Below are 115,343 nucleotides of genomic sequence, written 5' to 3'. Positions count from 1 at the left end.
TTCCGGCGCCATTTGCACGAGGCCGCGCGTGAAGCAGGATGCGACATCGTGCAGATGAAAGATCTCCCCGATCCGGTCGATTTTCCGAGCGAGCTGAGCATGGAGCCCCACCTGAAGAGCGTCCTCGCCACGGTGGGGGCGCCGGCGGCCAAGGCCGGCGCATCCCCGAAGGGCGCGCCGGCCGCGAAGGGCGCGCCGGCCGCGAAGGGCGCGCCGGCGCGCGGCGCTCGCCGAGGGACCGCCGCGCCTGCCCGGGCGCCTCGCCGGGGGGCGCGATGAGCCAGCGCCGTCTCCTCATCACGATCCGCTCGTACGCCTACCTGGAGCCCGCCTTCCTCGCCGCGGGCGACTTCGAGCGCGGCATGGTCGAGCGCAAGAGCTTCCCGGACGGCGAGCGCTACCTGCGGGTCGCGGTCGACTGCTGGGGGCGCGACGTGGTCCTGCTCGGCGGCGCGCCGCAGGACCTCGACTGGCTCGAGATCTACGACCTCGGCTGCGCCACCTCGCGCGCCGGCGCCCGGTCGCTCTCCATCGTGATGCCGTATTTCGGCTACGCGACCATGGAGCGGGCCGTGAAGCCGGGCGAGGTGGTGACCGCGAAGACGCGGGCGCGGCTCATCTCGGCGATCCCGTCGTGCGACGCGGGCACGCGCATCTTCCTCTTCGATCTGCACACCGACGGCATCGAGTTCTACTTCAGCGACTCGCACGTGACGCGCCACCTCTACGGCGCCCCGCTCATCACGCAGGCGGTCCGCGAGCTGATGGGCGATCGCCCGTACGTGCTCGCGGCGACGGACGCCGGACGGGCCAAGTGGGTGCAGAGCCTCGCCCGCGGCCTCGGCGTCGAGCCGGCGTTCGTCTACAAGGAGCGGCGGGGCGACGGGGTCGGCGTGACCGGCGTCAACGCCGATGTCTCGGGCCGCGAGGTCGTCATCTACGACGACATGGTCCGCACCGGATCGTCGCTCGTCCAGGCGGGGCGCGCCTACCTCGCCGCCGGGGCCTCGAAGGTCCACGCCGTCGCGAGCCACCTGGTCCTGCCGGGCGACTCGCTCGAGAAGATCCGGAAGACGGGCGTGTTCACGACGCTGCTCGGCACCGACTCGCACCCTGGCAGCCAGCAGCTCGCCGACACGCCCGGCGCCCTGCATTCGGTGGCGCCGCTCATCGTGCGCGCGCTCGAGCGGGAGATCTAGAGCACCCTCACCGCGGGCCGGACGCCGGCGCGGGCCGGCCGCCCAGCTCCCCGTAGAGGCCGGTGAGCCGCTCGACGACGGCCGAGATGTCGTACCGCGACCGCGCCCGCTCCCAGGCGCCGCGGCCCATCCGCTCGCGGAGCTCGCCCGAGCCGAGCAGCCGGTTGATCCGCTCGGCGAGCGCGTCCGCGTCGCCCGCCGCGATCAGGAACCCGCTCTCGCCGTCGGCGATCACCTCGGGGATCGCCCCGACCCGGGTCGCCACCACCGGCCGGGCCGCCGCCATCGCCTCCAGGAGCGCGATCGGCAGCCCCTCCGCGTGGGACGGGAGGATGAACACGCTGCTCTCCTCGAGCACCCGGGACTTCGCCTCGCCGCGCACGCTGCCCAAAAACCGCACGCTGTCGCGCAGGCCGAGCTCCGCGACCAGGCGCTTGTAGCCGGCGAGGGCGTCGGGCTCCGCCGGCCCGGCGAGGTTGAGCACCGCGGCGGGGTGCTGCCGCACCACCTGCGCGAACGCCCGGATCGCCTCCGGGACGCCCTTGCGGTCGTCGATGGAGCCGAGGAGCAGCACGCTCGGGGCGGCGGGGAGCGGGAGCGGCGCGGCCGGCACGGAGACCGCGTTCTCCAGGGTGACGATGCGGGCGCCGGGCGCGATGCGGCCGAGGTAATCGGCCCAGTACGCGCTCAGCGCGATCACCGCGTCCGCGTCGCGCAGGCTCCGGGCGATCCACCCCTTCCACCGGCTCCGGGCGACGAAGTCCTCGAACTTGCTGCCGTGGATGTGCAGGATCGTCCGGTAGCCGAGCCACTGGCCGAGCTGCGAGAAGACCGCCTTCTCGTAGAAGGACCACCCGTACGACGAGTGGATGTGCAGGACGCGGCACTCGGGGCGGCTGGCGACGATCGCGGCGCACCCGCGGGCGAAGCGCGTCAGCTTGCCCCGCAGCGCGGGCGCGGGGGCGGTGTCGCAATGACGCGTGGGGATCCGCTCCAGCATGGTCTCCACGTAGGTCGCGATCCCCCCCACCGCCGGCGCCCGCGGGCCGATCACCAGCACGCCCGCGCGCTCAGACATCGGCGCCCTCGCTCGGCTGCTTCAGGATCCGGGCGGGGACGCCGCCCACCGTCGCGCCCGCCGGGACGTCCTTGACCACCACCGCGTTCGCGCCCACCACCGCGCCGCGCCCGACGCGGATCGGGCCGAGGATCTTCGCGCCGGCGCCCAGGTAGACGTCGTCCTCGATCACCGGCACCCCGGTGTGGCCCTGGCGCCCGCCGATGGTCACCTGCTGGGCGATGACCACGTTCCTGCCGATCCGCGCCTGCGCGTGGATCACCACCCCCATCCCGCCGTACCCGAACCGGGAGCCGGCGCCGATCTCGGCGCTGGGCGGGATCGAGCTATTGTAGACGAGGAAGGTCGTCCAGTAGAGCAGCTTGGGGACCACGGGGATTTGCTTGGCGTGGCACCAGTGCGCGACGTTGTACAGGTGAATGGCGTTCATGGAGTTCTCGACGGCTCTCGCGCGGGCCGGTCAGGCCATCGATCCAACATGGCCAACATGGCCAACATGGCCAACATGGCCAACATGGCCAACATGGCCAGCATGGCTCGCGCCGCGGCGGCGCCCGGCGCCCCGGGCGAGCGGGGCCTCGTCCTCGTCTTCGTACAGGCGTTGATAGGTCGCCGCCATCGTCGCCACGTCGGAGCGAGAAGGAAATCCAAACGTCTCGGAACGTCAAGCCCCAACTGCGGGGCCTGTCCGTGGTTGACAGGACGTTCTTCCATGCTATCCGGCCCTCCGGGAAAAGCGACGGTAGATCAATAACTTAGCCGCGCATCGAGGGGCCGCGATCACGCGGCGGCCCGCGGGGGCTCGTCCGAAACGGCCCGGCTTCGTTCCCGGAAGGGCGATGCAGAGCGCACCGGCGCGCGTCGTCCTCACTGCGCGGCCTGCGCTTTCAGGGTCGGGTGGACAGCGGGCCCGGCATGCGGCGAGCGTGGCCCCCGGCGCGGACCTCGCCGGCGCGAAGCTCCCCAGCGCCGAGCTCTCCGGAGCGGAGCTGACGTCGGTCGCGGCATGAAACGCGGCGTGGCTCGATCGAGGAAGCGCGGCGAGCAGCAGCGAGCGTTGGAATCGCCGCGCACGGCGACGCGCGCATGTCGGAGCGCTGCGCAGGCTGCATCGATGCGTATCACCGTGCGATATCCTCACGATGAATCCAGATCTCGTGTCGCTCGTGGCGCCCATCGTGATGCTGCGCTTCGTCCGGGCGAGCGTCTCGATGTCACGTGACATGTCACGTGACATCGAGACGCCGCACCGTGACGTCTCCTCGCGAAATCGGTCACCCCGCGGCCCCTCGGCGCGGTATTGGGCGCATCTCGCTGGGCGCTGTGCGAGCGGAGCGTTGGCACTACCATTGCAATGAATCGCTGCCGTCCGATGGCATGCTGGCCACGCCTCCCGGCGAGTAGGTCGGCACCCAGCTCGTCTCTGATCCTGTTGTGACAAGAGGCGGGCCATTGAGGCACGGCGTCCCTGGGGCTCTCTTATCTGTGTCCTCTGCGCCTCTGTGTCGCACCTCCCTGCCGACTGCGGTCCACCGCGACCTATCCCAGGAAAGGACTCTTCGATGCGAACTCTCTTCATGCGTCCGAGCGTCGCGCACGACAGCGGCCCGGCGCCAGCGCCGCCGGCCGACGCCTCGCGCGCCGAGCGCCCGAGCGGCGGCGAGGTGATGTGTCATGGCTGACGCGCGCCGCTTCCGCGCATCTCCCGCGCTCGCCGCGGCCCTCCTCTCGGCCTGCGCCGCCGGCGAGGTCGCCCCGGCGCCCGGCGCCGCCGAGCCCGAGGAGACCGGCTCGCAGCAGAGCGCCCTCGCCGTCGACCACAAGGCGCGAGCGCTCAGCGCGGGGTCGAACCACGCGTGCGCGGTCCTGGAGACCGGCGCGCTCAAGTGCTGGGGAGCCAACCACCACGGTCAGCTCGGCCTCGGCGACACCGCGAGCCGCGGCGACAGCGCTGGCGAGATGGGAGACGCCCTCCCGGCGAGCTTCGGTCAGGGCATCTCTGCCGTCTCGGCCGGGTACCTGCACACGTGTGCGCTGTACCAACCCCATTCGGCAACGCAGCCGGGTCTGAAGTGCTGGGGGCTCAACGTCAGCGGTCAGCTCGGCCAACCCCAGGTCGGCGACCGCGGCGACGATCCGCGCGAGATGTTCCAGATGGACTTCACGGTCCTTGGCGCCGGCCGCAGCGTCAAGTCCGCGGATTCCGGCGCGTACCACACCTGCGCGGTGCTCGATGACGACGAGCTCAAGTGCTGGGGCTACAACATGTATGGTCAGCTCGGCCTCGGCGACTCGCTGAACCGCGGCGACTCGGCGCTCGAGATGAACTCCGTCCCCACGATCCCGCTCGGGACGGGCCGCACCGCGAAGGCCGTCGCGGCCGGCGAGAGCCATACGTGCGTGCTCCTCGACAACAACCAGGTCAAGTGCTGGGGCTTGAACGCGGGAGGCTCGCTCGGCCTCGGCGACCTGAACCCGCGCGGCCTCACCACCGCGACGAAGCCGGCGAGCCTCCCCGTGGTCCAGCTCGGCGGCGTCAACGACGAGGCCAAGGCGATCGCCGCCGGTGGCGAACACACCTGCGCCATCGTCCCCGACGACACGGTCAAGTGCTGGGGGGCCAACGACTACGGTCAGCTCGGTCAGGGCAACACGAACAGCCTCGGCGACAGCACCGCGACCGAGCCGGAGGACTTCGGCGCCATCGGCCTGGGGGGCCCCGTCTCGGCGATCTCCGCTGGCTGGGCGCACACCTGCGCCCTGCTCGGCAACGGCACGGTCAAGTGCTGGGGGCTCAACGGCCACGGCCAGCTCGGCCTCGGGCACAACCAGAACCAGGGCGACGCTGCGGGCGAGATGGCGGCGCTCCCGGCCGTCGACCTCGGCCCAGGCCGCACGGCCAAGGCGATCGCCGCCGGCGCCTTCTTCACATGCGCGCTCCTCGACACGGACAAGGTCAAGTGCTGGGGTGACGCCGCGCACGGCACGCTGGGCCACCCCGGCTGCACCGGCGCCACGCCGGACTGCGGCGACGAGGCGGGTGAGATGGGCGCCGCGCTCCCGGCCGTCGACCTCGGCGATGACGAGCTCGCCGTGGGCGGCTGCGGCGCGCCGACCCTGGTCCTCAGCGACGGACCCGCCAACGATCCGAACGCGAACGAGCTCTGCCTCCACGGGACGGGCACGCTGGACCTCGCCACGGTGCCGCGCGGGACCACCGGCACCTCTTGGGACGGCGCCGTCGAGAGCTTCTACCGCGACCTGCCGCCTGGCGACCCCAACCGGGGCGGCCTCCTCTCGCGGGCGTCCTGCGCGACGTACGACTGCCCCTCCCAGCACTTCACCGGCGCCGACAGCTCCGGCTGGGTCGACGCCGACGAGAACGCCGAGGCAGCGGAGCTCGTCACGCTCTTCCACCTGAAGGAGCCGATCCGCACCGAGGATTTCACCACCAGCGTCCCTGGGTTCATCCTCGCCGACAGCCCCATCAAGCCGCCCGTCACCGTCTCGGCCCTCGCGCAGGAGAGCACCTTCGTCTGGCACGGCGATCGTTATACGAACGACTGGACCGCCGCGACCGCGAACCCCGACATCATCGTCGGCCATTACATGCCCGTCTCCGGGGTCGACGACGGCGTCCTCGCGCGCTGCCAGACAGACTCCGATTGCCTCCTGGAAGGGTATCACTGCATCACCTGGAACGCCGCGTCCAACCCGGCGACCTACTACTTCCATGGCGAGAAGGTGTGCTGGTACACGTCGAGCGAGATGCGCAGTTGCCAGAAGGACTCGGGCACGGAGGACTTCGGGGGGCCCAGCCAGGACGCAGACTGCAAGCCGACGCCGGACAGCGACATCGCCGGCGTCTGCGCGCAGGCCCCGGGCGGGACGCAGCTCAAGTGCTTCCAGAGCGCGGCGCTCAAGGGCGCGATCAACTACAACTACTGGGACGCGCTCCATCCCGAGTGGATCCTCCGCAGGTGCACGAGCAGCGGCGGAAAGCTCGACGCGGCCCCGTCGGTGGTCAGGGACAGGAAGAACGCGGCGCACTGGGGGGTCGAGAACCCGGCGCTCGACTTCACCAACGAGGAGGTCGTTGAAGAGATGCTGTCGCGGATCCGCGCTCAGTGGGCGCGGGGGCTGAAGTTCGACGCGCTGTCGCTCGACGTCGTGATGCCCGCCAACTACATCGGCGCGTGCGGCGTCTACGAGAACGGGACGGACTGGACCCCCCTGTTCAAGGGCGACCAGCGCTACGATCCGGCGTGCAGCGGGACGTGCGACCCGGAAGACCCGAGCTGCGCCGCCAGGGACGGGTACTGCGACTGGCAGTACACGCGCGCGGTGGCCAAGTGGCTGAAGCGGCTGCGCGACGAGATGCACAAGGACGGCAAGCGCCTCCACATCAACCTGACGAGCACCGGGGGGAAGCATCCTGCTTACTCGATCTCGTCGAGCGACGCGGCGCTCGCCGGTCCCGGCGGCATCTTCGACACGGTCGACGGCGTCCTGACCGAGGAGGGGTTCAACTACGCAAAGTGCGGCGCCTATTCCTACGACCAGTCCCCGGACTGCCCCGACAACCCTTATGACGGCAAGGACGTCCATTTCTGGAGCAACATGCACGGCTACATGCTCGGCGTGCAGAGCCGCTCGAAGCCGTTCTACCTGAAGACGGCCTTCCCCACCGCCGACCACAACACCCCGCCGACACCTGCGCAGATCGAGTGGGCGCTCGCGAGCTACCTCGTGTCGGAGGCAGGGCTGGCGAGCCTCTACGTGACGCCCTACTCCGACGCCAGGGGTTACTGGGATCACGCCCAGCTCGGCGTCGCGCTCGACTCCGCCTGCGGTGCGGCGGCGCCCGTCGTGGAGGCGGTCGGCGCGCGCAAGGGGTTCACGCGGACGTACCGGCACGGCTTCGTCGCCGTGAACTTCGGCGCGCCCACGGCCGCGATCTCGCCCCTGCTCGGCGGCAATATCACGGTGTCCCTCCCGGCCGGTACGTTCTTCAAGTGGAACAGCAGCACGGGGCATTACGACGCCCCTGTCGACTGCAGCAACCCGGACCCAGCGCTGAACGACTGCGTGATCCCGCCCCAGCAGGGCAGGGTGTTCGTCCAATCGGGCGCCCCCATCTGCCCCTGAGCGGCCAGGCTCCAGCTCGGGATCGACGGCTGGGACTCCCAGGCCGCATCGCTCTCCGAGCTGGAGCAGAGGGATCTGGCCGTTCTCACAGGCGAGCTTGGCCACTCGCGGTGATGGGTTCGCCGCGCTTACTGCGAGGTGAGCAGAGCCGCGATGTCCTCGCAGGTGTGCTCCTCGGCGGCCCGGCAATTGCTGAGGTCGCGCCACGGCCAAAAGGAACACCCCTCGGCGTCGTCCGTGCACGCTTCCTCGAGCTCCGGAGAGATGACGAGATCGCAGATCCGGTGCTGCGACGGCGCCTCCCACCCCAGCGTGGGCCCGCACTCCATCCCCTCGCGCCCGCAGTGCCTCTCGCGGGTCTGCACCAGCGCGGTGCCGTCGCCCAGCACGACGAGCAGCGATTCTGTCTCGTCGATGTACGGTCCAGGGGTGAGCAGCGCGCCGAGGACGCCCGTGCCGCCCCCGACCACGAGCTTGGCCGCGCAGGTGAGCGCCTCCGTCGGGGTCGGGGAGGCGTGCATAACGACTCGCTCGCAGCTGGGCTCGAGGCCGCACGCGAACAGGTCTACCGCCGGGTCGGTCGCGCCCGTGTCGTCGCCGGATGGGGAGCTCGACGACGTCGATTCCGTGCCGGCGTCCTCCCCTGTACCCGTCTCGGTCTCGGCCGCATCCGAGCCGTCGGTGACGCTCGAGCAGGCGACGGTAAACGGAACCTGCGCCGCTGCCAGCAGGAGCGCGCGCCAGATGATGTGATGTGCTCTCATGATCTCGTCCTTTCAGGAGGCCTGTGGAAGCCGTGTCCGTGTGTGGCTATTGCAAGACATGTACCAGGCTGTCTTCGCGCGTGACAGCGTGTCGCGCTCACTGGATCCAGCCCTTTCCCGCGCTGCGTTCAGCGCCGGGACACAGGGCACGACCACGCCAACGCGCATCCTGCTCTCTCTGGCTGGCGCATCATGGCTCATCATGACTCATGACTGACCTATGTCGGTCTCGCCTTACGTGATGGCGCTCGGCTTCGTGGATCTTTGCGCCGGGCATGAACGGACGCATGCTCGGCGCGAAACCCGATAGACTGCGATGCGTGGACGCCACGACTCACCACGGCGCGGAGCGGCCTCCGTCGATTCCGTCCTCGGCCAGGTACAACCCCGCGGACGGGACCTTCGAGCTCGGGGAGACCGACGCCGACGGCCGCCCTTCCGGCGAGCGCCTGGTGTACCGCGCGAGCGACGGCTCGCTGCTCTCGCGCTGCTGCTACGCGGACGGGGTGAAGGACGGGCCGTTCACCGTGTTCCACCCGAACGGTCAGCCCGCGCAGCGCGGGCGCTACCGCGACGGCCAGCTCGACGGCGAGGTGGTGGCGTACGGCAGCGACGCCCCGACCGAGCTCAGGCTGCGACGGTGCTGTGTGCCGCCCGGCGCCTGGGAGCTGCGAACGCTGGTTCGGCAGGGGCAGATCCTGCGCGAAGTCTTTCACGACCGCGCCGGATACCCGATCTCCGCGGACGGCGCCCGCTGGCCCGAGAGACCCGCCGGCGTCGCCGAAGAGGCGGACTACGACCAGGGCTCGCAACGCTGGATCCTCATCGAGGAGGACGAAGCCTCGGCCGCGACCCTCCACCGTTACTTCACGCGCGAGGGCACGCCCGCTCAGGAGATCGAAGTTCGCGCTGGAGCGCGTGTTCGCGAGCTCCAGTACGACGCGCTGGGCCGCCCCTCCGAGGAGCGGCACCTCGATCCCCAGGGGCGCCTCCACGGCCCGTCCACCCGCTGGTTCCCCGAGCCGGACGCGAGCCCTTACCTCGATCCGCGCGTGCGCGAGGAGCGCGGTCGATACGCGCACGGTCACCCCGTCGGAGCGTTCACGATGCTCGACGCGGACGGGGCGCCGGTCGTTCGACGCGAGCTCGGCGCTGCCCTCGACGAGGAGAGCCTCGTCGCGTCGCCCGCGCTCGCCGAAGACCTCGCGGCGTGGGACGCCGAGCGCGTCTGGGGCCTCGCGCGAGAGCTCTTGCAGGGCGGCCGCGCGCGCGAGGCCTGCTGCGCCGCAGCCCGCGCGGCGGTGCGCGGCGGCGAGCGCGAGAGGCTCGCCGAGCTCCTGCGCGCCGCGACGCTGCAGCCGAGGCCCGAGGTCGCGGAGCGACGGGGGCGAGCGCTGCTCGAGACGACCGACGCGGCCGCGCTCGCCGCCCTGGACGAGCTCTTGCTCGGCGCCGAGCCGAGCGCAGCCTACCGCAGGCTCGCCGCCGCCTTTCCGGGCTCGCGCCGCGTCGCGCTCTCGCTCGTCGAGGCGGCGCTGCTGCTCGAGCCCGAGCGCCGCTCGACCTGCATCACGCGCGCGCTCCTGCGGCTCGATCTCGGCGACACGCGCGGCGTGCTCGAGGACGCCGACCGCATCGAGCCCGAGGCCGCCGCCGTGGCCGAGCACCTCAGGACGGTGGTGCGGGTGCTGTTCGCGGAGCTCGATTTCTGGCCGGCGCGCCAGGCCATCGATCCGCTGCCGGGCGACGCGTCGGTCGCGGTCGAGGTCGGCCAGCCGATCGAGCAGGTCCGGCAGAAGATCCAGGTCTACGCCACCCGCTTGCTGCGCCTGCGCGAGGCCGTGCAGCGCGGCCTGCCGGGCACGGAGCCGTGTCCGTGGCTCCCGCCCGACCTGTCGCACCTCGTGCCGGATGGGCCGGTGGAGCTCGCGCGGACCGCGGCGACCTTGACCGAGGAGACCGAGGACGGTGTGGAGACCGTCGAGCTCACCGTGGACGAGACGCTCGACCCAGGAGCCCTGCCGGTCTCTCTCCTGATGCGCAGGGTCCGAGCCGAGTGGGCCGCCCTCTGCTGGCTTTGCTGGTCGGCCGGCCTCGACCGCGTCGCGTTGCCGGAGCGCATCGCGCACCGGCCCGACTTCACCGCGGCGGTCAACATGTCGCTCTCCCGCTGCTTCCGCGCGCGCGACCAGTGGCAGACCGGCGGGCTCGTGAGCCGGGCGCGCGGCGTGCCGGGCTTCGTCTGGGAAGGCCACGCGATCGACGATCTCGACCCCACGCTCGCGGCCATCGCGGCCGACGAGACCTTCGAGGTGCGCTGCCTCTTCGCGTGGCTCCTGTTCCCGGAGAACCTCTCCCCGTTCCAGAGCGATATCCGCGCGGCGTGAGGCCGATTCGCCGCGGCAGCGCCGGCGTCGAACGCGTGAGATGTGAGAGGTTTTGCCACTACATCGATCTTCTCGATGTCCGATTTTTCTTCCATCGAGGATCCGCTTGAGTACGCTGCTCTACCGATCGGAGGGGCGCTCTGCTTGGACGTTCCTGCCGGGAGGGGGTGCGGCGCGAATGCATGGGGAACCGGAGATCCTGAGCCTCACGTCGACGTGGTTCATCCGGCCGGGCCACGAGTCGGCCGCGGTGCCGGCGCTCGTGGCGCTCGCGGCGGAGGTGCGGGAGAGCGAGCCAGACACGCTCGCCTACCTCGTGCACGCGCCGTTTCGCGGCGATGACCGATTCCAGGCGCTCCCGCCGGGCGCGCCGGATCGCGTGGTGTTGTTCGGGATCTATCGCAGCGCCGACGCCTTCCTGCGCCACGTGGAGGGGCCGGCGTTCACGCGCTTCCTCGAGCGGCACGGCGATCTCTTCGTCGCCGCGAACGGCAAGCCGTTCACCTTCGTGGAGTTCCTCGCGCGGCGGGCCGGCTTCATCCGGCCGGAGGCGTTCGCGCCCGCGGCCGTGAACGAGCCGGACAACCAGCACCCGTCGGTGATGTTCGAGATCATCGGGCGCGATCAGGCGAAGCTGAAGGCGTTCTATCAGAACGTCTTCGGCTGGAATTATACGATCGGCACCGGCGGGTTCGCCTATGTGAAGTTCCCGGTGGAGCGGCGCGAGGCGCTCGGCGGGATCGGGCAGGCCGATCCGGGCACGCCGGGCTTCGAGCCAGGCCACAACTTCTATCTGCTGGTCGACGACCTCGACGGCACCATCGCGCGCGCGGTGGAGGCGGGCGGCACGAAGCTGATGCCGCCGACGTCGATCGACGGCTACCAGTTCGCGATGATCAAGGATCCCGAGGCCAATCCGATCGGCCTCATCAAGCCGTTCTGAGCCCAAACCGGCCCTCATTCTCCCGCGAGGTGGAGAGACCATGAGCTACCTGAACCAGCCCCGGCTGACATTCTCCGGACGATTCCAGGCGGACCCGTCCACCGTCAACAACGACCCGCGGCACTTCGACAACGCGACGTTCACGCCGCGATTCCAGGAGTTCAGCACCCAGCAATCGATGAACGGCTGGTGGAACCCCACGGGCACGGCCATCTTCCGCTTCACCGGCTGTACGATCCAGCAGGCGATCGGCGCGTCCGGCGTCGACGCGGCGGACGGCGCGGTCGGCCTCTCGGTGGGAAACTCGCCGGATCGCCCGTCGGGCAAGCTGGTCGACATCGACCCGGACTGGCAGCTCGCCTCGCAGCTCTACGGGCTCTCGGTGTCGCTCCGCGACCCGCGCACCGGCGATCTCGTGCTCCTCGCCGATCTCGAGCCGACGCCCTTCCGGGACCTCTGGTTCTTTCGCGGCGGCATGAAGGGCGACTCGGGCGCGTCGGCCATGTGGCAGTCGCGGCTCTCCAACCTGCGCTGGCGGCTCGACGGCGTGAACAGCCCGGTGCTGAAGGCGCTCGCCGAGGCGTCGCGCGGCAGCGGCCGGCTCTCGGTCCGGCTCACGGTCTTCAGCTACCAGACGAGCGTCAAGGCGCCCGACTTCACCTATGGCACCATCGTCGGCGCGATCGGGCCGGTGCTGCCCGACGAGCCGGCGTCGTTCGTGTCGGGCCGGCGGTTCATGCCGACGAGCGCGTTCCAGAACCCGCAGCTACCGGCGAACTCGTGCCTCGCCGCCAACGGGATGACCTGCTTCTCCGGCAAGGTCATCGGCGACGCGCTGATGGTCGACTTCAGCAACGCGCTGCCCTTCGGCGACGACGGCAAGCTGGCGCCGCTCGGCGATCTGCGGTTCGCGGTGCTCCACGATCCGGACGCCAACGAGGGCGCGGTCCTCGCCGAGGATCGATTCACCGTGCTCGGCGCGCTCGACGCGAGCGACGGCTCCCTGACCCAGGCGTCGGGCATCCAGACCTTGCCGATCCCCGCCGCGGCGAGGAACCTCGTCAACGAGCGTCCGCTCGCGCTCGTGCTCTTCGGCGGCGGCGTGCCGGCCGGCCACGGGCTCGTCATGATGCGCGAGACCGCGCACGGCCGCGACCTGCGCGCCGACGCGCTCTCGTTCCGCCTCGACCCGAACGAGCCGGACCTCAACCGCCGCGACGTGCCGCTGTGGGCGACCCGCTACGGCCTCCCGCTCTCCGGCGCGCCGATCGCCTTCCAGCCGCTCGCGCCCGCGCCCGACGACGGCGACGCGCCCGCCGACACCTCCATCGGCACCACCCCGACCGCGGCCATCCCGATCATGAACAGCCCGATCGGCGCGCTCGCGATCGAGCCCCAGCGGGTCCGCACCGACGCGGCGGGGCGGGTGACGGCGCGATTCCAGGGGCCGCCGGAGATGGGCTATCCGCGCCGCTACATCGACGGCCAGCTCTACGCGGTCGCCTACAATTTCGCCGACGGCGATCCGATCATCCAGCAGACCTTCGACCAGATCTCGGTGCTCGTCTTCAGCACCTTCACGGCGTCGGAGCACCCGACCTGGGAGGAGGTCCAGCCGATCTGGAAGCAATACGCGAACCTCTACCCGGTCATGAGCAAGGGCCTCTTCGACTTCTCGATCCGGGAGGTCGCGGACGCCAACGCGCACCTGTTGCATTTCGTCCTCAGCAAGCCGACGACCGATCCCGATCACATGCCGGTGACGCGCGACCTCTCTGCCGGCAAGCGCGCCGCGCTCCTGCGCTACCTCGAGAGCGCGATGGGGCGCTCCGCGGTGCACGACCCGCAGCTCGTGGCGCGCTTCCAGGGGCGCTGCCCGTTCTCGGGGGTGGCGCCGTCGTCGCCGCCGGAAGAGGTCGAGAACAAGCGCATCTTCAACCGCCTGCGGAGCCGGTGAGACCATGCTCGTCGTCAATAAAACCATGATCGCCCGGGTCCGCGAGGCCCGGGACGCCACCGACGTGATCGCCGCCCTCGAGGGCGCCGTCCAGCTGGAGCTCTCGACGCTGCCGCCGTACCTGACGGGCGTCTTCTCGCTCCAGCCGGGCGCCAATGACGAGGCGCGCGTCCTCGTGCAAGCGGTGGTGGTCGAGGAGATGCTGCACATGGCGCTCGCCGCCAACACCGCGGTCGCGCTCGGCGGCAATCCGCCGATCCGCAAGCTCGGGCTGGCGCTCAATTACCCCGGACCCCTGCCGATGTCGATCGATCCCGAGCTGACCGTCTCGCTCGGGTCGCTCACGACGGCGCAGCTCAAGAACGTGTTCATGGCGATCGAGCGCCCCGACACGACCGCGGTCCTGCCCGGCGAGGATCCGAAGATCGCGCAGCGGATCGCCGAGAACAAGGCGAAGGGGTACGGCTCGATCGGCGATTTCTACAACGCGGTCATCGAATCGCTGGAGCGGCTGGTGCAGAGCGGACAGGACCCGTTCGGGGACCCGCGCCTCGAGCGGCAGCTCGATCTCTCGCGCTGGTTCCCGTCGAGCGTACCGGGCGATCCGACGTGCCGGGTGCGCGACCTGGCGAGCGCCGAGGCCGCGCTCCGCACCATCATCCGCCAGGGCGAGGGGGCCAATGTCGGCCAGGATCCGATCAACCCCCACGCCGGCGGCAACGAGATGGCCCATTACTTCAAGTTCGGCGAGATCGCGTTCGGGCACCGGCTCGTCGCCGACAAGTCCGCGCCCTCGGGGTGGTCCTACACCGGCGCGCCGGTGCCGCTCGACGCGAGCCGGGTCCACAGGTTCCCCGAGAACGCCCGCTTGAGCGATTACTCGCCCACGTCGGCCGCCGGCTTCACCGGCGGGGCGTTCTACGACGCCTACCTCCGCCTGCTCGACGCGCTCGAGGCCACGTGGAACGGTCGACCGGAGATGTTCAACAGCGCGCTCGGCATCATGTTCGAGCTGAAGCTCGTCGCGCAGCAGGTCGTGCAGCACCTGGTCGATCCGGCGAACCCGGACGGCCCCACCGCCGCGCCGCCGTTCCAGCCCTGAGCCCGCGCCGGCGGGCGCGGAATTCCCTTGCCGGCGCGGATCGGCGCGTGGATGCTCTCCCCGGATGCGCGGGTCGCGCGCAGAAAGGATGAGCATCGAGGCCATGGACGAGCTGGTACGACAGGTCGCAGAGAAGGTGGGCATCTCGGAAGACAAGGCCCGCGTGGCCGTGGAGACGGTGGTCAATTTCCTCAAAGCGAAGCTCCCCGCTCCGCTCGCGGCCCACGTCGACACCGCGCTCGGCGCCGCTGCCCCCGCCATCGCCAACCTGGACGTGGGCGGCCTCGCGAGCTCCCTCGGCGGCCTCTTCGGCAAGAAGTAGCCTCGCCTCCTTCGCTGGGGCTGCCCGCCCTCTCCCTTCCACCGATCAGCTCACCCTCTCCCGACCTCGGCGGCGCGGCCTCCGCTCCTCCGTGCGCCGAGGCGCGCTCACGTCCAGGACGCTCTCAAGCCGCGCCGCTCCGGCCGGCGCGATCACGCGTCCTGCGCCCTCGGCGTCTCACGGCGCGGTCCTGGCCCGGCGCGCGCCGCGCGGGCTCGATCTGGGCTGCGCCTTCGCATCCGCCGTGCGCGCGAGGCCCGGAGAGGCCGTCGCGGGCACGGCCGCCCGGCGACGAGCGTGGAAAGGCGCGCGGTTCCTGGACGGCGCGCGCGGCGCGATGGATAGCCGCTGCACAGGCGGGCTCCGGCACCGGGCTTGCGAGCATCGAAGACCTGGAGAAGCACCCGCCCGCGTCCCTCTTTCCGGGCGGCGCAGCTTCCGGGTCGAGAGGAGCGATATTCCATGGCGTCCGTGATCGGCGGCGAGGCCGCGTTCATCGGGTCCTTGACTGAACTCGTCGAGCTCAATTGGTCCGCGGTGGACGCGCTCCGAGCGGCCCTCTCGCGGATGAGCCGCCCAGGCGACAAGGGCCGGCTCGCGAGCTTCTTGAGCGATCACGAGCGCCACCTCGAGGAGCTCGCCGCCCTGGCCCACGAGCTCGGCGATCCGCCCGTCGAGAGCGCCGTCCGACCCAAGCTGAAGAGCAAAGCGCTGACGAACGGGATGGCCGGAGAACGCGCCATCCTGGAGGCGATGAGGCATTACGAGGAAGACAGCTGCGCTGCCTACGAGAGGATGATATCGTCCCGGGAAGGCCTCTCCGACCGCGCGCGGGACCTCCTCCGGCAGTCGCTCGCGGTGGAGCGGCGTCACCGGGAGTGGTTCGCGGAGCAGCTCGACTCCCGGCAAGGGCTCCTGCTCCTGCCGCTGTAGCGAGCGCGCCGGTGCGCAACCCATGCGCAACCAACGACGGTGCCGACGATGACTCCGTCCGGATCGAAGATTGACGCTCGGAGTCGATTCGCGTCCACGCGATCTCCGCTGCGGGCGCGGAGGCCCTGTCGGAGCTCGGCGGTTCGCCCCGGAGCGCGCTTTGGGGGCGGCGGTTTTCTTTCTCCGTCTCGTGTATCATCGCCGCGATGATTCGCCCCCTGGCCCTTGCCTCCCTTGGCCTCGCCGTCTCCCTCCTGGGCTGCGACGAGCCCCAGAAGCCCGCCGCTCCTGCGGCCTCCGCCGCCCCCGCCGCGCAGGCGCCCGCCGCCGCGCCGCCCGCCGCGAGCCCCGCGGCTGCGGCCAGCGCGCCGGCGCCGCCGAAGAGAGAGGTCGTGTGCACGAAGAGCGACCCGGTGACGTTCTCGCATCCGGCGCTCGAGGCGCGGGTGCGGCAGCAGCTCCAGAAGCCCGAGGGGCCGATCAAGCGCGCCGAGCTCAAGAACATCAAGACCATGAACCTGTCCGACGCCCAGGGGCTCGACGAGCTCGATCCCTGCCTCTTCCCCGAGCTCACGGGCGTCAAAGGGCTTTACCTGCCGCCGGGCAAGATCGACGATCTCCGCCCGATCAAGGGCCTGCTCCGGCTGGAGTCGCTGCGCGTGTCGGCCACGCTGGTCAAGGACCTCTCCCCGCTCGCCGGGCTCGTCAAGCTCGACCGGCTCGACATCGGCCGCACGCCCGTGGAGGACCTCTCCCCGCTCGCCGGCCTCACCAACCTGACCGAGCTCCAGATCGACGAGACCGAGGTGACGGATCTGCGCCCGCTCGCCGGCCTGAAGAAGCTCGAGATGCTCCAGATGAAGCGGACGCGGGTGAGCGACGTGTCGCCGCTCCGGGAGCTCAAGAGCCTCAAGAACGTGTACCTCGAGGGCTCGCGGGTCGACGACGCGAGCCCGCTCCGGAGCATCCCGGGGATCAAGATCCACGAGGGCTGACGCGCCCGGCCGCGCGCCGCCGCGCCGCGCCGAGCGCCGCCGCCGCGGCGAAGAGCCCGAGCGGCCAGCGCGCCGCGGCGCCGCCCGCGCCGGCCGCGCCGCACGCGCAGCCGAGCTCGCCGTGGACGGCGCCGTTCATGAGGGGCCCGTCGTCCGCCGCGCCCCCTGCGCCCGCCGCGCCGCCGGTGGCGCCGCCGCCTTCGCCCAGCGGTGGCGCGTCGATGAGCGCGTCGATGACGTAGAGCGCCGGCGTGGAGCCCTGCGCCAGGAAGGGGCGCGGCGGCAGCGCCGGGCCGAGCGGCAGGGCCGCGAGCCGCGCCGCCGGCCACACGACGGCCTCGTCCGGATCGAGCCGCCACGCCGCGGCGACCGCCGCGTCCGGCACGGCCCGCCGCGCGGCGCCGTCGACCAGCCACACGGACGCCGCGCCGTCGTCGCCGCGCACGAGCAACGGCGACGGCGGGAACGCGTCGCCCTCGGGGAGCGCCTCGAGCGCCGCGTCCGGCGCGCTGGCGACGTCCCAGAACCGCGAGAGCCGCCAGGCGTCCAGCGCCCCGGCGCCGCCGAGCGGCCGCCGCACGCCGCCCGGCAGCTCGAGCGGGCACGCGAGCGCCCTCGGGCTGCCCTCGAGCTCGACCTCCTCGCCGCTGAGCGCGTCGACGCCGTAGGCGCGGACCGCGTGCTCGCCCCCGAGCAGGCTGAGCGGCATCGGCGCCTCGAAGCCGTGCGCGCACGAGCCGAGCGGCTCGCAGAGGTCGTCCCGGCGCCGGTCCGCGGGGCGGGTGTGGCCCTCGGCGCCCGCGTCGGTCGCCGCGGCGTCGAAGTAGAGCCGCGCGCTGCCCGGCGCGCCCTCGGCGTCCGGATCGCGGGTCCAGCCGCGAATACCGTCGCAGCCCGCGGTCTCGAGGACGCCCTCGGGGGGCTCGTTGATGAGCGCCTGGTACGAGGCCACGAGCGAGGTGTAGGGCGGCACATAGACCATGCCGACGCCGCTCAACGGCTGCCGCACGTTGAAGTGCAGGTGAATCGTCGTCGGCGTGCCGCCGAAGACGTTGGAGACTTTGCCGATGCGCTCGCCGCGCGACACGCCCTGTCCCACCGAGACCTGGACATCGGACATGTGGAGGTAGTCGTAGCGAGTCCCGTCCTCGCCGGTCAGGTACACCGAGTAGCCGCCGATGCTCGTGATGATGCCGTCGGCCACCGCGACCACCCAGTATTTGCCTGCCTCGCACGTGGGCGGCCGGACGTCCTGCCCTTGATGACCCGCCCCGGAGGGGCAGAGCGGCATCGCCCACGACCGCGACTCGCAGAAGTTGTCGCGCCACGGATAGGCGTAGTTGTCCGCGTCGCACTGCCCCCCGCGCGGGCCGGCGCTCCCGCCTTTGCTGTACACCTGGGAGTTGGCGAACGCCGGGCCCTCCTCGAGGGGAAAGCGCATGGCGGGCGCGTACACGACGCCATCGGCGCGCCCCTCGCCCGAGCCGGGGACGAGCTCGCCGGCGGGATGGTAGGAGAACGGATCCGCCGCGGCCGCGGTCGGCAGGAGCGCGAGGGCGGCCGCGGCGACGAGCGGGGCCGGCGCGGCGGGGCGGCGGCGATGGAGGTGGCGCGGGTGGAGCGGCGCGCTCATGGCCTGTCTCCCGCGGTCTTCGCGCCGACGCCGCCGACGTAGACGAGCTCCGCGGCGAGCTCGCGGAGGAGCGCGTCCGAGGCGCAGGCCGGGGCCTCCGGCGACGCGCACTCGACGTCGAGCGCGTAGGTGACGCCGTTCTCGAGCCAGGACGCGGTCCAGATGCCCTCGTTCGCCGTGATGAGCGCGGGCGCCCCGCGCACGGCGTGGGTTGTTTGGAAAGTCGGAATACCTGGATACTTGCGCTCAAGGCGGGTCATGGTGAGCGAGACGGTGATCGACGCCGTCTTTGCCCAGAACGACGTCCAGTGCTCCTTGGCCACGAGGACCGGCGCCGCGAGGAGCTCGGGCCGGGACGGCACGAGCACCGGGACCTGCGAGATCCTGGCGGCGTGGGCCGCCGCCTCGGGCAGCGCCGCGAGCGCGCCGCGGTCGACCGAGGCGGCCGGCGGCCAGGTGACGGGGGCGATCACCGGCGCCGCCGTGGCGACGAGCGGCTGGGTGGCGGCCGGATCGCGCGGCGCCTCGGAGGGAGGCGCGGCCTGGTCGCACGCGGCGAGCACGACAGAGAGAGAGAGGAGGACAACGACAACCGTGGGAACGCCGCGCATGGAGCCTCGCGGAAGGGGACCCACGAGTGTAGTCGAAGAGCTGCGGCCATGGCCAGGAGATGGCGTGGCGCGCGCAAGATGTCGCAAGGATGTGACCGGGGCGACTTGACGCCCCGCGCGAGGCGCCCGTGACGGCGCGTCATGGGTGCGGGCGCGTCGAACGACACCACGCCTTCCATGCGTGCGTGAGCGCATGGCCGCAGCCATGCGGCCGCGCTCGGCCGGCGGCAGCAAGAAACAGACGATCGTCGATTGCGCGTGAGGCGTGGAGCTACCCCGGGATCACCGTATGTCGGGAACGTGTTTCGAGCTTTTCAACGAGACGCTCCGTGGTAGTTCAAATCACGCGCTGCAGGCGCGTCCGCGGCGCGGCGCGGCGCTGACGCTCGCAAGGGCTGAAACAGGGGATCGATAGGGAACAACTGATTCCTCGCGGATGGGCGAGGGGGGGCTCGCACGGAGCGAGCGGCGCGAAGATCCGCGCGCCGCTCGCCCCAGGGGCGGCTCTCCGCGCCGTGTCCTCCGCTGCTCACCGTCGGCGACAAGGCGCACCGACCGCGGCGGCCGACACATGCGCCAGATCTGGGGATTCTTGACCATGGCATCGAAGGGAGCTTCCATGAGCACGTACCAACTCTCCGGTCGAATCGTCCGAGCCAAGAGCGAACTCGGCGTCTCCGAGGTGCGCGTCGAGGCGTGGGACAGCGCGGAGGTCACGACTGATCTCATCGCCGTCGCGGTGACCAACCAGAACGGCGATTTCGAGATGGCGCTCGAACAGGCCCTCCTGGATCGATTCTTCCAGGGGCGGCTGCCGGTGCTCACGCTCCGCGCCTTCACGTCGGGCGGCGCCGAGCTCGTCATGCACCACACGCAGTGGAGCGTGTCGCACGAGCCCGTCACCCTCCGCATCGAGGTGGACCCCGCGGTGACCTCGACCCAGCGCGCGCCGGCCCCCTCGGTGGTGCGCGGCACGGTGCGGACCCTGGATGGCGACCCAGCCAGCAACCTGCAGGTGCGCGCGTACGATGTGAACCTGTCGTCCGTGGACCTGATCGGGACGGGCCAGACGGACTCCTCGGGGCATTACGCGATCGAGTACACGAGCCTCGATCGCGCCGGCAAGTGCCAGCCGAACCTCAAGCTGCGCATCTTCAACGGCCAAGAACAGGAGGTCGGGCGCACCGGGGTGTTCTTCCGCGCCCCGTCGACCACCGTCATCGATCTGACCGCCAGCCCGCTCGGGGGCCCCGAGGAGCCCTCGGAGCTGACGAAGATCAGGTCCCGCACCGAGGTCCATACGCAGGGCGTGGATCTCGCCGAGATCGATGACAACGACGTCGAGTTCCTCACGAAGGCGACAGGGGTGGGGCGCATGGAGATCGAGGCGCTCAAGGGGGCCGAGGCCCTCCTCTCCGTTGGCGTCTCCGAGTCTTCCGGGTTTTATTACCCGTTCGCTCGCAAGGGACTGCCGACCGCCAAACGCAAGCTCCTGGCCTACCCCCGCGCCGTGCTGCGCCGCGCGCTCGTCGAAGCGTTCAATGATAACCTCATCCCCGGCAGCAGCATCGAGGCCGACAGCCGCATCGATCTCATCATCGAGGAGGCCGTCCGGATGGCCCTCGACGACCCGCCGCCCGCGGGCCAGACCGGAAACCTCGGCCAGCTGCTCGCCAAGGCGCTGCCGACCCAGAGCCTCCGGTCGGAGCTCCTCACCGCGTTCATGAATCACGAGGGCCCGCCCGAGGCCCTCTGGGCCGAGCTCGCGACGCGCCCCTCGTTCCAGGGCGCCGGCGTCATCCCGTCGACCCAGCTCGCGCTGCAGATCGGCACGCTGACACGCTATCACTTCCCGCTCATCGACGAGCTGTGGGCGCGCAAGCAGGGCGGCCAGATCACCGCCTTCAAGGACCTGGCAGCCTACAGCGAGGCCGACTGGATCGCGATCCTCGCCCTCGTGCGCAACGGGTCGCCGATCGACTTCCCGGCCGACACGCCCGGCGAGACGGTGGCCGAGAAGCGCGCGGCGTACGCGAAGGTCCTCCGGCGCGCCATGGAAGTGGCGTTCCCGACGAAGGCCGTCGCCTCGGCCATCGCCGCGGCCGGCGCGAGCGGTCTGACCACGTTCTTCAACAACAACCCTTCGTTCGAGCTCGGCAAGACCCGCGTCGGCGACTATCTCGCGTCGCACCCGAACGCGCTCTCGGGCATCTCCAATCCGACCGCCGCCGCCCTGGAGCTCAAGGCCGTCGAGCGGCTCCACCGGCTCACCCCCAAGTACGAGGAGGCCAAGGTGCTCCTCGACGCCGGGCTCACGTCGGCGCGGGCGGTCGCCCGGACAGGCCGAGCTCGGTTCATCGCCGAGCACGGCGCCGCCCTCGGCGGCGACGCGATCGCGGCCGACATCCACGACAAGGCGCGGGCCGCCGCCGACCAGGCGACGGCGCTGGCCCTCAAGTTCAGCCCAGCGTACAACCCGAGGTCAGCCTTCGCCCTGCCCGACCAGGCGAGCCGCGCGAGCGAGCCGCCCGACGCCTTCGCGACCTACGCGAACCTCTTCGGCTCGCCCGACGCGTGCGCGTGCGCGCACTGCTCCTCGGTGTACGGGCCGGCGGCGTACCTCGCCGATGTGCTCCACTTCCTCGATCGGTACGACTCCAAGGTCACGAAGAGCGGCAGCTCCAAGTGGACCGCGAAGGAGCTGCTCCTCGGCAGCGCGCCGGGCTCGACGCCGTCGCTCCCCGGGCGGCGCCCGGACATCGGTCACATCGACCTCACCTGCGAGAACGCCGACACGCCGCTGCCGTACGTGGACCTGGTGAACGAGATCCTCGTCCACGCGATCGCGAGCGAGGGCCAGACGCCGCTCGCCTTCCCGGAGCACATCGCGACCGTCGGCACCGCCGAGCAGCTCGCGGCCATGCCGAACCCGCCCAGCGGCGAGGAGGCCTGGCAGAGCACCGCCGATACCCGGCTGCAGACCAGCTACTTTCCCTTCGCCCTACCGTACGACCGCCGCCGGCACGAGACCCAGGTGTACTTCGAGCACCTCGGCCTGCCGCTCCATACGTTCATGGCGTCGATGGATAGGAGCCTGGTATCCCCGCAGCTGGGAGATTTCACCGCCAGAGCCGTCGAGCGGCTCGGCCTTTCCCCGAGCGAGCACGCGGTGATCGTCGGCACCCTGGGCGGCCTGACGACGGCGGCGGCCTGGGGCCTCGCCACGAACGCCACCCTCCCCGGCCCGCTGCTCCAGGTGCCGGAGCTCCTCGCGCGCACCGGCCTGTCCCAGGACGCGCTGCTCGATCTGATCGAGAGCTCCGTGCTCGCTCGCTTCGGGTCGCCGGCGATCCAGCCCGCAGGGAGCTGCAAGATCGAGGAGCAGAGCGTCACCGGCCTGACGAACGTGTCGAGCGCGCTGGCCACGATGCACCGCTTCCTCCGGCTCCAGCAGCGCCTCGGCTGGTCGATCCGCGAGCTCGATCAGGTGCTCGCCGCCTGCGCGCCCAGCGGCACCAACCTCGTGAACGACCGCGCGCTGCGCGTGATCGCGGTGATCCAGGCGCTGCGCACCGAGCGGGGCATCTCGCTGCCCATCTCGGTGCTCGCGAGCTGGTTCGGCCCGCTCGACACCCAGCGCCGCGACGCGGGGAAGACGCCCTCGTTCTACGAGCAGCTCTTCCAGAACAAGGCCGTCACCAACCCGGTCGACGCCGCGCTCGCGCTGCCGTCGGTCGCCAGCCTCTCGTCCTATTACCTGATCGTCGACCACACGCCCGCGGTCCTCGCCGCCCTCCGCATGAGCCGGGAGGAGCTGGACCTCCTCACCCTGTACTCGGGCCTCGATCTCCCCGTCCTCGTCCCCGTGACCTTGGTGTTCCCTGCGCTGGCGGCTATCGCGGACCTCCACCGCATCGTCACCTTTGCGCGCGCGGCGCGGCTGTCGGTGCGCGACTTCCTCGAGCTCTACAACCTGAGCAGCAATAAGCCGTTCGACGTCGACAACCCCGAGCAAACGCTGCGCTTCCTGGACACGGTCGAGCGCGTCCGGCGCTCTGGGCTGTCGCCGGCCGACCTCGAGGTCGTCTTCCGGGGGCGCGCCTCGATCCGCTCGCGGATCGCCGTGATGGACGAGGCGATAAAGCCCGTGCTCGAGCAGCTCTTCGGCTCGCTCCTCGCGCTGCGCGCAAAGAACGGCGGCCCGGACAGCGCGGCCGAGGCGGCCCTCATCGAGGACCAGCTCGGCGCCGCGCTGAAGCTCGACGCGCGGTCCACGCACCTCCTCGTCACCGAGGTCCTCACGACCGGCGGCCCGGAGCCGGCGCCGCTCGGCAGCGCGTTCTCGCTGGACCCGGAGCTCCCCGCCTCGCCGCCCCCCTCGCTCGACGAGGACCCCGACCTGCTCGCCGCGCAGCTCGCCGCCTACCGGCACCTGGCCAAGGCCGCGGCGCTCGTGCAGCGGCTCGGCCTGAGCGCCGACGAGATCGAGCGGATGTTCGTCGTCGATGCGGGCGCCGGCGCCGGCGCCGCGCCGGTCCTCGATCTCGACGCCCTGCCGCGCGAACCGACCCAGGCCACCGGCTCAGCCCTGTTCGCGGCGTGGGAGCGGCTCGTGGATCTCGTCGCGCTCCGCCCCCACCTCGCGGGATCGAGCCCGTCGCTCGCGAGCCTGTTCGTGAGCGATTCCGCAGCGCTCGCCGCCGTCACGGGCTGGCCACAGGCCGTGATCAGCGAGCTGACGGACTACGGTCTCCTGCTCTCACCGGACAATCCCGCCCTCCACGCGGGAGACCTGCTGAGCGCGCGCCACGTGGTCTCGGCCACGCGACGCCTCGGCATCTCGGTCCGCACAGCGTACTTGTGGTGCATCTACCTGAGCGGCAATCCCGCCAGCCTGGCGAGCGAGGTTCTCCGGGCCGCGAAGGCGAAGTACTCCGATGCCGAGTGGGCGCGGGTCGCGCCGCCGCTGCGCGACGTGCTGCGCGAGCGGCTCCGGGCCGTGATGGTGGCGTACCTCGTGGCGAAGCGGGGACACGAGGACAGCGACGAGCTGTTCGCCGAGCTCCTCGTGGACGTCGAGACGAGCCCCGCGGTGATCACCTCGCGCCTGAAGCAGGCCATCGGCTCGGTGCAGACGTTCGTGCAGCGCGCGCTCATGAACCTGGAGGCGGACGAGCTGACGCTCCCGGAGGAGGCGGCGCGCGAGTGGGCGTGGCGGAAGAGCTACCGCGTCTGGGAGGCGAGCCGCAAGGTGCTCCTCCAGACCGAGCTGTACGTCGACCCGTCGGTGCGCGACGACAAGTCCCCGTTCTTCAAGGCTCTCGAGGACGAGCTCCGGCAGAAGGACATCACCGACGACGCCGCGGAGCGCGCGTTCGCGCGGTACCTCGACAGGCTCGACGAGGTCGCGAACCTCGAGATCATGGCGGCGTACCACCAGAAGGAGGACGGCGACGACACCCACCTGCCCATCGACGTGCTCCATGTCGTGGGCCGTACCGCGGTGAAGCCGTACAAATACTTCTACCGCACGCGGGTCGACGGGCTGATGTGGACCGCATGGGAGCCCATCGATCTCGACATCGAGGCGGAGAACCTCCTGCTCGTCGTGGAGGACCGGCGCCCGCTCCTCTTCTGGCCGATCCTCGAGGAGCGCCCCGATTCGTACCAGGCGATCCCCAGCGACACGAGCCAGCCGGGGAAGACCGCCTCCTCGCGGTGGTATATCCGCCTCGCGTGGAGCGAGCGCCGGAACGGGGCTTGGGGCGAGCGGCGCATGAGCACCGGCAGGGAGGTGTCGGGGCCGAAGGAGCTGTACCCCGAGTTCAATTCGCTGATGATCGAGCGCTACACCCCCGACGGGCCGCTCGAGATCGCGGTGAGATGGGCCCCGAGCTACGCGTACCGCTTCGGGCACTTCGCGCGGAGCGGCTGCGGTGTGCTGGAGGGGACCGATGAGGCGGTGGCCGTCTACAACTACGAGTATGTCGACCGCATCGATCCGGCGGTGCCCAGGGACGCAGTCCTCCGCCGGCAGCACGCGATCTCCAACTACTGGGCGACCGAGCTCGCCGTTCCGATGGAGCTCGACGGCTTCAGGCGGCACATCACGCTGCTCCGGCAGGTCAAGCCCTTCCGCGTGCTCCTCCCGCGCGAGATCAATTACGGCGGCAAGGTCGACACCGTCGCCCAGGGCGCGCCGTTCTTCTTCTACAAGGACGCCCAGTCGACGTTCCTGGCCGAGCTCGTCCTGTCCACGTACATCAAGCTCGAACAGCTGGATAAGGCCCGGCCGAGGAGCACGGCGTTCACCGACGTCGGCGAGGGGGACGAAGCGCTCGGCTTGCGCGCGGGCGACGGCGTGCTCGCGTGGGCGACGACGCCGTCCGAGGGGCCGTACGTCGTGCTGACGACCGAGGAAGCGAAGCTTTACCGGTTCAGGTCCTTCTATCACCCCTACGTCTGCCTGTTCCGGAAGGAGCTGCAGCGCGCCGGGGTGGACGGGCTGCTCAAGTGGTCGCTCCACCGGCCCGATCCGCTCCAGCTCAGCGCCCGCGAGTTCTTCGAGGACACGTACGACCCGGACCCCAGCAACGTGCACGAGTCGTATCCGAAGGAGGAGGTCGATTTCTCGGTCCAGGGCGCGTACTCGCTCTACAACTGGGAGCTGTTCTTCCACGCGCCGCTCCTGATCGCCCTGCGGCTGATGCAGAGCGGCCGGCACGCCGAGGCGCAGCGCTGGTTCCACTTCATCTTCGACCCGACGACGGGCGACCCCGACCCGGCGCCCGGGCGCTTCTGGAACGTGCGGCCGTTCCGCGAGAACAAGGCTCTCGCCTCGATCGAGGACGAGCTCCGGGAGCTCCCCGCGTCGGAGCAGGGCCCGATGGCCACCCTGCTCGGCGGCATCCTGACGAACGAGGGGGGCGAGGAGGAGCGGGACGATCTCGCCGCGCAGATCGAGGCGTGGCGGAAGGACCCGTTCAATCCGCACCTCGTCGCGCGGATGCGGCCGATCGCCTACCAGAAGGCGGTGGTGATGAAGTACGTCGAGAACCTGATCGCGTGGGGCGATCAGCTCTTCCGGCGCGAGACCATCGAGTCGATCAACGAGGCGACGCAGCTCTATGTCCTGGCTGGCAACCTCCTCGGCCGGCGCCCGCAGCGCACCGAGCGGAAGGACACCACGACGCCGCGGAATTACTGGCAGCTCGAGGCGGCGGGGCTCGGCGACCTCTCCGACCCGGTGGTCCAGTCTCGGTCGCGCGTCGAGCTCGAGAGCGTCAAGTTCAAGTCGCTGCGGAAGCTGCCGAGCAGGCCGCTCCAGGCGCCCGCGCCGGATCTCGGCGAGCTCTACTTCTGCGTGCCCCGGGACGAGGCGCTCGCGCCGCTCTGGGACACGGTCGCGGATCGGCTCTTCAAGATCCGACACTCGATGAACATCGAGGGTGTGGTCCGGACGCTGCCCCTGTTCGAGCCGCCCATCGATCCGATGCTGCTCGTGCAGGCCAGGGCGCTCGGCGTGGATCTCGCGACGGTGCTCAACGAGGCGAGCTCCCCGCGGCTCCCTTACCGCTTCCAGGTGCTGCACGCGAAGGCGATGGAGTTCTGCTCCGCGGTGGCCGGGCTCGGCGCCGCGCTGCTCGCCGCCATGGAGAAGAAGGACGGCGAGGCGATCGCGCGCCTCCGCTCGGGCCACGAGCTCGAGCTGCTCGCGGCGGTGCGTGAGATCAGGGCTCAGCAGGTCAAGGAGGCCCAGGCGAACCTGGCGGCGCTGGAGCGGTCGCACGAGCTCGCGAAGCTCCGCCGCGACCACTACGCGGGTCTGCCGCGCATCAGCGCGGCGGAGCAGGCGTCGCTGGCCATGAGCGTCTTTGGCATGGAGCTCGGGCTCGTCGCGCAGGCGATCGCCGCCGTCGCCCCCGCCGTCGAGGCCATCCCTCCGATAACGTTCGGCGGCGCCGGCGCGTTCGGGAGCCCGGTGGCGACCACCACGATCGGCGGGCAGGCGTCGGGCGCGCCGATCGAGGCGGCGTCGCAGGCGCTCTCGATGGTCGCCGGCGCGCTGCGCGAGGGCGCGTCGATCGCGTCCACGCTGGCCGGATACGAGCGGCGCGCCGAGGAGTGGGCGCTGCAGGAGCGGCTCGCGGCGAAGGAGATGCAAGGGCTGGAGAAGCAGATCGTCGGCGCGAAGATCCGCGTCGCGGTGGCGGAGGTGGAGCTCAGGAACCACGAGCGCCAGACCGAGCAGGCGCGCGAGGTGCTCGCGTTCCTGATGGAGAGGAAGCGCACGACCGAGGAGCTGTACGACTGGATGGTGGCGGAGCTGTCGACCGTCCACTACCAGGCGTACACGCTGGCCTACGACATGGCGAAGCGGGCGGAGCGGGCGCTCCGGTTCGAGCTCGGCACGGGCGACGGCACGCACGCCATGGTGCGCTTCGGCGCCTGGGACAGCCTGAAGCAGGGCCTGCTCGCGGGCGAGCGGCTCCAGCAAGACCTCCGCCGCCTGGAGGTCGCGTTCCTGGAGCAGACGCCGCGAGAGGCGGAGCTCGTGAAGCACGTCTCGCTCGCCGAGGTCGCGCCCGAGCAGCTCATGCAGCTCCGCGAGACCGGCACCTGTGACGTGGAGTTGAAGGAGGAGCTGTTCGATCTCGACTACCCGGGCCACTACTTCCGGCGCATCAAGTCGGTCGCCATCACGATCCCGACGGTGACCGGCCCGTACGCGGGCGTCAGCTGCACGCTCACGCTGAGCAACACGAGCGTGCGCAGCAAGGCGCAGGTGAGCGACTCCTACGCGCACCCGACGAACTTCCGGACGGATCTCGTGCCGGTCACCAACGTGATCGCGACGAGCGGCGGGTCCAACGACGCAGGCCTGTTCGAGCCGAACCTGCGCGACGAGCGGTATCTCCCGTTCGAGGGCGCGGGCGTCCTCGGCACCTACAAGATCGAGCTCCCAGCGGCGAACAACCGCTTCGACATCGGGGCGGTGAGCGACGTGATCCTGCACATCCGGTACACGGCCCGCTCGGACGGCAACCTCGCGGGCGTGGCGAAGACGCATTACAGCGCTAGCGCCAACGCGCCGAAGCGGCGCCGGCTCTTCAGCCTGCGGTCCGAGCTGCCGGCCGAGTGGGCCCGGTTCATGGCGGTGCCGTCGGATGACAGCGTGCCGCAGCAGCTCTCCATCCCGCTCACGCCGGAGATGTTCCCCTACGCCCCGGCGACGAAGAAGATCGCGCTGACGAGCTACACGCTCTATGCGCGGTGGAACGGGAAGAAGCATTACTCGGCCGGGGACGAGCTCCACGTCACGATGGCGCGGCCAGGCGGTGCGGTGGACACGCCCACTCTCCTGAGTTACCCGGACACCAACGCTCGCAACACAGGGGCCAGCGACAAGGTGGACCTGGACACGAACGAGCGGGATCTCGGCACCTGGACGCTCAGCGCGAGCCGCACCCAGGTCGGCGTGATCGACGATGAGCTCAAGACGGAGGACGACCGGCTGAACGACACGCTTCAGGATATCTACCTGCTCTGCGAGTACGGCTTCGTCGACGCGATTCAGGTCGGATAGGAAAATCAGGCGATCTCTCGCCAAGGAGTCAGCATATGTCGGACGACGTCAATCTTCCTCAGGGCGCGGGCAAACTCCTCGCCACCCACGAGATCCTCGGCGTGGTGATCGTGAACGTGTTCTACAAGTAGCGCTGCGCGCCGAGGGATCGCGCCCTCGTCCCGGGGGGGACCGGGCGACGAGGACAGGGCCGTGGAGAATTCGAACCGTCCGTGAGCGGCGCTGGCCCGGCCCCGCTCACGGATTCGGCGGCCGACGCCGTGGTGCCGGAGCGAGGCGCTCCGGGCGCGTGGGCCGCCCCTTGCCATGGGAAGAGGGAGACGGATGAACGCTCGTGAGCCCAAGAAGGAAACCACCGCTGCGCAGGCAGCATCACCGGCCGCGCCGGACGCCGGAGCGCGCGGCAAGAGCCGAGATCCCGCGTCCGCCGCCCGGGCGGGGTCCGGTAAAGACACCGAGGCTCCGAAGGGCCTCCCCGGCGCCCCCAAGGCGCCGGAGCTGCCCGCGCCCGCGCTGCCGAAGGGCGGCGGCGCGATCCGCGGGGTGGATGAGAAATTCTCCGCGAACCCGGTGACGGGCACGGGGTCGTTCTCGATCCCGCTGCCGCTGAGCCCCGGCCGCGCCGGGTTCGGGCCAGCGATGGCGGTGACGTACGACTCCGGGGCTGGCAACGGCCCGTTCGGCGCCGGTTGGCAGCTGTCGATCCCGCGCATCGCGCGGAAGACCGACAAGGGCCTTCCGCGTTACGACGACGCTCATGAGAGCGACGTGTTCGTCCTGTCCGGCGCGGAGGATCTCGTGCCCGCGCGGTCGCTCGACGGCGCCGAGCTCGACCGGTACGAGACGGAGGACGAGCGGGTGATCCGCTACCGTCCCCGCGTCGAGGGCGCGTTCGCGCGGATCGAGCGCCGCGAGGTGAAGGCGAGCGGGAACGTGTACTGGACGGCGACGACGCCGGACAACGTCACGAGCGTCTACGGGCGGAGCCCGGAGGCGAGGATCGCCGACCCGGCCAGGCCGGAGCGCATCTTCTCGTGGCTGCTGGAGGAGACCCGGGACGACAAGGGCAATGTCGTTGCCTACGCGTACAAGGCGGAGGACCTGACCGGCGTTGCGCGCGACGAGGCGGCGGAGGGCCACCGCCACGCGGGCCGCGCGGCGGTCGCGAACCGCTATCTCAAGCGCGTCCGCTACGGGAACACCGTGCCGGGCGACGCGGAGAGCAGCCTGTTCGAGGTCGTCTTCGATTATGGCGAGCACGACGCCGAGGCGCCCACGCCCGAGGAGAGCGCTTCGTGGCCGGTCCGCCAGGACCCGTTCTCGGTGTACCGCGCCGGCTTCGAGATCCGCACGTACCGGCTCTGCCGTCGCGTGCTCATGTTTCACCGGATGTCCGAGCTCGGCGAGACCCCGTGCCTCGTCCGGTCGCTCGACCTCACGTACGCGGAGAACGCTACCCTGACGCGGCTCGCCACCGCGACGCAGGCCGGCTATGTCCGCGATCCGCAGACCCAGGCGTACAGCCGCGAGGCGCTCCCGCCGATCGCGCTGGCGTACAGCGAGCCGGTGATTCACCGCGAGGTGAAGTCGCTCGACCCCGAGAGTCTGCGCGGCCTGCCCAGCGGCACGATGGGGGCTGGGCGGCGGTGGGTCGATCTCGACGGAGAGGCGCTGCCCGGCGTGCTGATCGAGGAGGGCGAGGCGCTGTATTACAAGCAGAACCTCGGCGGGGGCGTCCTGTCCCCGGCGCGGCCGCTGCCGTCGCGGCCGGCGGTCCTGAACGGCGGGCAGCTGCTCGACGTCGACGGGGACGGGCGCAAGGAGATGGTGGTGTTCGAGCGGCCGGTGGCGGGCTACTTCGACCGCACGGACGCTGGCTGGGCGCCATTTCGCCCGTTCGCGTCGCAGCCGAACGTCGACTGGAGCGATCCGAACGTCCGTCTCATCGATCTGAACGGCGACGGGCACGAGGACATCCTGATCACGGGGCCTGACACGTTCACATGGTATCCGTCGCTCGCCAAGGGCGGCTTCGACCGGCCGATCACGATCGCGCGGCCGAGCGACGAGGAGCGCGGGCCATCGCTCGTCTTCGCCGACGCAGCGCAGAGCATCTTCCTGGCCGACATGAGCGGCGACGGGCTGGTCGACCTCGTGCGGATCCGGAACGGCAACGTGTGTTACTGGCCCAACCTCGGTCATTGCCGCTTCGGGGCCAAGGTGCAGATGGGCGGCAGCATGCGGTTCGACCATGAGGGCCGCTTCGACCCGAAGCGCATCCGGCTCGCGGACGTGGACGGCTCGGGGACGACCGACATCGTTTACCTGCACCCGGACGGCGTGCGCTTCTATGCGAACAACGCCGGTAACACGCTGGCCGCGCCGGTGATCCTGCCGCGGCTGCCGGACGTGAGCGAGCTCGCGGCGGTCGACGTGATCGATCTGCTCGGCTCCGGGACCGGGTGCCTCGTGTGGGCCTCGTCGCTGCCCGGAGCGCGCCCAGCGGTGCGCTACATCGATCTGCTCGGGAGCAAGAAGCCGCATCTGTTGACGTCGGTCGCCAACAACCTCGGCAGAACCACGACGGTGACGTATGCGCCGTCGACGAAGTTCTACCTCGCCGACCGGGCGGCAGGCCGGCCGTGGGTGACGCGGCTGCCGTTCGTGGTGCACGTCATCGAGCGCGTCGAGGTGTTCGACGCGGTCTCGCGGCATCGCTTCGTGACGACGTATGCTTACCACCACGGCGACTACGACGGGGTGGAGCGGGAGATGCGCGGCTTCGGCATGGTGGAGCAGCGGGACACGGAGTCGTTCTCGGCGTTCAGCGGGACGGGCTTCGCGCCGCCCGCGGCGAACGCCGATCCCGAGCTGCACCTGCCGCCGGTGCTGACGAAAACGTGGTTCCATACCGGCGCCTGGATCGAGGGGTCGAAGATCTCGGCGCAGTATGAGAGCGAGTATTACGCCGGCGACGCAGGGGCGGTTCGCCTGGAGGATACGGTGCTTCCCGAGGGGCTCAGCGCCGTGGAGATGCGCGAGGCGTGCCGGGCGCTCAAGGGGCGGCCCCTCCGCCAGGAGGTCTATGCGCTCGACGGCTCGGCGGACGAGCCGCGTCCGTACGTCGTCACGGAGAGCAGCTACGGGATCCGGCGGCTCCAGCCCCTGGTGGGCCGTGCGCATGCCGTGTTCTTCGCCCATCCACGCGAGGCGCTGGAGTACCATTACGAGCGCAACGAGAGCGATCCGCGCGTCGCGCACGCGCTCACGCTGGAGGTCGACAACCACGGCGCGGTCAAGCGGACGGCGCAGATCGGGTATCGCCGGCGGGCGGCGTGGGCGGAGTTCCCCGAGCAGGAGCAGGGGAAGGCGGCGCTGACGGAGCACGACGTGGTGCACCTGGTCCCCGATGAGGAGGGTGCTTATCGGATCGGGGTCCCGACCGGGAGCCGGACCTACGAGCTGCACGGCCTGCCGCTCGGCGAGGAGGGGGTGCTCGCGTTCCAGGACGTCCTCGACGCGGCAGATGGCGCGGCGGACCTCGCTTACGACGGGACGCCGAGCGGGGGCTTCGAGAAGCGCCTGTTGCAGCACACGCGCACGAGGTACTGGAGCGACGATCTCATGGATCCGCTGCCGTTCGGCGAGATCGGAAGCAGGGCGCTGCCGTATGAGAGCTACGCCAAGATCCTCACGCCCTCGCTGATTACATCCGTGTTCGGAGCCAGCGTCACGAGCGGCGTGCTCGCGGAGGGCGGCTATCTGCAGCTCTCGGGCGATCCGGACTACTGGGTGTCCTCGGGGCGGGCGGTGCCCTCGGCGGCCCACTTCTACCAGCCGACGGCGTTCGTCGATCCATTCGGCAACACGTCGCAGGTCGTCTACGACGACCCGTATCGGCTGCTCGTGACCCAGGTGACGGACCCGCTGAGCAACGTCGTGGACGCCGTCCCCGATTACCGCGTCCTCGCCCCGAGGAAGCTCACGGACGCGAACGGCAACGTGAGCGAGGTGCGCTTCGACGCGCTGGGCAGGGTCACGCTCTTGGCGGTCATGGGCAAGCCGGGGGCCGGCGAGGGCGACACGCCCGAGGATCCGACGGTCACGTTCACCTACGACATTGAGCGATTCCAGAGCACCGGCAAGCCGAACGTGGTGCACACGCGCGTCCGCGAGCAGCACGGTGCTGGCAATACGCGCTGGCTGGACACGTATACGTACTCCGACGGCTCCGGCAACGAGGTGCTGCGCAAGGTGAATGCGGAGCCGGGGCTGGCGCCCGAGCGCGACGGGACCGGCGCGCTGGTGCACGACGCGCAGGGCGACCTGGTCTTTTCGCACGCGACGTCGCGCTGGGTCGGCACCGGGCGCACGGTGCTGGACAACAAGGGCAATCCGGTCAAGCAGTACGAGCCGTTCTTCAGCGCGACGTACGAGTACGAGGACGAAGTGGAGCTCGTGGAGTGGGGGGTCACGCCGATCCTGCGGTACGATCCGCTCGGCCGGCTCATCCGGACCGACTTGCCGAACGGGACGTTCTCACGGGTGGTGTTCGACGCGTGGAAGCAGACGTCGCACGATCCGAACGACACGGTGCTGGAGAGCGCGTGGTACGCGGCGCGCCAGGCGCTGGCTGCGGGCGACCCGGAGCGGCGGGCGGCGAACCTCGCGGCGGCGCACGCCGGGACGCCGGCGGTGAGCCTCCTGGACGCGCTGGGGCGGGTGTTCCGCGTCGTGGCGGACAATGGGGCTGAAGGGCAGTACGTCACGCAGAGCACGCTGGATATCGAGGGTCAGCCGCTCGCGATCACCGACGCGCGCGGCAATGTGGCGATGCAGCATCGGTTCGGGCTGGGCGGGCAGCTGCTGTATCAGAACAGCAACGACGGCGGGGAGCGGCGGATGCTGGCGGGCGCGACCGGACAGCGGCTGCGGGCGTGGAACGGGCGAGGGTTCGCCTACCGCTCATCGTACGATGGCCTGCGCCGGCCGACGCACGAGCACGTGCAGCTGGGCTCGGGCAGCGAGCGGGCGGCGCGCCGTTACGTCTATGGCGAAGCGCATCCGCAGGCGACGTCGCTGAACCTGCGCGGTCGGCCGTACCAGGTGTATGATGGCGCGGGTGTGGTGACGAGCCAGGCGTACGACTTCAAGGGCAACGTGCTCGAGGCCTCGCGGCGGCTGCGCAGCGATGTGCACGCGGACGCCGACTGGTCGGTGCTAGCGGGGCTGACGGATGTGTCCGCCATCGCGACGGCGGCCGAGCCGCTGCTGGAGACGGAGAGCTTCGGGACGCAGACGGCGTACGACGCGCTGAACCGGCCGACGAGCGTGACGGCGCCGGACGCGAGCGAGGTGAAGCCGACGTACAACGAGGCGGGGCTGCTGGAGCGGGTGCAGGCGCGGATTCGCGGCGCGGTGGCGTGGACGACGTTCGTGGACGACATCGACTACGATGCGAAGGGACAGCGCGAGCGGATCGAGTACGGCAACGGCACCTTCACGGCGTACACGTATGATCCGCTGACGTACCGGCTCACGCGTCTGAAGACGACGCGGAGCTCGGACAGCGCGGTGCTGCAGAACCTGAGGTACGTGTACGACCCGGTCGGGAACATCGTGGAGATCGGGGACAGCGCGCAGCAGACGGTGTTCTTCAACAACGATGTGGTGTCACCGAGCGCGCAGTACGTGTACGACGCGGTCTACCGGCTGATCGAGGCGACGGGCCGGGAGCACGCGGGCGGGCTGTCGGACGCGCCGCGTGACCAGAACGACCTTCCGATCCAGTCGCTGCCGCATCCGAACGACGCGCAGGCGCTGAGGAACTACACGGAGCAGTACGTCTATGACGCAGTGGGCAACCTGCTGAGGATGGTGCACCAGTGGGTGCACCAGGCCGGGCTGGGGAGCTGGACGCGGTGGTATGCGTACGAGACGGCGAACAACCGGCTGACGAGCACGACCGGGGACCCGGAGCACGGGCCGTTCCGCACCTATGCGCATGACGCGCACGGCAACATGACGTCGATGCCGCACATCATGGCGCTGACCTGGGACGAGAACGACCAGGTGCGGAGCACGGATCTCGGCGGCGGCGGCGATGTCTATTATGACTACGATGCTGCGGGGCAGCGCGTGCGCAAGGTGTGGGAGCACAGCGGGCTGGTGGAGGAGCGCATCTACCTCGGCGGCTACGAGGTGTACCGGAGGCGCAACAGCTCGGGGCTGGAGCTGGAGCGGCAGACGCTGCACGTGATGGACGGCGCGCGGCGGGTGGCGATGGTGGAGACAAAGACGGTGGACACCTCGGGGCCGTTCACGGTGACGCCGCGGGTGCGCTACCAGCTCGACAACCACCTCGGGTCGGCGTCGCTGGAGGTCGACGGGGCGGGGCTGGTGATCGGGTACGAGGAGTATCATCCCTACGGGACGACGGCGTACTGGTCGGCCAGCAGCGCGGCGGAGGTGAGCAAGAAACGGTATCGGTACACAGGGAAGGAGAAGGACGAGGAGACGGGACTGTACTACCACGGGGCGAGGTACTACGCGCCGTGGCTCGGCAGGTGGACGAGCGCGGACCCTAAGTGGGGAGACGGTGCCAGTCTTTACAGGTATGGCCAGTGCGCCCCAATCAACTGGGTCGACCCCTCCGGAGCCGATGACGAAGCATGGTACAACGTTACCCTTGGCGCTGTCGCAAGGCACGTTCTCGTACCGTTGGTCGAGGCTTTCGCTGGGGGAAGCGCCGCCAGTGCACCAACCAATGTAGATGAGGCAGCGGCAGCGCCGAAGAGTCAGGGCTACGGAGAGCAGGCGGCCAATGTCGCAATTATTGTTGGAGGCGGGCGGCTAATCAGAGGGGCGGGGGGCGCGATTGTTCGCGAGGTCGCAGGCCCTGCCCCAGGGCTTATCCCCCGTACGGTGGCGGGCGGCTTGGAGGGGGGGGCAACGGCAGTCGTCGCCAAGGCGTCCAGCGACGTAACCTCCGGGAAGAGTGGTTCCGCGGGGGAGTACGCCGAAGCAGCGGCCACTGGCTTTACCATCGGCGCCGGAGGACAGCTCATCGGCAGCGCCGTTCGGGCTGGAACAGGCGCGGTAAAACAGCGGATTGGTGAAAAATCGACATCCCCAATACCTGAGCGTCCCACGGGTGCAAGTGGTCCGAAAGTGGAGAAAGGTACCCATAGCGAGCGCCCCTATGAGCCGGAAAAGGCTGGAGGCCCAGTTCGAGAGCTCAGCTATCAAAATGTTAAAATAACATCCAAAGGAATAGCGGCTGTCGAGGCTCATCTCGAACGGTTCGGGCCTGATGCAACAAGAGAAGCTGCGATGGTGCAGCGATTGAAGGACATCTTGGGGAAGAAGATTGAGCCTACGGGGGCGGATTTGCGATTCTATACACACGAACTCCGAGAATCCGTTCGCTACCGGAATCTGGGGCAGCGAACTGGACAGCCTGCCAATGCCGATGCAGCATACGATCTTTGGAACAATGCGCATACGGCGACATTGGAGGATTATGGACTCAAGGAAGGCAAGGGAGTTCTATTTCACCCGACGGTTGAACAAAAGAAATAGGAGGCAATCGTGTCCGAACTGAGCGCTCTGGAAGCAGCACTGCTTCAGATTGTCAATGAAGGGAGGGGAGAGTATAGCTGGTACGCTATCGTTTCCCATTTGTCGGACATGGATGTGCCGCGGGATCCTGATGCCATGGTAGCCTTGAAGGAGCTCGCTCGGTGCGGGCTGCTTCGTCGGCATGTGAACCCCGGATCTCCACAGGACAAATGGGAAATTACAAGCATTGGCCTGGAGGCGCTTCAGCGACGTCTCGCCGATGAAGATAAATAGCACTACTGCGTCAGGGCGGCGCGGACACGGACAAATGCGCGCTGCGGCGTGACGGCGGGCGGTGGCACGCAGGGCAACTGGGTATCCGCTCGGCGCCTGGGACAGCCTGAAGCAGGGCCTGCTCGCCGGCGAGCGGCTCCAGCACGACCTCCGCCGCCTGGAGACCGCGTTCCTGGAGCAGACGCCGCGCGAGGCCGAGCTCGTCAAGCACGTCTCGCTGGCCGAGGTGGCGCCCGAGCAGCTCATGCAGTTCCGGGAGACCGGGACCTGCGATGTGGAGTTGAAGGAGGAGCTGTTCGATCTCGACTACCCGGGCCACTACTTCCGGCGCATCAAGTCGGTCGCCATCACGATCCCGACGGTGAGCGGCCCGTACGCGGGCGTCAGCTGCACGCTCATGCTGAGCAACACGAATGTGCGCAGCAAGGCGCAGGTGAGCAACTCCTCCTATACGGACCCGACGAACTTCCGGACGGATCTCGTGCCGGTCACCACCGTGATCGCGACGAGCGGAGGGGCCAACGACGCGGGCCTGTTCGAGCCGAACCTGCACGACGAGCGGTATCTCCCGTTCGAGGGCGCGGGCGTCCTCAGCACCTACAAGGTCGAGCTCCCTGCGGCGAACAACCGCTTCGACATCGGGGCGATGAGCGACGTGATCCTGCACATCCGGTACACGGCGCGCCAGGAAGGCAGCCTCGCGGGCGCGGCGACGGCGCATTACCACGCCGGCCCGCCGGTGAGGCGCCGGCTCTTCAGCCTGCGGTCCGAGCTGCCGGTCGAGTGGGCCCGGTTCATGATGGTGCCGTCGAGCAACGACGTGTCCCAGCAGCTCTCCATCCCGCTCACGCCGGAGATGTTCCCGTACGCCCCCGTGACGAAGAAGATTGCGCTGACGAGCTACACGCTCTATGCGCGGTGGAACGGGAAGAAGCATTATTCGGCCGGGGGCGAGCTCGCGGTCACGATGGCGCGGCCAGGCGTCGCGTTGGAGGACTCACGCACGCTCAACCCATACCCGCTGGACAGCGTCGGCGGCTGCAGCACGGGGGCCAGCGACAAGGTAGATTTGCCCCAAAACGAGAGGGATCTCGGCACCTGGACGCTCAGCGTGAGCCCCACCGCGGTCAGCCAGATCGATGACGAGCTCAGGACGGGCAGCCGGCTCGACGACACGCTCCAGGACATTTACCTGCCCTGCGAGTACGGTTTGGTCGACGCGATCGAGGTCGGGGATGGGTCATGATTAATCCGTAGGCGGTGTGTGATGTCTGTAGAATTTCAGGTAAGAATCAACGAGCCCATCGTTATTGGTCAGTGTGCGGAGGAGTCGTCGAAGGTTCTAACAAGGCTTCTTGGGGACGTACGTGTACCTATCAATGTTGAGCTGTGCGAACTGGAGAATGGTCTGAGTCCTCAAGCGGTCGTTAAGCGCGGTGTTTCAAGTCAGTCGTTCTCTATTTCTGCAGGAGAAGATGCGCTTGTTGACGTTGACGTATATGATTTTGAGAATCCGGACTTTCGGGAAGAGGCAGGGACGTGGCTTGTTGCTGAGGTCCGCCTTCGTACCGAATTGAGCTTTGTCCTCTCGTTGAGCTTTGCTGTTGCTGTGGCGCTCAAAACACGCTCGACGGTCCTCGATGACGCTGGTCATCTGAACCTTGGACGGCATCTCAACCCCGATGAGGTCATAGAGACACTACGCTTGCCAGTGAGCTCGACGTCGCTCGAGGCAGCGGCGTCGTGGTTCTGTAAATCTATCAGGTTTCGCTTTGGAGACGATTGATTTATCTAGGGCTGAGGCGCTCACGAGTGAGATGGTACACCTGGCCTGGATCGCCCCTTCGCTCTCCCGCCTCGATCTCGCATTCGATTTCGGCGGGGGGCCGCTTATGAGAGTCTTCGTTCTCCAGAGCAGGCTGCTCCGCGATCTTCGACGAGGGGCTCCCGGCCTGGCGAACTGGCTCCGGTCCTGCCCCTTCGGGGCATGCCAGTCGCCACCCTCATGGGTACACCCATCGCCTGGATCCTCGGGCCAAGTGGTGGGCTCAAACGACTAGGCATGGACATGCTACGAGCACGATGTGGCCGTCGAGCCCGCGGGGGTCTCCGGTAGGGGGCCGACGTAGGTTGGCCTACCGCGTTCGTCGGCTCCTGCGACCCGACGTGGGCTGCTTCTTCAGCGGAGCCGAAGGCGGAGGGCCGCCCCCTTCCACGCTCGGCTTCTGGCGCGGGGAAGTACGTCACGCAGAGCATGCTGGACATCGAGGGTCAGCCGCTCGCGATCACCGACGCGCGTGGCAACCTGGCGATGCAGCACCGGTTCGGGCTGGGCGGGCCGCTGCTGGTTCAGAACAGCAACGACGGCGGGGAGCGGCGGATGCTGGCGGGCGCGACCGGCCAGCGGCTGCGGGCGTGGAACGGGCGAGGGTTCGCCTACCGCTCGTCGTACGATGTCCTGCGTCGGCCGACGCACGAACACGTGCAGCTGGGCTCGGGCAGCGAGCGGGTGGCGCGCCGTTACGTCTATGGCGAAGCGCATCCGCAAGCGACGTCGCTGAACCTGCGCGGTCGGCCGTACCAGGTGTATGATGGCGCGGGTGTGGTGACGAGCCAGGCGTACGACTTCAAGGGCAACGTGCTGCAAGCGTCGCGGCGGCTGCGCAGCGACGTGCACGCGGACGCCGACTGGTCGGCGCTGGCGGCGCTGACGGATGTGTCCGCCATCGCGACGGCGGCCGAGCCGTTGCTGGAGACGGAGAGCTTCGGGACGCAGACGGCGTACGACGCGCTGAACCGGCCGACGAGCGTGACGGCGCCGGACGCGAGCGAGGTGAAGCCGACGTACAACGAGGCGGGGCTGCTGGAGCGGGTGGAGGCGCGGATTCGCGGCGCGGTGGCGTGGACGACGTTCGTGGACGACATCGATTACGACGCGAAGGGGCAGCGCGAGCGGATCGAGTACGGCAACGGCACCTTCACGGATTATACGTATGACCCGCTGACGTACCGGCTCACGCGCCTGAAGACGACGCGGAGCTCGGACAGCACGGTGCTGCAGAACCTGAGGTACGTGTACGACCCGGTCGGGAACATCGTGGAGATCGGGGACAGCGCGCAGCAGACGGTGTTTTTCAACAACGATGTGGTGTCGCCGAGCGCGCAGTACGAGTACGACGCGGTCTACCGACTGATCGAGGCGACGGGGCGGGAGCACGCGGGCGGGCTGTCGGACGCGCCGCGCGACCAGAACGACCTTCCGATCCAGTCGCTGCCGCACCCGAACGACCCGCAGGCGCTGAGGAACTATACGGAGCAGTACGTCTATGACGCAGTGGGCAACCTGCTGCGGATGGTGCACCAGGCGGGTACGGGGAGCTGGACGCGGTGGTATGCGTACGAGACGGCGAACAACCGGCTGATGAGCACGACCGGAGACCCGGAGCACGGGCCGTTCAGCACCTATGCGCATGACGCGCACGGCAACATGACGTCGATGCCGCACATCACGGCGCTGACCTGGGACGAGAACGACCAGGTGCGGAGCACGGATCTCGGCGGCGGCGGCGATGTCTATTATGACTACGATGCTGCGGGGCAGCGCGTGCGCAAGGTGTGGGAGCACAGCGGGCTCGTGGAGGAGCGCATCTACCTCGGCGGCTACGAGGTGTACCGGAGGCGCAACGGGTCTGGGCTTTCGCTGGAGCGGCAGACGCTGCACGTGATGGATGGCGCGCGGCGGGTGGCGATGGTGGAGACGAAGACGGTGGACACGTCGGGGCCGTTCACGGTGACGCCGCGGGTGCGCTACCAGCTCGGCAACCACCTCGGGTCGGTGTCGCTGGAGGTCGACGGAGCGGGGCTGGTGATCGGGTACGAGGAGTATCACCCGTATGGGACGACGTCGTACTGGTCGACCAGCAGCGGGGTGGAGGTTAGCCGGAAGCGGTACCGGTACACGGGCAAAGAGAAGGACGAGGAGACGGGGCTCTACTATCACGGGGCGAGGTACTATGCGCCGTGGCTCGGGAGGTGGACGGCGGCCGATCCGGCGGGGATGGTGGACGGGCCCAATCTTTATCGTTACTGCCGAAATAGCCCTTGCGTCTACTCCGACGACACCGGGGAAGAGCCAAACAACGCTCATGCTCCGCCGCCCGTTCATCTTCGTCCAAGGCTCGATGACTCATGGGAAGTCTTGACTCATGACTCCGGGGTGCGGTTTGGCCCTGGGGGTGAGCAGAGGACAGCCGAGAATTTGCGCGCCATGGGCATGCCTGGGCTGGCAGAGGTCGCCGAGAGCGGCGGCTGCGCGTGGTGCCACCTTACGAAGGACTCACGCACTCTCGCAGAGGCGGATGCGAAGATCGATCCCCAGCACTACAGGGATATGTCGACGCTCGTGGGAGTTTCATCTGTAGTGCTGTCCACCGCTTTGGCGATGTATCAGCGCCGCGTCGACGCTCCCCAGGCCGTACCGAAGGCGCCGGAGCCGGCCAAACCGCCGGCTCCAGCGCCTTCGGCTGCCAAGCCGCCTCCCGCGCCGTCGGCGCCCTACTTTCCTCCTCCGGACACGCCAGCGCCGCCTCCCAAATTCCCTCTGCCTACCACGAATCCTGATGTTTCTAAGCCCGCACGCGTTAGCCCTCCGGTCGTAGTTTCGCGCCCGACTGTGCCGGCGCCGGCCGACGCTCCCGTGAAGACGCCGCCCGCGACGAAGACCGCAACGAGCGGAAGAAACCTCTACCGAGGAGTCCCGGGGCAAAAGGGTCCGAAGGCTCAACTCGCCAGGCAAGGGATCGTCAAGCCAAGAGGTACTGCGCTCGACGAGGAGTCACTGAGGAAGCACGTTCTCAACGAGGATGTTAATGCGGGCGTAACTTCATGGACTCCGGATAGAACCGTCGCGAGGCAGTTTTCTGGAGAATCGGGAACGATTGTTGAAATAGAGCGGGCACAAGTGCAGGACAGAATTGTTCCGCGACCGAACGTTGGCGGGAAATACTCACACGAGTCTGAAGTCCTCCTCAAAGGGCGGATACAAGGAAGGCCAACCAAGCCATGAGCGACAGGAAAATCGAGTGGGCGCTGGTGCAGATGATCGTATCGAGGACGCCCGTGCTTCCTGATTGGGTACGGGAATGTGCAAAGATTGGTTATGAGGCAATTGTTTCATTGCCAGTTGTGGACGATGTCGAGGCGGGAGAGTTGGCCAGGCCAGGTCTCGAGCTGCGAAGTGTGTCGTCCGATTACTTGGAGTTTCTGCGCGAACAGATTGACTTGAACGCCAGGGGAGAGGAATGGACCGCTATTCTGCAACGACGGCTGAAGGCTCTGGAGCCGTTTGAGGGGCAGCCAGTGCTCACGGTGATGTTTCATCGCAAGCCCGAGAGCTTGACTCTTCGCATCGATCCTCGATCTGAGACCATTCTCGGATATGAGGAATATTGAGCGATTCGTGCCAGGGCGAGCCCTGCCGGAGCGAACCCTACCGCGGCTCGTTTCGCGCGCCGACGGCGCCTGGGGCGTGCGCCGTTGCGTCGAGCACGTCGGCGTCCTCGATGAGGCGGAAGTGCAGGTGGCGTCGGCCGCCCAGAGTTCCCCCTCCTTCGCGAGGCACCAGAGGGCGCGGAGGGCTGCACCGGCCGGTCATGGCAGCCCGGCGCGCGCACCAGCGCTACACGCCGAGTAAAGAATCCGCACCAAGTGCATACGCCATTTGAAGGCGCAGAAGCCAGCGGGGCTGGTGGGTGCCTATCGCCGGGCCCGCGCGCCATCGATCCGCCCAGGTGCGCTAATGTTGAGCGCCGCCGTCGAGCGATGCCGATGCGCCAGTTGAGCACCAGCAAGCGTGGCGAAGAGAAAGCAATGAACATGATCGATTTAGATGAGGTCGCTCGACGGATCGAATCGCTGATCGGAACGGGGCTTCCATCGATCGTTTCAGACGCAATGGGTGATGCGCTCGACACTCTTCAGTGGACAGGGATTCCAATAGGCGTCGAGGATGATGGTGCCATGGCGAACCTGCTTGGACTCGCTTCACTGGCACCGGACACCGAGCTGGTCGTGGTTGCAGATCCGTGCACCATGAGGGTGTATACGCTACGGCGCAGCTTCGTGCTCTCTGACCTGTCGTGATTCATGGCCCGGCGGCATCCTGGGACCAGGGAGTATGCCCAGCCCAACGATAAAGGACTGCGGGGCGGCGCCGAAGTCCGATAGAAATGCGATCGAGCGCATTCGTGGTTCAGAAAATAACATCGTGGATACGGTTGGATGAGCGTAATGACTAATCAGCGTAGGATTGCCGAGGTGCAAGGAGAGGGCGGCGTTCGCCTGCGACCTCGCGCGAGGCGGAGAGGTGGTTCGTGAACTGTCCGAAATGTGGCTCCTACGACGCGTTCGACTCTTTGTCCGGACAAACTGCTATCGAGGAGTGGCGATGCCCTGTGTGCGGCGTCGTGATGCACGTCCGCATCATACCCGTCGTGCCCGACGTCCATCGCAGCTGGGAGCTCGTGGATCTGGTCCTTTGGTGGAGCCAGGTGCCCCCGCCGGCCAAGGAGGTCGTGGCGCTCAGGAGGCACTTCGACGACTTCGCCGGCGTTCCGGTCGATGAGCTCTGGCGGCGTCTGGCGAGCGGTGAGCGCAGGCTCGTGATCGGCAGGTTCTTCGAGGGCGAAGCGGTCCGGATGCTGGACAGCACCAGAGAGAGCGGGGCGCCGCCGCCGCCGGCGGAGGTGCCGCCCTCCCTGCCGGTGCACGCGGCGGCCGACGTGTTCTCCTTCGTGATGGAGCTGGAAACCTCGAGGTGCCTGCGATGAACGCGGAGGAATGGATCCGTGTCAAGGTGAGTCGCGCGTTTCGCGCGAGCGTCGATGCTGGCATCGGGAGGTGGTCGAGCGAGGGCGATGAAGCCGATCCGGAGTGGGGCCAGGTCCTCTACAAATACTCCGATCACCGCATGTCGCTCGCCCTCTTCGAGGAGGGGTGCGAGCGGCTGGGCGACGATCGATCCGAGCGTCTCGCGTATGCCGAGATCCAGGATGTCGTGCCCCTGCTTCTCACGGAGCTCGTTCGTGTCCGCGATCTCGACGCGATCGTAGGGATCGGCGTCAGGCTGCGGACGCGAACGGCTGTCATCGACGTGCCGCTCAAGGTGTATTCGACGCTGTGCCCCACGCTGAAGCACATCGCAGATTATTTCACTCTCCGTGCCCGGTGAAGGGGACGATCTGCGCGAGGGTCTCGGCGCGCCGCGCGCGCGCCCGCCGCCTCAGAGCGTCGTCCCGCGCGCCGCCCGCGCGAGCGCCTGGTCGAGCGCGTGCGGGCTGTACCCCACGAGGATCTGCCCCCGCACGTCGATGATCGGGATGCTGCCCCCGCGCTGGTGGCTCTTCGCGAGCTTGTCCTGCATCTCGGCGGCCGCCGCCGGGTCTTCCTCGATATCCTTCACGATGGCAGCGACACCCTTCGCGCGCAGGTAGTCCGCGGCCTGGTGGCACGGCTTGCACCACGAGGCGCCGTAGATGATCACCGTCACGCCGGCGAGCTGGCCCGGCGCCGCCGGCGCCCCCGCGCCCGCAGAGCCGCCGGGCCCAGGGGCCGCCGCGGGCGGGGGCGCCGTCTTCGCGAGGTGCTCGGCGCGCCGCTTCTCCAGCAGCGACTCCCACTCCCGCCGCGGCATCGTCCGGACCGCGTACGTGCCGTCCGGGCGCTTCTGCGTCAGATCCGCGACGTAGAACACGTCGCGCGTGCCCTCGGTCCGGTCCGAGAGCATGGCGCGCACCATCGCGCGGCCCTCGGCCGGCACGTCGGCCGGGCGGAGCTCGACGTGCGTGTCGCCCTTCTCGTCGATCCACGTGAGCATCAGGTTCGCCGTGTCGTCGCGCAGATCGAGCGGCGGCAGCTCGGCGGGGGCCTGCGCCGGGGCGGTGCCGTCGTCGCGCGGCTCCTTGCACGCCGGCGCGAGCGCCGCCGCGGCGAGCGCGAGCACGACCGCCGCGCGCCGGGCGCCCGCCGCCGACGCGCCGCCCGCGCCCCGCGCGCCGCCCGCGCCCGCGCGCCGCCCGCGCCCCGCGCGCCCCGCCCCCCGCCCGTCACGCCCCGCCCCCCGCGGTCGCCGACGCGCCGAGCTCCTCGCTCAGCGCCATCCACTCCGTCATCGCCGCGTCGACGCGCTTCGCGAGCGCCTGCTCCTCGCGCGCCTTTTCGGCCAGCTTCGCCCAGTCGCCGCCGGGGTCCTTCTTCAGCTCCTCGCGCATCTCGGCCAGCTTCGCCTCGCCGGCCGCGATCTCCGCCTCGAGCTCCTTCACCCGCTTGCGCTTGCGCTCCACGGCCCGCGCCGCCGCCTTGTCGGTCTCGAACGCCCGCTTTCGCGCCGCCGCGTCCCCCGCGCCCGCCTCGTCCGGAGGCGGCATCGTGGCGCCGCTCCGGCGCACCGCGCGGCCCGGCTTCGCGCCCCTGTCGGCCGCGGCGCCCCGCGCCGCCTCGTCGCGCGGCGCCGGCGCGCCCGCGGCCCTCTGCGGTGCCGGCGCGCCCGCGGCCCTCTGCGCCCCCCGGCCGCCCCCGGCCGGCCCGCGCCCGGCGTCGCGCTCGTCCGCTTCGCGCGCCGCCGCCTCGGCCGCGAGCTTCTCGAGGTTGTCGCGGTAGTCGCGGAAGCCGCCGGGGTAGACGTCCACGTGTCCCTCGCGCACCGCGACGATGCGCGTCGTCACCTGCTCCAGGAACCGCCGGTCGTGCGAGACGAGCACCACCGTGCCCTCGAAGCCGGTGAGCGCCTCCTCGAGGATCTCGGCGGCGGGGATGTCGAGGTGGTTCGTCGGCTCGTCGAGGAAGAGCAGGTTGCGCGGCTCGAGCAGGAGCTTCGCGAGCGCGAGCCGGCTCCGCTCGCCGCCCGAGAAGCCCTGGACCTTCCGGAGCGCGTCGTCGCCGTAGAAGCGGAAGCGCGAGAGGTACTGGCGGGTCGCGTCGACGTTCATGTCGGCGCGGACGCTGCGGATCTCCTCCACCGCGGTCTTCGACGGGTCGAGCGAGCCGAGGTGCTGGTCGAAGTAGCCCTGGCAGAGGTTCGTCCCGCGCCGCACCTCGCCCGCGTCGTCGGGCGCGCCCGCGCCGGCGAGCAGCTTGAGCAGCGTCGACTTGCCGGTCCCGTTCGGGCCGACGATGCCGACGCGATCGCCGCGCCGGAGGAGGAGGTCCACGCCCGAGAAGAGCGTGCGCCCGCCGCGGCCCGCGCCGAGCCCGCGCGCGTCGAGCACGATGTCCCCGCTGCGCGGCGCGGGCGCGAACCGGAACCGGACCTTCTCGGCGACCGCCCAGATGTCCTCCGGCCGATCGATGGTCTCGAGCTTCTCCAGCATCTTGCGCCGGCTCTGCGCCTGCTTCGTCTTCTGGCCGGCGATGTTGCGCCGGATGAAGTCCTCGGTCTTGGCGACGAACGCCTCCTGGCGCTCGGCGAGCTCGCGCTCCCGGGCGAGGTCTTCCTCGCGCGCGACCGCGTAGTCGCTGTACTTGAGCGGGTAGGCCCGGAAGCTGCGGTGCCCGAGCTCCATCGTGTTCGGGCAGACGGCGTCGAGGAAGGCGCGGTCGTGCGAGACGCAGAGCAGCGCGCCGGCGAGGCCCGCGAGGTGCTTTTCGAGCCAGGTGATCGTCTCGATGTCGAGGTGGTTCGTGGGCTCGTCGAGCAGGAGCAGGTCGGGCTCGATGGCGAGCACGACGCCGAGCTGCAGGCGCCCGCGCTCGCCGCCGGACAGGCTCGCGACGGGGCGATCCATGTCGGCCGGCGTGAACCCGAGGTGGGCCGCGATGATCTCGACGCGGCGCTCGAGGTCGTCGCCGCCGGCGATGTGGTAGCGATCCGTGAGGTCGCTGAGCCGGGCGAGGTCGGCCTCGCTGCCGCTGGCCGCGGCGTGCTGCGCCGCGGTGAGGGCGTGGCGCAGCTCGAGGACCTCGGAGAACCCGGAGAGGAAGGCGTCGAGCACCGTGCCCTCGGCGTGGAGCTCGTGCGACTGCCGGAAGTAAGCGACCCGGATCCCCTTGCGGATCACGACCGATCCCGTGTCGGGGGTGAGCTCGCGGGCGACGAGGCGGAGGAGCGTCGATTTGCCGGCGCCGTTCGGGGCGACGAGCGCGGCGCGCTGGCCTTGCTCCAGGGAAAAGGTGATGCCCTGGAAGAGCTTGTCGGCGCCGTAACCGAAGCTGAGGTCGGCGACCTGGAGGACCGTCATTGCGGCCGAGTTCTAGCATGGGTCGGGCGCGCGCAAGGCGCGCGGGGCGCGAGGCCCGGCGGCGCGTCGGACGACGCGCCGGATCCTGTGGAAGACCGCCGGCCCCGGCCGCGCCGGCGTCGAAGCCGCGCAGGCGTCGGGGAGGGGGCGCCTCGCCCGCCCGGCGAGCGAGGCGCCCGGGGCTCAGGTCTGGGCCATCGCCGCCTTGATGGCCGGGCGCTCCATGATGCGGTCGAGCCAGCCCTTCAGGTTCTTCTGCTCGGAGGTGTCGATCTTGGCCGCCATCAGGCCCCAGCCGAGCATGGACGCGAGGTCGATATCCACCAGGGTACAGCGCTCGCCGAGGACGTAGGGGTGGCCGGCGAGGCGCTCGTCGAGGATGCCGAGCAGGCCGCGCAGCTCGGCCAAGGCGTGCTCGGCTTGCTTCTCGTGGTGCATCTCCTTGGGGAAGTAGTCGCTCGTGTTCGCCATGTAGCGGAACAGGGCGCCGGTGAGGCTGACCTGGCCCCACACGAGCCAGCTCAGGGCCGTGAGCTGCTCGGGCGAGCCGGGCGCCGGCCACAGGCCCTTCTGCACGCCGTAGCGCTCGCCGAGGGCGATCTGGATCGCCACCGACTCGAACACCGGGGTGCCGTCGATCACGACGGTCGGCACCTTGCCATTCGGGTTGAGGGCGAGAAACTCCGGCTTCCTCTGGTCGCCGGCGCGCAGGTCGAGCCGGACCGCCTCGTAGGGGACGCCGAGCTCGGCGAGCGATACGAGGATGCGACCAGCGCTGGACTGCGGGGAGTAGTAGAACGTGATGGACATGGTGTTGGCCTCCGGCGCCCCTTGTAGTTGATCCGAGTCGCCAGAGTCACGCGCGGCATGCGACGCAACGCCAGGCTGGCTCCGATCCCGCTGCCGACACAGATGCGCGGCATTTGCCGTGTGGAGCAAGAATCCGACGGCGGTTTTGGGGCTGCCGAGGTGGGTGGTCCTCCGCGGTCCTGGCCTCCGGCGGGGAGGCCCGCCGAGTCGGGCGGCGGCCGCCGCGTGCCTGTGGGGCGCCGCTCCGGCGGCCCGGGCGCTGAAGGGGCCGCACTCGATACATCCCATTCAGCATCCCGCTCCCGAGCAGCGAGGCTGGATGACTGGATGAGGGGATGGCGCGCACATCAGCTCCTCTTGTCGGAGTCGCCCGCCATTCGCTGCAAGGTGCGGAGATGATTGACAATGGCGCGCTCGTGCTGCTCCAGTAGCTTGTAATCTGTACGTCACTGCTCGACGATAATTCGCGCTGAGGGCCAGGGCGCCCGAGGCGCCCGGAAGCGCACGACTGCCTCGCCTCCCGCCGGGAGCGCGGCGCAGGGCGCCCTCTCCGGCAAGCCCGTGAGCCCCTCCGAGGTCGCCGCGACGCGGATCGACAGCCAGAGAGATGGACTTGAGTCGATCCACCGATCCTGCACCGATCGTCGTTGAGCTCTGCCCGTGTATTCACGGACGTTCGTTTGATTACTGACGGGCAACACATTTTACTAACCTTGCGTAAGCGACTTATTTCCTGTAACGGTCGTTATGGCGAGGCGCTGCGCGTTCGGCGTCTGAGCCCTGAGATCCAGCGAGCAACGAACCTTTCCTCAGAGGCGATGTTTTTACGCTCTGCCTGAAGGAGACGGCTATGTCGCGCGAATCACGGACGCAGATCTCCACCATTGCTGAGGTCCAGCGATGGCTCACGGAGAGGATCGCGGAGCGCTCGGGCGTGTCGCCAGGGTCGATCGAGCCCGGCGCGCGGTTCACCGATTGTGGGCTCGACTCCACCGCTGCGATGGGCCTGATCGCCGCGCTGGCGGAGGCCCTCGGGCGCCGGCTCCACCCCACGCTGATATGGGAGTGCCCGACGATCGAGCGGCTCTCTCGTTACGTGGCCGAGGGGCCGGGGCTATCGCCCGCTCCCCGGGGCGCGCGCACGGGCGACGGCGCCCTCGGGGCGTCGAGCCCCGAGCCGATCGCCGTCATCGGCGTCGCCTGCCGGTTCCCGCAGGCGCCGGACCCGGACGCGTTCTGGCGGCTCCTGCGGGGCGGCGTGGACGCGACCTCCGACGTCCCTCCGGGGCGGTGGGACGTCGACGCGCTCTACAGCGCCGATCGCGGCGCTCCGGGGAAAATGAGCGCGCGCCGCGGCGGGTTCCTCGACCGGGTGGATCTCTTCGATCCGCAGTTCTTCGACATCTCGCCGCGCGAGGCGGTCCAGATGGATCCCCAGCAAAGGCTGATGCTGGAGCTCGCGTGGGAGTCGCTGGAGGACGCCGGCGTGCCCCCGCGATCGCTCGAGGGCAGCCAGACCGGCGTGTTCGTCGGCGCCATGTGGGGCGATTACGCGCGCGTGGACGGTGGCCACATCGACGCGATCGTCCAGCATACGGCCGTCGGGCAGGACCTCAGCATCCTCGCCGCCCGGGTCTCCTATGCGCTCGGCCTGGAGGGGCCGAGCCTGCACGTGAACACGGCCTGCTCCTCGTCGCTCGTCGCGGTCCACCTCGCGTGCCAGAGCCTGCGGCTCGGCGAGTGCGACCTCGCGCTCGCCGGGGGCGTGAACCTGATCCTCGCCCCCGAGAGCATGGTCGCCATCTCCAAGTTCGGGGCGCTCGCGCCCGACGGCCGCTCGAAGGCGTTCGACGCGCGCGCGAACGGGTATGCCCGCGGCGAGGGCGGCGGCGTGGTGGTGCTGAAGCCGCTCTCCCGCGCGCTCGCGGCGGGCGACCCCATCTACTGCGTGATCCGCGGCAGCGCCGTCAACAACGACGGGCTCAGCAACGGGCTCTCCGCGCCGAACCCGAAGGCGCAGGAGGCCCTCCTCCGCGAGGCCTACGCGCGCGCGGGGGTGCGGCCGGAAGACGTCGATTACGTCGAGGCCCACGGCACCGGCACCATCCTCGGGGACCCCATCGAGGCGAGGGCGCTCAGCGCCGTGCTGTGCGCGGATCGCCCGCCGGAGCGGCCGCTCCGGATCGGATCGGTCAAGACGAACATCGGCCACCTCGAGGGCGCCGCGGGCGTGGCGGGGCTCATCCGCGTCGCGCTCTCGATGCGGCGCCTTACGCTCCAGCCGAGCATCCACTTCGAGCAGCCGAACCCGCACATCCCGTTCGACGAGCTGCGGCTCTCGGTGCAGCGCGCGACGGAGCGGTGGCCCGAGAAGGAGCGCGGGCCGGCGCTGGCCGGCGTCAGCTCCTTCGGCTTCGGCGGGACCAACTGCCACGTCGTGCTCGAGGCGCCCCGGCGCCGCGAGGTGCACCTCCTGCCGCTGTCCGCGCCGAGCGCCGAGGAGCTCGCGGCCCTCTGCCGGCGCGTCCACGCGCTCGCCGCAGCCGGCGAGGGCGGCGACCGGCCCTCCGTGCAGGCGCTCTGCGGCGCGGCCGCGGCGCGGCTCAGCGGCGAGGAGCGCCGGCTCGCGCTCGCCGTCTCCTCGCACGGCGAGCTCGCCGCGCGCCTCGACGCCCTCCTGGCCGGATGCGCGCAGCCGGGCGGCTCGATCGGCAAGGCGGCCGGCGGGCGGCCGAAGGTCGCCTTCGTCTTCGGCGGGCACGGCTCGCAGTGGCTCTCCATGGGGCGCGATCTCCTGCTCGAGGAGCCCGTCTTCCGGTCGACCCTCGAGCGGTGCGACGCGGCGATGCGGCCGCACGCGAGCTTCTCGCTGCTCGCCGCGCTGGCGGCGGGCGACGGGCGCCTGCTCGAGGAGGCCGACGTCGTCCAGCCGGCCATCTTCGCGATCCAGGTCGGGCTGGCGGCGCTGTGGCGTTCCTGGGGCATCGAGCCGGACGCGGTGGTGGGGCAGAGCATCGGCGAGGTCGCGGCGGCCTGCGTCGCCGGCGCGCTGACGCTCGAGGACGCCGCCGCGGTCATCTGCGCGATGGGCAGGCTCGTCCGGCAGCAGAGCGGCTCGGGCGCCGTGGCCGTCGTGGAGCTCTCCGCGGACGACGCGGCGCGCGCGCTCGCCGGCCACGAGGGCCGCCTCTTCCTCGCGGGGAGCAACAGCCCGGGATCCACCCTGATCTCGGGCGAGCCGGCGGCGCTCGAGGCGCTGCTGCAGGCGCTCGCCGAGCAGGGGGTGACGGGCCGGCAGGTCCGGATGGATTACGCCTCGCACAGCCCGCACATGGACGCGCTGTGCCCCGAGCTCACGCGCGCTCTGCAGGGGATCGCGCCGCGCGGGGGCGATGCGCCGATCTACTCGACGGTCACGGGGGCGCGGCTCGACGGCGCGGCGCAGGACGCCGCGTACTGGGCCCGGAACCTCCGGGAGCCGGTGCGCCTCGACGCCGCGCTCGATCGGCTGATCGACGATGGGTTCGGCGTCTTCCTCGAGCTCGATCCTCACCCCGTCCTCGCCCACGCCGTCGCGTCCAGCCTGGCCCGGAAGGGGCGGAGCGGCGTCGCGCTGCCGTCGCTGCGGCGGGACGAGCCGGCCCGGGAGTGCATGCTCGGCTCGCTGGGCGAGCTCTACATGCTCGGCGCGCCCGTCGCGTGGCGCCGGGTGGCTCCGCTCGTGGCGGCGGAGGCCCTGCCGGCGCCGCTCGGGGAGCCGCGCGCTGCAGGGCCGGAAGCGGCCTCGAGCCCGGCGGACGCGGGCGAGCCCGCCACGCCCGAGCTGCTCGTGCTCTCGGCGCGCTCCAGGCCCGCGCTCCTCGAGCTTTCGCGCTCGACGGCGTCCCGGCTGCGCTCGCCGGAGAGCGGCCCGCTGCGCGACGTCTGCTACACGGCGAGCGTCCGGCGCAGCCACCTCGAGCACCGGCTGGCGGTCGTGGGCTGCTCGCACGAGGAGATGGCCGGCGCCCTCGACGACCTCGCGCGCGGGCGCGCCGCGCTGGGCGAGGCGCCGCCGGGGCAGCGCCCCTCGGTGGTGCTCGTGTTCTCGGGCCAGGGATCGCAGTGGCCGGGCATGGGGCAGGCGCTCCTCCGGCAGGAGCCCGTCTTCCGCGACGCGCTGGAGGCGTGCGACCGGCTCCTCGCGCCGCTCGCCGGCTGGTCGCTGCTGGAGGCGCTCGAGGCGCCGGAGGCCTCGTCGCGCCTGCAGGAGACGCAGGTCGCGCAGGCCGCGCTGTTCGCGGTGGAGGTCGCGCTCGCGGCGCTCCTCGGCTCCTGGGGGATCGCCCCGGACGCCGTGATCGGGCACAGCGTCGGCGAGATCGCGGCGGCGCACGTCGCGGGGGCGATCCGCCTCGAGGAGGCGGTGCGCATCGTCCACCACCGCGGGCGGATCATGCAGCAGGCGACCGGCCTGGGGAAGATGGCCTCGGTCCAGACGTCCCCGGAGCAGGCGGCGCGCGCGCTCGAAGGTTACGAGGGGCGGCTCTCGATCGCCGCCGTCAACGACCCCGGCTCGGTCGTGCTGTCCGGCGAAGCGGCGGCGCTCGGCGAGGTGGTGGCGGAGCTCCGGCGCGCCCGGGTCGAGTGCCGCGAGCTGCGGGTGAACTACGCGTTCCACAGCCCCCAGATGGATCCGTTCGGCGAGGAGCTCGCGGGCGCGCTCGGGGAGATCGCGCGGCGCCGCGCGGAGCGGGTGCTGGTGAGCACCGTGACGGGCGAGGGCATCGACGGCGAGGCGCTCGACGCGTCGTACTGGGCGAGGAACGTCCGGGAGCCGGTGCTGCTCGCGCGCGCGATCGACGGCGCCGTGACCGCCGGGCACCGGATCTTCGTGGAGGTGGGGCCGCACCCCGTGCTCTCGGCCAACGTGCAGCGGTGCCTCTCGGCGCGCGGGGTCGACGGGCTGGTCGCCCCGACCTTGCGCCGGGGCCGCGACGCGCGGCGCTGCCTGCTCGAGGCGCTGGGCGCCCTCCACACGCGCGGGTGCCGGGTCGACTGGGCCCGGGTGTACCCGGCGGGCGGGCGCTGCGTGTCCTTGCCGGGCTATCCGTGGCAGCGCAAGCGGTACTGGCTCGAGGCGCCCGGGGACGCGCGGCGCGAGGCGAAGGGCGCGCCCGCGGCGGCGCTCCCGTCGCTCCTCCGGTCGGCCGACGCGGCGGCCTTCGCGGCGCAGCTCGGGCTCTCGGCGGCGCTCTCGGCCGAGGAGCTCGGCGTCGTCGGCCGGGTGCTCGACGCGCTGCGGGCGAGGGCGGATCAGGAGCGTGCGGCGGCGGAGATCCAGCCGTGGCTCCACGAGCTCTCGTGGAAGCCAGCGCCCCTCGCGCCGCGCCCGCGCCCGGCCGCGGCCGGGCACTGGGTCGCGCTCGTGGACGAGGGCGGGACCGGCGACAGGCTGGCCGACGCGCTCGAGGCGGCGGGCGCGACCTGCTCCCGGCTCCGCCTGGGGAGCGCCGCGGCGCGCGCGGCGGAGCCGGCGTGGACGGGCGATTCGACGCCCGAGGCGCCCGAGGGCCTCGCGGCGTGGTGGGCGGAGCGCGCGGCCGAGCGCGGGCCCGTGCGCGGCGTGGTCCACCTGTGGAGCCTCGGCGGCGCGCCGGAGGGCGAGGGCTCGCTGGACGCCGCGCTCGCGCGGGGCGTCGGGAGCGCGCCGGCCTTGCTGCGCGCCGCCCTGCAGGCGGGGCAGGGCGAGCGGCCGCGGCTCTGGTTCGTGACCCGCGGGGCGGTGTCGGTGGGCGAGGGCGACCCGGTCACGGCGCCCGCGCAGGCGGCGCTCTGGGGGCTCGGCCGGACCCTGTCGCTCGAGCACCCGGAGGTCTGGGGAGGGCTCGTCGACCTGCCGCCTTCCCCCGGGGAGCACGACATCGCCGCGCTCGCCGCGCAGGTGCTGAGCCCCGACGGCGAGGACCACGTCGCGCTCCGGGCGTCGGGGCGGTTCGTGGAGCGGCTCGTGCGCTGCGCCGGAGCGGGAGCGCCGGCCGGCGCGCCGGCCTGGTCCACGTCGGGCACGGCGCTCATCACCGGGGGGCTCGGCGCGCTGGGCAGGCATGTCGCGCGGTGGGCGGCGCAGCGGGGCGCGCGGCACCTCGTGCTCACGAGCCGCAAGGGCGCGTCGGCCGACGACCGCGACTTCCTCGCGTCGCTCGAGGCGCTCGGGGCGCGCGTGACCGTGGCGCAGGCCGACGTGGCCGACGCGGCGGCGATGGCCGCCGTGCTCGCGGACATCGACGCCCGGCTGCCGCCGCTCTCCGCGGTGTTTCATCTGGCGGGCGTCTCCGATCAGACGCCGCTCTCGGCCCTCGACGGCGCGGGGCTCCGCCGGGTGCTCGCGCCGAAGGTCCACGGGACCGCGGCGCTCGACGCGCTGACGCGCGGCCGGCCCCTCGACGCGTTCGTCTGCTTCACGTCGATCGCCGCGGTGTGGGGCTCGGCGCGGCAGGCCGGCTACGCGGCGGCGAACGCGTTCCAGGACGCGCTCGTCCGGGCGCGCCGCGCCGCCGGGGCGCCCGCGGTCGCCGTGAGCTTCGGGCCGTGGCGCGGCGGCGGCATGGCGACCTCCGCGCTCGCGTCGCTCGAGGAGCGCGGCGTGCGGGCCTTCGGCCCGGAGCAGGCCATGGCGGCGCTGTCCTTCTGCATGACCGCCGGGGCGGCGCAGGTGGTCGTGGCCGACGTCGACTGGCCGCGGTTCTGCGCGGTGGTCGAGAGCAGCGGCCCCCGCCCGCTGCTCTCCGAGGTGCCGCGCGCCACGGCGCCCGCGCCGGGCGACGCCGCGCCCGCGCCGGGCGACGCCGCGCCCGCCCTCCTCGGCGAGCTCGCGGCGGCGCCGCCGCGGGAGCGGCGCCGGATGCTCCAGCGGCGGATCCAGGCCTCGGTCGCCGAGACGCTCGGGTTCGCCGAGGCCGACGAGGTGAGCCCGACCCGGGGCTTCTTCGAGCTCGGCATGGATTCGCTGATGGCCGTGGATCTGTGCCAGCGCCTCGGCCGCGCGCTCGGCCGGCCGCTGTCGTCGAGCGTGACGTTCAACCACCCGAACGCCGTCGCGATGACCGACTTCCTGCTCGAGGAGCTGTCGCCGAGCCTGCCGGGCGACGCCGCGCCTCCGGAGGCCGAGGAGCGCGCGGGCGCGGACGGCGCGGGCGGCGCGGGCGGCGCGGCATCGAGCGACGCCGGCGGGCGCGCCGCGATCGGCGACGAGCCGATCGCCATCGTGGGGATGGGGTGCCGCCTGCCGGGGGGCGTGGAGACCCCGGAGGACTTCTGGCGGTTGCTCGAGCAGCGGGTCGACGCCGTGGGGCCGATCCCTCCGGACCGCTGGGACGCCGCGGCGTACTACGACCCCGATCCGGACGCGGCCGGCAAGATGTACGTCCGGGAGGGCGCCTTCCTGGCCGCGGCGCCGGATCGGTTCGACGCGCGCTTCTTCGGGATCGCGCCGCGGGAGGCGGTCCACCTCGATCCGCAGCACCGGCTGCTGCTCGAGGTCATCTGGGAGGCCATGGAGGACGCGGGCGTGGTGCCCGGCGAGCAGCCGCTGACGGGCGTCTTCGTCGGGATCGGGCCGAGCGACTACGGCATCCTGCAGCGGGCGCACGCGGATCTCGAGGCGCTGGACGCCTACACGCTCTCGGGGACGTTCACGAGCTTCTCCGCGGGCCGGCTCTCGCACGCGCTCGGGCTCGAGGGGCCGAGCATGGCCGTCGACACGGCGTGCTCGTCGTCGCTGACGGCGATCCACCTCGCCTGCCGGAGCCTGTGGGCGGGCGAGTGCCGGGTGGCGGTCGCGGGCGGGGTCCAGCTGATGCTGGCCCCGCACCTCGGCGTGTACCTGTCGCGCCTCCACGCGCTGGCGCCGGACGGGCGGTGCAAGACGTTCTCCGCGGACGCGGACGGGTATGGCCGGGGCGAGGGCTGCGGCATGGTCGTGCTGAAGCGCCTGTCGGACGCGGCGCGCGACGGCGACCGCATCCTGGCGGTGATCCGCGGCTCGGCCGTGAACAGCGACGGCCGCAGCGCCGGCATCACCGTGCCGAACGGCAAGGCGCAGGAGGCGGTGGTGCGCGCGGCGCTGGCGATCGCGGGGCTCTCGCCCGGCGACATCGATTACGTCGAGGCGCACGGCACCGGGACGGCGCTCGGCGATCCCATCGAGGTCGAGGCGCTCGGGGCGGTCTACGGCGAGGGGAGGCCCGGAGGCCGGCCGCTCAAGATCGGGTCGGTGAAGACGAACATCGGCCACCTCGAGTCGGCGGCGGGCGTGGCCGGCGTGATGAAGGTGGTGCTGTCGCTGGGGCACGGGGCGCTGCCGGCGCAGCTGCACGCGCGCGCGCTCAACCCGCGCATCCCGTGGGCCGACCTCCCGATCGAGGTGGCGACGGCGGCCGAGCCGTGGCGCCGCGGGGAGCGGCCCCGCCGCGCGGGCGTGAGCTCGTTCGGGATGAGCGGGACCAACGCCCACCTCGTGCTGGAGGAGGCGCCGGAGGTCCCCGAGCCGCCCGCGCTCCAGGACGCCCCGCTCACGCTGCTGCCCCTGTCGGCGAGGTCCCCCCAGGCGCTCGCCGCCCTGGCCGAGGCCTACGAGCGCTTCCTCGGCGGCGCGCCGCCCGACGTGCGGCTCGCGGACATCGCGTACACGGCGAGCGTGCGGCGCCGCCACCACGAGCTCCGCCTCGCCGTGGTGGGCCGGTCCCGCGAGGAGCTCGCCGAGGCGCTCGGCGCGCACGCGCGGGGCGAAGCGCACCCCGCCGCGGCGAGCGGGCAGACGGTGCTCGGGTGGCAGCCCCAGGTGGTGTTCGTGTTCTCCGGGCAGGGCTCGCAGTGGGTGGGGATGGGGCAGCAGCTCCTCGCCGAGGAGCCCGCCTTCCGCGCGGCGCTAGAGGCGTGCGAGCCGCTCGTGCAGCGGCACGCGGGCTTCTCGCTGCTCGCCGAGCTCGCCGCCCCCGAGGCGACCTCGAGGCTGGATCGGACGGAGGTCACTCAGCTGGCGATCTTCGCCGTGCAGGTGGCTCTTTCGGCGCTGTTGCGAACGCTGGGCGTCACGCCCGACGCCGTGATCGGCCACAGCGTCGGCGAAGTGGCGGCCGCGCACGTCGCCGGCGTCCTGAGCCTGGACGAGGCGATCCGGATCGTGGCGATCCGCGGGCGTATCACGCAGCGCGCCACGGGCCTCGGGAAGATGGCGTCCGTGGCGCTGTCCGAGGACGAGGCGGCGGCCGTCCTGGAGGGGCGCGCGGACCGGATCTCGATCGCGGCGATCAACGACGCGCGCTCCGTGGTGCTCTCCGGCGACGCGGCCGCGCTCGAGGAGGTGGTGGCGAGCCTGCAGGCGAGGCAGGTGCCGTGCCGCATGCTGCGGGTCGACTACGCCTCCCACAGCCCGCAGATGGAGCCCCTGCAACGCGACCTCCGGGGCGCGCTGGGGGAGGTCGCGGCGGGCCGGGCGTCGATCGCGATGTACAGCACCGTGACGGGCGCGCGCCTCGAGGGCGAGCCGCTCGACGCGGGGTACTGGGCGCGGAACGTCCGTGAGCCGGTGCAGCTCGCCCGGGCCGTCTCCGCGGCGTGGGCGGACGGCCACGAGATCTTCCTGGAGATCGGCCCGCACCCGGTGCTCCTGGCCAACCTCCAGCAGCTCCTGTCCGAGCGGGGCACGGGGGGCAAGGCGCTCCCCACGATGCGGCGCGACCAGGAAGAGCGGCGGAGCGTGCTCTGGGCGCTCGGAGCCCTCTACGCCCACGGCTATCCGGTGCGCTGGAAGCTGCAGTATCCGTCGGGCGGGCGCTGCGTCCCGCTGCCGGCGTATCCCTGGCAGCGGGAACGGTACTGGATCGAGGGGGGCGCGCCCGCGCGCCCGGCGACCCTCGAGGCGCCCGGGACCACGGAGGAGCTGCTCTACGCCGTCGCCTGGCATCGCAGCGAACCCGCGCGCCCGCCGGCCGCCCCTCGCAAGTCGCGCGGCGCGTGGCTCCTGCTCCTGGATCGGGACGGTACGGGTGAGGAGGTGGCCGCGCTCCTCGGCCAGCGGGGCGACGCGTGCGTGCGCGCCGTTCCGGGGGAGCGCTATGCGCGCCTCGGGGACGGGCGCTACGAGGTCGACCCCTCGGACAGCGCGGCGCTCTCGGCGCTGCTGGACGACGCGTTCCAGGGTGACGCGGCGTGCCGGGGTGTCGTGCATCTCCTCGGCCTGAACGCCGCGGCGGCGGAGGCGACGACGCCGGAGACGCTCGAGGCAGACCTGCGCCGCGCAGGCCTGAGCGCGCTCTCGCTGGCGCAGGCGCTCTCGCGCAGGGGGTGGCGCGACGCGCCGCCGCTCTGGCTCGTCACCCGCGGCGCGCAGGCCGTGGCCGAGCCGGCGCCGGTGTCCGTGGCCCAAGCGCCGCTCTGGGGCGTCGGGGGTGTGCTCTCGGCCGAGCACGCGGAGCTCCGGTGCAAGCGCGTCGATCTGGGCCCGACCCCCGCATCCGGCGAGGCCGCCGCGCTGCTCCGGGAGCTCGACGCGGCCGATCGCGAGGACCGGATCGCGCTGCGCGGCGAGGCGCGGTACGTGGCGCGGCTCGAGCGCGGCGTCCCCGGGGTCAGCCCCGGCGCGAGCGCGAGCTTCCGCGCCGACGGAGGTTACCTGATCGCCGGAGGCCTCGAGGGGTTCGGCCTCTCGCTCTCGCGGTGGATGGTGGAGAAGGGCGCCCGCCACCTCCTGCTCACCGGCGAGGGCGGCGCAACGGAGGCAGCCCGGAGCGCGATCGTCGCGATGGAAGCGGCAGGCGCTCAGGTGGTCGTGGCCGAGGTCGACGTGGCCGAGCCGTCGCGGGCGGCCGAGGTCGTGGCGGCCGTCGAGCAGCGGTTCGGCGTGCTCCGGGGGGTCGTCTACGCGGAGCCGGCCGCGGGCGGCCCCGCGCCGGAGCGCGACGCCCGCCGCTCCTGGACCGCGGCGGCCTCGCGGGCGCGCGGAGCGTGGAACCTGCACGCGCTGACCGCAGACAGGCCTCTCGACTTCTTCCTCCTGCACGCCTCGGCGATGCCGCTCCTCGGAGCTCCCGGCGACGCGGGCTCCGCGGCGGCCGACGCGTTCCTCGGCGCGCTCGCGCACCACCGGCGCTCCAGGGGGTTGCCCGCGCTGAGCGTCGACTGGGGCCTCTTCGCCGAGGAGACCCCGGCGGAGGCGCGCCACGGCGCCGCGGCGCGCCTCTCGCGCGGGGGGACCGGGCTCCTCACGGAGGCGGACGCGCTGGCCGCGCTCGAGCGCCTGCTCGGGGGAGAGGCGGCTCAGGCCGGCGTCCTGAGGTTCGACCTGCGCCGGTGGCTCGAGTTCTACCCGACCGCCGCCGCGTCGCCCTTCTGGGAGCGCCTGCGCGAGGAGCGCGATCGCGCGAAGCAGCGCGCGCCCGAGGTCGCGCGCTTCCGTGCGACGCTCGACGGCGCGACGCCGGAGGAGCGGCCGTCGCTGATCGAGGGCTTCGTCCGGGAGGTCGCGGCCAGGGTCCTGCGGTTCGAACCGGGCTCCATCGACCGGCACGTGCCGCTGAACGATCTCGGCATCAACTCGCTGATGAGCCTGGAGCTGCGCAACGGCCTGGAGGCCGGCCTGGGGCTCTCGCTGCCGTCGACCTTGCTCTGGACGTACCCCCACGTCGCCGGGCTCTCGGCGTATCTCGCCGAGCAGCTCGGCGCCGGCGCCGGAGCTCGGCCCGCGTCGCCTCTCCCGAGCGCGGCGCCGCAGCCCGCGGCGGCGCAGGAGGTCGAGCCGATCGCCGTCGTCGGTCTGGCGTGCCGGCTGCCTGGAGGCGGAAGCGACCCCGAGGCGTTCTGGCGGGCGCTGGAGGACGGCGTCGACGCGATCCAGCGGATCCCCGCGGCGCGGTGGCCCGACGGCGCGATCCCCGACGGCCTGCCGGGGACGCGCTGGGCCGGGCTGCTCGACGGGGTCGACGGGTTCGACGCGCGCTTCTTCGGGATCGCGCCTCGCGAGGCCACGAGCCTCGACCCGCAGCAGCGTCTCCTGCTCGAGGTGGCCTGGGAGGCGTTCGAGGACGCAGGGCAGCCCGCCGAGCGGCTCCTCCGCAGCCGGACCGGCGTGTTCATCGGCATGGCGGTCCAGGACTACCAGCACCGCTTCGCCTCGCTCGATCCCCGGCAGCTCGACGCCTACTGCGCGACCGGAACCTTGGCGAGCACCGCCGCGGGGCGCCTGTCCTACGTGTTCGGCCTCGAGGGGCCGAGCATGACGGTGGACACGGCGTGCTCCTCCTCGCTCGTCGCGCTCCACCTCGCCTGCCAGAGCCTCCGGAGCGGCGAGAGCGACATGGCGATCGCGGGGGGCGTCAGCCTCATCCTGTCCCCGCTGACGATGTGCCTGATGGGCCAGACCCAGGCGCTCTCGCCCGACGGTCGATGCAAGACGTTCGACGCCGCCGCGAACGGGTACGTGCGGGCGGAGGGCTGCGGCATGGTCGTGCTCAAGCGGCTCTCGGATGCGCAGCGGGACAGCGACAGGATCTGGGCGCTGGTCCGCGGCTCGGCCGTCAACCAGGATGGGCGCTCGTCGGGGCTGACGGCGCCGAACGTGCTCTCGCAGCAGGCGCTCCTGCGGCAGGCGCTGGAGAGCGCCGGCGTCTCGCCTGACCAGGTGGGCTACGTCGAGGCCCACGGCACCGGCACCTCCCTCGGGGATCCGATCGAGCTCACGGCCCTGAAAGAGGTGCTGGGCGGGCCGCGGCCCGACGGGCCGCCGTGCTGGCTCGGCTCGGTGAAGACCAACATCGGCCACCTGGAGGCGGCGGCGGGGGTGGCGGGGTTCATCAAGGTCGTGCTGGCGCTGCGCCACGAGACGATCCCGAAGCACCTGCATTTCCAGACGCTGAACCCGCGGATCTCGCTCGAAGGCACGCCGTTCGCCGTCCCGGTGGAGCCGCTGCCCTGGCCGTCCGGAGGCGCGCCGCGGATCGCGGGGGTGAGCGCCTTCGGGATCAGCGGGACCAACGCGCACGTCTTGCTGCAGGAGCCCCCGCCGCCCGCCCCGCCGTCGCCGGAAGGCCGCGCGTCCGTGGTGCTCCTCCCCCTCTCCGCGAAGAGCCCGGCCGCGCTCTCGGCCCTGGCGGAGGCGTACCGGCGGCTCCTCGTCGACGACCCCGCCGGAGCCGCCGTGGACCTCGCGGACATCGCGTACACCGCGAGCGTGCGGCGCAGCCACCACGAGCATCGGCTGGCCGTCGCCGGCGGCTCGCGGCAGGAGCTCGCCGAGCTGCTCACGGCCTACGGGCGGGGCGAGGAGGCCGCCGGCGTCGCCCGCGGGGACGCGCGCGCGTCGGCGCGGCCGAGGGTCGTGTTCGTGTTCCCGGGCCAGGGCTCGCAGTGGCCGGGCATGGCGCGGCAGCTCCTCGCCGAGGAGCCGAGCTTCCGCGAGGCCCTGGCCGCGTGCGACGCGGCGATCGCGCGGGAGGCGGGGTGGTCGCTCCTCGAGGAGCTCCACGCGGGCGAGGAGCGCTCGCGCCTCGCGGAGATCGACGTCGTGCAGCCGGCGCTCTTCGCGATCGGCGTGGCCCTGTCGGCGCTCTTCCGCGCGTGGGGCGTGGAGCCGGACGCCGTGGTGGGGCACAGCATGGGCGAGGTGGCGGCGGCGCACGTCGCGGGCGCGCTGACGCTGGACGACGCCGCGCGCGTCATCTGCCGCCGGAGCAAGCTCCTGCGGCGGATCAGCGGCGCGGGTGCGATGGCGCTCGTGGAGCTGCCCATGGAGCAGGCGCGGCAGCTCGTCGCCGGGCACGCGGGGCGCGTCTCCGTGGCGGTGAGCAACAGCGAGCGGTCGACGGTGCTGTCCGGCGAGCCCATCGCGCTCGACGAGATCCTGGCGGAGCTCGCGCGGCGCGGGGTGTTCTGCCGCCGCGTGAAGGTCGACGTCGCGTCGCACAGCCCGCAGGTGGATCCGCTCCTCGACGAGCTGCGGGCGGCGCTCGACGGGCTCGCGCCGGCGCCGGCGCGGGTGCCCATGCGCTCGACCGTGAGCGGGGAGATCTGCCGCGGCGAGGAGCTCGGGCCGGAGTACTGGGCGCGGAACCTGCGGGATCCGGTGCTGTTCTCGGGCGCCGTGCAGCGGCTCGCGGAGGGCGGGCCCACGCTGTTCCTCGAGATGAGCCCGCACCCGATCCTCGCGCCCGCCATCGAGGAAGGGCTGCGCGCGAAGGCGCCCGGGGGCGCGGCGCTCCCGGCGATGCGGCGGGAGCGGGACGAGCGGCGGAGCTTGCTGGAGGCGCTCGGCGCGCTCTACGCGCACGGCTACCCGGTGGACTGGAAGCGCCAGCATCCGTCGGGGGGCCGCTGCGTCTCGCTGCCGGCGTACCCTTTCCAGCGAGAGCGCTACTGGATCGACGAGGCCCCCCGGGCGCCGTGGCCCGAGGGGCGCCTCGCGGCGCCGGACGACGGCGACGGCGACGGCGACGAGCTGCTGCACGCCGTCGCGTGGGAGCGCCACGCGCCGGTGCCGGCGGACGGCGATCGGCGCCGCTCCCACCGTGGCGCCTGGGTCGTGCTCGCGGACCGGACCGGGACCGGCGCCGAGCTCGCGGAGCTCCTGCGAACGCGGGGCGACGCCTGCGTCGTCGCCGTGGCCGGCGAGGTCACGGCGCGCCATGCGCCCGGGCTCTACGAGCTCGACCCGCGAGACCCGATGGCGTTCCGGTTCCTGCTCGAGGACGCGTTCGGCGGCGGCCCGGCGTGCCGGGGCGTCGTGCACCTGTGGAGCCTGGACGCGCAGGGCCCGGACGGCGTCACGCTGGACACGCTGGAGCGGGATCAGCGCCTCGGGACGCTGAGCGCGATGTTCCTCGCGCAGGCGCTCGTGCGCAGGGGGTGGCGCGACGCGCCGCGGCTGTGGCTCGTGACCCGCGGCGCGCAGGCCCTGGAGGAGGCGGCGCCGGTGTCGGTGTCGCAGGCGCCGCTCCTCGGCTTCGGCCGCGTGCTCGCCTCCGAGCACCCGGAGCTCCGGTGCACGCGCGTGGACCTCGACCCGGCGCGCGCGCCGGAGGACGCCGCCTCGCTCGCGCGGGAGCTCGACGCCACGGACGACGAGGATCACATCGCGCTCCGGGCGGGCGAGCGCTACGTCGCGCGGATGGCGCGCGCCGCGCTGCGGGAGCGGCGCGCCGGCGGCGCCGCGCTGCGGCCGGACGGCACGTACCTCATCGTCGGCGGGCTCGGGGGGCTCGGGCTCTCGCTGGCGCGCTGGATGGTGGCCCGGGGCGCTCGCCACCTCGTGCTGGCGGGCCGCAGCGGCGCGTCCGAAGCGGCGCGGCGCGCGATCGACGCGCTCGAGGCGCAGGGCGCGCAGGTGGTCGTGGCCCAGGCGGACGTGTCGCGTCGCGATCACGTCATCGAGCTCCTCGCGGCGATCGACCGGCGCGCGCCGCCGCTCCGCGGGGTCGTCCACGCGGCCATGGTCATCGCCGACAGCACCGTGATGGAGCAGAGCGCCGAGCGCTTCTGGCAGACCATGGCGCCGAAGATGCACGGCGCGTGGAACCTGCACGAGCTGACCGCGGGCAGGCCGCTCGATTTCTTCGTGATGTACTCGTCGGTGGCCTCGCTGCTCGGCGCGCCGGGCAACGGGAACTACACCGCGGCGAGCGTGTTCCTGGACGCCCTCGCGCATCACCGGCGCGCGCACGGGCTCCCCGCGCTGAGCATCGACTGGGGCCTCTTCTCCGACGTGGGCATCGCGGTCCGGCAGGCCGACGTCATGGGCCGCGTGGGCGACCGGGGGATGGACAGCCTCACGGAGGAGGAGGGGCTGCGGATGCTGGAGCGCCTGCTCGAGGCGGACATGCCCCAGATCGCGGTCGTCCGGTTCAACGTGCACCGGTGGCTCGAGTCCTACCCGAGCGTCGCGCGGTGGCGCTACTGGGACCGGCTCACGCGCGAGCGCGCCCGAGCGGCGCCGAGGTCGTCGGACATCCTCCGGGTCCGCGAGGCGCTGGAGAGGGAGCCGCCCGAGGAGCGCCGGTTCCGCCTGCAAGGGCACCTGAAGGAGCAGCTCGGCCGCGTGCTCCGCGTGGATGCGGCCGCCATCGGGCCGCTCGAGGTGTTCGCCAGCCTCGGGATGGACTCGCTGATGAGCCTCGAGTTCCGCAACCGCCTCGAGTCCAGCCTGGGGCTCAGCCTCTCGGCGACGCTGCTGTTCACGTACCCGACCATCGCGTCGCTCGCCGAACACCTGCTCACCGAGATCGAGGCGGCCGATGCCCCTGCTCAGGAGGCGACCGAGCGGACCTTCGCCGGTTCCCTCGGCGATCTCGACGGAAGTGCGTTGCTGAGCCTCCTCGACGAGGAGTTGACGCTGGCCAGCGGGAGGAAATCGGTATGAGCGTGCCGGTGACGGATTACGAGGCTCGTTTGCGGCAAGCGATCGCCACCATCCGGGAGCTCCGAGCCGAGCGAGACGCCCTCGCGCGCGCGAGGGCGGAGCCGATCGCCGTCATCGGCATGGCGTGCCGGCTCCCTGGCGGCGCCTCGACGCCGGAGGCCTACTGGCGGCTGCTCGAGGACGGCGTGGACGCGGTCACGGAGATCCCCGCCGAGCGGTGGCGCCTCGATCCGGCGCCCGACGAGGCCCCGGACCCGCGGGCGCGCGCGGTCCGCTGGGGCGGCTTCCTCCGGGACGTGGATCTGTTCGACGCTCAGTTCTTCGGGATCTCGCCCCGCGAGGCGGAGCGCATGGATCCGCAGCAGCGCCTCCTGCTCGAGGTGGCCTGGGAGGCCCTGGAGCGCGGCGGGCAGGTCCCGGAGCGGCTCGCGGGCACCAGCACGGGCGTCTTCCTGGGCATCACCACCAACGACTACGCCCACCTGTGCGGCGCGTTCGATCCCGGCGCGCAGGACATCCACACCATGACGGGCAACTTCTTCTCTTTCCCCGCGGGCAGGCTGTCCTACACGCTCGGCCTCCAGGGGCCGAGCCTGACCGTCGACACCGCGTGCTCGTCGTCGCTCGTGGCGATCCACCTCGCCTGCCAGAGCCTGCGGAGCGGCGAGTGCGCGCTCGCCCTCGCGGGCGGTGTCAACCTCCTCCTGTCGCCGGTGATGATGCGGCTCATCGCCACGACCGGGGCGCTCTCGCCGGACGGCCGGTGCAAGGTCTTCGACGCGGAGGCGAGCGGCTTCGTCCGCGGCGAAGGGTGCGGGCTCGTGCTCCTGAAGCGGCTCTCCGACGCGCTGGCCGACGGCGATCCCATCTGCGCCGTCATCCGGGGCTCGGCGGTCAACCAGGACGGCCGCTCCACCGGGATGACCGCTCCCAACGTCCTCTCCCAGCAATCGATGCTGAAGAAGGCCCTGGAGAGCGCCGGGGTGCAGGCCTCGGAGATCGGTTACGTGGAGACGCACGGGACGGGGACCTCGCTCGGCGATCCGATCGAGGTCGAGGCGCTCGCGCAGGTCGTGGGCAAGCCGCGCGCGGGCGAGGCCGGGTGCGTCCTCGGGGCGGTGAAGACGAACATCGGCCACCTCGAGGCGGCCGCCGGCGTGGCGGGGCTGATCAAGGCGGTGCTCGCCCTCCAGCACGGCGCCATCCCGGCCAACCTCCACTTCCGGGCGCTCAACCCGCGCATCCGGCTGGAGGGCACGTCGCTCTCCATCCCCACGCGCAAGCTCGAGTGGAAGGCGGGCGGCGCCGCCCGCCTCGCGGGCGTGAGCGCGTTCGGCCTGAGCGGGACCAACGCGCATACGATCCTGGAGGAGGCGCCGCCGAGCGCCGCCGCCTCCGCGGGCGAGGCGAAGGTCGTCCTCTTGCCCCTCTCGGCGAGGTCCCCGGAGGCGCTCGTCGCGGCGGCGCGGGCGATGCGCGATCTCCTGCGCGAGCCCGTCACCGACGCGTCCCCGCGCCTCGCGGACATCGCCTACACGGCGAGCGTCCGGCGGAGCCACCACAGCCACCGCCTGGCCGTGGTCGGGAGCTCCCGGGAGGAGCTCGCGGCGTCGCTGGACGCCTGCGCCGAGGGGCAGGCGCCTCCGGGGGCGACCCGGAGCGTCGCGGAGCCGGGCGCGCGGGTCCGGGTGGCCTTCGTGTTCTCGGGGCAGGGATCGCAGTGGGCCGGCATGCACCGCGAGCTGTTCGCGGAGGAGCCGAGCTACCGCGCCGCGCTCGAGGCCTGCGACGCGCTCGTGCGGCGCCACGCCGGCTGGTCGCTCCTCGACGAGCTCGAGGCGCCCGAGGCGACCTCGCGCCTGCAGGAGACCGAGGTGGCGCAGCCGGCGCTCCTCGCCGTCCAGGTGGCGATGGCCGAGCTCTGGCGATCCCTGGACGTCCGGCCCGGCGCGGTCATCGGGCACAGCGTCGGCGAGATCGCGGCCGCGCACATCGCGGGCGTCCTGAGCCTGGAGGAAGCCGTCCGGCTGGTGGTGCTTCGCGGGCGCCTGATGCAGCGGACGAAGGGGCTCGGGAAGATGGCGCTGGTCGGCGTGCCCGCCGACGAGGCGGCGCGCCTCCTCGAGGGCGCGGGCGATCGCCTCACCATCGCGGCGGTCAACGATCCGCGCTCGGCCGTGCTGGCGGGCGACGAGGCGGCGCTCGCGGACGTGCTGCGCCGCCTGCGCGGGGAGGGGGTGGATTGCCGCCTGCTCCCGGTGAGCCACGCGTTCCACAGCGCGCAGATGGCGCCGCTGGATCGCGAGCTCGAGGCCGCGCTCTCCGGGCTCTCTCCCCAGAAGGCGGCGCTGCCCCTGTTCAGCACGGTGACCGGCGCGCCGGTCGCGGGGAGCGAGCTCGATCCGGCGTACTGGGCGAGGAACATGAGAGAGCGGGTGCGGTTCGCGGGCGCCGTGGACGCGGCGCTGGCCGCTGGGTACCGGATCTTCCTCGAGGTCGGCCCGCATCCCGTCCTCTCCGGCCACCTCCGGCAGTGCTTCTCCGCGAGGGGGGCGGACGCTCATGCGGTCTTCTCGCTCCGGCGAGAGCTCCCGGCGCGGCGGTGCCTGCTGCAGTCGCTCGGGGCGCTCCACGCGCACGGCCACGCCGTCGCCTGGAAGCGCCTCTATCCGGCCGGAGGGCGCTGCGTCTCGTTGCCGACGTATGCCTGGCAGCGGACGCGGCACTGGATCCAGCGCGAGCGACCGGAGGCGCCGGACGCCCCGGTCGCGCCGCGCGCGTCCGGCGGCGCGCCGGCGGCGGTCGACGTGGGCGCGCCGGCGGCGGTCGCCTTGGTCGAGCGCCTCAGGGCGGTGGCGCCCGACGAGCGCCGGCGGGTGCTCGAGGGGTGGCTGAAGACCTCCGCGGCGCAGACGCTGGGGCTGGACGCTCCAGAGAGGATCGCGCCGGGCGCGAGCCTGCTCGACCTCGGGCTCGACTCGCTGATGAGCCTGGAGCTCCGCGACCGGATCGCGCAGAGCCTCGACATCAAGCTGCCGGTCAACCTGCTGCTCGAGCATCCGACCGTCGCGGCGCTCGCCGAGCGCGCGCTGGACGCGCTGAGCTTGCCCGCGCCGCCGGGCGGCGAGCGCGGCCGGCAGGATGACGGGGCGCGACCGAGGTCGCCGCTCGTCGCGATCCAGCCCGGCGGCGAGGGCTCGCCGTTCTTCTGTGTCCACCCGTTCGGCGGGCCGGTGCTCTGCTACACCGAGCTCGCCCGCCACCTGGGAACGGAGCGGCCCTTCTACGGCCTCCAGGCGATCGGGCTGGACGACGGCGCCGCGCCCGATGAGCGGATCGAGGACATGGCCGCGCGTTATCTCGAGGCCATCCGGTCCGTGAAGCCGGCTGGCCCCTACCTGCTCGGCGGCTGGTCCCTCGGCGGGCTCGTCGCGTTCGAGATGGCGCACCAGCTCGTGCGGTGCGGCGAGCGCGTCGCGCTGCTGGCCATGATCGATGGCTACATCACGATCCCGAGCACCCGTGAGCGCCGGCTGTGGCAGCTCGTCGAGGCCGCGAGGATGGCCCGCCCCGGGATGGCGTACGATGAGCTCCGCCGGCTCGACGAGGGCGAGCTGACGGAGCTCGTCCTCGACGCAGCGCGCGGCGTGGCGCCGGGCTTCGCCGATGCGGTCCAGCGGCTCGGGGCGGCTCACGGGCGGGCCGCGCGCTCCTACACGATGCTCTGTTATGGTGGTCGTGTGGTCTATTTCCGGGCAGCGCAGCAGCCGCCGCCCGGCCCCTTCGGTCCGGCGACGGAGCCCTACGGAGCCCTCTATCAGCCCATGGCTGGGATCTCGTCACAGCCGATCGAGATCCATGAAGTCCCGGGATCTCACCACACGATGCTCCGGGAGCCTCACGTCCGGGTCCTGGCAGAGCGGCTCAGGGAGCGCTTGCTGGCCGCGGACGTCTGCCCCCGCTGAGGCGAGCGGGACGGTCAGGCCTGCAGAGGGCAGATCGGAGCACATCGGACGCCGCTGTGAGCCTTCGCCCGGCATCTGCTCGGGTGTGCAGCTGCGCCGCCGTTCCCGGTGTGTCTGCAATGAAACGCTACACGCCCCGAACGAATTACGATAGGAGATCAGGGGGGCAACCTGGGCGGAGCCGCCGCTCTGGTGCCACGGCTGGGTGGTCTCGTTCGAGCGGTCAGCCGGCGTGAGGAGGACAGGGATGGAGAACAGCACGGCGGTAACCTTCTCGTCGGGACGAGTCTGGCTTGACGATGCGAACGGGATTGTGCGGGTCGAGTTCGCGCCAGGAACCCTACAGACGCTCCAGATCGCCCGCGAGGTCATCGCCGGTATCAACTCGACCACCAGCGGCGGGCGCTGGCCGGTGCTCGTCGATCTCACCCACGTGAAGGTGATCGAGCGTGACGCCCGGTCCTACTACGGGAGCCCCGAGGCGACGGCGAGCTGGCCTGCTGTGGCGATGCTGGCCGACTCGCCCTTGAGCACGACCATCGCGAACATCTGGCTGGCGGTCTTCAGCGCGATTCACGGCAGGCGCGCCAAACCGTACAAGATCTTCTCCGACGAGACGGCCGCGGTCGAGTGGTTGAAAGGGTTCCGCTCGTGAGCGAAGGAGAGCCGTCGACCGACTCTCGCGTTGCCGAGCTTTGCTCGATCCTCCTCGGGGCGAATCCAGCGCTGGGCGAGGCCCCGGGCGAGGCCAGCTTCGACCTGGCGAAGCGCGCCGCCGAGGCGCTGGTGCAGGAGATGCTCGAGCGGCGAGCGAGGGAGGAGCGGCTGGAGCGCCGGCTCAACGACATCATGGTGATGCTCAACTCCATCGTGTCGTTCGACTTCTCGAGGCGGGCGGAGGTCAGCGACCAGGGCGACGCCTGGGACGCGCTCGCGCTCGGCCTGAACATGGTGGCCGAGGAGCTCGCCTCCAGGGTGGTGTCCAAGGAGTACGTCGACAACATCCTCCAGTCGATGAGCGATCTGCTCGTCGTCGTGGACAAGGAGGGCTTCATCACCAGCGTGAACGCCGCCGCGTGCCGCCTGTCGGCCTACTCCGCCGAGGAGCTCGTCGGCGCGCCCGCCAGCCGCATCTTTCCGGGCGCGTTCCCCTGCGTCATGGGCGACGGCGAGAGCAGCATCCTCTTGGAGGAGACGGCGTTCCAGAGGAAGACGGGGGAGATCGTCCCTATCTCCCTCTCGACCTCCGTCATCTCCGGCGGCCTCGGGGAGAGCCAGGGGCTCGTCTGCGTCGCGCGCGATCTCACCGAGCGCAAGCGCCTCGAGGAGGAGGAGCGCCAGCGCCTCGAGCAGGTCGTGCAGACCCAGGCGCTCCTGCTCGAGGAGCTCTCGACGCCGCTCATGCCGATCGCGGATCAGATCCTGGCCATGCCGGTGATCGGCTCCGTGGACGATCGCCGCTCGACCCAGATCATGGAGACGCTGCTCAACGGCGTCGTGGCGCGCGAGGCGCGGATCGTCATCATCGATATCACCGGCGTGCGGAAGATCGACGCGCGGGCGGTGCAGGGCATCGTCAACGCCGTGAAGGCGGTGAAGCTCCTCGGCGCCCAGGTGGTGCTGACCGGCATCCGGCCGGAGGTCGCGGTGGCGCTCATGGAGCTCGAGTTCAAGCTCGGCGGCATTTACACGTTCGGCTCGCTGCAGACCGGCATCGGATACGCCATGAAGCAGCTCCAGAAGCCGAAGCCGGCTTGACCTGACAGACCACGATGCCGCGCCGGCGAGCCCGGCATCGTCCTTGCCCGCGTCGGGCTCGCCGCGCCTCCGGAGAGGCGCGCTCCGAAAGGGGAACACGATGCCCAGGACGTCCCTTCACTTTTCCATCGTCCCGCTCCTCCTGGCCCTTGCCGGCGGCTGCTCCAGCGATGGCCTGCCGCCGTCCGACGCCGGTGGTGCGCCGTCGGAGCAGCCGCCTTCGCCATCGCCGACCTCACCGTCAGCGCCGCTCGGGCCCGAGCAGCAGGCGGAGCTCGGCGCGCTGCTCGAGGAGCGGGAGTCGTCGGCGCGCATGACCGCCGCGGACTTCGCCTCGAAGTACCGCGTCGACTTCGCGTCGGGCCTCTCGTACGCGCCCGCGGACGCCGACAACCTGTCGCTGATCCAGGGCTCCACGTTCCGGCTCGACGACGACGAGCTCGCGAAGCTGTCCGCGAACGGCTTCGTCATCTCGGAGAAGAGGACCTTCCCGACCTTCGTGTACGGCTACGAGAGCATCTACGCGCTCGACCTGCCGCTCTACGTGTCGGCCGACTCCATCCTGTTCGCGGTCCACCGCTCCTACGACGCGATCCTGAAGTTCCTGGAGGGCGCCTCGCTCTCCTCCGAGCTCGGGAAGATGCTCGAGGAGATGCGCGCGCGGCTCGCCGCGGGCGCGGGCGGCGACCTCGGCGCCGAGGCGCGCGCCGACGCGGACCTCTACACGGCCGTGGCGCTCGCGCTCTTGACCGGCGCGCCGGTCGCGCCCGTCGCGGGCGCCGACGCCGCGAAGATCGACGAGCTCGTGGCGGGCGCCAAGGCCCACCAGGGCATGGGGGCGGTGAGCCTCTTCGGCGCCGACCGGCTCATGGACTTCTCCCAGTTCGAGCCGCGCGGCCACTACAACGACTCGCCCGAGCTCCAGCGTTACTTCCGCAGCATGATGTGGCTCGGCCGCGTGGACTTCCGCTTCCTCGAGACCCAGGAGAGCGGCGCGCAGGTCTTCCAACGGCGGCAGCTCGAGGGCGCGTACGCGCTGCGCGCCCTGGCCGAGGAGAAGACCCTCGACCGTTACACGCGCATCGACGACACGATCCAGGCCTTCGTGGGCGAGAGCGACTATATGACGCTCCCCGAGCTCGACGCCCTGCTCGCGGATCTCGGACTCGACGACGCCGCCGGCCTCGCCGGCGTCCCGGACGACACGATCGTCGCGGTCGTCCAGAAGAAGGGCTACGGGACGCAGCGGATCTCGAGCCATATCATGATCAACGGCCTCGACAAGGGCACGCTGCCCCTGTCGGCGAGCTTCGCGATGCTCGGCCAGCGGTACGTCGTCGACTCGCACGTCTTCTCGAACGTGGTCTACGACCGGGTGCAGGGCGGCACCGTCAAGCGCATGATGCCGAGCCCGCTCGACGTGGGCTTCGCCGCGCTCGGCAACGACCAGGCGGGCCTCCTGCTCGCGCCCGAGCTAGGCCAGTTCTCCTACGCGCCCGACCTGCACATGATGCGCGTGCTCGTCGACGCGCACCCGGCCGATTTCTGGGGCAAGAACCTCTACAACCGCTGGCTCGGCGCGCTGCGCGAGCTGTCGCCGTCGCGGGCGCTCGAAGGCGGCGAGGGGCTGCCCGGGGTGGCGAAGACGGAGGCGTGGGGCCGGCGCCTGTTGAACACGCAGCTCGCCTCCTGGGCCGAGCTCCGGCACGACACGATCCTCTACGCGAAGCAGTCGTACACGGGCGGCACCACGTGCGAGTTCCCGGACGCCTACGTCGACCCGTACCCGGCGTTCTACGCGCGCATCGCCGAGCTGGCCGAGCACGGCGGCAGGATCGTCGAGTCGCTCGATCTGTCCGCCCTTCCCGGCACCGGGGAGGAGTTGCCGGCGTACTTCGCGCGGCTGCACGGCGTCGCGACGACGCTCGGCGAGATGGCCGAGAACCAGCGCGCCGGGCTGCCCCTCACCGAGGAGCACCTCGCCTTCATCAACCAGGCCGTCCGGATCCAGTACGGCTGCGGCTCGCCCGAGGGCGTCGAGGGCTGGTATGCCGATCTCTTCTATCATCCCCTCCTCGGCACGAAGCAGGACCCGACGATCGCCGACGTGCACACCCAGCCGACCGACGAAGTCGGGGCGACGGTCGGCCGCGTGCTGCACGTGGGCACCGGCCTGCCGCGGCTCATGGTCGTCACCGCCGACCCGTGCGGCACGCCGCGCGCGTACGTGGGGCTCGTGTCGTCGTACTTCGAGAGGATCACCGGGAACTTCGAGCGCATGACCGACCAGCGGTGGGCCGGCGAGATCGTGGGGGCGACGCCCGACGACGTCGCCTGGATGAAGGACCTCGTCTCCCGCTGACAGCGCGGTCAGCGCGGTCCCGGGGCCACGCCGGCGCGAGCTGGCCTCCCCGGGAACGTGTGCCGTCGTGTGCCGGCCGGGGCGCCGGTGCGACAGCGCGATCACGGTCTGGCGTGCAGCCCGCCGAGCCGTCGCGACGACGGCGCAGCGGGCGAGGGCGCGGCGCTCTCCGGCGGGCAGGGCTCAAGCCGTGTGGTAGCGTCGGTGCATGGTGAGGGGCACGTCGGTGCGGGACGTCTGGAACGAGCTACGCACGCGCTTCGACGTGGAAGAGTGGCAGATCCCGGACGAGTGGCGTGCGGACCGGACGGACAGCCCTGCCGGGAAGATCCTCCGGGAGCTGGACCGCCCCGCCGCGCCGCGGACCGCGCCGATGTTCCTCCTGTCCGGAACGATCGGCACGGGCAAGAGCACCGAGCTGTGGAGGATCGCCGAGGAGCGGGCCCGGGCGGGCGCCGAGCTCGTGGTGTTCGTCGATCTGGTCCGCCACTTCCAGAACGCCTTCGGATCCACCGAGGCGCTGCAGCACATCAGCTCCTGGGAGGTGTGCTTTCTCTGTGGCGTCGCGCTGATCCGGGCGGCGCAGGATCAAGGGTATCGATGGAGTCCGGACAGCGTTCAAGGGCTCGCTGACGCCTGGTCGGCGCTCGCCGGCGCGGCGCTGCCGCCTGGCGCAGCGCCTCCGAGCATCGATGTGTTCGCCGCCGCGAAGTCCATGGTGCTCTTCGCGTCGACGGCGGCGTCGGCCCTCGCGCCCGAGGCGGGGGCAGCGGTGGCGGTGGTCAAGGCGCTCGCCGAGCTCGCGAGCGCGGGCAAGTGGTCGCTGCCGATGGCGAAGAAGGACACGAGGCGGATCGAGGACCAGGATCCGCTGATGCAGAGCCTCGTCGATCGGGTGAACGTGCTGCTGGGCGACTTCCGGCAGTGGAGTCGTCCGGTGCTCTTCGTCATCGACGGGCTCGACCGTATCGTCAGCTTCGAGCGGGCCGAGGCGCTGTTCCTGCATTCCCAGATGCTCGCCCGCCTGCAGGCTCCGCTCGTCGTCTGCGCTCCGTTCGCGCTCAGAAACCACCTGGCCACGAGCGAGGTGCGGCGGTTCAAGCCCCGTATCCTCCACAACGTCCCGGTGCTCGACCACGCCGATCCGACGCGACCGGGCCCCGGCGTGGCCTTCTTCCGCGACCTGTTCCAGCGCCGGGTCCACGGGCTGGGCGCGGAGCACCTCGTCCCGCAGCCGCTCCTGGACCGGCTCGCCTACTACTCGGGCGGCCGCGCGCGCGACTTCGTGAGGACCATTCGAATGCTCGCCGACTACGGGTACGACGACGCGGCGCCCGTGGCCACGGAGGCGATGGTGGAGGAGGTGATCAAGGAGGCGCGCCAGCTGATCGAAGGAGGTGTCGACAAGGGCCACGTCGCGCTGCTCGAGTCCGTCGCTCGCGATCCGAAGCACGAGCTCCCCGACAACCAGACGGCGCGGGAGCTCCTGACGTACGCTCGGCTGCTGCCGTACCCCAACGAGTCGGAATGGTTCTACCCGCACCCGCTGCTCATGATCAGCAAGGTCCGCCTGTAGCGCCTTGGGTGGAGCGGATCGCGCGGGCCTTCCGCGGGATCGATCGGGGCCTCATCGTGCTCGTCGACCATGCGGCGAACGCCAGGCTCGGCGAGCTCGTCCGCGGCCTCGCCGTGGGGCACCCGGAGCTGGATGTCCTCACCGAGGCGCCGCGCGTCGAGGACGTGCCTCGCGGGGCGCTCATCGTGCTCGCCGCGCGGGCGGTGGACGCGCTCTGGCTCAACTACGCGCGCCCGATCTTCCGCGAGCGCGGGCTCAAGGTCGTGCTGTGGAGCACGGCGGAGGTGACCGCGACCCTGGCGAAGGAAGCGCCCGACTTCCTCGACTGGACGTCGCGGAGGTTCGAGTGTCCCGGCGGCGTTCCCCGGCAGGCGATCCTCGGCCTGCGGGCGGCGCTGTGCGCCCGGGCGCCCGGCGTGCGCTGGCGCGGTCCGGAGCTCGACGCGTCGTTCGAGGCGGCGTTCCCTGGTCGTCCGCTCGTCCGCGTGCGCGCCGATCTCCCCTACGACGCCCTGATCGAGGCCGCGAGGAGCGCGGGGCGCGGCTGGATCGCGTGGTCGGAGATCTACAGCGAGCGAGACCTCTATCGGGTGCGGTGGGCCATGGCCGAGGCGGGCCGGCGAGGGCGCGTGGTGCTGGACGCGCCGCGGATCGTCCATGACGAGCTGCGCTCTCCCGTGAAGGACTACTGGCTCGTCCACGGGCAGCTGATGAATCTCCACTACGCGAGGGAGGTCCTCAGCGCCGCGGGCGCGCAGGCCCCGGGGCGGCTCGCCGCGCTCCTCGACCTCGAGCCGGAGGCGATCCGGCTCGCGGTCGCGCTGCTCAATGCCGGCGTGAGCAGCGCATCCGTGGAGGAGGCGGCGCGCGAGAGCAGCGACCCTGGCGCGGCGGTCGCGCGGCTCGCCTCGGGACAAGCCTCGTCGCTCGTCCTCCAGGAGCGATTCGAGGCCATGCCCCCTGTGCGGCGCGCGTTCGAGATGGACCGAGTAGCGCGCAAGCGCCATGCGAGCGAGCGGGCCGAGACGCTCGCGCGGCTCGGCGAGCGCGCGAGCGCCACCCGGGCTGTGGGGGAGTCAGACGTCGAACCGCTGCTGCGCGCTGGATCGGTGTCTGCGGAGGCGTGGGATGCGATGATCGCAGCGGCCCGACGCGTCCAGGCGCACGACGTCGCGGCGTGCTGGTCGACGCGGGGCTCCGGCTCGACGGGGGGCGTGATCCGGCGCACCTTCTTAGAGTGCATCCTGGCGGCGCAACACGCCCTCGCCGACCGCGACGTGGACGCCGCTCTCCGCGCCGTGGAGGAGATCCGGGAGGACGACACGCTCATTGGAGGCAACGACGAGTATTACGACAGGGTTGTCTTCCGAGTTGCCCGAGCTGCGCTGGCAGCCGGCCGAGCGGGCGAAGGCGAGCGCCTGTTCGAGCGCCTCATCGACTGGGGTAATCGACAGTCGATGACGTCGGAACAGCTCGAATGTTTGTTGCAGCTCGCGGAGCTCGATGCTGTGATGGTCGAGCGACGCCTTCGAGAAAGAATGCGCACTCACGCGCCCGAGAAAGCGTTGTGGAAGCAATTCGTCGCGCACCAGGTTTTGGCGGAAGCCCTCGCCGTGCAAGGGCGATTCGCCGAGGCCGAGGACCAGCTACGTCAAGCGCTCGCGCTCGAGGCATACGTGAACCCGCACTCCATCGTCCAGATGCTGACGGGGCTTGCGGGCATGCTCGCCGAGCAGGGGCGTCACGCGGAGGCCGAGCTGCTCGCCACGAAGGCCCTGGAGATTGCGCGCCTTCACGGCAGCAGCGCTTCGTGCGATGGGGTGCTGGCGCTCTGTCGGCTCGCCGAGAGCCGCGCGGCGCTCGGCCGGCCGGACGCGCGCGAGACGGCACAGCAGGCCCTCGACGCGCTCCGCGCCGAGTTTGAGGAGCAGGATCCGGTCCGGGGGGAAACGGAGCACCATCTCTTGCGCATCCTCGGGCTCGAAGGCTGAAGCTCGGTCCGCTGTGAACCCTCACACCAGGGCCTGCACAGAGGGGCGGGTCGAAATTTCCATTCACCCCGGAGGTTCCGGACAGCCGTCGGTTTCAATTTCAATTCACCCCGGAGGCTCCGGACAGCCGTCGGTTTGAATTTCAATTCACCCCGGGGCCTCCGGACAGGTAATGGTCAGTTTTGACCCGCAGTGGTCAACATTGCCCGATGACCGTGGCGACTAGGGATCTCGCCGCGTAGGGTCGGCCGCCAGGAAGTGCAGCCCGCGGGTGTTACGAGCACCCCGGGCTGCGTGGCCGAACCCCGATCACGCGAGGTCCGACGATGCAGTTGTACCTGATCCCATCCGATGGTGGGCAAGGCGAAGGTGCGCCCGCGCGCCGCCGCCGTCCCCGTTCCCCCGCGCTCCGCCTGACTGAGGCGGAGCGCATGCGGCTCCGCGCCGCGGTCCGCTCCCTGCGTTCGCTCTACGGCACCTGGGCATGCCTCGCCGAGGTGATGGGCGTCAGCGCCGGAACGCTCCAGCAGCTCGCCAGCGGCAACGGCGGGTCGCACGCGATGGCCCTGCGCGCCGCGAAGGCCGCGGGGGTGAGCCTCGACCAGATCCTCGGCCGGCCCGTCGTCGCCGGCAGGTGCCCGACATGCGGGAGGGCCGGGTGACGAAGCGGCGGAAGGGAGCTCGCCGCCCGCCTGCCGCACGACATCCCCGGAAGAAGCCGACGATGGAGGCGATCCTGGCCGAACGCGGGATCGTGCTCGCCACGCTCGCGGGCATCCCGAAGCGCGACCGCGCCGACGTCGAGCAGCAGGTGCTCCTCGGCGCGTGGCGCTCCGTGAAGCGAGGCAAGTACCGGCCCGACCCGAGGGACAAGCCGCGCGACGCGCTCCGGAAGTGGCTGCACGGCATCGCCTGGCGGCAGGCCGCGCACTACTTCGACAGCGCGTGGACGCGCCGCGCCGTCTTGCACGCGGAGCCGCTCGGCCTGCTGCGCGAACACACCGGCCCGAGCCTTGAGGCACAGCTCCAGGCGCGCGAAACGCTGGAGGCGCTCGCGCACCTGCCGGACTGGCAGCGGGAGATCCTGCTCGCCGTGGACCTTCCGGAGTCGCTCGTCGCGTACGCGCGGTCCCGCGGCATGCACCCCGGCACAGCGGCGAGCCGGCTCAGGATCGCCCGCGAAGCGCTGGCGCTGAAGCTTCGGCGGTGGCGCCGATGAGCAAGCCAGGCGCTATATACTCGAAACTACAGCACAATGTAGCTGTTAGCAGAAACTAACAAGTGAGCATTGCTGCTCAAAACTAGATAGGGCATGATGCCCCAGGCAGCGCCGGGCGTGTCGCGATCGCTTGACGGTCGGAGCGACGCGTGTGTAGGGTGCATCCGGCAACTGACGTCGCCCAGGTAGCGGAAAAGACAAAAGCCAGCGGGTAGCGACCGCTGGCTCCGTCCCGACACCGAAGCGTCGTCACGGTGGATTAGGCCCCACCGCATCCGAATCTGTATCTAGACTAAGCTAGGTGCAGACGTCAAGGGGCTTGATCCGCTTTTTGCCAGCGGAGCAATCATGGCCCCTCGACGTCACATGAAGTCTGTCCATTCGCAGACTTCAACTGGTCATCTTCTTCTCTTCAAGCTCTCGTTCGACACTTCGGACGAACCGCCGCGCGTGAAGCTGCACCGGTCGATGAGGCAGCTCGTTCTGCCCATCTTCGGTCCGGGCTTCCCTCCGCCCCTCGATCCGAGCCTGCGTCGCGTAGAGCGACCGCGCCGCTATCGGCGTAGCTAGTCGTCCAGGTCACCGAACAACGAGAGCTGCCCCCGCCTCGGCTTCGGGGCGGGCGGCGGCTCCGGCTCTGTGGGCGCCACAGGCGCAGCCGGAGCGGACCCAACCAACCGGAGGAAGCCCCGGCCGTTCGGCAGGGCCCTGGCGGGCGCCGTAGGCGCTCCCGCGGGCGGCTCAGGCAGCTTGAGCGCCTTCGGCTTCGGCGGCTCCGCGGGTGCCTCGGAGAGCGCCAGGGCGACGAGCTCCTCGATGCTCCACACGTGATCAGTCAGTCCGGCCTCCATGGCGGGCGTGACGCGCAGGGCTTCGTGCGGGCGGCAGAAGTTGTAGAACGCCATGTGCAGCGCGACAGCCGCCTTGTGGTGCGGCAGGCGCTTGCTGAAGCCGTTGCAGAGCCGGGTGAAGCGGCGGATGTGCATGCGGATCGTGAGGTTCTGCCGCTCGACGTGGCTCGTGCTGGCGCGCTTCACGTCGGGCACGCCGTAGACGGGCGTGCGCGTGATGAACGGGTCGCGCGGCGGCTCGTACCTGTGATCGTCGTCGCGCCTGGCCTTCCGGCTGTAGTTCTTGACGACCTGGGCGTAGTCGACCGAGCCCGCGAACGAGTCGCCGACCGCGGCGATGTAGGGCTGCCAGCCGTCGCTGTAGAGCTGCGGGACGGTCACCAGCCGGGCGCGCAGATCCGCGATGAAGGCGCGCGTGTTCTCCTCGTCGCGCTTGCCCACGCGGTACGAGATCACGAGCTTCGACGCGCTCGCCATGCCGACGAAGACGTATGCCTCACCGACCTCGGGCGAGTCGCCTGGCTGCACGCGCGCCTGCTTCTTCTGCACGTAGCTCCAGATCTCGTCGACCTGCACCGCGCGGCAGTCGACGTCGCGCACCAGCCGGTTGTGCAGCCGCTCGCAGCCCTCGCCGACGCGAAGCAGCAGCGCCAAGATCGCCGGCTTGCACACCTCCGTGAGCCGTGACGTGGGGCGGATGCCCGCTCCCTCAACAAGATGAGCCACGACCTCGACGCGCTTCGTCATCGGCAGCACGTGTGCCATGCAGGGCCTTGCCTCTCCCCAAGCGGGGGCCCATGCTGCACGTGCGTCGTGCGCAGGGCGGCCCAACCGCTCGGCGTTCCGCAGCCCTGTCTCCGGGGACCAGCCGGGGGCAGGGCGCTTTGCTAAGTACCCTGCAATGTAGCACAGAAAGCCTATGTTTCCCGGAGTTTTCGTGTAGCTATGATGTGGACTGTCATATCCATCTTGCGCGATTACAGCCTGTTTAGCGGCTCTTCTGCGCGGTCAGTCGCGAGCGCTGACGGACAGCGCCAGCCCCGTGGTGGGGTCGCTGCGCGCGTGCGGCTCATCCTGGAGAAGGGGGCGGACGGTGCGCGGGAGAGGACGCTGCGCTTCGGGGGGCGTCGCTCGTCAAGGCGGTGCGGGCTCGGTTGGTCAATTTTGACCACCACCTCCGGACAGCCGCCGGTTTGAATTTCAATTCACCCCGGGGCCTCCGGGCAGCCCCGGTCTGAATTTCAATTCACCCCTGGGCCTCCGGACAGCCCCCAAGTCGCGCTGAACGCATCCCCCCGCGCGCGCCGCTCCCGGCGCGCCCGCGCGCGCCTCACGCCGCCGCCGCGGCCGACTGGAACGCCCGCGACAGCTCCGTCGGCGACGGGAGCGCCGCGCTCGCGAGCCCGCGCCGCGCCACCGCGAGCCAGCGCATCGGGTCGGCGACCGCGCCGCTCGCGATCGCGGCGAGCAGGCGGCGGCGCATCCAGTCCTTGCGGCGGTAGAAGCTCGTGCCGTGCTCGGCCGTGGGGCGCGGGACGTAGCTCGCCAGCGAGACGTGCGTCTTCTCGTGCAGCAGGAGATCGGTGAGCGCGGTGAACGCGGCCGCGTCGTCCCGCAGGAGCACCGCCGTGAGCAGCGTCCGCACCCGCGACGAGGCGAGGTTCACGCTGATCCCGCTCCCGTCGGTGTGCGCCATCTCATCGGGACCGTAGAGATCCTGGTGCACCCAGATCGGCGACGTCGGCAGGTCCGCCGCCTCGGAGATCGCCGCGTCGAGCCGCTCGATGACCGTCATGGCCGCGGCCACGGCGCGGACGCCCGGCACCTCGGCCGCGATCGAGAGGAGCGCGTCGCGCGAGGTGCGGGGCATGGGGCACGGCGCGGCGCTCGCCGCGCGCTGCGGCGCCGCCGCGGCGGCCTCGGCGAGCGGCGGCGGGGCCGCGCCCTCGGTCGCGAGCCGCCGCCAGAACGCCTGCGCGAGCGGCTCGTCGATCGCGAGGTACACGAGCTCCCCCGGCCGCGCGCCGGGCGCCTCCCGCCCGGCGGCCTCGGGCGCCGCGGCGCCGCCGAGCGGCGCGCGGACGGCGCTCCGCGCGTGCCCCGGCGGGGAGGGCGGCGAGGAATCGAGCGGGCGGAGCACGCCGTCCCGGTGCGCCTTGAGCAGCTCGCGCAGCGTGAGCGGCGCGCTCCGGGCGTGGAGCTGGCCGAGGAGCGAGGACAGCGCCGTCTCCGGGGGCCGCGGGCCGGCGTCGACCACGATCGACCGGAAGAGCGGCGCGTCGAGCAGCCCGCTCGCGAAGCGGATGACCTGCTCGGGCGCCGCCACCGTGGGGGTGCGCGCGCCCGGATCGAGCTCGTCCACCGTCTGGGCGGACGCGATCGTGACGCTCTCGCCGAGCAGCGCCGCCTGCACGAGCCGGTCGAGCACCGACGAGAGCCGGTGATCCACCGCGCGCAAGAGCTCGCGGTCGTACAGGGCGTCGCGCAGGACGAAGCGCTCGAACGCGGCGACGAGCGCCGCCTCGACGGCCGTGGACGCGCTCGCCGCGACCGCCGAGCGGCCCTTGTTGAGCGGCACCGCGAGCGGCAGCTCCGCGACCAGCCCGAAGCCGGCCGCCGTGATCGCGCGCGCGAGCTCCCGGTGCAGCCCGAGCTCGGGGCCGGGGAAGGGGTCGATCCGCGCCGCCACCGTGAGCCCCTTCTGGGTGATCGTGAGCTGCGGCTCGACGCCGTCGCCCCGGCCCACGAGGAGCTCGAGCGCGCCGCAGAGCTCGCCCGACGGCGGCAGCCGGAGCGGCACCTCGGCGGCGCGGCGGAGGCGCGCCCGCGCCGTGTTGACGAGCGCGCCGTCGACGTAGAGCCGCGCGACGGCCGGGTCGACCAGCCCCACCGCCGCGGCCACCTCGGCGGCGAGCGCCGGCCGCGAGATCGGCTGCGCGAGCGAGAGCCGCACCGAGGTGCCCGTCGTCGACCGGCGCGGCGGCGCGGCGGCGCCCGGGAGGCCGGGCGGCGGCGCGGCCGAGGAGCGGGGCAGGGACAGGAGCGTCCACGAGAAGTCCTCGTAGGGCGGCCCCGCGCCGAGCGGCGCGACGAGCAGCCGGTGCCCGCCCGAGGGCGTCGCCGTGACCACCTCGATCCAGGGCGCGATCTCCAGCGCCGAGAAGAAGCCGATCCCGTGCTCGCCGATCGCGTCGGGCTCGCCCGCCTTGCCGCTCCGGAAGGGGACGAGCAGGTCGGCGAGGAGCTCGGTCCGGCTCATGCCGCGGCCCTGGTCGGCCACCGAGATCTCGCGCCCGTCCTCGGTCGAGCGGACGTCGATGCGGGCGCCGGGGGGCGAGGCGTCGAGCGCGTTCTGGAGCAGCTCGCGGAGCGGGCCGATCCGCGACGACGCCTGCGCGTAGATGGTGCGCGAGAGGATGCGCTGCGCGAGGTCGGGCACCGTGGCCTCGCTGCGGCAGGCGGCGACGATCGCGAGGCGCTCCGCGCTGGTCGCCTGGAGGTAGGCCTCGGCGCGCCCGTGGATCCGCACGAGGAGCAGCTCCGAGAAAAGCCCGTACGAGATCTGGGTCATGGATCGCCTCCGGACGTCCTTTCGCCGGGCCGGAGCGCGGCGCAGGCCGCCCCGTCCACGGGTTCGCCGACGATGAGATCGCGCTCGAGATCGGCCTCGCGCACCCCGGAGGCCCGGTCGAAGGCGGCCCGCAGCGCGTACCGGTCGCACCAGCCCGCGGGCCACCGCACCGCCGCGCTGTCGTCGCGGATGAGCAGGAGCCGGCGCGTGCCGAGGCACGGCAGCGGGCCCGCCGGGCGCCGCGGCGGCGCGCCCGGGGACGGGAGCGCGCCCGGCGCCCGGCGCGCCGCCGCGCTCGCGCCGCCGCCCGCCTGGGGCCGGCCCCGGCAGAGGGTGACCATGGTCGTGTGCGGGCTCACCGCGCGCGCGACGAGCAGCGGCAGCCCGGCGAGATCGCCGCGGCGCCGCGTCAGGGCCGCGAGCGTCTCCGGCGGGTCGAACTCGAGCTCGTCCTCGAGGAGCTCGCGCTCGCCGGGCAGGTGGGGCTGCCACTCGCGCTCGGCCCAGAAGCTCTCGGGCACGAAGAGCCGATCGGCCACGCTCGGCCCGAGGAACCCGAGCAGCGCCTCGCGCCGCTCGGGGTTCACCATGCAGCGCCCCGGGCCGAGCAGGGCGCCCGCGAGCTCGAGGGCCACCTCGTCCCAGCCCGCGGACTGCAGCATCAGCGCGCTGATCTGCGCGGCCATCTCGGCGAGCCGGTCGCGCGCGCGCCGGCCCTCGCCGCTCTCCGCGGCGATCTGGATGAGCCGCCGGTAGAACGCCGTCGCGGCCGCGGTGAACGCCGGCCCGACCTTGAGCGCGTCGCGCCCCTCGGTCAGCTCCACGGCGGCCGGGAAGTCGATGAGCGCGAGCTCGGCCAGGGCGAGGCACGCCTCGACCTTGACCCCGGCGTGGAAGGTGGCCGCCGAGATGCTCGGGAGCAGCCCCCGCCCGCCGACGTGGAAGCGCGCGACGAGCGCGCCGTCGCGCCCCTCCGCGAGGCGGGCGCGCGCCTCCTCGGCGGGCGAGCCGCTCGCGGCGGCGGGGCGCGGGCCGCTCGCGGCGGCGGGGGGCGAGCCGCTCGCGGCGGCGGGGCGCGTGCCGCTCGCCGCGGGGGGGTCGTCCGCGCCGGCGGCCGGCGCGGCCGCGATGCGCTCCTCGACGAGCCGCCCGCCCGAGATCAGCCGGCCGTCGTTCACGGCCGCGCCGTCGAGCAGCACGAGGGCGCGGCCCGCGGGGAAGAAGTGGAGCGCGTCGCGCAGGTAAGCGCGGACCGCGCCCGCCTCGAGCAGCGACGACGTGACCCGCACGCGCGTGCCGAGCAGCGGCGCGATGCGGCGGACCGAGCACATCAGCGCGGCGGTGAGCTCGGGCGACGCGCGGCCGCGGGCGCGCTCGGGCTCGTCGGGGGCGAGCTCGGGCGCGCCGCCCGCGTCGCCCAGGCTGGGCCAGGCCACGACGCGGATCGCCCACCCCTCGATGCCGTCGCCGGTGGTGAGGTGCAGGCTGAAGCTCTCCGGGTCCGAGAGCCCGAGGCCGAGCACCGAGAAGAACCCGACCCCGAACCGGCCGAGATCGATGCCGGGCCGCTTGTCTGTCGCGAACGGGATGAGCAGCCGTGAGAGGATTGCCCGGAGCCCCATGCCGGCGCCGGTGTCGCTGACGTCGACGCGCCCGTCGATGACGGCGACGTCGACGAGCGGCTGCGGCGCGCGGGCCGCGTCGGCGGCGTTGAGCACGAGCTCGATCAGCGGCCGGAGCGGGTGCCCGAACTGGCGGGAGATCTCCTCGTCGAGGATCTTGATCAGGTAGGCGCGGTCGATGGGGGGCTCGGCGATGTCGCGCTGCCCGGCGCAGAGCGCGTCGAGGGCCGGGCGGTGCAGGCCGATGGCGACGAGCTCGTGCAGCGCGCCCAGAAAGTACAGCCCGGCATCTCCCTTCGGAGGCGCGGCGCGCCGGCTGCCGCCCCCGTCACCCCCGGCTCCGTAGTGCGCGTGCACGCTCGACTGCTCCCCCTCACGCCCGCCCTCGACATCCCCCTGCGCGAAGTGCGCGCACCCACCGTGCGAATGCGCGCCGAGTGAGCGCCGAGCGGCGAACGATCGGCGGAGCTTTCACCGCCCGTGCCGAGCCGAGCCGTCGGGCGGCGACCGTCCGTCCTTCAGCGCGCGGCCGCCGGGGGCGGCGGGCCCGCTACCCCGCGGCCCGCCGCTGCGGCGGCGAGCTCGGGGCGCCGCGCTCTTCGCCCTCGTCCGCCTCGCCCTGAGCGTCGCGGCGCTGCGCCGCGCTCTGGGGCAGCGTCGCGCTCTGGGGCAGCGGCGTCGCGCTCTGGGGCAGCGGCGTGGGGCTCTGGGCGGGGTCGGTGAGCTGGGCCAGCTCCGAGAGCCCCAGCGCGCTCCACTTGCCGGGGGGCGGGATCGACATCACCCCGGCGCGCTCGCGCTCCAGGCGCGCGTTCAGCTCGCCGCCGATGAGCAGCGCCAGCGCCAGGAGCCACAGCCAGAACAGGAAGATCGCGACGGTCGCGAGGCTCCCGTAGAACGTGGCGTAGCGGCCGAGCGTGGCGACGTAGAGCGAGAACAGGGTCGACACGGCCGACCAGAGCACCACGGTGAGCACCGCGCCCGGGAAGACCCGGCGCCGCTCGATGTTCGGGCGCTGGATCGAGAGCCTGAAGAACGCGGCCACCATGCAGGTGACGAGCCCGGCCGGGAGGGCGAAGGCGACGATGCGGGCGCCGATCGAGCCCGAGAGCGAGCCGATCAGCACGCCCACGCCGGCGACCACGGGCACCACGGCCAGGCTGGCCATGACGCAGGCCGCCGCGATCGCCCTGCGGACGTACCAGGGGCGCTCGCGCGTGTTGTAGATGGTGTCGAACACGCCCATGGCGGTCGAGAGCCCGGAGGACGTGATCCAGAGGAAGCCGGTGATGCTGATGGGGGCGACCGCCGACGACTGCGAGAGCCGGAAGAGCTCCTCCGAGACGAGGTTCGCGACCTCCGGGGGCGCGGCCTTGAGGAGCGGCTGCACCACGAGGTCCGACCACTCCTTGGTGCGGCTGAGCACGTAGCCGGCGAAGGCGGCGAGGGGGATCAGGCTGAGGAACGCGTCGAAGGCCATCGCGCTCGCGGCCCGCGGCCCGTTGTGCCGGTCCAGGCTGACGATGACGCTCCACACCGCCTTCGCGGCGCGGTGGCGCTCGATGTGTCGCCGGATCGCAGATGGCACGGGCGCAGCGTCGCTCTCCCGGGTGCGGGGCGCAATACCATCCGCCGCGCGGGAGAGGCCCGGCGATCTCGGGACAGCGGCAACTTCCGGCACTGCAGCCGGAGGCGCGGGCCGAGGGCTCAGGGCGTCGGCGTCCGTGCGGGGCAGTCCCACACGCTGCAGCGCGTGGCGGGCGCGTGACGACCGCGCTGCGCCTAGGCCTCGGCGTTCCTGTCGGCCGCGAGGAGGCTCTGCACCGCGTAGGGCACCGACTCGACGCCGGCGAGCTCGGCGAGGGCGTAGGCGATGTGCTCGCGGCTCGCGTGCGGCGGGATGCCGACGATCGCCCACGAGCCCCCCTCGCCGCGCTGCAGGTTGCTCCCGCGCTCGACGCGGAGCGCGGCGATGGCCGGGTAGACGGCGACGGTCATCCGCTTCGGCCGGAGGCGGTCCAGCGCGCGCATCGCGAAGGCGATCCGGTCGAACTCGCTGGGATCGCGGTACTCGACGAGCCGCTGCCGATCGATCTCCACGTGGTGGGCATCCCGCTCGCGCACGGGGTTGAGCATAGCCCAAGCCGGCCGCGGCGCCGCTCCGGGCCCGCGGCGGCCCCGGCGCCGCCGCCGGACGCGACGGCGGGCGGCCCGGAGCCCGGGGCGGTCCGAGGCGCGTGCAACCGGGCGGCCCATCGGTTCTCCTGAGGGGGACCGCCGGACCCGCGAGCCATGATCCCCGTCGCCCCCTCGATCGCCCGCCTGCTCGATCGCCCGGATCCCGAGCGCCGCCTCGGCCCCTTCCTGCTGATCGAGCCGCTCGGCCGCGGCGGCTTCGCGCCCGTCTGGCTGGCCAGGGAGAGCTACGGCGGGACCGAGCTCCGCACCGCCGCCGTCAAGCTCTTCGCCCTCGACGCGCCCGGCCCGGACCTCGCCGGCCGGGACCCGAGCCCCGCCGCGGCCCTCCGGCGCCGCAGCGTCATCGAGGAGGCGCGGCTGCTCTGCCAGGTCGAGCACCCCAGCGTCGTGCGCTTCTACGCGCTCCCCGTCGACGAGGAGCACGGCGTGATCGCGCTCGCCATGGAGCACGTCGCCGGCGTCTCGCTGGACCGCACGCTCGCCGCGCGAGGGACCCTGACCGTGGCCGAGACGCTCGACCTCGGGATCGCGATCGCCTCGGCCCTCGCCGCCGTCCACCGCGCCGGGCTCGTCCACCGCGACGTCAAGCCGGCCAACATCGTCGACGCCGCGGGCGTCTACAAGCTGATCGACTTCGGGATCGCCGCCGCGGACGCGCCGATCCCCCGCGCGCCCGCCGCCGATCGGGAGCCGGAGCGCGCCCGCCTGGCCGATCTGCCCCACGCGCTCGTGCGCTCGAGCGGCACGACCCTCGCCGGGATCCTCTCCGCCGGCGCGGGCGCGACCGCCGAGCCGACCGACGCCCTCGGGCCGATCTTCGGGACGCTCGGCTACATCGATCCGGTCATCCTCGCCACGCGCGCGCCCGCGGCGCCCGCGAGCGATCTCTACGCCCTCGGGGCCACGCTGTTCGAGTGCCTCGCCGGCCGCGTGCCCGCCGCGCTCCCCGCCGCGGGCGGCCTCTCGCTCTCGGGCGAGATCCTCGACGGGCGGGCGCGGCCCCCGCCGCTGCTCGAGGTCGCGCCCGGCGCGCCGCGCGCCCTCGCCCGCCTCGTCGACGCGCTCCTCTCGCCGGATCGCCGCGATCGCCCGGCCTGGGCCGAGCCGGTGGCGATCGCGCTCGAGCAGATCCGCGGCGAGCTCGCCGGCGGCGAGCGGGCGCTGCCCCCGGAGAGCGTCGGGCCGTTCCGCGGGCTCGGGCGGTTCGACGAGGCCGACCGCGACGTCTACTTCGGTCGCCGCAGCGAGGTCGCCGCCGCCGTCGAGATGCTCCGCTCGCGGGGCGTCGTGGCGCTCGTGGGCCCCTCGGGCAGCGGCAAGAGCAGCCTCGCCCGCGCCGGCGTCCTGCCCGCCGTCGGCGAGGGCGCGCTCGGCGCCTGGCCGCCGCGCTGGGACCGCGCCGTCGCCGAGCCGGGCGCGGACCCGCGCGCCGCGGTGACCGCCGCCCTCTCGCCGTTCATCCCCCGCGCGCCGGAGCTCATGCCCGAGGAGATCGTCGCGGCGCTCACCGCGCGGGCCCAGGCCGAGGAGCGCGGCCTCGTCCTGCTCCTCGATCAGCTCGAGGAGCTCGCGACCGTCGCCTCGCCCGGCGGCCGGGAGTTCGCGGTCGCGCTCCTCTGCCGCCTGGCCGAGCACGCGATCCCGGGCGTGCGCGTGCTGGTCACCGCGCGGCGCGACTGGCTCGATCCGCTCCTCGCGCTCGGGCCGCTCGGCAAGGTGCTCGTCCGGGGCTCCGTGCTGATCGAGCCGATCTCCGAGCTCGCCTGGGTCGCCGTCCTCGAACAGGCGCTCGCCGCCTACGGCTACACGCTGGAGGACGACGCGCTGAAGGAGGAGCTCACCGCGGAGCTGAAGGAGGCCGCGAGCGCCATGCCGCTCGTCCAGTTCGCGCTGACCGAGCTCTGGGACAAGCGCGACGCGCTGAACAGGAAGGTGACCCGCGCCGGCCTCCGGGCCATCGGCGGGATCGCCGGCGCGCTGGAGCGGCACGCCGACGCGACGCTGCGCGCGCTCGCCGGCGGGCGGCCCGGCGCGGCGGAGACGGAGGCGGAGGCGGCGCGGGCGGTCCTCCTCGCGCTGACCACGCCCCAGGGGACGCGGGCGACGCGGGCGCGCGCCGAGCTCGCGCGCAGCGCGGGGCCCGCCTGCGAGGAGGCGCTCGAGGCGTTCGAGCGCGCCCGCCTCATCGTCGCCGCGGACGGCGGCGTGACGCTCGCGCACGAGTCGCTGCTCGCGCGGTGGGAGCGGCTGCGCGCCTGGGTCGCCGAGGCGCGCGAAGATCGGCTGCTCGCCGAGGAGCTGGAGCGGGACGCGGCGCGGTGGGGCGCGTCGCCCCGCGACGCGACGCTCTGGCGCGGCCGCCGCCTCGCGTTCGGCGAGGCCCTGCGGCGCCGCGGCGACCTCCGCGTTTCGCCGCGCGCGGCCGCGTTCCTCGACGCCGGCAGGCGCGCCGAGCGCCGCGCCGCGCTGCTCGGGGCCGGCGCGGTCGCCGCGGTCGTGCTCGCGAGCGCCAGCTTCGGCGCGGCGTACCTGCGGGAAGTGCGGGCGCGCGAGGCGGAGGTCCTCGCGGCGCTGCGCAAGGAGCAGGCGAGCCGGGAGCTCGCCGAGGAGCAGACCCGGAACGTGCAGAAGGCGCAGGACAGGATCGATCAGCTGCTCCGGGATCTGGCCGACTCGCCCACGAAGGAGGCCGTGCTCGCGCTGCAGGAGCAGATCCGGCAGCGCGCGGGCGCTCCCCCGGCCCCGCCGGCGCCGCGGGGCCCGTCCGCGCCGCCCCGCCGGCGGCCCCGGCGCCGCGGGACGAGCCGCCCGGCCCTGCGCCGGCGGCCGGCGCGAGGCCCGGGCTCAGGGTGGAGACGGACTGGGTCGAGAGCGGGCCGCCCCCGGCTCAGCCGAGCGCGGCGCCGCGCCCGGCGCTGGACGTGGAGACGACGTGGTAGGGCGGCGCGCCTCTCGCCGGCGCGCCGCGAGCAGCGCCGCGAGGCCCGCGGCCAGCCACGGCGCCGCGGCGCCGCCGGGCGGCGCGCCCGCGGGCAGGCTGCAGCCGCTCAGGTCCTGGTCGCTCGGCCGCGGGACGCACCGCCCCGAGAGATCGCACACCGAGCCCGCGGCGCAGTGGTCGACCGAGGCGCAGGCGCAGGCGCCGTCCACGCAGGAGCCGCTCCGGCACTCGAACGCTCCAGCGCATGCGGCGCCGCCGGTCCGGGGGCGGAACAGCTCCGCGCTCGCGTGCATCTCCGACTTCGCTGTGTCGACGAGGTTCCAGTATGCCGGGGTCGGGAAGCCGCCGGCGACCAGCACCTCGCCGCTCCCCAGCAGCGTCGCGGTGCCGAGGTAGCGCGCGACGCGCAGCCAGCCGGCAGGGGCCCAGCGATCGGTCTCTGGATCGAACGCCTCGGCCAGGGTGTCGATGTCCGGGTACGTGCCGCCGGCGACGAGCACCTCGCCGCCCGCGAGCAGGGTGCTCGCGGCGATCGCGCGGTGGACCTCCAGCGGGCCCGCCGGCGTGATCGCGGGGCCGCCTCGCGAACCGTAAATGTCCGCGCTGACCGAGTAGTTCGGCCCGCCGCCGGCCAGGAGCACGCGCCCGTCGCGGAGCAGCGCGGCGGCGTGAAAGACGCGGCGCTCGCCGAGCACGGGCCCCGGCGAGAAGGTGCCCGCATCCGGATCGTAGACCTCCGTCGTCTGAAGCGGGAGGGCCGCACCGCCCTCGACGTGGAAACCGCCCGCGACCAGCACGCGGCCGTCCTCCAGCAGCGTCGCGGTGTGCATCCCGCGCGACACGATCATCGCGCCGGTAGGCGTCCAGGCGTCGGTCGTCCGGTCGTAGACTTCCGCGGCGCTGGTCATCGCGACCGACGCGCAGTCGATGCCGCCCGTCACCAGCACGCGGCCGTCCTCCAGCAGCGTCGCCGTATGCCATGTGCGCGCCGTCTCCATCGGCGCCGCGGCCCGCCACGCATCGCGCTCGGGATCGTACAGCTCCGCCGTGCCCAGGGGGCCGCCCCAATCGCACTGGTTGCCCCCGGCGACCAGGACCTCGCCGCTCGGGAGCAGCGTTGCGGTGTGCTTCCCGCGGGCCTCGCGCATCGGCGCTGCGGGCAGGAAGGCGCCGCGCTCCGGATCGTAGAGCTCCGCGCCGGCGACCGGCGGGGCCATCCACCCGCCGCCGCCGGCGATGAGGACGCGGCCGTCCGGGAGGAGCGTGGCCGTGTGACCGGCGCGGGGGGTGCCCATCCCCCCGGCGAGGTGCCAGAGCTCTTCCTCGGGCGCCGCCGCCTGACCGCCGGCGCCGGAGCCCTGCGGCGACGGCGCGCCATCAAGCTCGGCGACGCACCCGGCGAGCGCTCCGCCGAGGAGCACCAGCGCGGCCGCGCGCCGCGTGCACGGCGCGATGCCGCCGATCTCCGTCGCGCTGTCCCGGCGTCGATCGCGCTCAGAACGCATACGAGGCCCCCACGCCCGGCGCGAAGCCGAGCAGCACCCGGCCGGCGAGATCGTCTCCGGCGAACGTCGCGGCGCCGTCCTCGGCCGCATCGACGAGGCGCGTCGCCCGCCACCTCGGACGGGACAGCCCCACGAGGAGGAGCCCCTCGATCCCGGCCGTCAGCTCGACGTGCCCGCCCGCCCGCACGCCGACCCTGACCTCCGGCGCGAGGCACGCGAATGTCGCCGAGGGCGCGTCGCCGACCGGCCCGACGCGATAGCTCGACTCGGCGCGCGAAGAGAACGTGCCCGTCCGGCGGTCGCCGATCGATCCGGCCAGGGCGCCCGCCCCGAGGCGCAGGTGAAGCGAGGGCCGCTCGCCGATCGTGACGCCGGCCCAGGCGCCCGCGAGCACGCCGCGGAGCTTGAGCATGTCGTCCGCGGTGCCGGGCCTCGGCGCGAGGCCGACGGGCTGGATCGCGGTGGCGCGCCCGCTCACGGTCTGATGGGCCGCGAGGTAGCCGAGCGCGAGGCCGACGCCGAGCCAGGGGGCGAGCCGCACGCCGCCGCGGACGGCGGCGTAGCCTCCCAGACCAGGGGACCGCGAGCAGCCCTCGCCGCATGCGCCCGCGATGGCGCCGCCGAAGGTCGGGGTGACGAGCGCCGCGCCCGCGAGCTCGATCGTGAAGCGCGAGCGCGCGCTCCTCTCCGGCGCGCGGGGGTCGCGCTCCTGCGCGGGCGCCCCCCCGCGTCGCTCGATCCCCGGTTCGCTCCCGCCGCGCGCGCTCGCGATCGCGCGCGGGCGCAGGTCGAGGCGCGCCGTCCGGCGAGGCTCGACCTCGACGGTCGCCTCGAAGGGCTCGAGCCCCTCCTTGACGACGCGGATCCGGTGGCTGCCCGCGTCGAGGCGCAGCGGAGCGCGGAGCGGCAGCTCGCCGCGGCGGCGCCCGTCGACGAGGAGCGTCGCGCCGGGCTCGGCGCCCTCGATGGCGACCGCTCCGACCAGGTCGCGCAGGCGCTCGGCCTCGCTCTCCGCCGCGATCCGCATCTCGGGCGAGAGCGCCGGGAACTCGGCGAGCAGGGACTCGACCATCTCGAGGGCCTCGTCGAAGCGCCCGAGCTCGCGCAGGCAGACCGCGGCGTTGTTGGTCGCCTTGGGGGTCGGGTAGAACCGCCGAGAGAGGAGGAACTCGCCGAGCGCGGCGGCCCAGTCGCTCGCGCCGAGCAGCGCCACGCCCTGCTCGAAATGGGCGCGCGCCCTGGCCGCATCCGGGACGCCTGTCGCCTCGGCGGGCGTGGCCCGAGGCGCCTCGGCGGGCGGCGCCGCGAGCGCGACCCCTCCCGTGACCGCGACGACCACGGCAACGGCGGTGATGGCCTGCGCGAGGACGCCCTTCCCGGGGAGCACGCGGGCGAACGTAACAGAGCCTGGCGTGCGGTCACACCAGGGACGCGACGAGCTAGGTCCTCTTCCTCGGCCGCGGGAGGGAGAAGGCCTCGAGCCGGTTGATGAGCGTGCGCCGCGAGATCCCGAGCTGCGCGGCGGCGTGGGTCTGGTTGCCCCCGCAGGCCTCGAGGGCGGCGATGATCCGCTCGCGCTCGCGCGCCTCCGCGTCGAGCCGCTGCCGCTCGCGCGCCGCGCCGCCGGTGTCCGCGCTGGCGCGGGCGTCTCCGGCGGTCCCCGCCGGGCCGGGCGCGGGCCTCTGCTCTCCTCGGGCCCTCAGCTTGTCGGGCAGGTGCTCGAGGAGCAGCGTCTCCCCCGCGCACAGCACCACGGCGCGCTCGACGACGTGGCGCAGCTCCCGCACGTTGCCGGGCCACGGGTAGCGCTCGATCGCCGAGCGCACCGCGGCGGAGAGGGCGGGCGGCCGAGGGCGGTCCATCAGCCGGCAGGCGCTGTCCGCGAAGGCCTGGGCGAGCGGGCCGATCTCCGCGACGCGCTCGCGGAGCGGCGGGATCGTCAGCGCGACGCCGTTCAGGCGGAAGAACAGGTCCTGCCGGAAGGCCCCGCGCTCCATCTCCGCCTCGAGATCCCGGTTGGTGGCCGAGACGAAGCGCACGTCGATGCTGCGCGGCGCGCGTCCGCCCACGCGCAGCACCTGCCGCGCCTCGATGACGCGCAGGAGCTTGATCTGCGTCGACGGGGGCAGCTCGCCCACCTCGTCGAGGAACACCGTGCCGCCGGCGGCCGCCTCGAACAGCCCCGGGCGGGCCTCGGTCGCCCCGGTGAACGCGCCTTTCTCGTGGCCGAAGAGCTCGCTCTCGAGCAGCGACTCCGACAGCGCCGCGCAGTTGAGCGCCAGGAACGGCCTGGACGCCCGCGGCGAGCTGTCGTGGATCGCCCGGGCGAGGACCTCTTTGCCCACGCCGGTCTCGCCGAGCAAGAGGACGCTGATCAGGCTCCTGCTGATCAGGGCGGCCTGCTCGTGGAGGGCACGCATGACGGGGGCGCCGACGACGATGCCCGAGCCCGTGAGGAGCGGCGGGCCGGCGGCCGCCTCACGCGGATCGCGGCGGATGGAGAGCATCGCGGTGCCGAGGGTGATGCTGTCGCCCACGGCGACCTCGACCGTCTGCCGCGAGATCGGCTGGAGCGGGTGCGTGTCCTCTCCGGGCGCGACGGGCGCCCGCGCGCTGCGGATGTAGGTGCCGTTGGCGCCGCCCAGGTCCTCGAGCCGGAGCGGCGGATCGAGGTGCAGCACGGCGTGGCGCCGCGACACGGAAGGGTGGTTGATCCAGATGTCGTTCTCGCTGGAGCGGCCGATGGTGACGCGCCCCTCGGCCGGCAGGGCGTGGACGACGAGCTCGTCCCCCGCGAACACGGCGAGCGTGAGCGGGGCGACGGCCGCCCCGGCCGGGGGCGCCGGAGGAGCGCTCGAGCGGGGGTGTCGGGGGGGGATGCTCACCCGGGCGAGGATACCCTCGAACGAGGGGCCGGGAGCGACCGTCGCGTGGCTCTTCCCGGACGTCCGCCGGCGGGGCGCCCAGCGGCGGGCGCCCCCGCGAGGCGCGCGCTCAGCAGCCGGCCAGGCCGGCGACGGCCTGGATCGACATGCTCCAGCGCACCCCCATCTCGTAATAGCCCTGGTCGGTCGGGTGGATCCCGTCGGGCCAGAGGTGGTTCGTGGGGAAATAAGCGTGCATATCGGCGATGAAGAACTTCGGGCTGCTCGGCGGATAAAAGGCGTTGAGGTTGGTCACGATCCCGGGGATGGCGCTGTTGTACTGCACGACGACCTGGTTTCTGACGACGTGCTCCGGCTGCAGCCCGAAGGGGATGATCTTCGCGACGATGATCTTCGCGGCCGGGTACTTGGTGGACAGGGCGACGAGCAGCTGCTGCAAGCGGAAAGCGGCGGTGCTGGCGGTCGCGCCCTGGTGGATGTCGTTGGTGCCGGCGTGCACGAGGACGATGTTCGGCGGCAGGCCTCCCGGGTAGACGGGGTAGGCGGGCAGGGCCCCGGCCACCGCGGCGAGCTGGTCGTTCCTCCAGCCCGGGACCCCGGAGTGGTAGTGCTGGTTGGCCAGGACCAGCCCGGGGAAGGTCGTATCGATCTGCGCCCCGACCATCTGGATCGCCAGCGGGCTCCCGCCGACGAGCGGGGGCCACGTGACGAGGGCGTAGCGATAGCCGCCCACGGCCGAGCCGACTCCCTGGGTGATCGAGTCGCCGAACGGCTCGATACGGCACGTCGCTCGCGCGGACGCCGACGAGAGCGCGAAGGCAGCGAGGCAAGCGAGGGCGATGAACAGCGAGCGAACGGATGAACGAAGCATCGAGGAACCTCCGTGAGCCTGGGAGCGTGGAAGAAGGGGTGATGACGGGCTCGCTCGGCTTCATGGCAGCTCGCGTGCCACGCCCGGCGGCGCCGGAGAGCGGCCTTGTCGCCGCGCGACGGCGTTCACGAGCGGTCGCGCGCTGCGCGATTGGTGCAAGCGCCTCTGTCCCGTTGCACAACGGCGTTGCACAACGGCTTGCACAACCGCCGCCGGCCGGCGCGGGGCCGCGGGCTGCTCCGCCGCCGGCGGACGCTCGGCCAACGCCGCGACGCGCGGCGCCAGCCCGGCCGGCGGGCGGCGGCGGCGGCGGGCGCACACATGGCCGAGCCCGTCGGGGGCGCCCGTCTCCTCCGGAGCCCAGGGCCCGCGGGTGCCGCCGCGCGCCGGCCATGCTACGCGCCGGGGCGCCATGGACAGCCTCCCCCTGCTCGCCGACCACCCGTACGCCTCCTTTCTCGATCAGGTCGAGAAGCCCGCGCGCTACGCGGGCGGCGAGGTCGGCTCGGTCGTGAAGGACTGGGCGTCGGTCGAGGCGCGCGTCTGCCTCGCCTTCCCCGACGTCTACGACATCGGGATGAGCCACCTCGGCTTCAAGATCCTCTACAAGCTCCTGAACGACGACCCGCGCACGCTGGCCGAGCGCTGCTATGCGCCATGGATCGACATGGAGGCGCAGCTCGTGGAGCGCGGGCTGCCGCTCGTCTCGCTCGAGTCGGCGCGGCCGCTCCGGGACTTCGACATCGTGGGCTTCTCCCTGCAGTTCGAGCTCACCTACTCCAACATCCTCACGATGCTGCACCTCGGCGGCGTCCCCCTGCGCGCGGACGACCGCGGCGAGGACGACCCGATCGTCATCGCGGGCGGCCCGACGGCGACCCACCCGGAGCCGATCGCCCCCTTCCTCGACGCCCTCGTCATCGGCGACGGCGAGGAGAAGGCGACCGAGGTCGCCCTCACGTGGACCCGGCTGAAGCGCGAGGGCGTGCCGCGGCGCGAGCGGCTCATCGCGATCGCGCGCCTCGGCGCGGTGTACGTGCCCTCGCTCTACGCGACCCGGCTCGACCCCGACACCGGCCTCGAGGTCGTCGACCGCCCGCTCGTCGACGGCATCCCGTTCCCCGTCGACCGCGCCCTCGTCGACCTGAACCGCTACCCGTTCCCGGACGAGAGCCCCACCGGCGGCCCCGAGGCCATCTTCGACCGCATGTCGATCGAGATCGCCCGCGGCTGCACCGAGGGGTGCCGCTTCTGCCAGGCCGGCATGATCTACCGCCCGGTCCGCGAGCGCGATCCCGAGCAGATCGTCGACACCGTGATGCGCGCGGTGCAGAGGTCCGGCCAGGACGAGGTCTCGCTCACGGCGCTGTCGACGGCCGACGTCTCGTGCATCTCGCCGCTCGTCAAGAAGGTCACCGAGCGCCTCACGAAGGAGCGCATCTCGCTCGGCGTCTCGTCGCTGCGCGCCTACGGGCTCGAGCCCGACCTCCTCGACGAGCTCAAGCGCGTGCGCGCCACGGGCCTCACCTTCGCGCCCGAGGCGGGGACCCAGAGGATGCGCGACGTCGTGAACAAGAACGTCACGGAGGAGCAGCTCCTCGAGACGGCCGAGCGCGTGTTCAGCCGCGGCTGGGGCAAGATGAAGCTCTACTTCATGATCGGCCTCCCGACCGAGACCGACGAGGACGTGCGCGGCATCGTCGAGACGGGCGCCCGCGCGGCCGGCGCCGGGCGGAGGGCGGCCGGCAAGGGCAAGCCGGTCGACGTGACCGTCAGCGTCTCGACCCACGTGCCGAAGCCGCACACCCCGTTCCAGTGGGCGGCGATGGACACGCTCGCCGAGGTCGGGCGCAAGCAGCAGCTGCTCAAGGACACGGTGCGGCCGTACCGCGCCGTCACGCTGAAGACGCACGAGGCCCACGCCAGCGTCCTCGAGGGCATCTTCGCCCGCGGCGACCGCCCCCTCGCCGACGTCCTCGAGCGCGCGTGGCGCAGCGGCGCCCGCTTCGACTCGTGGGACGATCAGCTCAAGCTGTCCGTGTGGGAGGAGGCGTTTTCGCATTTCGGCGTCGACCGGGCGAGGTACCTCGGCACCCTCCCGGTGACGGCGCGGCTGCCGTGGGATCACATCGACGTCGGCCTCGAGGAGGGCTTCCTCGCGCGGGAGTACAGGAAGGCGCTCCAGAGCCGCCTCAGCCCGCCGTGCGGCAAGGTCGCCGGCACGTTCGTGCACCACACGAACCTCGAGGACGCCAGCGCCGATACGCGGCGGCTCGTCTGCTACGACTGCGGCGTCGCCTGCGACATGACGCAGATGCGCGAGGAGCGGCTGACCTTCCTCGACCGGCTCGGCGCCCACAAGCGCTCGCTGCCGGTGCTCACCGACGCGGCCGCCCCGCCGCCGGCAGGCGCCGCGCCGCCATCGGCTGCCGCCGCCAGCTCGCCCGCCGGGCCGGCGCACCTCGTCGAAGCGGAGTCCCCGCCCGCCGGCGAGGCGGAGCTCCCGCGCGAGAGCGCCGAGGATCCGGCCCGCGCCGAGGCCGCGGCGCCCCCGCGCGCGAAGCCGCGCGGGCCCGCGCCGAAGGGGCGCGGCGGCTTCCGTTACCGCTTCCGCTTCGAGAAGACCGGCCCGATGGCGCTGCTCGGCCATCTGGACGTCGTGCGCGAGCTGCCGCGCGTGCTCCGGCGCGTCGGCGCGCCGATGACCTACACCGCGGGCTTCCACCCGAAGCCCGACATGACGTTCTCGCCGGCGCTCTCGCTCGGCGTCATCAGCCTCGACGAGTACGTCGACCTCCGCCTCGAGCGCGACCTCGACCCGGCCGCGCTCGAGGCGCTCGTCGCCTCGATGTCGGCCGCGAGCCCCCGCGGGCTCGTGTTCCGCGGCGCCGTGAAGCTCGGCCCGGAAGACCCCGCCCTGAGCAAGCTGATCGCCGGCGCGCGCTACGCGCTCGCGTTCGCGCGCTCGGCGATCGGCGCCGACGCCGAGGCGGTCCTCGCGGCCCGCTGCAGCGCCGCCCTCTCGGCCGCGTCGCTCCCGATCCGCCGGGAGATCGAGCGGCTCGCGAAGATGGTCGACGTGCGCCAGTACCTGGTGCGGGCCGAGGTGGGCGGGCCCGACGTGCTCTCGGCGCTCGCGCAAGCGGGGCTCGTCGGCGATCTCGTCGCCCTCGAGGTCGAGGTCGACATCCGCGGCTCGGGGGCGGTGAAATCCTCCGAGGTCGCGGCGGTGATCGCGGGCGAGCCCGGAGAGGCGCCGGGCGCGATCACGCCGCCGCCGCACCGCGCCGTGCGGCTTCAGCTGTTCGGCCGCGCCGCGCCGTCGGGCGCCGCCGCGGGCGAGCGCTTCTCGCTCTTCGACCTCGAGCGGGCGCGCCGCGTCAAATCGGCCCCGGCGCCGGCGCCGTCCCTCGCGCTCGCCGCGGACGCCGAGTGAGCCGGCCCGGGACGGTCGCACCGCAAAGATCCTCCGGGTGACGTCGTCGCGTCGCCCGCGGAGCGCGCGGGCGATCGCCCGCGGATCGGCTACGCTGCGGTCCGCTTTATGGCAAAAGAGGGTCACGAGACCGAATGCTGCGCCGCGCGCCTCGCCGCGGCGGGAGCGGTTGGTGCGAGCGTCGCCCATGAGCTGCGCAACGCCCTCGCGGTCGCGGAGTCGTCGCTCTACCTGGCGCAGCGCGACCTCGACGATCGGCCTCGCCTGCTGCGCCACCTCGACCGGGTGACGTGCGAGATCCGCAAGGCGCACGAGGTCATCGGCAGCGTCCTCGGGCTGGCGCGCGGCGAGCCGCTGCGGCGCGAGCCGGCGCATGTCGGCAAGCTCATCGAGAGCGCCCGGCACGCGCTGGTCCTGCCCACGGCGGTCCGGTTCGAGGTCGCCGTCGCGCCGGCCGACCTCACGCTCCTGTGCGATCCCATCCTGCTCGAGCGCGTCTTTTCGAACCTCTACCTCAACGCCATCGAGGCGCTCGACAACGCCCCTGGCGGCTCGATCGTCACGCGCGCGTGGCGAGGCGACGAGCGCACGTACCTCGAGGTCGAGGACAACGGCCCCGGCGTCCACCCCTGCGTGGTCGACCACCTCTTCGAGCCGCTCGTGACCGCCAAGGTGAAGGGGACCGGCCTCGGGCTCGCGTTGAGCCGGGTCATCATCGAGGCGCACGGCGGCGATATCACGGCGACGACGGGCCGGTGCACGGGCACGGCGTTCCGCATGTGGCTGCCGAACCAGTAGCCGGGGGCGCCGGCCGGGCCCGTGGCCGGGAGCGCCGCCTCGCCGGGGCGCGCCGCCCGCGTGCTATCGTCCTCTCATGTCCATGCAGGCCAGGCGCCGTCCGGCGGAACGCGGCCCGTTTCGGCCGGAGCACCTCCGCTCGGGCGATCCGTACGAGCTGTCGAACGGCCACCCCGTGTACTGCGCCCCCACGGGCGGGCGAGGCTCCGGGCCGAACCACCTGGGCAGCTCGGTCGTCGGCTGGGATCCGGCGGTCAAGGAGGCGGGCGTGGACACGGGTTATTCCCTGGGGCCGGGCACGCTCCGGGCGCCGGACGTGGCGGTGGGGAACGTGCCGGACCGGCCCGGCTGGGTGAAGGGGGTACCGGAGCTCGCCATCGAGTACGCCGACGTGGGGCAGGACGAGGAGGAGCTCTCGAAGAAGATCGGCGACCTGCTCGCGGCCGGCACGAAGCTCGTGTGGGTGGTGCGCCTCAACGGTCCACGGCGGGTCGAGGTGCACGAGCACCGACGGAAGATGCGCGTCGTGCTCCCCGGGCAGCGGCTGAGCGCGCCGGGCATCCTGAAGAACGCGTTCCCGGTCGAGGCGCTCTACGATCGCAGCGAGGCGGAGAAGGCCACGCTGACCAACCTGCTCCAGCGGCGCGGCTACGAGGACCTCGACGCCGTGCTGGCTGCAGGGCGCGAAGAGGGGCGCGAGGAAGGGCGCGAAGAGGGGCGCGAGGAAGGGCGCGAAGAGGGGCGCGAAGAGGGGCGCGAGGAAGGGATCCTCGAGGGCAAGCGCGACGCGCTGCGGCGCGTCCTCGATCGGCGAGGGCTGCGGCTCACGAAGTCGGCGGCGGCGAAGATCGCGTCGTGCAGGAGCGAGCGCGAGCTCGATGGCTGGCTCGACCGCGCCCTGGTGGCGTCGACCACGGCCGAGGTGTTCAGGCGCGCGGCCCGCTGACGCGCCCGTCGACCCGCGCCCGCGCGCCGCGCCGGCTCAGCCGCGGCCGCGGCCGCGGACGAGCTCGGAGACGGCTTCTCCCAGGCCCTCGAGCGTGAGCGCGAACATCGGGAAGATGCCCTTGATCGCGTCGATGGTCGGGTGGGGGTACGGGCCGATCCCGTCCGGGTTCAGCCACACGGCGCGGTCGAAATGCTCGCGGAGCATCATCAGCCAGGCGACGCCGGGCAGCCGCGCGTCGGCGTCGAGCGAGGCGCCGCCGTAGCCCGACGAGCCGAGCAGCTCGTACGGCGCCATCGACGCGTCCCCGACCATCACGAGCTTGTGCTGCTTGCCGCACTCGCGGAGGAGCTCGCGCACCGGCACGGGCTCCTGCAGCCCCTCGGTCTTGTAGACCTTTTCGTAGACGCAGTTGTGGAAGTAGTAGCTCCTCAGCTCCTTCCAGTGCGTCGCGCGCTTCGCCGCGCTGAACAGCTGCGACACGAGCGCGGCGCTGGGATCCATCGAGCCGCCCACGTCCATCATCAGGATCACGCGCGTGTTCGGCCGGCGCGGGGGCCGCGTGACGATCTCGATCTCGCCCGCGTTCCTGGCCGTCGCGTCGATCGTCGCCTCGACGTCGAGCTCGCGCTCGCCGCCCTCGCGCGCGAAGGCGCGCAGCTTGCGCAGCGCCACCTCGATCTGGCGCACGTCGAGCGTGAGATCGCTGCGGTAAGGCCGGTAGCGGCGCGCGTCGGCGTTCTGCACCGCGCCGCTCCGCCCGCCCGCGGAGCCGCCGACCTGGATGCCGCTCGGGTTGAACCCGCCGCGGCCGAACGGCGACGTGCCGCCGGTCCCGATCCACCGGTTCCCCCCGTCGTGGCGCTCCCGCTGCTCGCGGAGGCGCTCCTCGAACCGCCGGAGCACCTCCGGGAGGTCGAGCTCCTCGATCATCGCCTTCTCCTCCTCGGAGAGGGCGCGCATCTTGACCGGATCCCGGAGCCACGAGAGGAGCTCCTCCGCGATCGCCTTGGCCTCCACGTGCACGCCGCGGAAGTGCTGGGCGAACGCGAGGTCGAAGTCGTCGAGGTGCGCCTCGGAGTGGACCAGGAGCGCCCGCGCGACGTGGTAGAAGCCGTCGAGCGAGCTCTCGTGGAGGCCCGCGGCGAGCGCGCGCGCGAGGCCGATCGCCTCCTGGGCGCCGACCGGGACCTTGCGGGCCCGGAGCTCGTAGAGGAACTCGACGAACATCGCTACGACCGGTACCGCTTGCCGCCGGCCAGCTGATCGGCCAGGGCCGCGAGGTCCTGCTCCTTCTTGAGCAGCGCGCCGAGGAACGGCAGCGTCTTGTCGAGCTTCACCTCGCTCACGCCCGCCCTGCGCAGCACGGCGATCCAGTCGATGAGCTCGCTCGTCGAGGGCCGTTTCCGGATCCGGCTGTTCTTCCGGATCTCGTAGAAGACCTGCATCGCCTGATCGGCCAGCGCCCGATCGAGCTCGGGGTGGTGGACGCGGACGATGTCCCGCATGAGCTCCGGCTCCGGGAAATCGATGAAGTGGAAGACGCAGCGGCGCAGGAAGGCGTCCGGCAGCTCCTTCTCGTTGTTGCTGGTGATGATCACGACGGGCCGCTCCCGGGCGACGATCTCGTCCCCGGTCTCGGCGACGCGGAAGCGCATCCGATCGAGCTCGTGGAGGAGATCGTTCGGGAACTCGAGATCGGCCTTGTCGACCTCGTCGATGAGGAGCACGACGCGCCTGTCGGCGCTGAACGCCCTCCCGAGGGGGCCGAGCTTGATGTACCGGCGGATGTCGCGCACGTCGCCGTCGCCGAAGCGCGCGTCGTAGAGCCGCTGGACGGTGTCGTAGACGTAGAGCCCGTCCTGGGCCCGCGTGGTGCTCTTGACGTGCCAGGGGATGAGCTCGGCGGACAGGCTCTGCGCGATGGCCTCGGCGAGCAGCGTCTTGCCGGTGCCGGGCTCTCCCTTGACGAGGAGCGGCCGCTCCAGGACCAGCGCGCAGTTGACGGCGGCCTCGAGCGCTTCGTTGGTGAGGTAGCGTTCGGTGCCGCGGAAGCGGCGGAAGTCGGACATACCGAACGATAGCACCCGCCGGCGAGCGCGGCGGGGCGCGCGGGCCGGGCGAAACGTGGAACGACGTGAAACGACGTGGAACGACGTGGTACGTCGTCGAACGAGCGCGCCGGGGTCAGAGCCAGTCGCGCGCGAGGTAGGCTGTCCACGAGGCCGCCCGCTCCCAGAGCGGGCGCCGGGCCCAGCGCGCGGCGGTGATCTCGCGGCAGTGGGCGAGGTCGTCGGCGAACATCCGCTCCATGGCGCCGGCGAACCCGCGGTGCGAGATGACGGCGTTCGCCTCGAGGTTCATGCGGAGCGACTGGCTGTCGAGGTTCGTGGAGCCGACGGTGGACCAGACGCCGTCGATGACCGCGGTCTTGGCGTGCAGGACGCGGCCGCGCCACTCGAGCATGCGGGCCCCGGCGTCGAGGAGGTGGCCGTAGATGGTGCGCGACGCGAGCAGGACCGCGCGCACGTCGGTGGTGCCGGCGACCATGATCCTGACGTCGACGCCGCGGCGCGCGGCGGCGGAGAGCGCGTGGATGACCCGGAGCGGCGGCAGGAAATAGGCGTTGGTGATGAAGATCCGGCGCCGGGCGCGCTCGATGGCGTACCGGTAGGCGTCGCGGATGCCGTGGCGGTGCCTGCGGCGAGGGAGGTCGTTGCTGATGATCTGGACGGCGGGGTCGGGCCTGCGCTCGGCGTAGCCGTAGCGCTGATCGTCGGTGGGGGCGCCGCCGGCGCGCTGCCAGGTGCGCAGGAAGAAGTACTGGAGCTCGGCCGCGGCGGGGCCCTCGAGCCGGAGGTGGGTGTCGCGCCAGCCGGCGCCGCCGTCCTCCGGGGCGGCGTAGTCGTCGGAGATGTTGAGGCCGCCGGTGAAGGCGACGGAGCCGTCGACGATGAGCGCCTTGCGGTGGTCGCGGCGGGCCACCTTCCCCAAGGGGGCCGAGAGCTCGAGGGGGCGGAAGGCGAGGGGACGGACGCCGGCGCGGCGGAGCCCGTCGAGGAACGATGACGAGACGGACGAGCCCCAGGCATCGAAGAGCACGCTCACCTCGACGCCCGCCGCCGCCCGGTCCATGAGCGCCTCGGCGAAGCGCCGGCCGGTGCGATCGTCCCGCAGGATGTACGTCTCGAGGCAGATCGTGCGCTGGGCCCGCGCGATGGCCTCGAGCATGGCCGGGTAGGTCTGGGCGCCGTCCTTGAGGAGCGCGAGCCGGTGGGCGCCGACGGTCATCTCGGCGAAGGCGGGCGCGGTGGACGCGGGAGGGGGCGAGGACATGCAGCGAGGGGCCGGGCTGCTCGGGTGAGGCGCCGCGATGATAGCGCGGGCGGGGGGGGCGGCATCGGCCGATCGTCGATCCGGGGGGCCCGTCCCCAACACCGCGCGACGAACGCCCCCTCCTCGGGCCTACCGTGGTGACGAGCGGGCCGAGTGAGCGTGTTTGGGAAAGGGAGGTTGGCGTGAACAGGAAAAGTGGGGTTTGCTTTGATATCCGGTCGACGGGGGGACAGGCCGGGCGATGCAGCGGGCCTATTTGAGTGGAGCGGTTGGACTTGCGCCGTGCGCACGGGCATCATCCAGCGCCTGACGAGGAGCGCCGCGACTCCGCGGTTCGGTCCGGCGGCTCGTGCGGAGGGAGGAGGCGTCACGCGATGGCACCGAGGCGAGCGAAGGAGCGACACGCCGCGGAGGACGAGCTGTCGAGCGCGGGCGGCCGCGCGCACGGATATCCGAGGCCGCAGCTCCGGCGCGCCGGGTGGACCTCCCTGAACGGGACATGGGCGTTCGCGCTCGATCCGCAGGCGAGGTGGAGGAGGCCCGCCGAGGTCGTGTGGGATCGCGTCATCGACGTCCCGTTCTCGCCGGAGACGGAGCAGAGCGGGGTCGGGGAGATGGGGTTTTACTGCGCCTGCTTCTACCGGCGGACGTTCGAGGCGCCCGACCTCCGCGACGGCGAGCGGCTGGTCCTGCACTTCGGCGCCGTCGACTACGAGGCCACCGTCTGGGTGGAAGGGTGCGTGGTCGCGCGCCACATCGGCGGTTACACGCCGTTCTGCGTCGACATCACCGACGTCCTCGGCGCGAAAGGGGCAAAGGAGATCGTCGTCCGCGCCGAGGACGACCCCTCCGACCTGGCGAAGCCGCGCGGCAAGCAGGACTGGCAGCGAGAGCCGCACTCGATCTGGTATCCGCGCACGACCGGGATCTGGCAGACCGTCTGGTTGGAGCGCGTGCCGAGGACGTCGATCGGGGCGGTGCGCTGGGCGTCGAGCCTCACGCGATGGGAGATCGACTGCTACGTGAGGATCGCTGGGGAGCGGCGCGACGACCTGCGCCTCAGGGTTCGGCTCCACAGCGACGACGCGCTGCTCGCCGACGACACGTACGCCATCGTCGCCGGCGAGGCGCACCGGCGCATCGCGCTCTCCGATCCGGGGATCGACGACTTCCGGAACCACCTCCTGTGGAGCCCCGAGTGCCCCATCCTGATCCAGGCCGAGCTCGAGCTCCTCGGCCGGGACGGGGAGGTGCTCGACCGCGTCCGGAGCTACACGGCGCTGCGCTCGATCGCGATCCAGGGCGATCGCGTCGTGCTCAACGGGAGGCCGCTCCCGCTCCGGATGGTGCTGGATCAGGGCTACTGGCCCGGGACCGGGATGACGCCGCCGGACGATCACGCGCTCCGGCGCGACGTGGAGCTCGCGCGAGCCATGGGCTTCAACGGCGTGCGCAAGCACCAGAAGATCGAGGACCCGCGCTATCTCTACTGGGCGGATACGCTCGGCCTGCTGGTCTGGGAGGAGATGCCGAGCGCCTACCGCTTCACCGCGCAGTCGGTCGAGCGCCTCACGCGGGAGTGGACGGACGTGATCGAGCGCGATTACAGCCACCCATGCGTCATGGCGTGGGTGCCGTTCAATGAGTCCTGGGGCGTGCCGAACCTGCCGGACAACGCCCGGGAGCGCCACTGGGTCGAGGCGCTCTATCACCTCACCAAGACGCTCGACGCGACCCGCCCCGTGGTCGGCAACGACGGCTGGGAGAGCGTCGCGACCGACATCATCGGGATCCACGACTACGACGCCGACGCGGAGCGGATCGCGCGGCGCTACCACGCCGAGGAGGTCCGGCCCCGGCTGTTCCAGCGCGAGCGCCCCGGCGGGCGCCTCCTCGTGCTCGACGGCCACCGCGGGGTGAGCGACCTCCCGATCGTCCTGTCGGAGTTCGGCGGGATCGCGCTCCGGCAGGGCACCCCGGGTATCTGGGGCTATTCGCTCTACAACGACCCGAGGTCGTTCGCCCGGGCCTACGAGAGCCCGCTCGCGGCCGTGCGCTCGGTCGAGCTGCTCAGCGGCTTCTGTTACACGCAGTTCGCCGACACGTACCAGGAGGCGAACGGGCTTCTCTACGCGGATCGAACCCCGAAGTTCCCGCTCCACGAGATCGCCGCCGCGACGCGGGGCCGCGTCGCCGGGTACCCGCAGCCCGACTACCTGGAGCTCCGAGGACGCGAGGGGCCTCGGCCAGAGGGCGTGCTCGATCCCCTGGTCGAGGACGGCGGGTAGCCGCGCCGGGGCGCCGGCCGGCCTGGAGCGCTGCCGCGCGTGGGCCGACCCCCCCATCTCGTCCAGCTGCAATGGGGTCTCGGGCCTGTTCCTCGACATGGACACGCCCTCGACCGGCAATCGCGGGCGGCTCCGCGCGAAGAGCGCTGACGCCGCGCCGCGGCGCGCTTGCGGGCATGCTCCTTGAATAGCGCTTGTTCGAAGCCCGGGATGCGACCCAGGTGCACACCGAGATGCGAGCGGGAGGGACCGATGAGCGCGAGACCGCAGCCGGACGTGATCTGCTTTTCGCACCTGCGTTTCAGCTTCGTGTTTCAGAGGCCGCAGCACCTGCTCACGCGCTGCGCGCGGCGGCGCCGGGTCTTCTTCTTCGAAGAGCCGGTGTTCGACGGCGCGCCCGCGCGCCTCGAGGAGACGGCGACCCAGCACAAGGGCCTCTGCGTCGCGACTCCGCACCTCCCCCCCGGCGCCGCGCCGCCCCGGGCCTCCGCCATGCAACGCGAGCTCCTCGACGGCATGATGAAGCGCCACGCGATCAGCGACTGCGTGCTCTGGTATTACACGCCGGTGGCGCTCTCGTTCTCTCGGCACCTCGCGCCCGCGGCGATCGTGTACGATTGCATGGATGAGCTCTCGGCGTTCGCCGGGGCGCCCCCGGCGCTCAAGGAGCGCGAGGCGGAGCTCCTGCGCCGCGCCGATCTCGTCTTCGCCGGCGGCGCGAGCCTCTACGAGGCCAAGCGCGCGCTGCACCCGAGCGTGCACGCGTTCCCGAGCAGCGTCGACGTCGCGCACTTCGCCCGCGCGCGGGCCGCCTCCCGCGCGGATCCCGAGGACCAGGCCGCGATCCCGAGGCCGCGCCTGGGCTTCTTCGGCGTCCTCGACGAGCGCATGGACCTCGATCTCCTCGCCGCCGTGGCCGCGCTGCGGCCGGCCTGGCAGATCGTGCTGGTGGGGCCCGTGGCCAAGATCGATCCGGCGACGCTGCCCCGCGCGCCGAACATCCATGTCCTGGGGCAGAAGCGGTATGAAGACCTGCCCGCGTACCTCGGGGGCTGGGACGTGGCGCTCCTGCCCTTCGCCCGGAACGAGGCCACGCGGTTCATCAGCCCCACGAAGACGCCGGAGTACCTGGCCGGCGGCAGGCCCGTCGTCTCGACGTCGATCCGCGACGTGGTGCACCCCTACGGCGAGCTCGGGGTGGTGCGCATCGCGGACGCGCCCCGCGACTTCGTGGCCGCCGTGGAGGCGGCCCTCGCCGAGGAGCGCGGCGCGCTGCTCGCGCGCGTGGACGACCTCCTCGGGCAGCGCTCGTGGGACGCCACCTGGGCCAGGATGGAGCGGCTCCTCGAGGGCGCCCTGGAGCGCCGCGGCCGGGCCGCGGCGGCGAGGTGAGCCATGTTCGATTACCTCATCGTCGGCGCCGGCTTCGCCGGGTGCGTCCTCGCCGAGCGGCTCGCCCGCGGCGCGGGGAAGAAGGTGCTCCTCTGCGACGCGCGCATGCACATCGGCGGGAATGCGTACGACCATTACGACGCCGCCGGCATCCTCGTGCACAGGTACGGGCCGCACATCTTCCACACGAACTCGCGGGAGGTCTTCGATTACCTGTCGCAGTTCACCGAGTGGCGCCCTTACCAGCACCGCGTGCGCGCCTGGGTCGACGGTCAGCTCCTGCCGATCCCGATCAACCTCGACACGATCAACGGCCTCTACGGCCTGAGCCTCAACGCGCTGGAGGTCGAGGGCTTCCTCGCCTCGAGGGCCGAGCGGCGCGAGCGCATCCGCACCTCGGAGGACGTGATCGTCAGCAAGGTGGGGCGCGAGCTCTACGAGAAATTCTTCCGCAGCTACACGCGCAAGCAATGGGGGCTCGACCCGTCGGAGCTCGACGCCTCGGTGACGGCGCGCGTCCCGGTGCGAACGAACCGGGACGACCGCTACTTCGCCGACACCTACCAGGCGATGCCGCTCCACGGGTTCACGCGGATGTTCGAGCGGATGGTCGACCACCCGGGCATCAAGATCCTGCTCAACACGGATTACCGCGAGATCTGCGCTGTCGTCCCGCACCGCGAGGTCATCTATACGGGCCCGGTCGACGCCTATTTCGATTACCGCTTCGGGAAGCTGCCCTACCGCTCGCTCGAATTCAAGTTCGAGACCAAGGACCAGGAGGTGTACCAGGCGGCGCCGGTCATCAACTACCCGAACGAGTACAGCTACACCCGGGTCACCGAGTTCAAGTACCTCACCGGCCAGGCGCACCCGCGGACCACGATCGTCTACGAGTTCCCGAAGGGCGACGGCGACCCGTACTACCCCGTGCCGCGGCCGGAGAACGCGGCGCTCTACCGGAAGTACGAGGAGCTCGCCCGGTCGACGCGCGGCGTCCACTTCGCCGGCCGGCTCGGCACGTACCGCTACTACAACATGGATCAGGTCGTCGCCCAGGCCCTCACCCTCTACGCGAAGCTGACGGGCGCGCCTGGCACTCGGCCCCTCGCGGAGGTGGCGTGATCGGGCCGGCCGGCGAGGGCGGCGAGCCGGCGATCGAGCTCTGGGGCGGCGTCGAGTGCACGGTGAACCGCGTCCGCGACGCGTACCACGATCAGCTCGTTTGGAGCGGCCACGCGCGCCGGCTCGACGACCTCGACCGCTTCGCCGAGCTCGGGATCCGGGCGCTGCGGTACCCCGTGCTCTGGGAGCGCACGGCGCCGGACGGCCGCGCGCGCTTCGCGTGGGCCGACGCGCGCCTCGGGAGGCTGCGCGACCTCGGCGTGCGGCCGATCGTGGGGCTCGTCCACCACGGCAGCGGGCCACCCCGGACGAGCCTCCTCGACCCGAGCTTCGTCGAGGGGCTCGCGCGCTTCGCCCGCGCGGTGGCCGAGCGCTACCCGTGGATCGAGGACTACACGCCGGTGAACGAGCCGCTCACCACGGCGCGCTTCTCCGGCCTCTATGGCCACTGGTACCCGCACGGGCAGGATGGCCGCGCCTTCCTCCGCGCGCTCCTCACGCAGTGCCGCGCGATCGCCGCGGCCATGCGCGCCGTCCGCGAGATCACCCCGCGCGCGCGCCTCGTGCAGACAGAGGATCTCGGGCGGACGTTCAGCACGCCGCTGCTCGCGTACCAGGCGCAGCACGAGAATCACCGCAGGTGGTTGAGCTTCGATTTGCTCACGGGGCGAGTGGACCGGGATCACCCGCTCTATCCCCAGCTCCTCGAGTGGGGCGTGTCCGAAGGCGAGCTCGAGGCGCTCGTCGCGTCGCCGTGTCCTCCGGACATCCTCGGCGTCAATCACTACATCACGAGCGAGCGGTTCATCGACGAGCGCCTCGAGCGCTATCCGCCGGGGGCGCACGGCGGCAACGGCCGGCACGCCTACGCCGACGTCGAGGCCGTCCGCGTGCTCGCCGGCGGCGTGGGCGGGCATCTCCCGCGCCTCCTGGAGGTCTGGGAGCGTTACCGGCGGCCTGTCGCGATCACGGAGGCGCACCTGGGCGGCTCGCGCGAGGAGCAGCTCCGCTGGCTGGCCGAGGCGCACCGCGCGGCGGTGGCCGCGCGCGCGGCGGGCGCGGACGTGCGGGCGATGACCGTGTGGGCGCTGCTCGGCTCGTTCGACTGGGACAGCCTCGTGATGAGCGCGCGCGGGCGCTACGAGCCGGGCATCTTCGACGTCCGCGGCGAGGCGCCGCGTCCGACCGCGCTCGCCGGGCTCGTCCGGGCGCTCGCGCGCGGCGAGCCCTTCTTCCACCCGGTGCTCTCGGCGCCGGGGTGGTGGCGCCGCCCGGAGCGGCTGCTCTATCCGGCGGTCAGCGTGGAGGAGCGCGACGGCGCGGGGAGCGTCGAGCCGTCCGGCGGCCCGACGGCGCAGCCCGAGGGGCGGCCGATCGTGATCGCCGGCGCCGCGGGCATGCTCGGCAGGGCGTTTGCGCGCCTGTGCGCCCGCCGAGGGCTGCCGCACCGCGTGCTGCGCCGCGCCGAGATGGACATCGCCGATCCCGCGTCGGTCGAGCGCGCCCTCGAGCGCCACGCGCCGTGGGCGGTCGTCAACACCGCGGGCTATGAGCGCGTGGACGACGCGGAGATCGAGCCTGACCGCTGCGCGCGCGAGAACGCCTCCGGGCCCGCGGTGCTCGCGGCGGCGTGCCGCGAGCGCGGCGTCCGGCTCGTCACGTTCTCCTCCGATCAGGTCTTCGACGGCACGGGCACGACACCCTATGTGGAGACCGACCCGGCGCGGCCGCTCAGCGCGTACGGGCGGAGCAAGGCCGCTGCCGAGCGACAGGTGCTCTCGATCCTCCCGACGGCGCTGGTGGTGCGCACGGCGGCCTTCATCGACCCGTGGGACGAGGCCCATTTCGTCGCCGCCGCCCTGCGCGCGTTTCGCGACGGCCGCCCCTTCAGCGCGGCCGAGGACCTGATCGTGACGCCGACCTACACACCCGATCTCGTCGACGCGACCCTCGATCTCCTGATCGACGGCGAGGGCGGCCTCTGGCATCTGTCGAACCGCGACGCGGTGACGTGGGCTGAGCTCGCCGCGCGGAGCGCCGCGCTGGCGCGCCTTCCCGCGGCGCTCCTCGTCCGCTGCCCGGGCAGCGCGCTCGGCTTCGTCGCGGCGCGCCCGCGGTACAGCGCGCTGGGCAGCCGGCGGGGGCTCCTGCTCCCCGCGCTCGACGACGCGCTCGCGCGATACCTCTCGACCGCGGCCGAGCCCCAGCTCGGCCGCCAGGCCGCTTGAGCCGGGACGAAAGGTCGGGATCCCGCCGTCGGTGACAGGCGCCGTGGGTCGTCGGGCGAAAGCGGAACCGTGTCCGCGACCACCTTGGGTCGGATAGTGAGGAGCCGGCATTGGCTCTCCGCGTTTTCCCGTGCGGTGAGCGCGTGTCCAGCGCTCGACGGCCATCGATCGGTGCGAGGCGCCACGGATGAGCTTGCCTTGCGGCCTCGATCTCTTCAGCGCTCGTGTGCCCGGGCGTCTGGCGTCGACAGATGACTCTCTGTTCCATTGGCGCGGCATCTGTCGAGGGCGTCAACACGTCTGCTCCACCGGAGGAAAAGTCGAGCGGACCGGTGGCGTTGCTTGCTCCCACCTTCGCCGGCGCCTAGCCTAGAACGCAGACGTAACCACGAAATCGCGGAGGAAACGCCATGATGCCGATGATGAGCATGCCGATGACGGGGTCGATGGGGATGATGCCTCAGATGGCGGGGATGATGCCTCAGATGATGATGCCTCAGATGATGCCTCAGATGATGGGGATGATGCCCCAGATGATGATGCCTCAGATGATGGGGATGATGCCCCAGATGATGGGGATGATGCCCCAGATGATGGGGATGATGCCTCAGATGATGGGGATGATGCCCCAGATGATGATGCCTCAGATGATGGGGATGATGCCCCAGATGATGGGGATGATGCCCCAGATGATGGGTCAGATGCCGATGATGGCGCGGATGACCTGTGAGATGGATAAGGAGGGGATGGTTTGCAAGGTGATGCCCATGGAGGGCATGAACATGGACATGCTGCGCCAGCGCTGTGATGCCATGATGAAGATGATGGGCATGGGCATGCCGATGATGCTGATGTGCGGCAACATGCCGATGATGATGTGCATGGGCACCGGCATGAGCATGGGCTCTGGCGCGAGCGGCACGAGCAACATGGGCGGCTCGAACGTCGCCAGCATGAACCGATGATCGCGCGCCCCTGGCGCAGCGCCTGACGCTCTCCGGCGCCGGGCAAGCACGAACCGATGGACAGGACTCCTGAAGCGCCAGGAGACCCTTCTTCTCCCGGCGCTCCTGGCCCCCTGGCGGCTCGCTCTCGTCAGCCGGTCTTTTCGACGTACGTCATCACCAGGTACATGATGACTTCCTGCTTGGTGGGGTTCCTGTACTGGTGGGGCACGTCGGCCTCGAACAGGATCGCGTCGCCCGTCGCGAGCAGGTGGCGCTCGGCGCCGACGATCATCTCCAGCGTTCCCGCCGTCACCACGAGGTTCTCGAGCGTGCCCGGCGGGTGCGGATCCGCTTGCTCGGTGGCGAGGGGAGCGAGCTTGAGCTCGTAGAACTCGACGGTCCTCGGCACATCGAACGGGAACAGCGCGCGCGAGGTGAACGAGCCGTCGTGCGACGTGAGCACCTTGGCGCGCGCGGCCGGGATGAGCGCCGTGCCGCCGATCGACTGATCGCTGATCAGCGCCGAGAACGGCACGCCCAGCGCCCGGGCGATCTTCCAGAGCACGTTGATCGTCGGCGTGCTCTGGCCGAGCTCGATCTGGCTGAGCATCGCCCGGCTCACGCTCGACGCCTTCGCCAGCCGCTCGAGGGAGAGCCCGCGCTTGGTCCGGAGGCGGCGCAGGTTGGCGCCGACGATGCCGGTGAGCGCCGAGGACGAGTCCTGCGGGGCCATCTCGTAGCCCCAGGCCTCGTCGGACGTCTCGTCCACGTCCCGCTGCGGCGGCTCCTTCGGCGCTCCGTTCCCCCTCGCGCGGCTCGCGTTGGCGCTCGCGAAGTCGGCGGCGTCGTCCGGCCGGCGATGCGAGCGCGGCCCGGCGAGCGGTGAGGTGCTCTCCGCAGGCTCGGCGGGCGCTTCAACCCCGTTCTTGAAGCCCGTCCCGGACGACGAGGCTTCGAACCGCTCGCCGGCGATCAGCCCTAGCGGGGCGCGCGGCGTGTTCTGGCGGACCGATTTCATCGCAGCTGCCAGACCGGCATCCACGTCCACACGGGGAACCACCAGAGGGCGACCGGCATGGTCAACGAGCTACCCGACGCCATCGTGTCGTTCTCGAGCGCGCGTTCGCTCCGAGCCACCCGCCGCTGTTGCCGGTACTCTTCCAAGTCGATCACTTGAGCACTCTGGGGGCGCATCCGACTTACCTCCAACCCGTAGACCTATCATCCGTTATAACGGATTGTTTGTCAAGGGACAGCTCGGTCATGACGCGCCGACGACGGCACGGTGCGTCGCGGTGATGACGCCATCGGGCAATCTCATCGGTAGCCCGCCGTGTCGGCGAAGAAGCCGCGAATTCAGCGATAATTTGCGTTGTTTCTGTAAAATTTCCTGAGACGCCGCCCGGTTCGAGGGTCCAGGCATGACGCGTTGCGCTGTATTTGCAGAGGCGGCAAAATGATGCGCCTCCGAAATAGTGGACGGCGCAACGAGCGCGCCCGCGATCGTCCGTCCTCCCGGGGGGCGGCTGTCGGAGGCGATGCGGGGTGGCCTGGCGTGTCTGTGCCTCTCCGCGGTTGTCCGTTGCTGTATCTCCGCACGGATGCGCCGCTCGGCCCGGTGCGTTCCAGGAACATTCAGGGCGCGCCGTCCTCTGTTCCCCACGTCGCAGCGCGGTTGCGGAGCCGGGGCGCTTCGCGGCTCACGAGCGCACATCGCGACGGCACGAACACACAAGGAGGCAGCCATGGCGGGCGTCGACGTGGGCGGTGGCGAGAGGCGGGCGAGGAACAGCGATATCAACATGATTCCGTTCATCGATCTCCTGATGGTGACCATCGCCTTTCTCCTGATCACCGCCGTGTGGGTCTCGAGCTCGCGTCTCAAGACCAGCGCAGAGGCCCCTGCCGCCGCCGGGTGCGGCGAGGAGTGCCAGAAGGAGCCTCTCAAGACGATGCACGTCCACGTCGGCGAGGACAGGTTCAACCTCGTGTGGAAGCAGGGGGCGACCGTCCTGAGCGAGGTGAGCGTCCCCAAGCATGCTGTCGAGATCGGCGCGGCGGGGGTCAGCGCGATCCGTTATCGAGAGCTCAGCGACGCCATCCAGCGCGAGTGGGAGCGGGGCGGCGAGCACCGCGCCCCGAGCGACCGCCGCGCCGATCAGGCCGTGCTCCACAGCGACGACAAGACGCCGTTCCGCGAGCTCGTCGCCGTGCTCGACGCCATCAACGCCCCGCGCCGCACGGTCCTCCTCGACGACGGCCGCAGCGTCGAGATGCCCGCGTTCCTCGCCACCTTCTCCGCGCGCTGATCTCCACCGTAGGCCCCCGGCGAGGGTGTCCTCGGCGCGGGGCGGGCAAGTGGCGCTACGCCGTGAACTCCGTCGTGAGCGCCACCCAGTTCGAGGGCGGCCGCACCGCGTAGCTCAGCGCCAGCACCTCGATCAGCACCACCCGGTAGATCGCGTGGACGTCGTCGACGTCGACCTCGTGCGCGTTCGCCTCGAGGGCCGCGTCGAGGTGCTCCTGCACGAACGCGAGGACGTCGGGCTGCTCCATCGCGATCACGTCGTCCGAGTCGACCGCCTCCGCGGGGTCGTGGAGGCGGATCTGCTCGTCCAGGTTCAGCGACTCCTCGACGCCGGTGAGCGCCGTCTCGGTGACCTCCTCGAGGTCCTGCCCGAACAGCTCGTCGAAGGCGAGCCAGATCGCCAGCGTCAGGAAGTAGCCGAGGGCGAGCGCCGTCTCGTCGAGCGGGCCGGAGAGCACCGAGGAGATCCGGTCGGCCAGCGCGGGCTGCGTCTGCTCGAAGCGCGTGAACGCGTCGTCGAGCTGCTTGCGCGAGTCGTCGTCATCCTCGGCGAGCTGATCCTCGATCTCGGACAGGACGCGCGCAGGCACCTGAGCGTACGAGGGGACGGGGCGAATGGCTGCGCGGCGTACCCACACGCGGACAACCTAGCACACGATGGCGCGGCTCATGGAGCGAGGAGCCGGATGCTCGACGCCGGAACCCACCCCTCCGCCGCGCCCCAGCGGACCTCCGCCAGCCCGCCCGATCTCCTGCCGACCTCGACCGACGCTCCCTCCGGGATCGGGCTCTGCGCCGCGGCGGCCAGCGCGCGCCCGCCCTCGTCGAGCAGCCGCACCTCGGGCACGACCACGACGCCCGCCCGGGTCGTGAGGCGGAGGTGCCGCGCCGCATAGGTGAGCGGCACCAGCGCGAGCAGCGCGACGAGCGCGGTCGGCGCGAGGACGCTGCCCGCGACGTGCGCGGGGCCGGCCGGGCGGCGCCGCAGGACCACGCCCAGCGAGAGCAGGAGCGACGCGAGGAGCGCTGCCGCCGCCCAGGTGCGCTCCGAGGCGAGGCCGACGACGACCCGGTCGAGCGTGGGGCGCGCGTCGACCGCGTCCGCGGCGCGGCGCGAGCGCCGGCGGGTGATCTCGGCGCGCACGAGGTCGAGCGCGCGATCCGCGTCCGCGTCGCCCGGGCGGAGCCGCAGCGCCTCCTCGAAGGCGGCCGCCGCCCGGCCCAGATCGCCGGGGCGATCGGCGCCCTCGCGGACGCGCGTGACGTAGGCGAGGCCGCGGTTGTAGCTCGCGTCCGGGTGCACGAAGCCGCGGTCGGCGAGCAGCTCGAACGTGTCGATCGCCGCGCCGTACTCCCCGCGGCCGAGCGCCGCCGTGCCCTGCTGGAACAGCGCCTCGGGCGGCTCGGCCGGCTGCGCGCGCGCGGGCAGCGCCGACGCGAGGCACGCGGCGAGGGCGAGCGCGGCCGCGAGGGGGCGCCTCGTTCGGCGGCTCACGTCGGCTTCCATCGGGCGAGCTCGGTGAGGACGGCGCGGCCCTCCTCGACGAGCGCCGCGGCGGCCGCCGCGCCGGCGCTGCCGCCGCGCGCGGCCGGCTCGAACCGGATCGCCTCGCACGCGGCCAGCGCCTCGCAGGCGCGCGCCGAGAGCGCGTCGGGGACGCCGCGCTCGCCGAGCTCGCCCGGCAGCGCCGCCAGCAGGACGCCGCGCGAGCGGAGGCCCGTCGCGGACTCGATCGCCCGGTGCACGGCGCGCTCGATCGCCGCGGCCGTCGCCCCGAGGTCGCCCTGTGCGGCGGCCTCCTCCGCCTCGCGCAGCGCGACCGCCGCGAGCCGGGCGGGCGAGGAGGCGCCCGCCGCGCGGCGCTCGCGCGCCCGGCGCGCAAGGCGAGCTCCCGCGCCGAACAGCGTGACGGCCAGCGGCGGCGCGGCCAGGAGCAGCCAGAACGGCGCCCCGTCGAGGGGCAGCGTCGCGGGCGGGGAGTACGGGCCGAGCGACGCGCGCAGCCCGGGCATCCCGGCGAACGGCTCGGCGCGGCCGGCGGCGCCGTCCGCGGCGCCGGCCGCCCTGGACGACGGCGCGGACGCCGCCGGCGGCGCGACCGGGGTCACCTGGACGACGCCGAGCTCGGCGCTCTCGACCACGTAGCGCTTCTGCGCCGGATTCCAGTAGGGGAGCTCGATCTTCCCGAGATCCACGGCGCCGCTCTCCTGGATGCGGACGACGTAGCCGAACGACCGGAAGCCGCCGATCGCGCCGCCGCGCGGCTCGATCGACTCGCGCTTCTCCGGATCGAGCCACTCGAGGCCGGTCCGCTCCGGCACCCGGAGCGACTGCGGGAAGTTGCCGGTGCCCGCGACCTGCACGGTGACGGCCACCGAGCCGCCCTGCTCGATCTGGCGCGGCTGCACCGTCGCCTTGAGCGTGAACTGGCCGACGTCGCCGAGGACGTAGCCGGACGGGCGGCCGGCGAGCGGCGGCTCCGTGACGCGGACGACCACGTCGTTCGACTCGCGCAGCACGCGCGCGCCGATCCGCCGCCCCGTGATGCGCGCCTGCATGCTGCCGGTGTGCAGCTCGCCCGCCTTCAGCGGGAACAGCGCGAGCTTGTCGACGAGGCGGGCCGCGTAGCGGTACCCGCCGACCCGCGTGTACACCGGCCGCTCGTGGCGCGGGTCCTCGAGGAGCGGGTGGCGGAGGAAGTCCGCGGCGGGCGCGGCGCGGGGCTCGCTCATCTCCGCGTTCTCGCGGAAGTAGAGGTAGAACGAGACGGTGACCTGCTCGCCGACCACGGCGGTCGTCTTGTCGGGGATGGCGCGGAGGAACACGATCGGGTCGGGCTCGCTCGGCATCGCGAGCTCCGGCGCCTGGTCCTCGGGCTCGTCCTCGACCGCGTCGTCGTCGTCCAGGAGGCTGCCCGGGCCGCCGAACGGCCAGGGAAAGCCCGGCATCGGGCCGCCGGGCAACAGGAACGGGTTGTTCGGCCGGCGCGGCCGCCCGCTCGCGGGCACGACCTTGATCAGGATCGGCGCCGCCGTCAGGCGCTTGCCGTTCCACGCGATCGTCGGCCCCGGGATCGTGTAGCGGCCGGGCTTGTCCGCGACGATCTGCCACGTCGCGCTGATCCCGAGCTGCGTGGTCATGACGCCGCCGCTCAGCTGCGTCTTCATCTGCGTCCCGATGCTCGGGCCGGAGACGATGGAGAGGTCGGGCGGGACGCGCAGCTCGGGGTCGGACGGCATGCCGCCGCCGCGCTCGATGAGCGCCTTGACCTCGACCGTGAA

The 115,343-nt window shown here is 72.1% G+C and carries 61 protein-coding genes and 1 pseudogene (2 of these 62 cut by a window edge); 39 read left to right on the top strand and 23 right to left on the bottom strand.

Annotated elements, in window-relative coordinates:
• On the top strand, window positions 1-279 hold the 3' end of the coding sequence (locus tag NQZ70_RS39555; RefSeq protein WP_129578848.1) for a class I SAM-dependent methyltransferase. 1,737 nt of this gene lie to the left of the window's left edge; the window shows 279 of its 2,016 coding nt (coding positions 1,738-2,016); its start codon lies off the left edge, out of view; it ends in the stop codon at window positions 277-279.
• On the top strand, window positions 276-1,199 hold the full coding sequence (prs, locus tag NQZ70_RS39550) for a ribose-phosphate diphosphokinase (RefSeq protein ID WP_129578847.1): 924 nt from the start codon (window positions 276-278) through the stop codon (window positions 1,197-1,199). Before NQZ70_RS39555 ends, prs begins: the two co-directional genes overlap by 4 nt.
• 7 nt (window positions 1,200-1,206) lie before the next feature.
• Here the strand turns inward: prs and NQZ70_RS39545 are convergent, their stop codons facing one another.
• Entirely contained in the window at window positions 1,207-2,277 is a 1,071-nt protein-coding gene (locus NQZ70_RS39545; protein WP_129578846.1) for a glycosyltransferase family 4 protein, read from the bottom strand.
• The gene (locus tag NQZ70_RS39540) at window positions 2,270-2,707 is read right to left on the bottom strand and encodes a serine O-acetyltransferase (RefSeq protein ID WP_129578845.1); all 438 of its coding nucleotides are present in this window, start codon (window positions 2,705-2,707) and stop codon (window positions 2,270-2,272) included. The genes NQZ70_RS39545 and NQZ70_RS39540 overlap by 8 nt, the downstream gene beginning before the upstream one ends.
• 1,244 nt (window positions 2,708-3,951) lie before the next feature.
• Here NQZ70_RS39540 and NQZ70_RS39535 point away from each other — a divergent pair.
• Window positions 3,952-7,425 (top strand): RCC1 domain-containing protein, encoded by a 3,474-nt coding sequence (locus tag NQZ70_RS39535; RefSeq protein ID WP_129578844.1) that lies wholly within the window; start codon window positions 3,952-3,954, stop codon window positions 7,423-7,425.
• A 128-nt stretch (window positions 7,426-7,553) separates the two neighbouring features.
• Here the strand turns inward: NQZ70_RS39535 and NQZ70_RS39530 are convergent, their stop codons facing one another.
• A complete protein-coding gene (locus tag NQZ70_RS39530; protein ID WP_129578843.1) occupies window positions 7,554-8,189 on the bottom strand; it encodes a hypothetical protein in 636 nt (211 codons plus the stop codon).
• Between the two features lie 320 nt (window positions 8,190-8,509).
• Between NQZ70_RS39530 and NQZ70_RS39525 the strand changes: the two genes are divergently transcribed.
• The 7 genes from NQZ70_RS39525 to NQZ70_RS39495 all read left to right on the top strand — a co-directional run bounded on the left by NQZ70_RS39525 (window position 8,510) and on the right by NQZ70_RS39495 (window position 16,828).
• Window positions 8,510-10,576 (top strand): hypothetical protein, encoded by a 2,067-nt coding sequence (locus tag NQZ70_RS39525; protein ID WP_129578842.1) that lies wholly within the window; start codon window positions 8,510-8,512, stop codon window positions 10,574-10,576.
• A 178-nt stretch (window positions 10,577-10,754) separates the two neighbouring features.
• Window positions 10,755-11,519 (top strand): VOC family protein, encoded by a 765-nt coding sequence (locus NQZ70_RS39520; protein ID WP_129578841.1) that lies wholly within the window; start codon window positions 10,755-10,757, stop codon window positions 11,517-11,519.
• Window positions 11,520-11,559: 40 nt separating this feature from the next.
• Window positions 11,560-13,476 (top strand): hypothetical protein, encoded by a 1,917-nt coding sequence (locus NQZ70_RS39515; protein WP_129578840.1) that lies wholly within the window; start codon window positions 11,560-11,562, stop codon window positions 13,474-13,476.
• Between the two features lie 4 nt (window positions 13,477-13,480).
• Window positions 13,481-14,578 carry a ferritin-like protein gene (locus NQZ70_RS39510; protein WP_129578839.1) on the top strand — a complete coding sequence of 366 codons (1,098 nt, stop codon included), beginning with the start codon at window positions 13,481-13,483 and terminating at the stop codon, window positions 14,576-14,578.
• Window positions 14,579-14,681: 103 nt separating this feature from the next.
• Window positions 14,682-14,900 (top strand): hypothetical protein, encoded by a 219-nt coding sequence (locus tag NQZ70_RS39505; protein ID WP_044989269.1) that lies wholly within the window; start codon window positions 14,682-14,684, stop codon window positions 14,898-14,900.
• A gap of 462 nt (window positions 14,901-15,362) precedes the next feature.
• The gene (locus tag NQZ70_RS39500; RefSeq protein ID WP_129578837.1) at window positions 15,363-15,833 is read left to right on the top strand and encodes a ferritin-like domain-containing protein; all 471 of its coding nucleotides are present in this window, start codon (window positions 15,363-15,365) and stop codon (window positions 15,831-15,833) included.
• A gap of 206 nt (window positions 15,834-16,039) precedes the next feature.
• On the top strand, window positions 16,040-16,828 hold the full coding sequence (locus tag NQZ70_RS39495; RefSeq protein WP_129578836.1) for a leucine-rich repeat domain-containing protein: 789 nt from the start codon (window positions 16,040-16,042) through the stop codon (window positions 16,826-16,828).
• Here the strand turns inward: NQZ70_RS39495 and NQZ70_RS39490 are convergent.
• Together NQZ70_RS39490 and NQZ70_RS39485 are read right to left on the bottom strand one after the other, a co-directional pair.
• Window positions 16,809-18,461: a M23 family metallopeptidase gene (locus tag NQZ70_RS39490; protein ID WP_207217602.1), complete on the bottom strand. Its 1,653-nt coding sequence runs from the start codon at window positions 18,459-18,461 to the stop codon at window positions 16,809-16,811. The two genes, NQZ70_RS39495 and NQZ70_RS39490, sit on opposite strands and share 20 nt — an antisense overlap.
• Window positions 18,458-19,072: a hypothetical protein gene (locus tag NQZ70_RS39485; RefSeq protein ID WP_129578835.1), complete on the bottom strand. Its 615-nt coding sequence runs from the start codon at window positions 19,070-19,072 to the stop codon at window positions 18,458-18,460. Before NQZ70_RS39485 ends, NQZ70_RS39490 begins: the two co-directional genes overlap by 4 nt.
• A 619-nt stretch (window positions 19,073-19,691) precedes the next feature.
• Between NQZ70_RS39485 and NQZ70_RS39480 the strand changes: the two genes are divergently transcribed.
• From NQZ70_RS39480 to NQZ70_RS39435, 10 genes are all read left to right on the top strand, one after another.
• Complete coding sequence (locus tag NQZ70_RS39480; protein WP_165374391.1) at window positions 19,692-28,658, top strand: neuraminidase-like domain-containing protein; 8,967 nt, start codon at window positions 19,692-19,694, stop codon at window positions 28,656-28,658.
• Window positions 28,659-28,982: 324 nt separating this feature from the next.
• Window positions 28,983-36,239 carry a SpvB/TcaC N-terminal domain-containing protein gene (locus NQZ70_RS39475; RefSeq protein WP_129578833.1) on the top strand — a complete coding sequence of 2,419 codons (7,257 nt, stop codon included), beginning with the start codon at window positions 28,983-28,985 and terminating at the stop codon, window positions 36,237-36,239.
• Between the two features lie 9 nt (window positions 36,240-36,248).
• Complete coding sequence (locus NQZ70_RS39470) at window positions 36,249-36,512, top strand: hypothetical protein (protein ID WP_207217601.1); 264 nt, start codon at window positions 36,249-36,251, stop codon at window positions 36,510-36,512.
• 61 nt (window positions 36,513-36,573) lie between these two features.
• Window positions 36,574-37,758: a hypothetical protein gene (locus tag NQZ70_RS39465; RefSeq protein ID WP_129578831.1), complete on the top strand. Its 1,185-nt coding sequence runs from the start codon at window positions 36,574-36,576 to the stop codon at window positions 37,756-37,758.
• Window positions 37,759-37,779: 21 nt separating this feature from the next.
• A complete protein-coding gene (locus NQZ70_RS39460; RefSeq protein WP_129578830.1) occupies window positions 37,780-38,298 on the top strand; it encodes a hypothetical protein in 519 nt (172 codons plus the stop codon).
• Window positions 38,299-38,766: 468 nt separating this feature from the next.
• Window positions 38,767-41,577: an RHS repeat domain-containing protein gene (locus NQZ70_RS39455; RefSeq protein ID WP_237244458.1), complete on the top strand. Its 2,811-nt coding sequence runs from the start codon at window positions 38,767-38,769 to the stop codon at window positions 41,575-41,577.
• Entirely contained in the window at window positions 41,574-41,963 is a 390-nt protein-coding gene (locus tag NQZ70_RS39450; RefSeq protein ID WP_129578829.1) for a hypothetical protein, read from the top strand. Before NQZ70_RS39455 ends, NQZ70_RS39450 begins: the two co-directional genes overlap by 4 nt.
• 375 nt (window positions 41,964-42,338) lie before the next feature.
• Window positions 42,339-42,653 carry a hypothetical protein gene (locus NQZ70_RS39445; RefSeq protein ID WP_129578828.1) on the top strand — a complete coding sequence of 105 codons (315 nt, stop codon included), beginning with the start codon at window positions 42,339-42,341 and terminating at the stop codon, window positions 42,651-42,653.
• 326 nt (window positions 42,654-42,979) lie between these two features.
• Window positions 42,980-43,339, top strand: coding sequence for a hypothetical protein (locus NQZ70_RS39440; RefSeq protein ID WP_207217600.1), 360 nt, complete (start codon window positions 42,980-42,982; stop codon window positions 43,337-43,339).
• Entirely contained in the window at window positions 43,336-43,740 is a 405-nt protein-coding gene (locus tag NQZ70_RS39435) for a hypothetical protein (RefSeq protein ID WP_129578826.1), read from the top strand. Before NQZ70_RS39440 ends, NQZ70_RS39435 begins: the two co-directional genes overlap by 4 nt.
• 51 nt (window positions 43,741-43,791) lie before the next feature.
• On the opposite strand, the gene NQZ70_RS39430 is transcribed toward NQZ70_RS39435, so the two are convergent.
• The 3 genes from NQZ70_RS39430 to NQZ70_RS39420 form a co-directional block, all read right to left on the bottom strand.
• Entirely contained in the window at window positions 43,792-44,511 is a 720-nt protein-coding gene (locus NQZ70_RS39430; protein ID WP_272826485.1) for a glutaredoxin domain-containing protein, read from the bottom strand.
• A gap of 103 nt (window positions 44,512-44,614) precedes the next feature.
• The gene (locus tag NQZ70_RS39425) at window positions 44,615-46,744 is read right to left on the bottom strand and encodes an ABC-F family ATP-binding cassette domain-containing protein (RefSeq protein ID WP_129578825.1); all 2,130 of its coding nucleotides are present in this window, start codon (window positions 46,742-46,744) and stop codon (window positions 44,615-44,617) included.
• A 183-nt stretch (window positions 46,745-46,927) separates the two neighbouring features.
• Window positions 46,928-47,554, bottom strand: a complete 627-nt coding sequence (locus NQZ70_RS39420; protein ID WP_129578824.1) for a glutathione S-transferase family protein — start codon at window positions 47,552-47,554, stop codon at window positions 46,928-46,930.
• Between the two features lie 850 nt (window positions 47,555-48,404).
• Between NQZ70_RS39420 and NQZ70_RS39415 the strand changes: the two genes are divergently transcribed.
• The 9 genes from NQZ70_RS39415 (at window position 48,405) to NQZ70_RS39375 (ending at window position 76,812) form a co-directional block, all read left to right on the top strand.
• Window positions 48,405-63,941 (top strand): type I polyketide synthase, encoded by a 15,537-nt coding sequence (locus NQZ70_RS39415; protein WP_129578823.1) that lies wholly within the window; start codon window positions 48,405-48,407, stop codon window positions 63,939-63,941.
• Complete coding sequence (locus tag NQZ70_RS39410) at window positions 63,938-67,906, top strand: type I polyketide synthase (RefSeq protein ID WP_129578822.1); 3,969 nt, start codon at window positions 63,938-63,940, stop codon at window positions 67,904-67,906. Before NQZ70_RS39415 ends, NQZ70_RS39410 begins: the two co-directional genes overlap by 4 nt.
• A gap of 247 nt (window positions 67,907-68,153) precedes the next feature.
• Window positions 68,154-68,561, top strand: coding sequence for a hypothetical protein (locus NQZ70_RS39405; RefSeq protein WP_129578821.1), 408 nt, complete (start codon window positions 68,154-68,156; stop codon window positions 68,559-68,561).
• Complete coding sequence (locus NQZ70_RS39400; RefSeq protein ID WP_129578820.1) at window positions 68,558-69,664, top strand: PAS domain S-box protein; 1,107 nt, start codon at window positions 68,558-68,560, stop codon at window positions 69,662-69,664. Before NQZ70_RS39405 ends, NQZ70_RS39400 begins: the two co-directional genes overlap by 4 nt.
• Window positions 69,665-69,764: 100 nt before the next feature.
• On the top strand, window positions 69,765-72,026 hold the full coding sequence (locus NQZ70_RS39395) for a DUF3160 domain-containing protein (protein WP_129578819.1): 2,262 nt from the start codon (window positions 69,765-69,767) through the stop codon (window positions 72,024-72,026).
• Window positions 72,027-72,234: 208 nt separating this feature from the next.
• On the top strand, window positions 72,235-73,602 hold the full coding sequence (locus NQZ70_RS39390) for a hypothetical protein (protein WP_129578818.1): 1,368 nt from the start codon (window positions 72,235-72,237) through the stop codon (window positions 73,600-73,602).
• Between the two features lie 8 nt (window positions 73,603-73,610).
• Entirely contained in the window at window positions 73,611-75,593 is a 1,983-nt protein-coding gene (locus tag NQZ70_RS39385) for a tetratricopeptide repeat protein (protein ID WP_165374390.1), read from the top strand.
• A gap of 431 nt (window positions 75,594-76,024) precedes the next feature.
• Window positions 76,025-76,255 (top strand): transcriptional regulator, encoded by a 231-nt coding sequence (locus tag NQZ70_RS39380; protein WP_237244456.1) that lies wholly within the window; start codon window positions 76,025-76,027, stop codon window positions 76,253-76,255.
• Window positions 76,252-76,812, top strand: coding sequence for an RNA polymerase sigma factor (locus tag NQZ70_RS39375; RefSeq protein ID WP_129575124.1), 561 nt, complete (start codon window positions 76,252-76,254; stop codon window positions 76,810-76,812). Before NQZ70_RS39380 ends, NQZ70_RS39375 begins: the two co-directional genes overlap by 4 nt.
• 566 nt (window positions 76,813-77,378) lie before the next feature.
• Here NQZ70_RS39375 and NQZ70_RS39370 read toward each other — a convergent pair.
• The 5 genes from NQZ70_RS39370 to NQZ70_RS39350 form a co-directional block, all read right to left on the bottom strand.
• The gene (locus NQZ70_RS39370; protein ID WP_129581398.1) at window positions 77,379-78,410 is read right to left on the bottom strand and encodes an IS1 family transposase; all 1,032 of its coding nucleotides are present in this window, start codon (window positions 78,408-78,410) and stop codon (window positions 77,379-77,381) included.
• Window positions 78,411-78,993: 583 nt separating this feature from the next.
• Complete coding sequence (locus NQZ70_RS39365) at window positions 78,994-81,234, bottom strand: ATP-binding protein (protein ID WP_129578816.1); 2,241 nt, start codon at window positions 81,232-81,234, stop codon at window positions 78,994-78,996.
• Window positions 81,231-83,213 (bottom strand): ATP-binding protein, encoded by a 1,983-nt coding sequence (locus NQZ70_RS39360; protein WP_272826480.1) that lies wholly within the window; start codon window positions 83,211-83,213, stop codon window positions 81,231-81,233. The genes NQZ70_RS39365 and NQZ70_RS39360 overlap by 4 nt, the downstream gene beginning before the upstream one ends.
• A gap of 193 nt (window positions 83,214-83,406) precedes the next feature.
• A complete protein-coding gene (locus tag NQZ70_RS39355) occupies window positions 83,407-84,444 on the bottom strand; it encodes a YihY/virulence factor BrkB family protein (RefSeq protein WP_237244453.1) in 1,038 nt (345 codons plus the stop codon).
• 194 nt (window positions 84,445-84,638) lie between these two features.
• Entirely contained in the window at window positions 84,639-84,980 is a 342-nt protein-coding gene (locus NQZ70_RS39350) for a hypothetical protein (RefSeq protein ID WP_129578815.1), read from the bottom strand.
• A gap of 168 nt (window positions 84,981-85,148) precedes the next feature.
• Between NQZ70_RS39350 and NQZ70_RS39345 the strand changes: the two genes are divergently transcribed.
• The gene (locus NQZ70_RS39345) at window positions 85,149-89,699 is read left to right on the top strand and encodes a protein kinase domain-containing protein (RefSeq protein WP_272826477.1); all 4,551 of its coding nucleotides are present in this window, start codon (window positions 85,149-85,151) and stop codon (window positions 89,697-89,699) included.
• A gap of 595 nt (window positions 89,700-90,294) precedes the next feature.
• Here the strand turns inward: NQZ70_RS39345 and NQZ70_RS39340 are convergent.
• The 3 genes and pseudogenes from NQZ70_RS39340 to NQZ70_RS39330 form a co-directional block, all read right to left on the bottom strand.
• A pseudogene (locus tag NQZ70_RS39340) lies at window positions 90,295-90,528 on the bottom strand (PEGA domain-containing protein); the annotation flags it as partial.
• A gap of 412 nt (window positions 90,529-90,940) precedes the next feature.
• Window positions 90,941-92,386 (bottom strand): sigma 54-interacting transcriptional regulator, encoded by a 1,446-nt coding sequence (locus NQZ70_RS39335; RefSeq protein WP_237244452.1) that lies wholly within the window; start codon window positions 92,384-92,386, stop codon window positions 90,941-90,943.
• Window positions 92,387-92,495: 109 nt separating this feature from the next.
• Window positions 92,496-93,257: a GDSL-type esterase/lipase family protein gene (locus NQZ70_RS39330; protein WP_129578811.1), complete on the bottom strand. Its 762-nt coding sequence runs from the start codon at window positions 93,255-93,257 to the stop codon at window positions 92,496-92,498.
• 412 nt (window positions 93,258-93,669) lie between these two features.
• Between NQZ70_RS39330 and NQZ70_RS39325 the strand changes: the two genes are divergently transcribed.
• From NQZ70_RS39325 to NQZ70_RS39315, 3 genes are all read left to right on the top strand, one after another.
• Entirely contained in the window at window positions 93,670-96,693 is a 3,024-nt protein-coding gene (locus NQZ70_RS39325; RefSeq protein WP_129578810.1) for a TIGR03960 family B12-binding radical SAM protein, read from the top strand.
• A gap of 108 nt (window positions 96,694-96,801) precedes the next feature.
• Entirely contained in the window at window positions 96,802-97,491 is a 690-nt protein-coding gene (locus NQZ70_RS39320; protein ID WP_129578809.1) for a sensor histidine kinase, read from the top strand.
• An 82-nt stretch (window positions 97,492-97,573) separates the two neighbouring features.
• Window positions 97,574-98,437 (top strand): Uma2 family endonuclease, encoded by an 864-nt coding sequence (locus NQZ70_RS39315; protein ID WP_129581839.1) that lies wholly within the window; start codon window positions 97,574-97,576, stop codon window positions 98,435-98,437.
• Between the two features lie 36 nt (window positions 98,438-98,473).
• Here NQZ70_RS39315 and NQZ70_RS39310 read toward each other — a convergent pair whose 3' ends face one another.
• The 3 genes from NQZ70_RS39310 to clsB all read right to left on the bottom strand — a co-directional run bounded on the left by NQZ70_RS39310 (window position 98,474) and on the right by clsB (window position 101,773).
• A complete protein-coding gene (locus NQZ70_RS39310) occupies window positions 98,474-99,667 on the bottom strand; it encodes a VWA domain-containing protein (RefSeq protein ID WP_129578808.1) in 1,194 nt (397 codons plus the stop codon).
• Window positions 99,668-99,669: 2 nt separating this feature from the next.
• Window positions 99,670-100,509: a MoxR family ATPase gene (locus tag NQZ70_RS39305; protein WP_129578807.1), complete on the bottom strand. Its 840-nt coding sequence runs from the start codon at window positions 100,507-100,509 to the stop codon at window positions 99,670-99,672.
• 115 nt (window positions 100,510-100,624) lie between these two features.
• Window positions 100,625-101,773 carry a cardiolipin synthase ClsB gene (clsB, locus tag NQZ70_RS39300; RefSeq protein WP_237244450.1) on the bottom strand — a complete coding sequence of 383 codons (1,149 nt, stop codon included), beginning with the start codon at window positions 101,771-101,773 and terminating at the stop codon, window positions 100,625-100,627.
• Between the two features lie 374 nt (window positions 101,774-102,147).
• Between clsB and NQZ70_RS39295 the strand changes: the two genes are divergently transcribed.
• The 5 genes from NQZ70_RS39295 to NQZ70_RS39275 all read left to right on the top strand — a co-directional run bounded on the left by NQZ70_RS39295 (window position 102,148) and on the right by NQZ70_RS39275 (window position 109,771).
• The gene (locus NQZ70_RS39295; RefSeq protein ID WP_129578806.1) at window positions 102,148-104,061 is read left to right on the top strand and encodes a glycoside hydrolase family 2 protein; all 1,914 of its coding nucleotides are present in this window, start codon (window positions 102,148-102,150) and stop codon (window positions 104,059-104,061) included.
• A 252-nt stretch (window positions 104,062-104,313) separates the two neighbouring features.
• Window positions 104,314-105,453, top strand: coding sequence for a glycosyltransferase (locus tag NQZ70_RS39290; RefSeq protein WP_129578805.1), 1,140 nt, complete (start codon window positions 104,314-104,316; stop codon window positions 105,451-105,453).
• Window positions 105,454-105,456: 3 nt separating this feature from the next.
• Window positions 105,457-106,578 (top strand): UDP-galactopyranose mutase, encoded by a 1,122-nt coding sequence (glf, locus tag NQZ70_RS39285; protein WP_129578804.1) that lies wholly within the window; start codon window positions 105,457-105,459, stop codon window positions 106,576-106,578.
• A complete protein-coding gene (locus tag NQZ70_RS39280) occupies window positions 106,575-108,806 on the top strand; it encodes a family 1 glycosylhydrolase (RefSeq protein WP_129578803.1) in 2,232 nt (743 codons plus the stop codon). The genes glf and NQZ70_RS39280 overlap by 4 nt, the downstream gene beginning before the upstream one ends.
• Window positions 108,807-109,216: 410 nt before the next feature.
• Window positions 109,217-109,771 carry a hypothetical protein gene (locus tag NQZ70_RS39275; RefSeq protein WP_237244449.1) on the top strand — a complete coding sequence of 185 codons (555 nt, stop codon included), beginning with the start codon at window positions 109,217-109,219 and terminating at the stop codon, window positions 109,769-109,771.
• A gap of 130 nt (window positions 109,772-109,901) precedes the next feature.
• Here the strand turns inward: NQZ70_RS39275 and NQZ70_RS39270 are convergent, their stop codons facing one another.
• Window positions 109,902-110,771, bottom strand: coding sequence for a helix-turn-helix domain-containing protein (locus NQZ70_RS39270; protein ID WP_129578802.1), 870 nt, complete (start codon window positions 110,769-110,771; stop codon window positions 109,902-109,904).
• Between the two features lie 727 nt (window positions 110,772-111,498).
• On the opposite strand from NQZ70_RS39270, the gene NQZ70_RS39265 reads away from it, so the two are divergent.
• Window positions 111,499-112,062: a biopolymer transporter ExbD gene (locus NQZ70_RS39265; RefSeq protein WP_129578801.1), complete on the top strand. Its 564-nt coding sequence runs from the start codon at window positions 111,499-111,501 to the stop codon at window positions 112,060-112,062.
• 55 nt (window positions 112,063-112,117) lie between these two features.
• Here NQZ70_RS39265 and NQZ70_RS39260 read toward each other — a convergent pair whose 3' ends face one another.
• The 3 genes in view from NQZ70_RS39260 to NQZ70_RS39250 are tightly spaced (at most 29 nt apart) and all read right to left on the bottom strand, a layout consistent with a single transcriptional unit that may run on beyond the window.
• The gene (locus NQZ70_RS39260; protein WP_044986562.1) at window positions 112,118-112,699 is read right to left on the bottom strand and encodes a hypothetical protein; all 582 of its coding nucleotides are present in this window, start codon (window positions 112,697-112,699) and stop codon (window positions 112,118-112,120) included.
• A 29-nt stretch (window positions 112,700-112,728) separates the two neighbouring features.
• Entirely contained in the window at window positions 112,729-113,556 is an 828-nt protein-coding gene (locus tag NQZ70_RS39255) for a hypothetical protein (RefSeq protein WP_237244448.1), read from the bottom strand.
• Window positions 113,553-115,343: the 3' portion of a BatD family protein gene (locus NQZ70_RS39250; RefSeq protein ID WP_129578799.1), read on the bottom strand. The gene runs 207 nt beyond the window's last position; only the last 1,791 of its 1,998 coding nucleotides appear in the window; its start codon lies off the right edge, out of view; the stop codon is at window positions 113,553-113,555. Before NQZ70_RS39250 ends, NQZ70_RS39255 begins: the two co-directional genes overlap by 4 nt.

Source organism: Sorangium sp. So ce836 (assembly GCF_028553905.1).
Lineage (GTDB): Bacteria > Myxococcota_A > Polyangia > Polyangiales > Polyangiaceae > Sorangium > Sorangium cellulosum_D.
This window is presented reverse-complemented; position numbering and strand designations above follow the sequence as displayed.

Bases quoted from the DNA above. Each gene is read 5' to 3' on its own strand.
- NQZ70_RS39520 (WP_129578841.1), top strand. From the start codon at position 10,755: ATGCATGGGGAACCGGAGATCCTGAGCCTCACGTCGACGTGGTTCATC.
- NQZ70_RS39510 (WP_129578839.1), top strand. From the start codon at position 13,481: ATGCTCGTCGTCAATAAAACCATGATCGCCCGGGTCCGCGAGGCCCGG.
- NQZ70_RS39265 (WP_129578801.1), top strand. From the start codon at position 111,499: ATGGCGGGCGTCGACGTGGGCGGTGGCGAGAGGCGGGCGAGGAACAGC.
- NQZ70_RS39515 (WP_129578840.1), top strand. From the start codon at position 11,560: ATGAGCTACCTGAACCAGCCCCGGCTGACATTCTCCGGACGATTCCAG.
- NQZ70_RS39275 (WP_237244449.1), top strand. From the start codon at position 109,217: ATGATGCCGATGATGAGCATGCCGATGACGGGGTCGATGGGGATGATG.
- NQZ70_RS39395 (WP_129578819.1), top strand. From the start codon at position 69,765: ATGCCCAGGACGTCCCTTCACTTTTCCATCGTCCCGCTCCTCCTGGCC.
- NQZ70_RS39425 (WP_129578825.1), bottom strand. From the start codon at position 46,744: ATGACGGTCCTCCAGGTCGCCGACCTCAGCTTCGGTTACGGCGCCGAC.
- NQZ70_RS39440 (WP_207217600.1), top strand. From the start codon at position 42,980: ATGCACGTCCGCATCATACCCGTCGTGCCCGACGTCCATCGCAGCTGG.
- NQZ70_RS39415 (WP_129578823.1), top strand. From the start codon at position 48,405: ATGTCGCGCGAATCACGGACGCAGATCTCCACCATTGCTGAGGTCCAG.
- NQZ70_RS39390 (WP_129578818.1), top strand. From the start codon at position 72,235: ATGGTGAGGGGCACGTCGGTGCGGGACGTCTGGAACGAGCTACGCACG.
- clsB (WP_237244450.1), bottom strand. From the start codon at position 101,773: ATGTCCTCGCCCCCTCCCGCGTCCACCGCGCCCGCCTTCGCCGAGATG.
- NQZ70_RS39445 (WP_129578828.1), top strand. From the start codon at position 42,339: ATGCGCCAGTTGAGCACCAGCAAGCGTGGCGAAGAGAAAGCAATGAAC.
- NQZ70_RS39505 (WP_044989269.1), top strand. From the start codon at position 14,682: ATGGACGAGCTGGTACGACAGGTCGCAGAGAAGGTGGGCATCTCGGAA.
- NQZ70_RS39460 (WP_129578830.1), top strand. From the start codon at position 37,780: ATGTCTGTAGAATTTCAGGTAAGAATCAACGAGCCCATCGTTATTGGT.
- NQZ70_RS39435 (WP_129578826.1), top strand. From the start codon at position 43,336: ATGAACGCGGAGGAATGGATCCGTGTCAAGGTGAGTCGCGCGTTTCGC.
- NQZ70_RS39380 (WP_237244456.1), top strand. From the start codon at position 76,025: ATGCGGCTCCGCGCCGCGGTCCGCTCCCTGCGTTCGCTCTACGGCACC.
- NQZ70_RS39485 (WP_129578835.1), bottom strand. From the start codon at position 19,072: ATGCGCGGCGTTCCCACGGTTGTCGTTGTCCTCCTCTCTCTCTCTGTC.
- NQZ70_RS39410 (WP_129578822.1), top strand. From the start codon at position 63,938: ATGAGCGTGCCGGTGACGGATTACGAGGCTCGTTTGCGGCAAGCGATC.
- NQZ70_RS39305 (WP_129578807.1), bottom strand. From the start codon at position 100,509: ATGTCCGACTTCCGCCGCTTCCGCGGCACCGAACGCTACCTCACCAAC.
- NQZ70_RS39310 (WP_129578808.1), bottom strand. From the start codon at position 99,667: ATGTTCGTCGAGTTCCTCTACGAGCTCCGGGCCCGCAAGGTCCCGGTC.
- NQZ70_RS39540 (WP_129578845.1), bottom strand. From the start codon at position 2,707: ATGAACGCCATTCACCTGTACAACGTCGCGCACTGGTGCCACGCCAAG.
- NQZ70_RS39370 (WP_129581398.1), bottom strand. From the start codon at position 78,410: ATGACGAAGCGCGTCGAGGTCGTGGCTCATCTTGTTGAGGGAGCGGGC.
- NQZ70_RS39315 (WP_129581839.1), top strand. From the start codon at position 97,574: ATGCAGGCCAGGCGCCGTCCGGCGGAACGCGGCCCGTTTCGGCCGGAG.
- NQZ70_RS39450 (WP_129578829.1), top strand. From the start codon at position 41,574: ATGAGCGACAGGAAAATCGAGTGGGCGCTGGTGCAGATGATCGTATCG.
- NQZ70_RS39405 (WP_129578821.1), top strand. From the start codon at position 68,154: ATGGAGAACAGCACGGCGGTAACCTTCTCGTCGGGACGAGTCTGGCTT.
- NQZ70_RS39420 (WP_129578824.1), bottom strand. From the start codon at position 47,554: ATGTCCATCACGTTCTACTACTCCCCGCAGTCCAGCGCTGGTCGCATC.
- NQZ70_RS39330 (WP_129578811.1), bottom strand. From the start codon at position 93,257: ATGCTTCGTTCATCCGTTCGCTCGCTGTTCATCGCCCTCGCTTGCCTC.
- NQZ70_RS39545 (WP_129578846.1), bottom strand. From the start codon at position 2,277: ATGTCTGAGCGCGCGGGCGTGCTGGTGATCGGCCCGCGGGCGCCGGCG.
- NQZ70_RS39295 (WP_129578806.1), top strand. From the start codon at position 102,148: ATGGCACCGAGGCGAGCGAAGGAGCGACACGCCGCGGAGGACGAGCTG.
- prs (WP_129578847.1), top strand. From the start codon at position 276: ATGAGCCAGCGCCGTCTCCTCATCACGATCCGCTCGTACGCCTACCTG.
- NQZ70_RS39455 (WP_237244458.1), top strand. From the start codon at position 38,767: ATGCTGGACATCGAGGGTCAGCCGCTCGCGATCACCGACGCGCGTGGC.
- NQZ70_RS39480 (WP_165374391.1), top strand. From the start codon at position 19,692: ATGAGCACGTACCAACTCTCCGGTCGAATCGTCCGAGCCAAGAGCGAA.
- NQZ70_RS39290 (WP_129578805.1), top strand. From the start codon at position 104,314: ATGAGCGCGAGACCGCAGCCGGACGTGATCTGCTTTTCGCACCTGCGT.
- NQZ70_RS39500 (WP_129578837.1), top strand. From the start codon at position 15,363: ATGGCGTCCGTGATCGGCGGCGAGGCCGCGTTCATCGGGTCCTTGACT.
- NQZ70_RS39530 (WP_129578843.1), bottom strand. From the start codon at position 8,189: ATGAGAGCACATCACATCATCTGGCGCGCGCTCCTGCTGGCAGCGGCG.
- glf (WP_129578804.1), top strand. From the start codon at position 105,457: ATGTTCGATTACCTCATCGTCGGCGCCGGCTTCGCCGGGTGCGTCCTC.
- NQZ70_RS39270 (WP_129578802.1), bottom strand. From the start codon at position 110,771: ATGAAATCGGTCCGCCAGAACACGCCGCGCGCCCCGCTAGGGCTGATC.
- NQZ70_RS39475 (WP_129578833.1), top strand. From the start codon at position 28,983: ATGAACGCTCGTGAGCCCAAGAAGGAAACCACCGCTGCGCAGGCAGCA.
- NQZ70_RS39320 (WP_129578809.1), top strand. From the start codon at position 96,802: ATGGCAAAAGAGGGTCACGAGACCGAATGCTGCGCCGCGCGCCTCGCC.
- NQZ70_RS39490 (WP_207217602.1), bottom strand. From the start codon at position 18,461: ATGAGCGCGCCGCTCCACCCGCGCCACCTCCATCGCCGCCGCCCCGCC.
- NQZ70_RS39535 (WP_129578844.1), top strand. From the start codon at position 3,952: ATGGCTGACGCGCGCCGCTTCCGCGCATCTCCCGCGCTCGCCGCGGCC.
- NQZ70_RS39325 (WP_129578810.1), top strand. From the start codon at position 93,670: ATGGACAGCCTCCCCCTGCTCGCCGACCACCCGTACGCCTCCTTTCTC.
- NQZ70_RS39365 (WP_129578816.1), bottom strand. From the start codon at position 81,234: ATGACCCAGATCTCGTACGGGCTTTTCTCGGAGCTGCTCCTCGTGCGG.
- NQZ70_RS39345 (WP_272826477.1), top strand. From the start codon at position 85,149: ATGATCCCCGTCGCCCCCTCGATCGCCCGCCTGCTCGATCGCCCGGAT.
- NQZ70_RS39495 (WP_129578836.1), top strand. From the start codon at position 16,040: ATGATTCGCCCCCTGGCCCTTGCCTCCCTTGGCCTCGCCGTCTCCCTC.